A 111,065-nucleotide genomic window follows, 5' to 3' on the forward strand; every position below is an offset into this window, starting at 1 on the left:
GCAATCCGGGTGCATAGGGACGGCAACGTGTTCCAGCCGGAATTTGTTTATTTCGTCGGTTGAGGCCAGGGGGAGGCGGGTGCGATTTTTCTGAGTTATCCAGAAATGAACAGGCCCCGCGGTTACGCGGGGCCTGTTCATTTGTCTTGGTCAACTACAAGCTGCTAGCAGCCATCGCCGCGGCGCGGGCTATTCCTTCTCACGAGCACCCGCTCGTCGCGCCACACGTGTCGCATTTTTCACACGTGCCGTTCCGCACCATCGTAAAGTTCTGGCATTCCGAGCAGGAGTTGCCGGTGTAGCCTTGCATCATCGACTTCATGCGGCGGTCGGCGGCTTTGGCCTTGGCCACTTCGTTTGCGGCAGCTTCGGTGAAGAGGGCGGCAGCTGGTGAGGTGTCCTCGATTGCGGCTTCCTCGGCCAGTTCCTTGGCGCGCTCTTCATAGTCGCGCTTGAAGGCGGTTGCTTCCTCGCGCAGTTCCGCCATGACCGGCTTCAGCGCGGTCACTGTTGCGCTGCTGGTGGCGAGCGCCCGCACGTTGGAGCCGGAAAAGGCGGTCGGGGCGACCTTGGCGGGCTGGCTGCCGGGCGCGCCGGCAAAGCCCTTCGGGTCGGCCGAGCCGATGCCGGAGACGACTTTCAGCGGGGCGCCGCGGGTCAGGCCCTTGGAGACGGCCTGCGCACGGCCTTCCGAAATGCCGCGCCCGAGCGAGGTGTTGGAAAAGTCCGACGTGTCGACATGGGCAAGGTCGCTGCGGTCGAGATAGGAGACGGCCAGTTCGCGGAACACATAGTCGAGGATCGACGTGGCGTTCTTGATCGCGTCGTTGCCGACGACCATGCCGGCCGGCTCGAACTTGGTGAAGGTGAAGGCCTCGACATATTCGTCCAGCGGCACGCCATATTGCAGGCCGAGCGAGATGGCTATGGCGAAGTTGTTCATCATGGCGCGGAAGGCAGCGCCTTCCTTGTGCATGTCGATGAAGATCTCGCCGAGGCGGCCATCGTCGAACTCGCCGGTGCGCAGATAGACCTTGTGGCCGCCGACGACTGCCTTCTGGGTGTAGCCCTTGCGGCGGTTCGGCAGCTTTTCGCGGTCGCGGTAGAGGCGTTCGACCACGCGCTCGACGATCTTTTCGGTGACCGTCACGGCCTGTGCTGCTGCCGGTGCGGCGAGCAGGGCCTCGATCACGTCATCCTCGTCCTCTTCATCATCGGCGAGCAGCGAGGCGTTGAGCGGCTGGGAGAGCTTGGAGCCATCGCGGTAGAGCGCGTTGGCCTTCAGCGCCAGCTTCCAGGACAGCATGTAGGCTTCCTTGCAGTCCTCGACGGTCGCCTCGTTGGGCATGTTGATGGTCTTCGAGATCGCACCCGAGATGAAGGGCTGGGCGGCAGCCATCATGCGGATGTGGCTTTCGACCGAGAGATAGCGCTTGCCGATCTTGCCGCAGGGGTTGGCGCAGTCGAACACCGGCAGGTGTTCGTCCTTGAGGAAGGGCGCGCCTTCCAGCGTCATCGCACCGCAGATGTGGATGTTGGCGGCCTCGATCTCCTTCTTGGAGAAGCCGAGCGCAGGCAGGATCTCGAACGAGAAATCGTTGAGCTGCTCGTCGGTGAAGCCGAAGGTCTCCTTCACCCAGTCGGCGCCGAGCGTCCACTGGTTGAACACGAACTTGATGTCGAAGGCCTGCTTGAGCGCGGCGTTCAGTGCTGCGATCTTGTCGTCGGTGAAGCCCTTGGCGCGCAGCGAGCCGGGGTTGATTCCGGGCGCCTGATTGAGATTGCCATGGCCGACCGCGTAAGCCTCGATCTCGGCGATCTGGCTTTCGGAATAGCCGAGCGTGCGCAGCGCCTCGGGAACGGCGCGGTTGATGATCTTGAAATAGCCGCCGCCGGCGAGCTTCTTGAACTTCACCAAAGCGAAGTCGGGCTCGATGCCGGTGGTGTCGCAATCCATGACGAGGCCGATCGTGCCGGTCGGCGCAATCACGGTCGCCTGGGCATTGCGGTAGCCATGCTCCTCGCCGAGCTCGATGGCGCGGTCCCAGGCGGCGCGGGCATGCGTCACCAGTTCCTGCTGCTTGAGGTCGGAAGCGACCAGCGGCACCGGATTGACGGCGAGCTTCTCGTAGCCGTCCTTGTCGCCATAGGCAGCGCGGCGATGGTTGCGCATGACGCGCAGCATGTTGGCGGCATTGCGGTCGTAATCGGCGAAGGCGCCGAGTTCGGAGGCCATTTCGGCCGAGGTGGCGTAGGCGATGCCGGTCATGATGGCGGTGAGTGCTGCACCGATGGCGCGGCCTTCGTCGGAGTCATAAGGAATGCCGGAGGTCATCAGCAGGCCGCCGATATTGGCGTAGCCGAGGCCGAGCGTGCGGTATTCGTAGGAGAGCCTGGCGATTTCCTTGGACGGGAACTGCGCCATCATCACCGAGATCTCGAGCACCATGGTCCACAGGCGCACGGTGTGCTCATAGGCAGAGATGTCGATCGTGCCGTCCGCGTTGCGGTAGGGCAGGAGGTTGATGGAAGCGAGGTTGCAGGCCGTGTCGTCGAGGAACATGTATTCCGAGCACGGGTTGGAGCCGCGGATCGGGCCGGCCGCCGGCGAGGTGTGCCAGTCGTTCATCGTCGTGTTGAAGTGCAGGCCCGGATCGGCAGACGCCCATGCGGCGTGGCCGATCTTTTCCCACAGGTCGCGCGCCTTGAGCGTCTTCATGACGCGGCCGTCCTTGCGGGCGGTCAGGTTCCAGTCGCCATCGGTCTCGACGGCGCGCAGGAAGTCGTCCTTCAGCGAGACGGAGTTGTTGGAGTTCTGGCCCGAAACGGTGAGGTAGGCTTCCGAATCCCAGTCGGTGTCGTAGGTCTTGAAGTCGATGGACTTGTAGCCCTGCTTGGCGAACTGGATGACGCGCTTGACGTAGTTTTCCGGAACGGAATTCTTCTTGGCCGCCTTGATCTCGCGCTTCAGCGCCGGGTTCTTCAGCGGGTCGAAGCAGTCGCCATTGTCGGCTTCGCAGTTGATGCAGGCCTTCATGATGGCAGCGAGGTGGTTACGGACGATCTTGGAGCCGGTGACGAGCGAGGCGACCTTCTGCTCCTCGTTCACCTTCCAGTCGATATAGGCCTCGATATCGGGGTGATCAGCATCGACCACCACCATCTTGGCGGCGCGGCGCGTGGTGCCGCCCGACTTGATCGCGCCGGCGGCGCGGTCGCCGATCTTGAGGAAGCTCATCAGGCCGGACGACTTGCCGCCGCCGGAAAGCTTTTCGCCTTCGCCGCGCAGCATGGAGAAGTTGGAGCCGGTGCCGGAGCCATATTTGAACAGGCGCGCCTCGCGCACCCACAGGTCCATGATGCCGCCTTCGTTGACGAGGTCGTCGGCAACCGACTGGATGAAGCAGGCATGCGGCTGCGGGTGTTCATAGGCCGACTTGGACTTGGTCAGCTTGCCGGTGAAAGGATCGACATAGAAATGGCCCTGGCCGGGGCCGTCGATGCCATAGGCCCAGTGCAGGCCGGTGTTGAACCACTGCGGCGAGTTCGGGGCGACGCGCTGGGTGGCGAGCATGTAGGAGAGCTCGTCCTTGAAGGCGCGGGCGTCGTCTTCGGACTTGAAGTAGCCGCCCTTCCAGCCCCAATAGGTCCAGGTGCCGGCGAGACGGTCGAAGACCTGGCGGGCATCGATCTCGGAACCGTAGCGTTCATCTGCGGGCAGGGCGGCAAGGGCTGCCTCATCGGGCACCGAGCGCCAGAGGAAGGAAGGAACGTCGTTTTCCTCGACCTTCTTCAGCCGGGCGGGCACGCCGGCCTTGCGGAAATACTTCTGGGCAAGGATGTCGGCGGCGACCTGCGAGAACTGCGCCGGTACGTCGATGTTGTCCAGGCGGAAGACCACCGAACCGTCAGGGTTCTTGATCTCGCTCAGCGCCTTGCGGAATTCGATCTCCGCGTAAGCCGATTGTCCGTCCTTGGTGAAACGCCGCTCGATGCGCATTTGTCCGTTCCTCAGTCCCTATATATAGCACCTATCCACAGGAAACCCTCGCAGTTTCCGCATGAAGGCGCATGCCCGTTCAATTCCGGCTTTCACTGGGAAAGCCGGGGTCCCCGGCCTTCGTTCCCGCCAAGGTCGCCGTTATGCCAAATCCCCTGGCAGGCAACCCACTTTCGGCGAGACCGGAAGGCCTCAATCCAACACTTGGCTGTGATTCCTCTCGTCGAGAGAGTTGCACACTAGCTAGTGTTGGAGCCTGATCGCAAACACTAAATATAGTGTTAAACAGTTATTTATTCCAGTGTCACACAGGCATGCTACGCGACAAAATTCACGGCAGAACGCGTGCGAAAGCCCACCGTCGAAACGGGGCAAAATCCGCCAGAACGCATGCTAATCCGGGAAAAAAGACCGGTTCAAAGAACCCGCCGGCCGCACCCTAAACAAGGACACGTGGCCCATAAAAGACGACTCGGATTTCATCGTCAAGGATTCGTTTCTGTAAGTTTTATGACCCCAACATCTTGTGTGTCACTTATGTGGATAGTGGGGAGAATAAATGCCGGAAAAGCGCGGCTCCGCGGTTTTGCCCAAACCGCCCGAAAAAACATCTTGCTATTGCTTGCCGCCTGGCGGCCGCACCCAATTACGCACCCAGGTGGCCGAATCGCTGACGGCGCGTGTGTGTCGCGTCTTCAGGAAACGGCGCCGAGCAGGGCGAATATCGTTGCTGCCAGCAGGGCCGAAGCCGGCACGGTGGTTGCCCACGCCATGACGATGGTCCTGACATGGGCGCGGCGCACCAGGCGGCGGCGGGTGATCTCTTCGTTCGACGGTCCCTTGCGCGGGTTGTCGTCGTCGTCCTCGTCATCCTCGGCCGATTCGTTTTTCGATCCCGCCTTGCCGGTCTTCTTCAATTGCCTGCGGCGCTCGAGATAGGCACGGCGATGCTTTGAATTCTCGATGTACCATTCGCGGAAGAAGCCGACGCCGAAGACGGCGCCCACGGCAATATGCGTCGAGGATACCGGCAGGCCGAACCACGAGGCGACGATGACGATGATCGCCACGGCAAGCGCCACCGAGAAGGCGCGCATCGGGTTGAGCTTGGTGATCTCGCCGCCGACGACCCGCACCAGCTTGGGCCCGTAGAGCAGCAGGCCGCAGGAAATGCCGAGCGCGCCGATGAGCATGACCCAGAAGGGAATGTTGACGACGTCTGCCACCGCGCTCTTTCTGGCTGCATCGACGATCGCCGCCAGCGGCCCGACCGCGTTGGCGACGTCGTTGGCGCCATGAGCGAAGGACAGAAGTGCTGCGGAGCCGATCAGGGGCAGCCGGAAAAGTTTTCTTAGCGAGCGGTTGCGGTTCTCCAGGCCTTGCGATTGCGCCAGCACGGACCGGTGGGAGAGCGCCCAGGCAAGCAGAAAGCAGGCGATGCCGACCAAAGCCGTTACCCCTGCACCTGCACCGGGAAAGAGCTTCGTCACGAGATAGGTGGCGAAAGAGCCGGCCATCAAGGCGATCAGCAGCGGAACCCAGCGCCTAGCGGCGGCGATCTTGTCGTCCTGATAGATGATCGCGGTTTTGATGAAGGCCTGGAAGACGATCGCGACGGCTGCGCCAAGGATAGGGGTCACGACCCAGCTCGTCGCTATGGTGGTCATCGACAGCCAATCGACGGCACCGAGGCCGGCGGCTGCCGCGCCTGCTCCGACCACGCCGCCGACGATAGAGTGGGTGGTCGACACCGGTGCGCCGATCCAGGTGGCGAAGTTGATCCACAGCGCCGAAGAGACGAGGCCGGCCAGCATAAGCCGGATCAGCACCGCAGGATCGGAAACGACCTCGGGCTGGATGATGTTGGACGAAATCGTGGCGACAACAGCGTCGCCGGCAATCAGGGCGCCTGCCGTTTCGAAGATGGCAGCGATGATCAGCGCGCTGACCATGGTCATGGCCTTGGCGCCGACGGCAGGGCCGACATTGTTGGCGACGTCGTTGGCGCCGATGTTCATGGCCAGATAGGCCGCCATTGCCGCCGCGATCACCACGACGATAGCCTGCGGTTGACCGAAGACGTAGATCGCTGCCGCGGAAGCCGCCAGCAGGAGGAATAGCAGCGCCAGACCGGGTGCTAGAAATCCGCGTGCGACAAAGCCGGTTGCTTCCTCGATGTCGGCAAGCCGGCCCAGATCCTTGTCGAGTGTATGTTTGGAGCGCGCGCCGTCGCTCATGACTGGCAAGGCCGCGGCCAGCGCAAACCCGTAACCCGAGCCGTCGGCGTATGTCTGGCGGAGTGGGGGCCTGCTGCGGGGTTCATCGCCTGGAAGTTAGCGAAATCAGGCAGCGGTTTTGTGTCGGCTCTCGCCGAAGTGCCTGATGAGCTCGCCAAGATCCTGCTCCCGCACCAGCCTTGCAGCCTTGGAAACGGGAAACCACTCGCGCTTGCGCTCGTCTTTCTCGGGCCATTTGGAGGCGACATCGTCGACATGCATCGGAAATACGAGCACTTCGCAGCGGCGTTCCATGCCCGATGACAGGCGCTTGGCGTAGTAGTAGCGGCCGAGTTCGAGATGGGACATGGAGCCGGAAAGGCCGGCTTCCTCGGCTGCTTCGCGCGCAGCGGACTCGTAGAGTTGTTCAGTGCCTTCCGGCCAGCCCTTGGGCAGAACCCAGCGGCCGGTGTCGCGGCTGGTGATCAGCATGATCTCGGTACGACCGGCGCGCTCGCGCCACGGCAATGCGGCAACCTGCACACGGCACGGCATCGCTCCGAAGAGGCGCCTGATCCGCTCAACCATATGGTTGCGTGTGACGTGGTTCATAAGCATCGACGTTGGTCTTTCCCGGTTCTCCGATTCGTTTGCCGTCTCACGAATATTAGAGTTAATTATGCGTAATAATAGTAAAAATTCGACTAATCCCCGACCGAAATCAGGTGAAGCAGTGATGCAGGACCTACGTGGAGATCAGTCGAAAGTTGCAACTTAATATAGGGAGACACCCGCTCGATTGCCACCTTGCGGGCGCCATGCGTTAGCGCAGGAGCGCAATCAGCCGGCGTGATCGTCGGAAATCGGCTTCTGATAGGTGAAGCCCATGTCCCAAGGGAAGTAGATCCAGGTGTCCTGCGACACCTCGGTGACGAAGGTGTCGACCAATGGCCGGCCCTTGGGCTTGGCGTACACAGTGGCGAAGTGGGCTTTCGGCATCATCGCCCGCACGATCGCCGCCGTCTTGCCGGTGTCGGTGAGGTCGTCGACGATGAGCACGCCCTCGCCGTCATTTTCGAGCAGGGAGGGGGTGATTTCCTTCAGGACCTGCAACTGACCTTGCGAGGTGTAGTCGTGGTAGGAGGCGACGCAGACCGTCTCGATCATGCGGATGCCGAGTTCGCGCGAGATGATGGCGGCCGGAACCAGCCCGCCGCGCGTGATGCAGACGATTGCCTTCCATTGTCCGTTGACGCCGGCAAGCCGCCAGGCCAGCGCACGGGCATCACGATGGAACTGGTCCCAGGCAACGGGAAAGGCTTTTTCGGGAAGAGACATTGCGCGGCACTCCGGTGGCGCGTCGCAACGCGCGAAAGCTCAGGGAATGCGGGCGCAATTAGCCGGAAAGACCGGCGTTTGGCAAGCCTCTCGCCATTGCTGGCCCATATTGATTTTTCGCATCCGGCGGGGCGCGCGATTGAATGCGGGGCAAAGTTATGATCATTGCGAGCGGGCGCGAAAGCCTGTGCAGGAACGGAGCATTCACATGCTGAAAATCTGGGGTCGCAGAAACTCGACCAATGTCAAAAAAGTTCTGTGGTGCGCCGGGGAACTCGGTTTGTCGTACGAGCACGCCAATGCCGGTGGCGCTTTTGGCGTCGTCAACGATCCCGAATATCGCGCCATGAACCCCAACGGGCTCGTTCCCTGCATAAAGGATGGAGACTTCGTGCTGTGGGAGTCGAATGCGATCGTTCGCTATCTGGCTGCAAAGTACAGTAATGGCACGCTTTTTCCGGCGGACCCAACCGTTCGCGCCGATGCCGACAAGTGGATGGATTGGGCGACGTCGTCCATCGCTGCTCCTTTCCGCGATGTGTTCTGGAATGTCGTGCGCCTGCCCGTTGACCAGCGCGACGACGCGGCGTTCAGGAAAGGTTTGGAGAATTGCACGCGGCTGCTGTCGATCGCCGATGAGGCCCTTGTCGGGCAGCCATTTCTTTCAGGCGCTCAATTCGGCATGGGCGACATACCGCTGGGGTGCTTTGCTTATTCCTGGTTTGGCATGCCGATCGAAAGGCCAGCTTTGCCCCACCTGAGGGCCTGGTATGACCGGCTTGCCACACGGCCAGCCTATCAGACGGCGGTGATGATACCGCTGACCTGAGGTCCAATTGTCCTGCGCTGCGACAGCGATGCCTTATCGCGACATGAACGTTGCCACCGGCATCGACTGCAGAACGGTTCGGGTGACGCCGCCGAACAGCAACTGCCGCAGCCAGGAATGGCTGTAGGCACCGAGGACCAGAAGGTCGGCGCCTGTCGCGGCGACGCGCTCCTGAAGGATTTGATCGACAGAGCGGTGTTTTGACTCTTCAGAGGCGACGGTGACGTTTGCTCCATGACGGGCAAGTGCCGCGGCGATCTCGGCGCCGGACGCGTCGGCGTCTTCATCAGTGTCATCGGGCGGGTCGATAACGAAGACTTCCGTGTGCTTGGCTTCCAGGATCAGCGGCAGGGCGTCGAAGGCGGCGCGTGCTGCCTCGCGGCTGCCGTTCCAGGCGATGATGATGCGGCCATAATTGCTCTGGGCCGGGCCGTCATGGGGAACGACCAGCACCGGGCGCCCGGACTCGTAGAGCAGCGCATCGACGTCGGCTGTGGCCGTCGAATCCGCGTGCGGGTCGCGCTGGGCGGCAATGACGATATCGGCGCAGCGCGCGCTGGAAATGCCGCAATGGGCGCTGTCGCCGGAAAAGCTTTCAAGGCTGCGCCACTCCGAGGACTGGCCGGATTCGGTAATACGGCTTCGAAACAGCCCCTCAAGCTGGTCGGCTCGTTCCTTGTTGACCTCGGCGGTCGCCTGCAGGAACTCGGTGTCGGGAAAGCCGACCGCCGACGTGTAGGCGACAGGCAGTGCTTCGGCATGTACGCCGATCATATGGCTCTCGAAGCGGGCGGCGAAGGGGATCGCGCAGTCAAGGACGCGCTCGGCGTCGTCCTTGCTCTGGATAATGGCAACGATCGTCTTGAACGGCATGGAAGCCTCCTTGATGCGACGTATGAACATCCCAGGAGGAAACTCTATCACGGCCTTGGCGGTTCCGCACGGCAAGCGATATTGGCGCGCAGGTGCGTTGACATTCAGGTGATCGGGCCTGCTACCTGCGCTTCGGCAGTCAGGCAGGCTTGGCGGCTTTTGCAGCTTCGGCGAGGCCGGCAACCATCGCGGCGACTTCGGCCCGTGCAGCCTCCAGCGCTTCCTGCGAGCGGGCGCGGACGACGAGATCGGTGCGGAAGGTGCCATCGAGATATTTCGGGTAGGAGCCGATGATCGTGTCGGGGTGGCGCTTCTGTATTTCTCCCAGTGGGCCACCGATCGTGCCTTCGCCGAAGGGACACTCGATGGTGACCGAAATGAGCTTCGTGCCCGTCTTCAGCGTCGGCACGACATTGTCGAGCATGGCCTGGAAAATGGATGGCACGCCGGCCATGACATGGACATTGCCGATGCGGAAGCCCGGCGCCAGCGAAACCGGATTGGCGATATGGTCGGCGCCGCGCGGCATGCGCGCCATGCGCTTTCGCGCCTCGGTGAATTCCATGCTGCGGCTGGCGTAATTGGCCTCCATCATCGCATAGGCCTTGGGATCATATTCGCAGGGGACACCGAAGGCTTTCGAGATGGAATCGGCGGTGATGTCGTCATGCGTCGGGCCGATGCCGCCGGTGGTGAAGACGTAGGTGTATTTTGCCCTGAGCGCGTTCACGGCCGCGACGATCTCGTCTTCCTCGTCGGGGACGATGCGCACTTCCTTCAGGTCGATGCCGATCGCCGTCATGATGTCGGCGAGGTGGCCGATATTCTTGTCCTTGGTCCGGCCCGAAAGGATTTCGTCGCCGATGACGATCATGGCGGCAGTGACGATATCGGTCATGGGAGACTCCGGAAGAAATGACTTTGGTGAGATAGCCCGGCAAGGCACTTCGGGCAATGGTGCTCAGATTGTGAACGATCTGTCGGCAACTTAGGCGTTTCCACTGAACGATGCTGGCCCTAAATGTTTTCTGCACGGCGACCCAAGCGTCGCTTCATAGCGATTTCACCTGCAAGGAGACATGAGAATGGCGAAGGTATTGGTGCTTTATTATTCGAGCTGGGGTCACACCGAGCAAATGGCGAAGTCCGCTGCGGAAGGCGCCCGCGAGGCCGGCGCCGAAGTGACGATCAAGCGCGTTCCCGAACTGGTGCCGGAAGCAGTGGCAAAGGCGGCCTATTACAAGCTCGACCAGGAAGCGCCGATCGCCGAGCCGCTCGAACTGGAAAATTACGACGCCATCATCATCGCGACCTCGACCCGCTACGGCATGATGGCCTCGCAGATGAAGAATTTCCTCGACCAGACCGGTCCGCTCTGGGCCAAGGGCGCGCTGATCAACAAGATCGGCTCGGCCATGGTTTCGACCGCGACCCAGCATGGCGGCCAGGAATTGGCGCTGATCTCGACCCAGTGGCAGATGCAGCACCACGGCATGATCATCGTGCCGCTGTCCTATGCCTATCAGGGCCAGATGGGCAACGACGTGGTACGCGGCGGCGCGCCCTATGGCATGACGACGACGTCTGACGGCGACGGCTCGCGCCAGCCTTCGGCACAGGAGCTGGAAGGTGCGAAGTTCCAGGGCAAGCGGGTGGCGGAGATCACCATCAAGCTCCACGGTTGATTTTTCTCAACAGTTGAAATGATTTGCGGGCGGTTCCTCACGGAGCCGCCCGTTTTTCGTTGGCGGGCTTCATTGGAACGGCGATGCCTTGTTGTGGCTTGAAAGACGGATAGACTTGAGCCCGACACTCTCGGCACGGGGTTTTGATGACGCTTTCCACCATCCTGTTGTGGCTTCTCGCTGCATTGTTCCTGGTCGCTGCTTTCGTGGCCGGCTATTTCATCCTCGTCACGCGCCGGATCGCGGCGGAAGCCGAGAGGAAGGTGCCGCCGGTCGGCAAGTTCATCGATGTCGATGGCAACCGCATCCATTATGTCGATGAAGGTGAGGGGCAGCCGATTGTCTTCGTCCATGGCCTTGGCGCGCAGCTTCTCCAGTTCCGCCATCCGCTGTTCGACAGGCTCGACGGTTTTCGGCTGATCGCGCTCGACAGGCCGGGTTCCGGCTACTCGTCACGGGTGGCAGGCGCGAGCGGTCGCCTGCCCGAACAGGCGCTGGTGCTCAGGCATTTCATCGAAAAGCTCGGGCTGGAAAAGCCGCTGATCGTCGGCCATTCGCTGGGTGGCGCGATCACTCTGGCGCTGGCGCTCGATCATCCGGAGGCGATTTCCGGCATCGCCCTGATGTCGCCGCTGACGCATCTGTCGGAGGCTCCGCCCGAATTCCAGGGCCTGCTCATCAGATCGCCGCTCAAGCGCTGGCTGATCGCCAACACGGTCGGCGTCCCGATGGCTATGAAATATGCGCAGCAGACGCTTGCCTTCATCTTCGGGCCGCAAGCTGTTCTTGGCGATTATATCGTCAAGGGCGGCGGCATGCTTGGCCTGCGGCCAAGCCATATCTACGCGACCTCGACCGACTTCATTGCGATCGAACAGGATCTCGGACGGCTGCAAGCCCGCTATGGCGAGATAGAGCTGCCCGCCGGCCTGCTTTTCGGGACAGGCGACCGGGTTCTGGATCACAAAATCCAGGGGCTGCCGATGCAAGGCAAAATCCCCGGTCTCGAAATCGACCTTCTCGACGGTATCGGCCACATGCCGCAATTCACCGCCACGGCCGAAGCCGTGGCGTTCATTCGCAAGATGGCGGGCAGGGTGTTCGCGAGCTGAGCGTTATTCGGCCGCCTGCGTCCAGTGGCGCATGAAGGGCTCGCCGCGTGCAAGCTGCGGGGCGGGGTGGAATTCATGCCCGAGCGTGGCAGCGGCGCGCCACGGCCAGCGCGGATCGGCGATCAGCGCGCGCGCCACCGCCACCATATCGGCCTTGCCTTCAGTGATGATCGCATCGGCCTGCCTGGGCATGTCGATCAGGCCAACGGCGCGGGTCGGGATGCCGGCACCCTCGCGGATGGCGGTCGCCAGATGGACCTGATAGCCGGGACCGGTCTGGATTTTCTGCAACGGCGAATTGCCGCCGCTGGAGCAGCAGATATAGGCAGCGCCCGCACCCTTGTAGGCCTTGGCGACCGCGATAGCGTCGGGCACGTCGAAGCCGCCTTCGACCCAATCGGTTACCGACATGCGCGCGCCGACCATCAGGCCGGGCGCGGCCGCGACCACCGCTTTCACGACCTCGACGGGGAAGCGCATGCGGTTTTCCAGCGAGCCGCCCCATTTGTCCGTGCGTTTGTTGGACAGCGGCGACAGGAACTGGTGCAGCAGATAGCCATGCGCGGAATGGAGTTCGATGAAGTCGAAGCCGGCGCGCGCGGCGCGCTTTGCCGCGTCGGCGAAAGCTGAGACGATCCGCTCGATGCCTGCCTCGTCAAGCGCCTCGGGCACTTGCCAGCCTTCGTCGAAGGCGATCGCAGAGGCCGAGACGATCTGCCAGGGGTCTTCGTCGGGGCCGAGCGCGTTGCCGCCTTCCCATGGGCGACGGTTCGACGCCTTGCGCCCGGCATGGGCTAGCTGGACGCCGAACTTTGTGCCGGGTGCGGCGACGCGCCGGGCTGCATCCAGGGTGCGCCGGGCAGCCGCTTCATTGTGATCGGAATAGAGACCGAGACAGCCATGGGTGATGCGGCCGCGCCGCTCGACATCGGTCATTTCGACCGTGACCATGCCGGCGCCGGACATCGCCAGGTTCATCCAATGCTGGAGATGCCAGTCGGTGGCCGAGCCGTCGTCAGCGGAATACTGGCACATCGGCGCCACCGCGATGCGGTTGGGAAATTCGAGATTGCCGAGGGTGATGGGGGAGAAAAGATGCTTGGTCATGAAAACTCCGGCGTGGGTATCGTCGTCATGTAGGAGAAGGGCCTGGCCCGCGCCATACACGAGAGGGTGAGCGGTTCGCCGGACAAGCTGAATGTTCGGGCCGGCGATGGCAAGGGCTGCTGTACCAACAAAGGCGCGTTGCGAAGGTGCGAATTTGCCGCTAGTGCCGATGCCGGGAATTCAGGAGCCGATCATCATGGAAGAACGCATACGCATCCGGTCCGAGGAGATTCTGTCGGATGATTGGGCGCTGCTGAAGAAGACGGTGTTCGACTACCAGCGGCGTGATGGCGGCTGGGAGACGCAGATTCGCCAGACCTATGATCGTGGCGACGGCGCTGTAATCCTGCCCTTCGACCCGGAGCGCGGAACCGTGCTTCTGGTGCGGCAGTTCCGGTTTCCGGCCTATGTCACGGGCCACAAGGAGCCGCTGATCGAAGCCTGTGCAGGCCTTCTCGACGCCGACGATCCGGAAACCTGCATCCGCAAGGAGGCGGAGGAGGAACTCGGCTACCGCCTGCGCGGCGTAAAACACCTGTTCACGCCCTATATGAGCCCCGGCAGCTTGACCGAGCGGCTATCGTTCTTCGTGGCCGATTATACGCCGGCGGATCGTATTTCCGAAGGCGGCGGTGCTGCCGACGAGGGCGAGGACATCGAGGTTCTGGAAATGACGCTTGATGATGCGGTTGCCGGTATAACGGACGGGCGCATTATCGATGCCAAGACGATCATCCTGCTTCAGCATATGAAGCTGACGGTTGGCTAAGCGATCGGCTGGAGCATGGAGCGACGGAATGCGGTCTCGCTCTACGAGTCCTTCGGTTTCACGCGCTGCGCATCGTTTCGTCTGGTTTCGGACAGTGCGAGCCATAGCGAAGTGTTCATGTCGAGCGCGATCTGATTGCGCCTGCATGGTTGCAGACCCTGGATCAGTTCCGGACGTAGCCCGTCGCCACGCTTGGCGGCGATTTCATGCAATTGGGCCAGGATGAACATGGGAAAACTCCGATTTCGTTGATGAAACCAGAGTAGGCAGCGCCAGATTCGGCAGCCACCCGTTTCCTGTGGAGATGGTGGTGCGGACGGCGGGACTTGAACCCGCAAGACCAGAGGTCGACAGATTTTAAGTCTGTTGCGTATACCAGTTTCGCCACGTCCGCGTTGCGGTCACTGGTAACGGAGCCGGACGAGATTGCAAGCCCTGACCTGACTCTCAACACACCCTACTTCGCATCGATGAAATCGAGCACCGATTTCGTATAGCCTGCCGGGTCCTGCAGCATGGCGAAATGGCTGGCGTTGGGCAGGATGATCAGCTTCGCGCCAGGAATGACCGAGGCCATGTATTCGGTGTGCTCGCGCTTGATTGCCTCGTCATGGTCGCCGGCGACGATTGCCGTCGGCACGGTGATTTTTTCCAGTTGCTCCTTGGTCCAGGATGGCTGGCTTTCCCACATGTGGCTGATCTGGCCGACAAAGGCGTCATACTGGTCGGGCGTCCGGGACAGGCGTTTGTAGTCCTCACCTGAGCGCTCGATATAGGCGGCGAAGGTCTTGTTGGTCAGCACGCCGGGGTCGACGCCGTCGGTGGTGACGTTGGCGGCCTGGGCATAGAGTTTCGTCAAGCGCTCGGGGTGGTTCATGGCGATGTCGAGGCCGATGATGCCGCCGTCGCTCCAGCCTACCAGTGCGGTTTTCTGGATTTTCAGCTGGTCGAGGAGGGCCAGATAGTCGGATGCCATCAGGTCGTAGCCGAAGGGCTTGTCGTTGCGGGTCGAGCGGCCATGGCCGCGGCTGTCGGCGACGATCACCTTGTGGGTCTTGGACAGTTCCGCGACCTGGCTCGACCATATGTCGGCATGGCCAAGCCCGCCATGGATGAGCAGCACCGGCTCGCCCTGGCCATAGATGGCATAATACATCTCGATGCCGTTGACCTTGGCGTAGCCGCTTTCGTTGGCGGGCGGCATGGGCGCGGGCTGGGGCAGTGTCTGCCAGCGCTCCTCGGCTAGGGATGCGCCGGTGCCTGCGAACGATAAAACCGCAAAAACCAGTGCAATCCAAACGGCGCGCATATTCATCTCCACTTGCTGCGAGTGGCTCTAAATCACTGCCTTTGCGCGAAAAAAGTCAATGGCGCACTTTGCTCGAAAGGATCGAGAATTGGGATGATTCACCTATGGAATCAGGCGTCCTCCTCGACGAACACTTCATCGCGCTTCTTCCTGACGCTGGGCAGGAACACGACGGCCAGCACGGCGAGCGCAATCAGCAGCAGTATCGCGCTGATCGGCCTTGTCACGAAGGTCGTCGGATCGCCGCGCGACAGGATCATGGCGCGGCGCAGGTTTTCCTCCAGCAGCGGACCAAGCACGAAGCCGAGCAGCAAGGGTGCCGGCTCGCAGCGCAGCTTGGTCAGGACATAGCCGATGAAGCCGAAAAAGGCGACGGAGTAGAGGTCGAAGACGTTGGAATTGACGCTGTAAACGCCGATCGAGCAGAACGCCATGATGATCGGGAACAACACGTAATAGGGGATCGTCAGGAGCTTCACCCACAGGCCGATCAGCGGCAGGTTGAGCACGATCAGCATCAGGTTGCCGATCCACATCGAGGCGATGATGCCCCAGAACAGCGCTGGCTGTTCGGTCGCAACATTGGGGCCGGGGACAATGCCCTGGATGATCATCGCGCCGATCATCAGCGCCATGACCGGGTTGGCCGGAATGCCCAAGGTCAGCATCGGGATGAAGGAAGTCTGCGCGCCGGCATTGTTGGCCGATTCCGGGCCGGCGACGCCGGCAATGGCGCCCTTGCCGAATTGTTCCGGATGTTTCGAAACGCGCTTTTCGACCGTGTAGGAGGCAAAGGCCGCCAGAACCGCGCCGCCGCCCGGGAGGATGCCGAGAAGCGAGCCGATAATGGTGCCGCGCACGATGGGCGCGGCCATCTCCTTGAAATCCTCGCGGGTCGGAAACAGGCCGGTGACCTTCTTGATGAGCACCGAGCGCTCGTGCTCGTTTTCGAGGTTGCGCAGGATTTCAGCGACGCCGAAGACGCCGACCGCCACCGCGACAAAGTTCAGCCCGTCGGCATATTCGCGAATGCCAAGGGTGAAGCGCGGCGTGCCGGAATAGATGTCGGTGCCGACGAGGCCGAGCAACAGGCCAAGCACGACCATGGCCAGTGCTTTGATGATCGAGCCGTGGGCGAGCGCGATCGACGAGACGAGGCCGACAACCATGAGCGAAAAATACTCGGCGGCGCCGAATTGCAGCGCGATTGCCGTCAGTGGCGGGGCAAAGATGGCGACGAGGAAAGTCGAGACCGTGCCGGCAAAGAAGGAGCCGATCGCGGCGATGGCGAGCGCCGCACCCGCGCGACCATTCTTCGCCATCTGGTAGCCGTCGATCGCGGTGACGGCCGAGGAGGACTCGCCCGGCATGTTGATGAGGATTGCCGTGGTCGAGCCGCCATATTGCGCGCCGTAGTAGATGCCGGCCAGCATGATCAGCGACGACACCGGATCGCCGATCTGGAAGGTTATCGGCAACAGCATGGCGATTGTCGCCGTGGCGCCGATGCCGGGCAGCACCCCGATCAGCGTGCCGAGGAGAACGCCGATAAGGCAGAAGCCGAGGTTCCAGAGCGTCGATGCCGTGGCAAAGCCGAGGGCGAGATTGTTGAGAAGGTCCATCACGCGCTCCTAAAACGGCAGCCAGGGGCCGAAGCGCTGGAACGGCAGGCCGAGCGCGTAGCTGAAGACGGCGACAGAAAACAGGGTCACGCCCGCGGCCAGCAAGAGGGCGGGCAGGGGCTTCATGCGCGTGCTGGCGAAGGCCGCGATCAGCGAGGTGAGAAAGATCGATGGCACGAAGCCAAGACCGCGCACGGTCAGGCCGAAGAAGATCGGCGCGGGCAGGATGAGGAGCATGCCGCGCCATGCGATCGGCCCGATAGGTTCGCCAGCGACACGCGTGGCCTGTACCAGGATGATGGCTCCGAGCAGGATCAGCACGCAGGCCAGAACCAGCGGAAAATAGCCCGGTCCCATGCGGAAGGTGGTGCCCAGTTCGAGGCCGAACGACTGCACCGCGAAGAACAGGCCAAGCCCGACGAATATCGCGCCGCAGAGGCCGTTGGTCGAATCGATTGAAAGAGGTTTCATCAGGCTTTGTCCCCGCGCCCGTGCGACGGGCGAAATGCCGATGGATGAGGGATGGACGGAGCGCCTGGCGCCCCGTCCATGAAATCAGAATCAGTCGGCGTATTGGCCGGCCGCTTCGATGACCGGCTTCCAGCGCGCGATTTCGCTTTCGAGCTTGGCCTTGAGTGCAGCCGGCGTGGCGTCGGCCTCGGACGACGGCACGGTGCCGAGTTCGGCGAAACGGGCGATCACGTTGGGGTCCTTCAGCGCCACCTGAAGCGACTTGGACAGGCGCTCGGTGATTTCGGCCGGCGTACCCTTGGGCGCGTAGATCCCGTGCCAGATGCCGACCTGGAAGCCGGGCAGGCCGCCTTCCTCCGCAGTTGGCACGTCTGGCAGCACGTCGAGACGTTTGGCGGACGTCACCGCATAGGCCTTGATGGTGCCGCCCTGGATCTGCTTGGTGGTGTTGGTGGTCTGGTCGCACATGATGTCGACCTGACCGCCGAGCAGGTCGGTCATGGCCGGGCCGGTGCCCTTGTAGGGCACCGTTACGAGCGACGTGTCGATCGCGCTCATGAACAGCATGCCGCAAAGGTGCGAGGCAGCGCCAATGCCGGCATTGGCGACGGTCACCGTATCCTTGTTGGCCTTGGCATATTCGACCAGGCCCTTGAGGTCCGTAGGCTCGAGATCCTTGCGGGCGACGATCGTCATCGGCACGTCGGTCACGAGGCCGACATATTCGAAGTCGTTCAGCGTGTCATAGGCGAGCTTGCGATAGAGCGTGGCGCTGGTGGCCATGCCGATGTGGTGCAGGAGCAAGGTGTAGCCATCCGGCTCGGACGAAGCGACGCGACCGGCGCCGAGCGTGCCGCCGGCGCCGCCGACATTTTCGACGATGACCTGCTGGCCGAGGTCCTTCGACATCGCTTCTGCGACCAAGCGCGTGACCGTATCGGTCGGGCCGCCCGCGGCAAATGGCACGACGACCGTAATGGTGCGTTCAGGATAGTCCGCCCATGCCGCCGAAGACAGCGTCAACGCGGCAGTCGTGGCGAGTGCTGCGAGCAGCTTTTTCATCAATGAATTCCTCCCATTGCGGGCGGGGTTTCAACCCGCTCCTCCGCGGCGTGAACATTCACGGCCGCTTCTCCTCCCTGTGCGTCCGCCAACCGGGGGCAATGCCGGCGAGACGAACGGTCATCGAAATGGACATGACTTTGACTGTCAAGCGCAATACGACGATGGGATTATACGCTACAGTGAAGCAACGCCCGCAAATCGCAACTGGTCAAAGTTCCGAAGGCTTGGCAGAAACGGGTGAAACAGGAGTCGCATATGGTCAAGAAGCAGGCGTTCAGTGCACCCAGGCTGTGGACGGAAATGGCTACCGCGCTGGTAGACGTCGCCATGGGGCGCAAGCCGGCCGATCTCGTGGTGCGCAACGGGCGCTGGGTCAATGTCCATTCCGGCGAAGTGATACCAGGGACCGATCTGGCGATCGTGGGCGGGCGCTTCGCCTATTGCGGCCCGAATGCTTCGCACGCCATCGGAACGGGAACCAAGGTGGTGGATGCCGGTGGGCGCTATCTCGTGCCGGGCCTGTGCGATGCGCATATGCATGTCGAGAGTGGCATGGTGACGGTGACGGAATTCGCGCGCGCGGTCATTCCGCACGGCACGACCTCGATGTTCATCGATCCGCATGAGATTGCCAATGTGCTCGGGCTGAACGGCGTCAGGCTCATGCATGACGAGGCGGTTGCGATGCCGATCAACGTCCATGTGCAGATGCCGTCCTGCGTGCCATCAGCACCCGGGCTCGAAAATGCCGGTGCTTCGCTCGGGCCGCAGGACGTGGCCGAGGCGATGACATGGCCCAACATCATCGGGCTCGGCGAGGTGATGAATTTTCCGGGCGTCGCGGCCAACGACCCGGTGATGGTCGGCGGCATCGCCGAGACCGTGAAGGCCGGCAAGACCGTCGGCGGGCACTATGCGTCGCCCGATCTCGGCCTGCCGTTCCATGGCTATGTCGCCGGCGGTCCCGAAGACGACCATGAAGGCACCCGCGCCGAGGACGCCATTGCGCGCGTCCGGCAGGGCATGAAGGCGATGCTGCGGCTCGGTTCGGCCTGGTACGATGTGGCAACGCAGATAAAAGCGGTGACAGAACAAGGGCTTGATCCACGAAACTTCATCCTTTGCACCGACGACAGCCATTCCGGCACGCTGGTGCATGAGGGGCATATGGACCGCGTCGTGCGCCATGCCATCGCGCAGGGGCTGAAGCCAATTACCGCCATCCAGATGGCGACGATCAACACCGCCCAGCATTTCCGGCTGGAACGCGAACTCGGCTCGATCACGCCGGGCCGTCTGGCCGATTTCCTGATCGTCTCGGATCTGGTCGAGATGAAGATCGACGAGGTTTACGGGCGCGGCGTGCGGCTGGCGAAGGCTGGCAAGCTGGAAATCGACATTCCGGCCTACGACTATCCGAAGAGCGCCAAGAACACGGTCAAGCTCGGCAAGAAGCTGAAGGCCAAGGATTTCGACATCGCGGCGCCCGAGGGCGCAAACGAGGTGCGCGTTCGCGTCATCGGCGTGATCGAGAACCAGGCGCCGACGCGCGCGCTGGAGGCCGATCTGGCGGTCGAGGACGGGCTTGTCGCCATGGACCGCCGCAACGATGTCTGCCAGATCGCGCTGGTGGAGCGCCATCGCGGCACCGGCGGGGTCGTCAACGGATTCGTCTCCGGCTTCGGCTACATGCAGGATTGCGCCATGGCTTCGACCGTGGCGCATGACAGCCACCACATGATCGTGGTCGGCACCAACAAGGAAGACATGGCCAAGGCCGCAAATCGGCTGGGCGAGGTCGGCGGCGGCGTGGTGCTGTTTTCAAAGGGCAAGGAACTGGCGCTGGTCGAGATGCCGATCGCCGGCCTGATGTCGGACGAACGCGCGGAAGTCGTTGCGGAAAAGGCCGAGAAGCTGACCGAGGCGATGCGCAAGATGGGCTGCAGCCTCAACAACGCCTATATGCAGCACTCGCTGCTGGCGCTGGTGGTGATACCGGAACTGCGGATTTCCGATGCCGGCATCATCGACGTGACGAAGTTCGAGAAGGTCGATCTGTTTATCTGAATTGTCGTCGGACGTGCTTCGGCGGCCGGCCTGTCAGCCGAGCTTGCCGTGGCTTGTCCGCAGTTCCACGATCTGCACTGATTTCGGAAGTTCGATGAGGAATTCCGCGTCGCGGTCGAGATGATGGATGGCGGTGGGATCGCTGCCCGCAAACACCGTCATCGCCTCGATGCTTTCCCAATAGGAAATGGTGATGAACTCGGTCTCGCCTTCGCGGTCCTCGCGGAAGGTCTGCACGGCCATGGCATGTTCGATCAGCGGCTTGATGCCGACTTCGTAGTTGTAGGCTTCGTATTCGTTGGCGCGTTCAGAGGTGGTTCGGCCGCGCCAGATGCGGGCGATCGCCGGTTGCTTCGGCGATGCGGTCACTGCCCGCCGCCGACCACGACGTTCAGCACTTCGAACGGCGTGGTGATGACGATCTCGGCTGCCGAAGCGATGGTCTGCGTTATGCCGCCGGCCAGGTTGCCGACGCGGCTGCTGGTGTCGGCTTCGCCGGTGCCGAGTTTGCTGTCCGTGGCCAGACGCTCGCCGAGCAGCTTCACCAGCACGGGATTGTCGGCGAATTTGGTATGGTTGAGGCGGTCGCCGGAACTGACCTTGCTGAGATCGATGACGACGACGCCGAGGCTGGCGATGTCGGCCGCATCCTTGTAGCCGCCGAGGCGCGGCTTGTTGCCGGCGATCAGGCTCGAAATCTCGAGTGCGCGATCGTCGCCGGAGAGGAACAGGTAGAACGGCTTCTTCGGCTTGCCGTAGCGGTGCATCTGGCTCTTGAAGACATCGACGTCGATGTCTGGTGAGGCCAGCACGACATCGCCGAGTTTTCCGTTGAGATCGCCGTCTCCGGTGATGGCGAGCTGGCGCAAAGCTTCCATCGTCACCCAGTTGCCCATCGAGTGGGCGATGATGTCGATGCGCGTGGCGCCGGACTTGGCAACGAGCCGCAGTGTTTCTTCCAGCGCGTCGCGGGCGGCGGTGGCGCTGTTGTTGTCGTAGACGTAGTCGGACACCTTGGCGCCCGACGCCCAGGAAAACAGCACCGGCGTTCCGGAGTAGCTGGCGTCGTGGGCGATCTGGGTCAGGCGATAGACTGCACTGTCGAAGGCTGTGTTGTAGCCGTGAACGAAGACGAGGGCGCGGCCGCCGCGTTGCGCGATGTCTGCCCGAAGCGACTTCGAGAATGCGGCGGTGCTGTCGAAGGTGCTGATGCTGTCGGCGGTGAAGTATTTTGCCGGGTCGGCGCGCTGCCCGCGTTTGCGGCGCTCGATCTCGCCCGTCTTGTGTATGGCCGGAACGGTCATGTCGACGCGGGCGAAGCTGACGGTGGCGGAACGATCGCCCGAGTAGGCTTCCTTGGGATCGGTAGCCTTGGCACGCGTGGTGGCGACGAAGATTTCGTGCCTGCCGGCAATCGAACTGGCGGGCGCCTGGACGATGTTGCTGGCGATCAGTTCGCGCGTGTTCTGGCCTGCGCAGCCGGCGACAAGCAATGCAAGTGCGATAACAGCAAACCTGGCCGACATGGTACGAAACATCATGCGCTCCGGCCAGTTTTCCTCTCCGGCCAGGTTCCTGATAGCCGCTCGCGCTGGCGCGGTCCAGCCTGCCGCGACGGCAGCCGGACACGGTGTTGTTATCGGGAAACGGTCAGCGGCCCCAGAAGGTCGGCGTGAAGATCACCAGCACGGCCAGGATTTCCAGACGCCCAAGCAGCATGGCGGCCGAGCATATCCATTTCGCGGCATCCGGCAGCGAGGAAAAATTGCCGACCGGGCCGATGATCGGGCCAAGCCCTGGGCCGACATTGGTGAGCGATGTCAGCGAGCCGGTGAGGGCGGTGATGAAGTCGAGGCCGGTGGCGCCGAGCAAAACCGTGGTGATGGCCCAGAGCACCAGGAATGAGGAGATGAACAGTACGACCGCGCGCTGCATGTCGTCCGGCACCGAGCGGTCGCCGTAGCGCACCGGAATGACCGTGTTGGGATAGATCAGCCGCCGCAGGCCGTTGGCCATCAGCTCGAACAGGATGAGGAAACGATAGGCCTTGATGCCGCCGGTGGTCGAGCCCGAGCAGCCGCCGAGGAAGGTGGCGACGAAGACGCAGGTGACCGCGAACGGTCCCCATAGCGTATAGTCCTGGCTGGCAAAGCCTGCCGTCGTGATCAGCGACATGAAGTTGAAGGTGGACTGGGTCAGGGCCTGGAAGAAGGACTCGCCCGTGGTGACGCGCAGATAGATCGCGACCGCCACGGCAAAGACGACGCAGTAGCCGGCATAGACCCTGATCTGCGGATCGCGCAGTGCTTCGAAACGGCCGCGGATGGCAAACAGGATCATGATCGAAAACGGCAGCCCACCGATGAACATGAAGATGGTGCCGATCCAGAGGATGGCCGGATTGTCAGCATAACGCAGGAAGGACGTGTCGTGGGTGGAAAAGCCGCCCGTCGCCACCGTCGACATGGCATGGTTGACGGCGTGAAACCCGTCCATGCCGGCTGCCGCGTAGGAGATGGCGCAGGCAATCACCAGCGCGGTGTAGATGCCGATGAGGCTGAGCGTGAACGTCTGGAACCGTTCGAAGGGCCGGTCCTCGATATCCGAGGATTCGATCTTGAAGTAGGAAATGCCGCCAATATTCAGAAAAGGCAGGAGAAAAAGGCCGAGCGCGATAACGCCCAGGCCGCCCATGAAGCTCAGCAGCGAGCGCCACATCAACAGGCCGGGCGGGGCATGGTCGAGCCCATTGATGACGGTGGAGCCGGTGGTGGTGATGCCCGAAACCGATTCGAAAACCGCGTCGGTGATGCTCATGTCGAGTGATGAGGCGAGAAACGGGACGGTGCCCGCGAGGGCCATGGTCAGCCACAGGAGATTGACCAGGAGGAAGCCGAACCGGCTCGTTACGGGCGGGGCATTGCCATGCGTCGCCAGCGCGACGGCCATGGCCAGTCCGCCCATGAAAAGGGCCGAGAAGGCAAAAACCCGCCAGTCCTTGTTGCCGTAGTAGAGATCGACCGCAGCAGGAATGAGCATGGCGGCTGACAGATAGATGGCAAAGACCGCTGCAACGTGGATCGCGGCGCGAATGGCAACTCTATTCACGGATTGACGGGACCCCAGCTATCGCGACCGCGCCGTCACGAGACGCGAAGGGCAGCGGCAGGGCCGGACAGTGGCTTCATCCGCCCGAATATGCAATAGGCTCGCAAACCGTGCCAACAGGAAACGCCGCCCGGCGCGCGGCGGGGAATTTTGATATGACGAGCTTTGCCGACAAGGTTGCGGCCGCCGCCGCGGCGGTGCGCGAACTGTTTCCCGAGACACCGCTGCAGGAGAACGACTACCTGTCGCGCAAGACCGGCGCGCATATTTTCCTGAAGCGCGAAGACCTGTCGCCGGTGCGCTCCTACAAAATCCGCGGGGCGTTCAATTTCTTCCGCAAGGCGCTTGCGGCAGGCAACGATGCCGAGCTTTTCGTCTGTGCTTCGGCCGGCAACCATGCACAGGGCTTTGCCTTCGTCTGCCGCCATTTCGGCAAAAAGGGCGTGGTCTTCATGCCGGTGACGACGCCGCAGCAGAAGATCGACAAGACGCGGCTGTTTGGCGGCGAATTCGTCGAGATCAAGCTGGTCGGCGACTTTTTCGATGCCTGCTACCGCGCGGCGATCGAGTTCACCGAGGCTGCCGGCGCGCATATGGTGCCGCCCTTCGACCACAAGGACATCATCGAGGGGCAGGCGACCGTTGCCTATGAGATCGCCGGGCAGATGCCGGCGGGACGTAAGGCCGACATGGTGGTGCTGCCGGTCGGCGGTGGCGGGTTGGCAGCCGGCGTCACGCAGTATCTACGCGAAGTGGGGCAGGATCCGCGCTTCGTCTTTTGCGAGCCGGTGGGTGCGCCGAGCCTCAAGAACAGCCTCCTGAGCGGCAAGCGGGTGAAGCTCGAGGCTGTCGACAATTTTGTTGACGGTGCGTCCGTTGCCGAAATCGGCCGTGAGCCGTTCCGGCACCTGAAGGATTTTTCCGAAAGCGCGGTGCGGCTCATCCCCGAAAACCGGCTTTGCGCGACGATGATCGAGATGCTGAACATCGAAGGCGTGGTGCTGGAGCCGGCGGGCGCGCTGGCGATCGATGCGCTCAAGGATTTTCCGCGCAAGGAAATACGCGGCAAGACCATCGTGCTGGTGGTGTCGGGCGGCAATTTCGATTTCGAGCGCCTGCCTGATGTGAAGGAGAGGGCACTTCGCTTCGAGGGCCTGAAGAAATATTTTGTGTTCCGCTTTCCGCAGCGGCCCGGTGCATTGCGCGACTTTCTCGATCTGCTCGGGCCGGACGACGACATCACGCGCTTCGAATACCTCAAGAAGTCGGCGCGGAATTTCGGCTCGGTGCTGATCGGCATCGAAACCAAGGACCGGCGCAACTTCGACGTGCTGTCGAAGCGCTTCCATGAAGCCGGCTGGGCCTATCAGGACATTACCGAGAACGAGACGATCGCCGGGCTGGTGATATGAGCGCGGAGACGGTCTACATCGTGCTGTTTCGCGGTGTCGGTGGTGCGACGCAGCTGCCGACGAAGCCGCTGCGCGAGGCGCTGACCAAGGCCGGTTTCGGCAATGTCGCGACCTATATCAACAGCGGCAACGCCGTCGTCTCGTCAGACCGCAGGCAAGCCGATGTTGCCGCGGAGATCGCTGCGATCGTGAAGCGCGACTTTGGTTTCGAAAAAGACATCATGTTGGTGAGCCTTGCCGGATGGTCGAAGCTTATCCGCGACAACCCGTTTCCCGAAGCCGTGGACGTGCCGACTTCGCTCCATGCCTTTGTTCTCGACAAGGCCCCGGCGAAGGAGGATGTCGAGGCGCTGGCTGCGAGAGGTGCTGCGCATGAGCGCATCGCCGTTGTCGGCAAGGTGCTTTACTTTCACGCGCCGGACGGTTTCGGCAGATCGAAACTGCCGCCCATCGTCGACCGCATGCTGAAAGCCGTCTCGACTGCGCGCAACTGGAACAGCGTCCTGGCGCTGCATAAGCTGGCTGCCGACGCTGCCGGCAAAAAGTAGCGGTTTCTGGCGCCTGATGTCGTCTGATCGATAAAATTTTAGCGGTTGATCCGACCTGAATTTCATCTTTTGCGTTATATAGAAACCTTAGGGAAGGCGATTGGGGTGAGTGGCGTGAAACTAAACTCGCTGATGCCGAAGTTCGAAGCGATGTCTGTTTTCTGGCAGACGACGTGCATGGTCCTGGTGACCATGCTTGCCGCGGACGCGCTTACCGCGTTGTTTTACAGCATCTTTTTTTCGGACCGTTTCCTTCTCGATATCCTGCTTTGCAGCATCATCGTCGCGGTACTCGGATATCCGCTCGGCTTTTTCTTTCTCGGCCAGAATGTGAAACTCCGCAAACTGACGCAAGAGCTCGATCGCGTCGCGCGCTTTGACGATCTTACCGGCCTCTATAACCGCCGGACTTTCTTTCACGAGTGCGAAACGGGCCGGGCCGATCAAGCGGCTGGTGCGTTTCTCTATATCGATGCCGATCATTTCAAGCAGCTGAACGATCGCTTCGGCCACTTGGCCGGTGACGCGGTCCTGTCGAGGCTGGGCGCTGCAATCGCCTCCTGCATCCGCGAAGGCGATGTGGCGGCGAGGCTGGGCGGGGAGGAGTTCGGGATTTTCCTGATCGACGCCGATCTGCCCCTGGCGTTGGTGATTGCCGAGCGCATTCGCCGGAAATCCGCGCATATTCGGGTCGGCGGTGATGAGAATGATTTTAAGGCGACTGTCAGCATCGGCATTGCCGTGCGCGAGCCGGGGCAGCCGCTGGAGGATCTGATGGCGCGGGCCGACGAGAACCTCTACGCCGCCAAGCAGCAAGGGCGCGACAGGGTCGTTTCAAACGCTTCGCAGGTGAATGCGGCCTGAATTTTCGCGCTTTCGCCGGCGTGTTTTTGCGCCGCAACATAAATTCGTTTGCTTTTTCAGCGCAAATCGCCCATATGCGGCGTCATAGGCGCTTGGGCCGGCTATTCGGCTCTCCCCATCGATGGGACTGGTTGCGTCTGTTTTCTTCATCAGGATCGAGTGATCCGCGGAGAAAAAGCCCTGCGGACTTTTTTTCGCGGGCACGACAGCGCAGCCGCGTGGGCAAAAAGAAATGCCCGCCGCCTTGTCGTTTCCATAACAAATTTCGCCGGCAGGTAAGCGCCTTGCCGCGATCATGCTTTGCGGTCGAGTACCGCATGAAAGAAGAATAAATTGACGAACGAAAACAATGCGGAACTGACTGGTTTCGCCAAACTCGGAATTACCGGCGGCCTTCTCAAGGGCACGCATGCTGCGGGCTTCGATATGCCCAAGCCGGTGCAGGAACAGGCCATTCCGGCCCATCTTGCCGGCCGTGACGTGCTGGCTGTCGCCCAGACAGGCTCCGGCAAGACGGCAGCCTTCAGCCTGCCGATCCTGACCAAGATCATTGCGCTTGGCACCAAGCGCCTGCCGAAGACGGCGCGTACGCTGATCCTCGCGCCGACCCGCGAACTCGCCGTGCAGATCGAAGACACCATCCGCGTGCTGACCAAGGGTCTTCATGTGTCGACTGCGCTCGTGCTCGGCGGCGTGTCGCGCTACAGCCAGGTCAAGAAGATGGCGCCCGGCGTCGACGTGCTGATCGCAACCCCGGGCCGCCTTACCGATCTGGTCCGCGAGGGCGAGGTCAACCTGTCCGACACGCGCTGGCTGGTTCTCGACGAGGCCGACCGCATGCTCGACATGGGCTTCATCCATGACGTGAAGCGGATCGCCAAGGCGACCCACAAGGACCGCCAGACGGCGTTGTTCTCCGCCACCATGCCGGCCGAGATCGAATCGCTTGCCCGCGGCATCCTGAAGGACCCGGTGCATATCGAAGTCGCACCGCAGGGTACGACGGCTGCCGAGATCAAGCAGAGCGTGGTTCTTGCCCGCGTCAAGCAGAAGCGGCAGGTTCTGTCGGCAATGCTGGCCGACGAGACGATGCGCTCGGTTATCGTATTCGCCCGCACCAAGCACGGCGCCGACCGCGTTACCCGTGATCTGGAGCGTGATGGCTTCGACGCCGCCGTCATCCACGGCAACAAGTCGCAGAACGCCCGCCAGAAGGCTCTCAACGGCTTTCGCGACGGCTCCGTTCGCATTCTCGTCGCGACCGATATCGCGGCGCGCGGCATCGACGTGCCCGGCATCAGCCATGTCGTGAACTATGAGCTGCCGGATGAGGCGGAAAGCTACGTCCACCGTATCGGCCGCACCGGCCGCAACGGCGCAGACGGCATTGCCATCACGCTGTGCGATCCGGGCGAGAACGCAAAGCTTCGCCAGGTCGAGAAGATCATCCGCATGAAGCTGCCGGTCGCTGCCGATCACCTCGGCCAGCCCGATCCGGCCCCGGCGCCGCGCACGCATGACAGCGCGCCGCGCGAAGCAGCCAATGATCGCAACGCACCGCGCGGCGACAAGCGCCCGCACGGCCAGAAGCCACGCGGCAACGGCGGTTTCGGCAAGAAGACGTTCGGCGGACAGCCTTCAGGCGACAGGCCGGAAGGACAGAGGCCGTTCCGCGCCAAGAAGCGCGGCTTCGGTGGCCGCAAGCCGAATACGCGGGCTGCATAAGCGCACCGCAGTTTGAGAAATTGGAAACGGCCGAAGCAATGCTTCGGCCGTTTCTTTTTATTCGAGGATGGCCCGAACCCACACCACGATGCGCTCGGCGAGAAAGTTGGTCGTCACCGGCGACAAGGCATCGCCGGCGATGACGTGGTTGTCCGGATCGCCGGTGTCGTCGAGTGGCACGAGTTCGTGCGGCGCACCCCAGCGGGCGGCGATCTCGCGGGTCAGATCCTGCCGGGTGATGCGGTCCGAATCCGAAAAGATGAACAAAGCGGGGATTTTTATCTGCTCCACCGGAGCTTCGCGGGCCAGGTTGGTCAGCGCTGCCATCGGCAGCACGGCGCGCGTCGGGTAGCTGGTGGTCCAGAGCTTCTCCTGCAGGGCGTTGCGCGGCTCGAAGCTGCGGGTCTTGCCGGCGATGAGTTCGGCGATCTGCCCGCCCCAGGGCCAGGTGAGGATTTCCGAGCCGGAGGCCCGAACGCCGAAGTTCGGCGAAATCAGCGCCATTGCCGCGACTCCTTCCGAGGCGCCGGCCTGTGTGGCGGCCTGGACGGCCAACGACGCGCCGGTCGAGGTGGCGATCACCACGACCTTGTCGCCGATCGCACGGCCGATGGCCAGTGCCTCGGCATAGTCGTTGATCCAGTCATTGACGGTGGCCGTGCCCATGGCTGCGCCGTCCTGCCCATGGCCCTTCAGGCGCGTATAGAACAGATTGGCGTCGAGCCCGTCGGCGACTTCGTCGGCCAGGGGGCGGAGTTCGCCCTTGGATGCGGAAAAGCCGTGTATGTAGACGATGGAAATCGGCGTCTTGGCGTGGATCATCGGGTCGGCCCAGATGATCTCCTTTTCAAGTCCTTCGCGGATGCCCGGTATCTTGTCCTCGGTGTTTTCCAGGTAGAGTTCCGGATCATCGCCGACGGCGGATGCGTCAAAAGTGATGCGCGTGTCGACCGGCACGCGCGGGCCGAGTGCGAACAAGACCGCCAGAACCACCAGCAGGCAGATGAAGCCGATCATGATGCGGCGTCCCACGAAATCCTCCAGACACGCCAGGGCGCGACGGCTCAAGCCCGCGCCGGGCACTGAGATGTTGCAGACAATGCAACGAATCAATGTCTTTTACGTACAGACTTCGCGAATCGCGGCCAAGAGTCCTGCAGGGCCGGACATGGATTTATCTTGAAGTTCGCTCAGCAGCGTCGTCTGCGGCCGTTCGCCAGCGGGCGTCTTTCCCAACCCGTAACCTTGTGGACGAACCAATACCGCAGCGAGAACGGCAATATCCTCAAAAGTTTGAGCGCAAGTGTGAAACGAAGGGGGAAGCTGGTTTCGAAGCCGCCGAAGCGAATGGCCTTTGCAAGCCGCCGCGAGGCGTCGCCGACCGGCATGAGGGCCGGCATGGCGAAATGGTTTCGCTCGGTAAGCGGCGTATCGACGAAGCCCGGATTGATCACCTGCAGGCGGATGTTCATCTTGTCGAAGTCGTGCTTCAGCGCTTCCGCCAGATTGTTCAGGGCCGCCTTCGACGCACCGTAGGCGCCGGCGGACGGCCAGCCGAAATAGCACGATGCCGAACCGACCATGACGACATGACCGCGGCCGCGCTCGCGCATACGCTCAACCACTGGGACCAACCCATACATCACCCCGTAAAGATTGATCTCGAAGGTTTTGGTGATGTTCAGCACGTCGAGCCGTTCGCCGCGGGTCGGAAAATAGGTGCCTGCGTTGAACACCGAAAGCGCAATCGGGCCGGCTTCGCTCTCGATCGCGGCCACCGTTTTGACCATGGCGTCCTCGTCGGTCACGTCACATGGAAAAGACAGTACACGGCCGGGCATTCCGGCTGTTTCTTCAACCAGCGTTGCAAGCCGCTCTTCGTCGCGGGACGTGGCGGCAACGATGTAGCCCTCCGCGACAAGTTCGAGCGCCAGCGAGCGGCCGATACCAGTGCTGGCGCCTGTTATCCATGCTACGCCATCCCTGGGGGCCGCCCGGTACAATGCTGCCATGTGATGATCCGTTATTCGCAATCAGAAAGCCTACCTAGCGGGCCTGATCTTTATTGGAAAGGGGCGAATGGATAGTTCTGGTTCTAATGAAGATGCCAAAACAATATTATGAAACCAGTGATGAAATGGCCGCAGTCACGCCGTACCAGCAACGCTCCGAATTTTCAGGCGGCCGGCCTGCACAGTCATTCGACACGACCGATAGCAAATAAACCGGATAGGTTTTCGTGCCTCGTCGGCGGTCAATGTTCAAAATGCGTCTAGGCCAGGCAAATTCATCCCTTGAAAGCGCGGCGCGCGGTTTTTAGTGTCGGCGCCGACACATGAGGAATTTTCCATGCACCGTTCGGTGATCGACGCAATCGGCAACACCCCTTTGATCCGGCTGAGGCGCGCCTCGGAAGAAACCGGCTGCGAAATCCTCGGCAAGGCCGAGTTCATGAATCCGGGCCAGTCGGTGAAGGACCGCGCCGGCCTGTTCATCATCCGCGATGCGGAGAAGAAGGGGCTGCTGCGGCCGGGCGGCGTCATCGTCGAAGGCACGGCCGGCAATACCGGCATCGGGCTGACGGTGGTTGCCAAGGCGCTGGGCTATCGCACCGTCATCGTCATTCCCGACACGCAGAGCCAGGAAAAGAAGGACGCGCTGCGCCTTCTCGGCGCGGAGCTGATCGAAGTGCCGGCGGTGCCCTACAAGAACCCGAACAACTACGTGAAGGTCTCGGGACGGCTGGCCGAGCAGATGGCCAAGTCCGATCCGAATGGCGCGATCTGGGCCAACCAGTTCGACAATGTCGCCAACCGCGATGGCCATATTCGCACGACCGCGCAGGAAATCTGGGCGCAGACCGGCGGCAAGGTCGACGGTTTCGTGTCGGCGGTGGGCACCGGCGGCACGCTTGCCGGTGTGGCGATGGGGCTGAAGCAGAACAGCAACGCAGTGAAGATCGCGCTTGCCGACCCGCTGGGTGCCGCGCTCTTCAGCTACTACACCAGCGGCGAGCTGAAGTCCGAGGGCAGCTCGATCACCGAAGGCATCGGGCAGGGGCGCATCACCGCCAATCTGGAAGGCTTTACGCCGGACTTCTCCTATCAGATTCCTGACGAGGAGGCGCTGCCGATCGTTTTCGACCTGATACAGGAAGAGGGCCTGTGCCTCGGCGGCTCGACCGGCATCAACATCGCCGGCGCTATTCGCCTGGCGCGCGATCTCGGGCCTGGCCATACGATCGTGACCATCCTGTGCGACTACGGCACGCGCTATCAGTCCAAGATGTTCAATCCGGAATTCCTGCGTTCGAAGAACCTGCCGATCCCCGAATGGATGGATCGTCCGGTGGAGATTCCTGTGCCCTTCGAGGCCGTGGCGTAAATGGCCTTTACGACAGAAGCGGTTTTTCGCGACGATGCCTATCTCGCGGAAACCAACGCCACCGTCGTTGCCATCAACGAGCGCGGCGGCATCATCCTCGATCGCACGATTTTTTACGCGACCTCAGGCGGACAGCCCGGCGACACCGGCTTCCTGATGCGGCCGGATGGCAGCCGCATTGCCATTGCCGCGACGATTACTGGTGAGACCAAGGACGAGATCATCCATGTTCCGGCGGTCGATCAGCCGGTTCCGGAAGTGGGAGAGCAGCTTGCGCTGTCCATCGACTGGCCGCGCCGGCATCTCCTGATGCGCATGCACACGGCCTGCCACCTGCTAACGGTCGTTTGTCCTTTCCCGATCACCGGGGCTTCGGTGAACGAGGAGGATTCGCGCGTCGATTTCGATCTGCCGGATGTCGGCTACACCAAGGAAGATGTGACTGCGCGGCTGATGGAGCTGGTCGCCGCCGACCATGCCGTTTTCACGCGGCTGATTACAGACGCCGACCTTGCCGCCAATCCGGGACTGGTCAAATCCAAGAATGTCCGGCCGCCTACCGGCACCGGCAAGATCAGGCTTGTCTGCATTGGCGATAATGGGTCGATCGACAGCCAGCCTTGTGGCGGCACCCATGTGAAAAGCACGGGTGAGGTCGGCGAAATCCATATCGGCAAGATCGAGAAGAAGGGGCGGGAAAACCGCCGCTTCCGCATTCGCTTCGGGCCGCTGCCGGCGCAGTGACCCGGGAGATCTGACGCCGTTACGGCCGACTCTGGCGGGTCTCGTAAAAACTCGCTTTTTCGTCCCAGCGCGTGAGCAACTGCTGTGCCGCGCGGGGCACGGATACCGGATCATTGGCTTCGGCCTTCAGCGGTGAAAGGCTCTTTGCCGAGTCGAAAGTCATCACCCAGACGAATTCCACTTCCTCGTCCGCCACGCGGCGCAGAAGCTCCATATTCTGGTAACCGGGCAGTCTCATGCCCTCGATGGCCGGTAACATCAGCGTGTCGAAAAAATGCTCGTAAGCATCCGCCTTGTCCGGGGTCGTGTAGCTGCGCCAAATCCGCCTGATCATATTAAAGTCCCTCGTCATCGTGCTGCACCGCCCCCGGGAAGCAAATGCGAAGTGGTAATTTTGATTGGCCGGCGCAAGATGGAGCGCCGAAAAAAGGCAAAATTGTGCGCGGAATGCGACGTTGCGAACAATCGACCTGTCGGCACTCTTGCTGGCAAAGATTACGTAAGCCTTGCCATTATGGCTTGTCGCGGTTGCGGATTTTTCGCGCCACGCCTATTCAACATGCGGGCGAATGATTGCCACTCGGAGACGAAAGATGCCGGAAAAGAGTCCATTCGTGGTCGATGCCGATTGGCTTCAGGCGAAACTCAAGACGCCGGGCATCTCGGTCGTCGACGCTTCATGGTATCTGCCGGCGCAGAAGCGCGACGCGCGCGCCGAATATGATGCCGCCCATATTCCCGGCGCGGTGTTCTTTGACCTAGACATTGTGGTCGATCCTGATTCGGACCTGCCGCATATGCTGCCGCGCCCGAATCTCTTTGCCCAGCATGTCGGCTCGATGGGCATCTCCGCCGACGATACGATCGTGATCTATGACGGGCCGGGCTTCTTCTCCGCACCGCGCGTCTGGTGGATGTTCCGGGTAATGGGCGTCTTTCAGGTCTATATTCTCGACGGTGGCTTCGACGGCTGGAAAGCTGCCGGGCTCCCGGTGACGTCGGAGCCGACGAAGACGGCGGGCAATGTCTTCCACGCCAATTTCGACGCCGCGCGTGTGGCTTCGCTGGCGGATATGCGGCGTATCGTCGAGAGCGGCGAACGCCAGATCGCCGATGCCCGCCCGGCGGGACGTTTTACCGGGGCCGACCCGGAGCCGAGGGCCGGCATGCGCTCGGGCCATATGCCGGGCGCCAGGAATGTGCCTGCCAGTTCGCTTTCGGAAAACGGGCAATTCCTGCCGCTCGACCGGTTGAAGGAAAAGCTGGAAGGGGCTGGCCTCGATCTTTCGCAGCCTGTCGTCACCTCCTGCGGCTCCGGTGTCACGGCGGCTGTCATCACGCTGGCGCTGGAAAGCCTCGGCCATACCGACAACAAGCTCTACGACGGCTCATGGACCGAATGGGGCGGGCTGAGCGATACGCCGATCGCAACCGGCAAGGATTGACCATGGCGGACGAGACCCAGTCGATACCGGTAACCGTCACCTTTCTCGAAATGGGTGCGCCGCCGGCCTATTACCCTTCGCTGCCGATGAACAAGCAGATCGCGCTCTTGAAGGCGCGTGCCGTACCGCTGCATTTCTATCGCTATCTGATGGACCGGGTCGGGCGGAAATGGCAGTGGGTCAACGCCTTGCGGCTGGATGACGAGGAGCTTTCCGCCGGCCTGCATCGCGAAGACCGCGACGTCCGCATCCTCTATCTCGACGGCGTGCCCGCCGGTTTCTTCGACATTAAGCCGCATCTGCCAGGAGAGGCCGAACTTGCCTATTTCGGCATGATGGAGCACGCCATGGGGCAGGGGCTCGGCCGCTGGTTCCTGGGCGCGGCAATCGAAGCGGCCTGGTCGCACAAGCCCGAACGGGTGACGGTGCAGACCTGCACGATGGATCACCCGGCCGCCCTTCCGCTCTATCAGAAGCTCGGTTTCTCGCCGGTCGGCCAGAAGCAGGAGATGGTGCGCACCATGAGTTTCGCCGAGCGTTCCGCCAGCGTCATGCGGCCCTGACATCCAGATAACCGAAGCTGAACTGCTCGTTCAGGAAGGATTCAGCTTGGGCGCGGCATGTTCGCGCCATCGAAACGGCTTTTCCAGCCGACGCTGAAGGAGACACATATGCTGAACCGCCGCCACTTCGCAGCCGCCATGGTCGCGCTCATTGCCTTTCCGACTTTCGCGACAGCGCAGAGCGCGATGCCTTCGGCCTCGCAGATCGAGCGCAGGCTGGATGCCGCGCCGTCCAGAAAGCTGCGCCGCGACCAGCGCGTAACGGTGCGTGAGTTCAAGAACCGTCCCGAACTTCGCCGCATGGCGCCGTCCATCGATATCCAGTCGATCAACTTCGCCTTCGGTTCGGCCGAGATCCCCCATTCGCAATACGGCAAGTTGGAAAACATCGCGACAGCGCTGGAGCGCCTGCTGCGGCGTCGGCCGGGCACGAAGGTGCTGATCGAGGGGCACACCGATGCGGTCGGTTCCTACGAATCGAACCAGATACTGTCCGAGCGCCGTGCAGCTTCGATGAAGCGGACGCTGGTGCGCGAGTTCGGCATTCCGGCCCGTGCGCTGGAGACTGTCGGCTATGGCGAGGAATTCCTGCTCGTGCAGACGCAGGACGAAAACTGGCAGAACCGCCGCGTGACGCTCCGGCGCATAGACGATTTTCTGCGCTGATCGATAGCGTTGTACTGGCAATCCCGGGCCGCCGATCATGGATTTGTGATCGGCGGTTTGGCGTTTCGAGCAGGGCTTTCACAATCAGGAATCGGGTGGCTGGCAGGGGGAAGGGCACGGCATGGTGCAGGCATGATCGTCTTCAGGAGTTGATGCCATGCTGCTGCGTTATGTTGCCCTTCCCACCGACCGCGTTCGCGACCTTCAGACCGGAGCTGTCGACGATTACGGGTTCGCGCCCGAGCGCCACATTTCCGATGGCGACGGTATGCCCTGCCGCCATTGCCTGCGGAATATCGAGGCGGGCAAGGAGTATCTGATCCTTGCCTATCGGCCATTTCCGGCTCTTCAACCCTATGCCGAGACCGGGCCTATCTTCCTGCACGCCGAGGAATGCGAGCGCGCGCCGGAAACCGACACGATCCCGTCGATGTTCAGGGCGACGCCGGACTACATTCTGCGCGGTTACGGCGAAGACGATCGCATCGTCTATGGCAGTGGGGCGGTGGTGCCGACGCATATGATCTGCGGGCGCGCTTATGAATTGCTGCAGCGGCCCGAGATCGCCTATGTCCACATGCGCTCTGCCCGCAACAATTGCTATCAATGCCGCATCGAGCGCGCCCACACGGACATGTGAGGGGCCGTGCAACTTTCAGTCGCAACGTCGTGATTTGCCGCAAGACCGTTGCGCACCCATGTCAATCATGCCGGAAAACACCCGGATCTCCGGCATAATTGAGGAAACAGCCCAAGCTTCGTAAGCATGATGGGATGGGAGGAGACGTATCGTCTTCGTCCAGGGCTTTGTCGCGTGGACTCCGCTGGGCAAGCGGCGGAACCGATGTCTTGCGATGAGGAGAAGTGAGATGAAAAAGTTGCTCTTTGCGTTTGCCGCAGTTCTTTTTGTTTCGGGTTCAGCACTGGCCGATGAATACCCGGTCGCTGTCGGCTCCGACTCAGCGCCAAAAACCGTCATCATGCAACGGAAACACGAGGTCATGGATCGCAACTACACGGCGATGGACCCCGGCTATGAGGTGAGGCAGAACGAGCGCGGTGGAGATGCGGCCCCTGAGTCCAGGGTGCTCGCGGCCGGCCCGCTCGATCATACGACAACGGCTGCTATCGAGGCGCCGGAATATGGCCCGCATGTGAATGATCGCTACGGCGATGCACAGCCGTCGATGAGATAAGCGGCAACAATATGAGCCTTGGGCGGCGGACGGTGTCCGTCGCCCCTTCAGCCGATCGGATCGCCGTGCGGCGGTGAAGGATCGAGCAGGCCAACACGGATCTGTGAAGGGACGCAACTTTCGGTCGCAGCGTCGTGATTTGCCGTTGCGCGGTCGCGTACCTACGTCAGTCGTGCCGGAAAACACTCCCGGAATTCCGGCGCATAGAAACTGAAATCCTGACCCGAGTACGAAAGCACGATGGGATGGGAAGGTGTTGTGCCTTCGTCCAGCGCTTTTGCGCGCGGGTACCGCTGGCAAGCGGCGGAACCAATGTCTTGCGATGAGGAGAAGTGAGATGAAGAAGTTAGTCTTTGCGTTTGCCGCTGTTCTTCTGGGTTCTGGTGCGGCTTTGGCTGATTCAGCCCCGCCGTCGGTTATCGTCAATCCGAACCATGTCGTTGTGGATCGCAATACCGTCCAACAGCCCACTGGCTATTCAGTAAGCCAGAATACGCGTGACAGCGATGCGGCTCCGAATTCGGCCGTGGTTGCCTCCGGCCCGATTGATCGCAGCAGCACGGCAGCGATCGAGGCACCGGAATATGGCCCGCACAGGAACGATCGCGACGGCGATGCACAGCCGTCGATGAGATAAGCGGCAAATATACAATTTGAACCTTGGGCGACGGGCGATGCCCGCCGCCACTTTTTTGTTTGTGGAACCAGGATTCGAAATCAGGCTGCCAGAACTGCCTTGGGCTCAACCATTTCATAGCCGAGCGCTTCGGCAACGGCGCGATTGGTGATCTTGCCCTTGTGGACATTGAGACCGTTACGCAGATGCGGCTCGTCGATGAGCGCCTTCAGGCCCTTGTCGGCAAGCTGCAGGCCGTAGTGCAGCGTCGCATTGTTAAGCGCATGCGCCGAGGTGACAGGCACGGCACCCGGCATATTGGCGACGCAGTAGTGGATGACACCGTCGACCTCATAGGTGGGGTCGGCGTGGGTGGTGGCATGCGAAGTTTCGAAGCAGCCGCCCTGATCGATGGCGACATCGACGAGCACAGCGCCTTTCTTGATGCCGGACAGCATTTCGCGGGTGACGAGCTTGGGTGCGGCGGCACCGGGGATCAGCACCGCGCCGACGATAACGTCCGCCGAGAAGCATTCCTCCTCGAGCGCTTCCACGGTCGAATAGCGGGTGTGAATGCGGCCGCTGAAGAGGTCATCGAGCTGGCGAAGGCGCGGGATCGAGCGGTCGAGAATGGTAACGTCGGCACCGAGGCCGACCGCCATCCTGGCCGCATGAAGGCCGACGACGCCGCCGCCGATGACCGTGACCTTGCCCGGCAGAACACCCGGCACGCCGCCCAGCAGCACGCCACGGCCGCCATTGGCCTTCTGCAGCGCGGTCGCGCCGGCCTGGATGGCGAGGCGGCCGGCAACTTCCGACATCGGCGCCAGCAACGGCAGGCCGCCACGATCGTCCGTCACCGTCTCGTAGGCGACGGCAGTGACGCCGGACGCCAGAAGGCCCTTGGTCTGTTCCGGATCGGGAGCAAGGTGAAGATAGGTGTAGAGGATCTGGCCGTCGCGCAGCTGCACCCATTCGTTGGGCTGCGGTTCCTTGACCTTGACGATCATGTCCGACTTGGCGAACACGTCGGCGGCCGTCTTGGCGATGGTGGCGCCTGCAGCGCGATAGGCATTGTCATCAGCGCCAATGCCCGCACCGGCGCCCGTCTCGACCAGAACCTCATGGCCATGGGCTGCATATTCGCGAACCGCACCCGGCGTCAGGCCGACGCGATACTCATGATTCTTGATTTCCTTGGGGCATCCGACGCGCATTGTGTTCCTCCACTGTTTCCCGTCGATGGAATTTTTTGTATCCCTCATGAAATCACAGAATCGGCTGCGCTTGTTTGCAAATTGGGTTGCTGTTGCCGCCTGAAACCGCTATTCGTTGCGCAAAATCTCGGTATATTCGAAGGAAATACGAATAATGTCGCTCGACAGGATTGATATCGCCATTCTGGACGCTTTGCAGAAGGATGGGCGCATTCCCAATGCGGCACTTGCCGAGAAGGTCGGCCTGTCGCAGTCGGCCTGTTCGCGCCGGCTCGACAATCTTGAAAAGAGCGGCGTCATCCGGGGCTATCACGCCCGGCTTTCCAACGCAGCGCTCGGCCACCAGATGACCGCGATCGTGCATATCTCGCTGTCGGGCCAGTTCGAGAAGACGCTCTCGGATTTCGAGGCGGCGGTGAAGCGCTGTCCCAACATCCTGTCCTGCCATCTGATGTCGGGCGAATACGACTACATCCTGCGCATTGCCGCCAAGGACCTCGCCGATTACGAGCGCATCCACAAGGAATGGCTGTCGGCCATGCCGCATGTGACCAAGATCAACTCGTCCTTTGCGCTGCGCGAGATCATCGACCGCACCGCGCTCGGCATGAAGCCGGAACTGGCGTGAGACACGCTGCCGCGTTGTTTGTTCGCGGCTCTGCTTCATAATCCGCACATCTTACTCTTTCCAAAGGCGAGCCCAATGGATCCTGTCCCCAGCCCACATCACGTCGTCGTCGTCGGTGCTGGGTTCGGCGGCCTGGAGGCCACGCGCAACCTGACCGGTGTGCCGGTGCGCATCACGATCATCGACCGGCGCAACCATCATCTGTTCCAGCCGCTTCTGTATCAGGTTGCCACCACATCGCTGGCGACGTCAGAGATCGCGTGGCCGATACGCCAATTGCTGCGCAACCGCGAGGATGTGACCACGCTTCTCGGCACGGTTGCCGGCGTCGACAAGGCCGGCAAGCGGGTGCTGATGGAGGACGGCGAAGCTATTCCCTACGACACGCTGGTGCTGGCGACCGGTGCGCGGCACGCCTATTTCGGCCATGACGAATGGGAGCCTTATGCGCCCGGCCTGAAGACGCTGGAGGATGCGACGACCATCCGCCGGCGCATATTGATGGCCTTCGAGAAGGCCGAGCGGGAAACCGATCCCGAACGCCGCCGTGCGCGTTTGACTTTCGTGATCATCGGCGGCGGTCCGACCGGTGTGGAACTGGCCGGCACGATCGCCGAACTGGCGCATGACACGCTGCCGCGCGAGTTTCGCAACATCGACACACGCGAAGCCCGCGTGGTGCTGATCGAGGCCGGCGAGCGCGTGCTTTCGGCTTTCGTGCCGGCGCAATCGGCCTATGCGAAGAGCGCGCTCGAAAAGCTTGGTGTCGAAGTCGAGCTTGGCCGGGCGGTTTCTGAATGCAATGCACAGGGCGTGGTCTATGGCGGGCAGCATCTGCCGGCAAAGACTATCATCTGGGCGGCTGGCGTCGCTGCATCTCCGGCCGCCGAATGGCTGGGCGCCTCGGCCGACCGGGCAGGGCGTGTAATGGTGGAGCCTGATCTCACGGTTGCCGGGCACCCCGAGATATTCGTGATTGGCGATACGGCACATGTCACGACGCCTGAAGGCAAGCCCGTTCCCGGTGTCGCGCCCGCCGCAAAGCAGCAGGGCTGGCATGTAGCGGCAACGATCAAGGCCCGGTTGAAGGGTGACAATTCGGCGCGGCCGTTTCGCTACAAGAACGACGGCAATCTCGCCACCATCGGCAAGCGCGCTGCGGTGATCGACTTCGGCTGGATCAAGCTCAACGGGCGCATTGCATGGTGGCTCTGGGGCCTTGCGCACATCTATTTCCTGATCGGCCTTCGCAACAGGCTCTCCGTCGCGCTGAGCTGGCTGTGGATCTATACGACAGGCCAGCGCAGCGCCCGGCTGATCACGCAGGGCTCGGCGCAGGCGCCTGCAAAACCGAAATGATCGCTGATTAGCCGACAAATTGTCATCGGCGCGTCACCTGTTCCTGCTGGACTTGGTAAAAATTCGGCGCGAAACTCATCGTTTCGACGTCGATTTTTTTCGAGATCAATCTCCAGGAGAAAACCATGTCCGAGTTGCTTCATCCCTTGTCGCGGCGGTCTTTTTTAGCAGGTGCCGCGGCAACCGGGGCCTTCGTCATGCTGCATCCGTTTTCGGCACGAGCGCAGGCCAATCAGGCGCATCTCAGGATCATGGAAACGACCGACATCCATGTGAACGTGCTGCCCTACGACTATTATGCCGACAAGCCGAACGACACGATGGGTCTTTCCCGCACCGCTTCGCTGATCGATGCAGTGCGCAAGGAAGCGACCAATTCGATGCTGATCGACAATGGCGATCTCCTGCAGGGCAACCCGATGGGCGACTATGTCGCCTATGAGAAGGGCCTGAAGGAAGGCGATGTGCATCCCGTCATGAAGGGCATGAACCTGCTCGGCTACGAATGCTCGACGCTCGGCAACCATGAATTCAATTACGGCCTGTCCTTCATGGACAAGGTGCTGGCCGGGGCCAATTTCCCGTTCGTCTGCGCCAACCTGGTCAAGGGCACCGAGCTTGCCTCCAACCCGCGCGACGACAAGCTCTACCTCAAGCCCTATGTGATCCTCGACAAGAAGGTGAAGGACGGCGCGGGCGCAGAGCATCCAATCAAGATCGGCATCATCGGCTTCGTGCCGCCGCAGATCATGATCTGGGACGCCAAGAACCTGACCGGCAACGTGCTGACGCGCGACATCGTGGAAGCGGCAAAAGCCTGGGTGCCGCAGATGAAGGAGGAGGGCGCCGACATCGTCATTGCGCTCTCGCATTCCGGCATCGACAACAAGCAGGGCGACCTGATGGAGAACGCCTCGTTCTTCCTCGCCGGCGTGGACGGCATCGATGCCGTCTTCACAGGGCACCAGCACCTCGTCTTCCCCGGCCCGAAGGACTTTCAGGGGCTGGAAGGCGTCGATACGGCAAAGGGCACGCTGCAGGGCAAGCCGGCCGTCATGGGCGGCTTCTGGGGCTCGCATATGGGCCTTATCGACCTGATGCTGGAGGCGGACGGCGGCAAATGGAAGGTGGTCTCGGCGACATCCGAGGCGCGGCCGATCTATGAGCGCGTCGAGAACAAGAACAAGGCGACGGTCGAGGACGACAAGCGCATCGTCGATGCGCTCAAGGAGGATCACGAGGCAACGCTCGCCTATGTGCGCCGTCCGGTCGGCAAGACATCCGCGCCGCTCTATTCCTATTTCGCGCTGGTCGCTGACGATCCGTCCGTACAGATCGTCAGCCAGGCGCAGACCTGGTACATCAAGGACCTGCTGAAGGACACGCAGTACAAGGACTTGCCGGTGCTTTCGGCGGCAGCGCCCTTCAAGTCAGGCGGCCGCGGCGGGCCGGATTATTATACCGACGTGCCGACCGGCGACATCGCGATCAAGAACGTCGCCGACCTCTATCTCTACCCGAACACAGTGCGGGCGGTAGAGATCACCGGCGCGCAGGTGAAGGACTGGCTGGAAATGTCGGCCGGCATCTTCAATCAGGTCGAGAAGGGCAAGGCCGACCAGCCGCTGATCAACACCGACTTCCCGTCCTACAATTTCGATGTGATCGACGGCGTCAGTTACAAGATCGACCTGTCGCAGCCGCCGAAATACGATCCGAAGGGTGCCGTCATCAACGCCGGCTCCAACCGCATCGTCGATCTGATGTTCGACGGAAAACCCATTGATCCGGCTGCGAAATTCGTCGTCGCGACGAACAACTACCGCGCCGGCGGCGGCGGCAATTTCCCGGAGATCAACGCGTCCAAGATCATCTATGAGGCGCCGGACACCAACCGCGACGTGATCGTGCGCTACATCATCGACCAGAAGACGATCAACCCGTCGGCCGACGACAACTGGAGCTTTGCGCCACTGGAAGGAACGTCGGTTCTGTTCGAAACCGGCCCGAAGGCAAAGGATCTGATCGCCAATGTGAAGGGCGTCAAGATCGAGGCGGCCGGCGAAGGTGCGGAAGGTTTTGGGAAATACCGCATCACGCTCTGAGGTCACCGGAATAAACAAAAAGGGCGGCAGACCAGGTCTGCCGCCCTTTGCGTTCAACTCAGTCCCGCAGGGACCGCTCGATCAGTACATCGAGTTCGCACCGTCACCGTAACGGTTGTTCTTGAGGCCGTTGGTGGTTGCGCCGATGGCGGCCGTGCCCGAGTAGTCGAGGCTCTTGGGCTGGCTGACAACAACCGAATTCGGAGCGGCATCGCCGTAGCGGTCGTTCTTGACGCCGGTGCTGGTGGCGCCGATGGCGGCCGTGCCGGAGTAATCGATGGTCCTCGGAGCGCTGACGACGACCGAGGAAGGAGCGGCATCGCCGTAACGGTCATTCGCGAGGGATGCGCCGGTGGTCAAAAGAACGGCGGCGAGGGAAAGGATGATCTTTCTCATTTTTAGTCTCCATTTTTCTTGGCCGAATTTTCTTCGGCAGAATTTTTGAAGATACAAATCGTCAAGAGATTCAATATCTTCGATTGCAGAGTGTGATTTATGTACCGGGATGCTCAACTTCAAATGAAGTAACCGAGACATCGCCTGGGGTCATCGTCACGGGATTGTGTGCCGGGACGTGAATGCGCGCCCCGGATATTCCATCAGTGATTGTCGGCGCGTTCCTGAATGATCGCCGCGCGCTCCTGCGCGTTGGTCGCGCCAACTGTCGATGAGATCGCAGCCTGCGAGGAATGGTCGATGTTGGTCGGCTGCTTGACGACGACCGAAACCGGCGCGGCGTCATGAGCCGTCTTGATCACCGAATTCGCATTCTGGGCAAGGGCGATACCGGAGGTCATCAAAACCGCGGTGAGTGCAATGATTGTCTTCTTCATCTGTATTCTCCAAAAGTTCGTCGTGACCGCGACAAGGAGTTTTCCGCCGGCATGGGAGGAAAGACACGCCAACCGGTGTTCCGGTGGAGTGGTCAAAGCTGCCGGTGATTTTTGGAAATCCCTCGTGTTGGACGATCAACACGGCTCATATGGGTGAGGGCGCCCGCGAAAGTAAGTCGGCTGACGATCAACAGGATGCGATCCCGTGAGAGTGCCATTCACGCAAGCGTGATTCCTCTTTGCAGAACCCTGGCGGTACGCGCGAGTCGCGGGACAGGGGGTGCCGAGACGTCAGAAAATGAGGCCGGAAATTGGCCGCAAAATTTCTTTCGGGCACCAAGAAGCGGCCGAATTCTCTCCCGATGCCCTGGGGTCAGGCCTTGTAGATGACCTGCCGCACGTCGATGTATTCGGCGCGGAAACCGGCTTCGCAATAGTGGAGATAAAACTCCCAGAGCTTCTTGAAGCGGTCGTCGAAGCCCAACGGAACGATCTTTTCCCAGGATTCCCAGAAGCGCAGCCGCCATTCGGCAAGCGTGCGGGCGTAGTCCTGCGGGAAGACGCGCTCGCGCAGATAGGAAAGGCCCTGATCGGCACCGAGCGACTTCAGGATCGCCGGTGTCGGCAGCATGCCGCCCGGAAAGACGTAGCGCTGGATGAAGTCCGGCCGGCTGCGGTAGATCGAATAGGCGCTTTCGTTGATGGTGATGATCTGCATGCCGGCAGTGCCTCCCGCCTTCAGGCAGTCCTTCACCTTGCCGAAGAACACCGGCCAATATTTTTCGCCGACGGCCTCGAACATCTCGATCGAGGCGATGCGGTCATATTTGCCGGTTTCGTCGCGATAATCCTGCAGCTTGATCTCGACCTTGTCGGAAAGGCCGGCCTTGGCGATGCGGGCGGTGGCGAAATCATGCTGCTCGCGGCTGATCGTCAGGCCGGTGACCCGGCAGCCGATTTCACGCGCCGCGAATTCGGCGAAACCGCCCCAGCCGCAGCCGATCTCCAGCACATGGTCCTTGGCGCGGATCCCGACATCCTTGGCCAATGCGCGGTATTTCGCGGTCTGCGCGCTTTCGAGATCGTTGGCCCCGGCTGAAAACAGCGCCGAGGAGTAGGTCATGGTCGGGTCCAGCCATTCTTTGTAGAAGGCGTTGCCGAGATCGTAGTGGGCCGAAATGTTCTTCTTCGAGCCGCGATACGTGTTCTCGTTGAGCCAATGGCGGACGCGCTGAACCGCATTCAGCAGCCAGCTCGCGCCGCCTGCCAGACGTTCGCCAGTTTCGGAGTTGACCACGAAGAGCTCAAGAAACGAGGTCACGTCCGGGCTTTCCCAATCGCCGTCCATATAGGATTCGGCAACGCCGATCGTGCCGCCGGTGAAGGCGCGGCCGGGCAGGCGCCAGTTGTTCAGCACAAGCTGCGCGTCCGGGCCGGGCGCCTTGCCGCCGACCAGCACGGAGCGTCCGTCGGGCAAGGTGATCTTGAGCGAGCCGCGGGCGAGGTTCATGGCTGCCGACAGCACCATGCGCGCCTTGGCCGGCAGGCCCCTCGCCACATCGGCGAAATTGCGTTCATCCAGCCTTATCGCGTCGTCGGATGCGGCGTGATCCTGCGTCATGTCAGATCCCCGATTTCGTCGCCGAAGCCGGCGCATGCCCCTCGCATGCCATCAGCTTCCCTCTCATTCACCGGGCTCGAACGCTCCACCATGATCACGGTAGCAGACCGTTTCGAGAGCCGGTGGGCTCCTTCTGAAACGGGCGCCCTTCAACCACAGTTTCAGCGCTTCCCAGTGGATTCCTGCCATGATCTTCCATGTCATCAAGGGAAACATCAAGAGGCAGAGCGAAAGGGAGGCAGTGCCAAGCTTTTCACGCCCCTGACCGAGAACGCTTTTCGCCGCCTGACCGGCTAAAAGGTCTCAACCGGTCATTTACGATCGGATTGCGCAGGCGGTGGTAGTGTTGAAGGCATTGGGGTATCGTGCGCGCATGCGCTATGTCGTTGCCGTGGTCATCGTCACCGTCTTCCTGATCTGGGACGCCACGTCCAATCAGGGCCGTTACCTCGACCATGGCGTGCGGCTGTTGCGCCACGCGGTGAGCTACTTCGGCGGCTGATCGACGAAATTGCCGGCAGGCTGCGGCTGAAAGCCCTTGTCTTGAGAGATTGACGCGGGCGCGATAGCGACCCAAAAGACGCCTCGGGAATTCAGGAGGCGTACGTGATCCGGCATATCGTGTTTTTCAGCGCCAAGCGGAAGGAAGATGTCGCGGCTGTCCGCGACGGGCTGCAGGCGCTGGCCTCGATCCCGCATTCCGATCACTTCGAAGTGACCTTCAACACCAAGGTCGATCCGCTCGGAAACGAGATCGACGTGGTGGTCTATGCCGAATTCGCCGACGAGGCCGCACTTGCCGCCTACAAGGCGCATCCGACCTATGATGCGACGACGCGAAAGGTGCGGCCGCTACGCGAATTGCGCTTCTCGGCCGATGTGGTGGCCGAAGGCGCCTGACGGCGTCAGCTCAGGCTGCTTCGCTGCGCAGCATCGCCTGTTCGTGGTCCGAGGGGCGGTGGCCTCTGAGATAGAGCGCGCAAGTCGTGCGCAGCATTGACGCGAAGTTCGGTATCTCGCCGTTTATCTCGATCGCCTCGTCGTAAAGCTTCGATATGAATTTCGGCGTCGTCAGCCCCTGGCCGTCGGCGATCTCGTCCAGCAGCGCCCAGAACGTCGCTTCAAGCTGGATGCTGGTCGAGTGGCCGCCAATGCGAATCGAGCGGTTGATCTGGCGATAGCCTTCCGGATCCTGTCCGGCAAAAACCCTGCACATCTTTCATTCCTCCCGGTTTTTCTTGGTTTTGGCGGGCGCTTGAGTCCGCTGATGGCATATTCGACGGAAATGCAGTTCGCCGCAATCGAACTTTGGTGCCTAGCCTGATTGTAACCGGCGATCATTTTCCTGCGTGGTAATGGGCTGCCACCACCTTTGATGCACCGCGCTCATAATCGATTCCAGATAGACGGCGTAACGATTACGGAGACAGGTTTGGCCAAAGCGATACACATGATGATCCGGGTTCTTGAAGAAACCCGGTCCGTTGATTTCTACAGGCAGGCATTCGGGCTCGAAATCGCCGACAGGCTGGATTTCGAGACGTTCACGCTCGTCTATCTGCGCAATCCCGAAGCCGACTTCGAGGTCGAGCTCACCATCAACAAAGGCCGCGAGGAACCTTACACGCTGGGTGACGGCTACGGCCATGTCGCCTTCTGCGTCGATCATCTCGACGTCGAGCATGCCCGTTTCGAGGCGCTCGGCCTCGCTCCACGCAAAATCGTCGAATTCAACCGGGAAGGCGCTTTGCTGGCCCGGTTTTTCTTCGTCGCTGATCCGGATGGCTACCAGATCGAAGTGTTGCAACGGCACGGCCGCTACAAATAGGGACGGGGCGATCCGCACTCGGGAGGAGTGCGGCCCAGCCAGCAAGAGCGCCTGCGGGCGCATAGCAAGCAAGGGAGGAACAAGAATGGTCACGATCCATGAAGGCAGGCCTGGCCTGTCGCGCCGCGAGTTGCTGAAACGCGGCGGCGTGGGCGCCGCACTGCTCGTCATCAGCGGCAGCGCCGTCATCAGCCCGCAACATGCCTGGGGGCTCGAAACGACGGCCCTCAAGCCCGAGACGATGGCGACGCTGATCCAGATGGCGCGCGACATCTATCCGCACGACCAGGTGCCGGACAAATATTACGCCATCGCCGTCAAGAGCCATGACGAACTGGCCGGCAAGGATGCTGCCCACAAGGAACTCATCGAAAAAGGCATCGCCGATCTCGATCAGAAGGCCGGTGCCGGCGGCTATGCCGGGCTTGGCTGGGAGGAGGAGCGGGTGAAGCTTCTCCAGGGTATCGAGGACACGCCGTTCTTCCAGGCGATCCGGGGCGGACTGGTTGTCGGGCTCTATAACCAGAAGGAGATCTGGCCGATCTTCGGCTATGAGGGCGAGTCCTACTCCAAGGGAGGCTACATCGCGCGCGGCTTCGACGACATCGAGTGGCTTTAGAGCCCGTTTCGTCAAGCCATTGCAATTATTGACCTTTGGGAGGAAACCATGGTCGCGAAATATGATCTGAACGATGACAAGGTCGTCGTAATCATCGGCTCCGGCGCCGGCGGCGGCACACTCGGCAACGAACTCGCCCAGAAGGGCATCGACGTTGTCATACTCGAGGCAGGCAACCGTTACGAATATGCGGATTTCATCAATGACGAGTGGGACAGCTTCGCCCAGCTCTCCTGGGGCGATCCGCGCACCGCTTCCGGCGGCTGGCGCGTCGCCAAGGATTTTTCGGGCCTTCCGGCCTGGATCGTCAAGGCTGTCGGCGGAACGACCACGCATTGGGCCGGTGCATCGCTTCGCCTGCAGGATCATGAATTCAAGGCGCTGACCCATTACGGCAAGATCGAGGGCGCGAATCTGCTCGACTGGCCGCTGACGCTGGCGGAACTCGAACCATACTACGCCAAGGCCGAAGACAAGATGGGGGTGACCCGCACCAACGGCATCGAAGGCCTGCCGGGAAACAACAATTTCAAGATCCTGAAGGCCGGCGCGGACGCGCTTGGCTACAAGGAATGCCACACCGGCAATATGGCGATCAATTCCGCCGAGCGTGATGGCCGGATGGGCTGCCAGCAGACCGGCTTCTGTTTCCAAGGCTGCAAATGGGGCGCGAAATGGTCGACGCTCTACACGGAAATCCCCAAGGGCGAAGAAACCGGCAAGCTGGAGGTTCGTCCCAACAGCCATGTCGTCAAGATCGAGCATGACGACAGCGGCAAGGTGACGAACGTCGTTTACGCCGACAAGGACGGCAAGCTGCAAAGCCAGAAGGCGCGCATCGTCTGCGTTGCCGGCAATTCGATCGAAAGCCCGCGGCTGCTGCTCAATTCGGCATCGTCGAAGTTTCCGGACGGACTTGCCAATTCGTCGGGGCAGGTGGGCAAGAACTACATGCGCCACACCACCGGCTCGGTCTACGCGATCTTCGACAAGCCGGTGCACATGTATCGCGGCACGACCATGGCCGGCATCGTGCGCGACGAGGCAAAGCACGATCCTTCGCGCGGCTTTGTCGGCGGGTATGAACTGGAGACGCTGTCGCTTGGCCTGCCGTTCATGGCCGCCTTCCTCAATCCGGGTGGCTGGGGCCGAGGGTTCACCACGGCACTCGACCACTATGACCATATGGCCGGCATGTGGATCGTCGGCGAGGACATGCCGCAGGAACAGAACGCGGTGAAACTACATGGCGAGATGAAAGACAAATACGGCATGCCGATACCGGACGTCTGGTTCACCGACCATGCCAATGATGATGCCATGCGCAACCATGCCTACAAGCAGGGCATGGCCATGTATGACGCTGTCGGGGCAACGCGGACGTTCCCGACGCCGCCTTATCCGTCCACGCACAATCTCGGCACCAATCGCATGAGCGAGAAGGCGTCGGATGGTGTGGTCAACAAGTTCGGCCAGACGCACGACATCAAGAACCTGTTCGTGTCGGACGGCAGCCAGTTCACCACCGGCGGCGCGGAAAACCCGACGCTCACCATCGTGACGCTGGCGATCCGGCAGGCAGATCATATCGCCAAGGAGATGGCGGCCAAGAACATCTAGGACGACCTCCCCGAGACCCTGCCTCCGGCGTGGAATGTCTTTTCGACATTCTGCGCCGGATTTTTTGTGCGCAAGCTGTGCCAAAAATGGATGCATGAGCGCCTTCTGCGCAGAATTTGTGCAGCGCACAATATCGATTGCACTAATATAACCCATAGTTGTGCAAGGGCGATCGTGCGCGATCTCACCCGCATCATCATATCTATTTGAAAATGCAGGGATAACCGTCTCCTGTCTGAATCGGGCGTCAATTGGCACGGCGATTGCATTGCTTCTTGTGTGCGAGTCGCGGGGGGCTCGCATACCAGTTTCGGGATTTTCATCCCAAAGTCGTTGCCTTCGAGGGGAAGGCGCTCGACCGGAGCGCGGCGTCACGATCGCGCCCGGTCGAGCCAGCTATCTGGGACTTGGTGCCCGCCCACATGGACATTGCGCGCAAAGCCTTTATTCATGTTGGGCAGGGCGCTTTGCCCCAACAGGCAGAAAATGCTCAGACCGCAGAAAATCCCGATCAGCCAGATCTATGTGCCGACGGAGCGCCGCAAGACGCTGCATCCGGACACTGTTCGGGTGATTGCCGAGAGCATCGTCGAAAACGGCCAGCAGACGCCGATACAGGTGCGCTTCGACGGCAAGCGCTATGTGCTCATCGAAGGGCTGCACCGGCTCGAAGCCGTGAAATGGCTCGGCGAGACGACGATCGATGGCTACATCGTGCAAGCCAAGCGGCACTAGAGACCTTTGCCTCGCCGGAGCGAATTCTGAAAAGGTCTCCTAGATCTCAGCCGTGATGGCCCTTTGCCACCTCCTGCGTCAGCGTGGTGATGAAGCGCTTGGTGCGCTCGCGCTGCGGATTGTCGAAGACCTCGCGCGCCGGGCCGGTTTCGACGACCACGCCGGCATCCAGAAACACGACTTCGTTGGCGATGGATGAGGCAAGACGAAGGTCGTGCGTGGCCATGACCATCGTCGTGCCCTCCCTGGCGAGATCGCTCAGAACATCCACCACTTCCTGTGCGAGTTCGGGGTCGAGCGCCGATGTCGGCTCATCGCACAGCAGAACCTTGGGCGAGGGCGCCAGCGCGCGCGCAATCGCGACGCGCTGCTGCTGGCCGCCCGAAAGCGTTGCCGGCCATGCATCGGCCTTGTGGGCCATGCCGACCTTTTCGAGCAGTGCCGCAGCCCGCTCGCGCGCCTTGGCCTCCGGCCATTTGAGCACGGTGGTGAGACCTTCCATGACGTTTTCGATCGCTGTGCGATGCGGGAAAAGCTGGAAATTCTGGAACACCATGCCGGTCTGGCGGCGCAGGCGCTGGATCGCGGCGGTTGCGACCTTCTGGCCGGGACGGAACTCCAGCCGGTCGTTGCCGATGCGCACTGCGCCTGAAGTCGGGATTTCCAGAAGGTTGATGCAGCGCAGAAGCGTGCTCTTGCCGCCGCCCGACGGGCCGACGAGCGCGGTCACCGTGCCTTCCTTGATGGCGACGGAGACGCCCTTGAGGACCATCAGGTCGCCGAACTGCTTTTCGATGTTTTCCAGACCGATCATGACCGTGCCTCGATAAAGCCGCCATAACGCCCGAGGCGGTGTTCAAGCCGGACCTGAAGCTGTGACAGGATCGAGCTCAGCGCCAGATAGATGAGTGCTGCCTCGACATAGAGGATCAGCGGTTCGTATGTGGTGGCGACGATGCGCTGCGCGGCCTGGAACAGTTCGGGCACGGTGATGGCCGCGGCAAGCGACGTGTCCTTGACCAGCGAAATGAAGGTGTTCGACAGCGGCGGTACGGCCACGCGGGCCGCCTGCGGCAGGATGGTGCGGCGCATGGCCTGCGACCATGTCATGCCGATCGAATAGGCCGCTTCCCACTGGCCCTTCGGCACCGAGCCTATGACGGCGCGGATGATCTCGGAAGTATATGCGCCGACATTCAGGGTGAAGCCGATCAAGGCGGCGGGGAAGGCATCGAGCACGATGCCGACGCTGGGCAGGCCGTAGAAGATCAGGAAAAGCTGTACCAGAAGCGGCGTGCCGCGGATGATCCAGACATAGAAGCGCACGATCGCGACAAGCGGTGCGGGGCCGAAGAGCCGGATGATGGCCACGATCAGCCCGAGCGTGAGGCCAAGCGCAAAGGACAAGAGCGTGAGCGGGGCCGAAAACACGACAGCCGCCCATAGAAGCGGCCCGAGCGAATCCAGCATCAATTGAAGCCAGTGGGGCAAGGTATGTTCCTCCGGTCCCTACTTAAATTTCTCAGGAGCCAAGGTGCGGCTCGCGGATATGATCTAATTATCGGGAAAGGTTGCAGGTTTTTCGCAAAAGATCATGCGCAAAATGAAAGGCGGACCGGCCTGCCGGCCGATCCGCCTCATTGCATGCGATGCGACTACTTCGAAACGTCCTGTCCAAAGTATTTGTCGGAGATTTTCTGGTAGGTGCCGTCCGACTGGATTTCCTTCAGCGCCGCATTGATGGCCTCGAGCAGTTCGGGCTCGCCCTTGCGGATGATGACGCCGGAATAGTCGGCCTTGTCCTCGGTCGCGGCGATTTTCACGTTGGCGTCGGGCTTGTGCTTCTTGAAGTCGAGGAAGGACAGGCTGTCGTTGATGGTGGCGTCAGCGCGACCGTTGAGCACGAGCTGGATCGACTGGTCGAAGCCGTCTGTGCCGACCAAAGCGGCACCCGATGCCTCGGCGAGCTTGCCGAAATTGCTGGTCAGCGACTGCGCCGACTTCTTGCCCTTGAGATCGGCAAACGTCTTGATGTCCTCATTGTCGCCGCGCACGATCAGTGCTGCCTTGGAGGCGATGTAAGGCTCGGAGAAATCGTATTTCTGCTTGCGTGCGTCGGTGATGCCGACCTGATTGATGACGGCGTCATAACGGTTGGCGTCTAGGCCGGCGATCAGCCCGTCCCAGCGGCCTTCGAGGAATTCGGCCTTCACGCCGAGACGCTTGGCGATCTCTTCGCCGATTTCCACGTCGAAGCCGACAAGCTTGCCCGCGGTGTCATGATAGGTGAAGGGCGCGTAGGTGCCCTCGGTGCCGATCTTGAAGACGCCTGCGCTCTTGACCTGTTCAAGGTTGGAGCCGGCATGGCCGGGAGCGAGCGCCAGAAGCTGCAAGGCACCGGCGACGAGCAGCGTGTTCAACCATTTCATGGTGTTTGATCCTGAAGTTTCCCGGCTCATGGCCGGTCAATTGCGAAGAACCTGCAGACTGTCAGAACGATAGCACGAATGGAACGCGAATATTTTTCCAAGGAACGGGATTTGTAAAATCCTGATCCTGAGACTTGCACTTATATGAAATCATATTGCGTGAAATCTGATCGCATTTGACCCATGCGAAAATTACGTGACCCTGGACTCCGTCGGCTTGACCGGCAGTTCGGCTGACGAGAACCAGACATCACGATAGATGGCCGTGGCGGTTTCGTCAGGCGCCTTGTCGGCAGTCAGCCAAAGCGAGCGCGTTCGGGCCGCTTCCCGCTTGCCTGGTACCTTTGTGCAGCCTTCCGTGCTCGAAGCGCCGACGCAGGGAATGAACCAGGACGGCATCAACGGTTTTACTGAGAAGCCGGTGGCCGCGCGCCGGACCAAAAGCGCAACGCCGACCTCGTCGGCCGGCCGCCATGGAAAGATCATGCGCCCATCGGGACGCAACGCCTGCAACCAGGACGGTGGCGGGCAGGCGACACCGGCGTTGACGTAGATCAGGTCGCATTGCGGGATCGGAAGGACCGTGGCGTCTCCCACGATGACGGACGCATTCTCGAAAGGTTCCAGATTTTGGCGTGCCTGGCGCGCAAGGTCGGGTTCGAGTTCGAACGCCTCGACCTTTCCGCCCGGCAGAACCAGCACCGACATCATGGCGGTGTAGTAGCCGGTGCCGGTGCCTATGTGACAGACGGTTTCGCCGGGCTGGAGCGCAACCGCACCTAACCATGCTGCGTGCAGATAGGGCTCGCCATTGTTGATGCCCTTGTCCGCATCGAGTGCGACGAGCGCATTCTGATAGAGGTAGATGGGGTCGGCGCTGGGCGTTTGGACATAATGGCGGTGGTTCACCATGATCTTCCACGGTCCGGGCGGCATAAAGGCTTCGCGCGGCACCAGTTCGAACACCCGCTCCAGCCTCGGGTCGCTGGAATTGCTCGCGGCAAACATCAAGCTGGCGTAGAAGGCCCGCACTTCATCGAGATCCCTGCCTTTTCGCATGCCTGCCTGTCTCCTCGCGAATGATATTACGCAGGCAGACCGGCGGCGCGTCAACGCCGAACCCTGTATGAAAGCTCGACAAGTTGAATGCTGTACACTGATTTTGCTGTGTTATTCTTCCATTGGCTTGGGTGAGTCGGCCAATCATCGTCAGAGTGAATCAGGTGTTCGAGTGCGTGCAAAGCGAGGCCGCAAGGCTGGCGCAAGCAAGCGCGCTCACTGTCTACATTCAAGTTTGTTGCTGTTCCTTGTGTTTTGACAATCGGGCAAGGGGAAAGCCGGATGCAGCACGTTATCGAAGATAGTCTGAAGCCGCGCCTGACCGAACGTGTGGATATCCTCACGGCGGTCAACATTCTGCGGTCGCGCGGCTATCGCAATGAAGACCTTATCGCCGAGATCACGAGGTTGTTCTACGTCGATCTCGACGAATACAACGACGTCGTGCAACTCAGCGCGTAACGACGGGTCAAACCACGACAGATCACCGTGAGGCGGAGCCTCACAGCGGGATGTTGTCGTGCTTCTTCCAGGGATTCTGCAAATCCTTGTTGCGCAGCATGCGCAGCGCGCGCGCGACACGCCGGCGTGTCGAATGCGGCATGATCACCTCATCGATATAGCCGCGCTCGGCGGCAACGAAGGGCGACAGGAAACGATCCTCGTAAGCCTTTGTGTGGGCTGCGATTTTCTCGGCGTCGCCGATATCCTTGCGATAGATGATCTCGACCGCGCCCTTGGCGCCCATGACCGCGATCTGCGCTGTCGGCCAGGCATAGTTCATGTCGCCGCGCAGATGTTTCGAGGCCATGACGTCATACGCACCGCCATAGGCTTTTCGCGTGATGACGGTGATTTTTGGCACGGTCGCTTCGGCATAGGCAAACAGCAGCTTGGCACCGTGCTTGATCAACCCGCCATATTCCTGCGCCGTGCCGGGCAGGAAGCCGGGCACGTCGACGAAGGTGACGATCGGGATGTTGAAGCAGTCGCAGAAGCGAACGAAGCGCGCTGCCTTGCGGCTGGCATCCGAATCCAGCACGCCGGCCAGAACCATCGGTTGATTGGCGACGAAACCGACGGTACGGCCTTCGATACGGCCGAAACCAGTGACGATATTCTTGGCAAAGCTCGGCTGTATCTCGAAGAAATCGCCTTCATCGGCGGTCTTAAGGATCAGTTCCTTGATGTCGTAGGGCTTGTTGGCGTTGTCCGGGATCAGCCGGTCGAGCGACAGATCGTGGTCGGTGACCGACTGGAAGCACTCGATCTCCGGCAGCTCGGCGGTGTTGGAGGCCGGCAGGAAATCGACCAAGCGGCGCATCTGCAGCAGCGTCTCGACATCGTTGTCGTATGCGCCATCGGCGATCGAGGATTTCGTCGTGTGGATGGAGGCGCCGCCGAGGCTTTCGGCCGTCACCGTTTCGTTGGTGACGGTCTTCACAACATCAGGGCCGGTGACGAACATGTAGGACGTGTCGCGCACCATGAAGATGAAGTCGGTCATGGCCGGCGAATAGACGTCGCCGCCCGCGCATGGGCCCATGATGACGGAGATTTGCGGGATGACGCCCGAGGCCAGCACGTTGCGCTGGAAGATTTCGGCATAGCCGCCGAGGGCGGCGACACCTTCCTGGATGCGCGCGCCGCCGGCATCGTAGAGGCCGATGATCGGCGCGCGGTTGCGCAGGGCCATGTCCTGCACCTTATGCACCTTCTCGGCATGCGCCTCGGACAGCGAGCCGCCGAAAACGGTAAAATCCTTGGCGAAGAGATAGACCGGCCGGCCGTTGACCGTGCCCCAGCCGGTGACGACGCCGTCGCCGGCGATCTTGGTGCCTTCCATGCCGAAATCGGTCGAGCGATGCTCGACATACATGTCGAACTCCTCGAACGAGCCTTCGTCGAGGAAAATCTCGATACGTTCGCGGGCGGTAAGCTTGCCCTTCTTGTGCTGGGCTGCGATGCGAGCCGGGCCGCCGCCGGCGCGAGCCATTTCGCGGCGGCGCTCAAGTTCCTTCAGCACATCTTTCATGACGAATGTTTCCCCGGGGTAACTGTTTTGCCAGCGGTGTTAGCACGACAGCCGACGAGCGCAAATATCGGGTCTGCCCGAGCCGCGCTAACCGGATGTGCGTGAGATCGTACTACCAGGTGCCGGTGTTGCTCATCGAGACCCAGGGCTCGACTTTTTCCTTGGCGGGCCTTTCTGGAGAAGTTCGATCGAGATGCCGTCCGGCGACTTGATGAAGGCCATGTTGCCATCGCGCGGCGGGCGGTTGATGGTCACGCCCTTGTCCATGAGGCGCTGGCAGGTGACGTAGATGTCGTCGACCTCGTAGGCGAGATGGCCGAAATTGCGCCCGCCCTTATACTCTTCCGGATCCCAGTTGTAGGTGAGCTCGATCAGCGGTGCCTTTGCGGTGATGCCGGCATGCTCGTCTTCGGGGCGGCCAGGAAGATCAGCGTGAAGCGCGCTTCCTTGTTTTCATGGCGCCGGACTTCGACCAAGCCGAGCTTGTTGCAATAGAAATCGAGCGAGACATCGACGTCGGCGACGCGGACCATTGTGTGGAGATAGCGCATGTGTTCTTTCCTCGGGTTGGGCGCGGGAACATAGGGCGCGCCACCCCTTTTCGGCAACCTTCAAGGGCGTGCAAGGTGCGTGGAAAGATGATTGGCAGTATTGGAACGGCTGAAACGGTGAAAAAAGGCAAAGCGGGTATTGCATAGACCGGAACACGCAGTGTTATTCTGGTTGCAAGAATCAGTTGTGTCTTTAGTCAGGAAAAGGTGCGGTCGAATGGGGGACAGGGCCTCTTTCATGAGGCGGGACTTGATCGGGGATGATGCCTTGAACCGTGACGAGATCGGCGAGGCAGCTGATCTGACTGAGATCTCCGGAGCCATCAAATGGTTCGATGTGGCCAAGGGTTACGGCTTCATCCTGCCCGATGACGGCGCTTCCGATATTCTCCTTCACGTTACGTGCCTGCGCCGCGACGGTTTCCAGACTGCGCTCGAGGGCGCACGCGTTGTCTGCCTCGTCAGGCAGGGCGAGCGGGGGCTGCAGGCTTTCCGCGTGCTTTCCATGGACAATTCAACGGCCATTCACCCGGCCGAGATGCAGGAACAGCGAACCCATGTCGCCGTCACCGCCGAAAGCGGGCTCGAGCGCGCTTTGGTGAAATGGTTCAACCGCACCAAGGGCTTTGGCTTCCTGACGCGCGGCGAGGGCACCGAGGACATTTTCGTCCATATGGAGACGCTGCGCCGCTACGGCCTGACGGAGTTGCGTCCGGGCCAGGTGGTGCTGGTTCGCTTCGGCCGTGGCGACAAGGGCCTTATGGCTGCCGAAATTCACCCTGATATCGGGACCTTGCCGGTTTCGCACTAGGCGCGATCCCGGCCCCGACCAGACAGGGATCATGATGGCTCGAAAGACTTGGTTTGCCACCGGCGCGATTTTCGCCGCCATAATCAGCATTTTCACCTATTTCGCCTTGCCAGGCTCGTCGATAGCCGACGGCAGGGCGATGATCCTGCCGGTCGAGCAGGCACCGCTGGTCGTGGCGACCGCCAAGGGCGAACAGCCCTTCAGGATCGAAATCGCCGACGATGACAAGGAGCGCTCGGCCGGTCTGATGTTCCGCGAGGAGATGCCCGACGATCACGGCATGCTTTTCGTTTTCGACCAGACCCGCGAGGTGGGCTTTTGGATGAAGAACACGCCCATGCCGCTCGATCTGGTCTTTATCGGTCAGGACGGGAAGATCAAGGCGATCCGTCGTGGCGAGCCGTTCTCGGAGGCTCTGATCGCGCCGGATGAACCGGTGCGTTTCGTGCTTGAATTGAAGGCTGGAACGGCTGAAAAGGCTGGCATCGCGGATGGCGATGTGGTTCGCCATCCTGCCATCAGCAAGGTTTCCGGCTCGGCCAATCCCGGGTAGGACGTTTCTTCGGGAGCAGACAGGCCGTGACGCAGTTTTTCGACCATGAAGGCTTCGAACTCGCCTTCCTCGACCGTGAGCCGCAGCAGGGCGCGGGCGATCCGATCCTTCTCATTCACGGTTTTGCCTCCAGCCACATCGTCAACTGGGTTTCGCCCGGCTGGGTGAAGACGCTGACCGAAGCCGGATACCGCGCCATCGCCTTCGACCATCGCGGGCACGGACTTTCCACGAAAAGCTATGATCCGGCCGATTATACGCCGGAGAAGATGGCTGGTGACGCGGCCGCACTGCTCGACCATCTCGGCATCGAACGGGCTCACATCATGGGCTATTCGATGGGCGCGCGCGTTTCGGCGTTCCTGGCGCTGGCGGAGCCGGACAAGGTGGCGACGCTGGTTTTCGGCGGGCTCGGCTATGGCATGGTCGATGGCGTCGGCGATTGGGACCCGATCGCGGAAGCGTTGCTGGCACCCGATCCGGATCAGATCACCCATCCGCGCGCCAAGACGTTCCGAACATTCGCCGACCAGACCAAGAGTGACCGCGCAGCGCTTGCAGCCTGCATCGAGACCTCGCGCACGCTGTTGAGCGAGGCGGAACTCGGCCGCATCATGCAGCCGACGCTTGTCGCCGTCGGCACCAGGGACGACATCGGCGGTTCGGCGCAGAAGCTCGCGGCGATCATGCCGAATGCGGAAGCCTTCGATATCGAGGGCAGGGACCATATGCTCGCCGTCGGCGACCGCACCTTCAAGGCGCGCGTGCTGGAATTCCTGCAAGACAACCCGCTCTGATCGTGTATCGGCCGAGACGAATACAGTGACCCTCACGTGACTGCGCCGCCGGAGTGACCCGGCGGCGCAATCTTCAAGCCCCCAGCTTGTTGTTCAGGCGTCAAGCCTGCGGTTGCGGTCCTGCCAGAGTTCCAGAATCGCAAGCGCTGCCACGGCGGCGCCAAGCACGATGTGCCAGGTGCGCAACGGTGCTCCATAGTTGAAGGTGAATGGCGAAGCTATTACCCAGACGCCACAGAAGAACGCCAGGAATTCCTCCCAGCGGCGCAGGTACATCTGCTCGAGACCTCCCAGCACCACGATTGCAGCACCCACCAATGCGGTGGCCGCGACCATTGTCGTGTTGCCGGTTACGTTGCCGAACATTGCCGTTCCCAGTATCGCAGCACCGAGCAGCATCGACAGGATATCCTCCCATCGCCGGTGCTCGAGAAACTGCCAGGAACTCATTCTGTTAAGTGTTGCCATAACGAGACTCCTCATAAGGCTAGTTTTGAGCGTAGCTCAAACACCCGTGAGGATTTTGTGCGCTATTCCTCATCGAACTCCTCAGCCGAGCGTTCGTACGCACTGCAGTTATTATCTCAAAAAAGGCCTGTAAAAGCAAGGATTTCGCTGGATCGATCGCTGGCGAACCGGGTAACGACCTTGCTCAATATGGCTGAACGGCATTACAAATCGCCACGAATTGTCGAATGGTCATGGGTGAGCCAACAGCTGAACGTATAAGTTGCTTCGGCGCGCCGTATGAAGGGATTGTTTTCCATTGCAGCTTGAAACAGGACCAAGCCAATCCATTTGACAATGTGATAAGGAAAATTGAGTTCAAACATGCTAATGTTTGGACTATACGTGCCGCAATACAGACGATGAGCGGCAACGGAGACCGCAGATGACGATCACCAGCGCAGCGCGCGCGAGCACGCTTCAACCGATCGATCCGATATGGAATTCGGTCCGCGACGAAGCCATGGAAGCCGTATCGCGCGATCCTTTGCTTTCGGCCTTCCTCTATTCGACGATCCTCAATCAGGACAGTCTGGAGGATGCGGTCATTCATCGTCTCGCCGAGCGTCTCGATCATCAGGACGTCGGCGCTGACCTGATCCGCCAGACCTTCAAGTCGATGCTGCGCGAAAATACCGATTGGGCCTCGACGGTGCGCGTTGACATCCAGGCCTATTACGACCGCGATCCGGCTTGCGACCGGTTCCTGATGCCGATCCTCTATTTCAAGGGCTTTCACGCGATCCAGACCCACCGTCTTGCGCACTGGCTGTGGAACCGCGGCCGCAGGGATTTCGCGCTCTACCTGCAGAGCCGGTCTTCCTCGGTGTTCCAGACCGACATTCATCCGGCTTCCCGGATGGGCAAGGGTATCTTCATCGATCACGCGACCGGCCTCGTCGTTGGCGAGACGGCGCTCATCGAGGACGACGTTTCGATCCTGCATGGCGTGACCCTGGGCGGCACCGGCAAGGCCGGCGGCGACCGTCATCCGAAGATCCGTTACGGCGTGCTGATTGGCGCGGGTGCAAAGATCCTCGGCAATATCGAGGTCGGCCATTGCTCCAAGATCGCGGCCGGATCGGTCGTGCTTTCGCCGGTGCCGCACAACAAGACGGTTGCCGGTGTGCCGGCCCGTGTGGTTGGCGAGACGGGATGCGACCAGCCTTCGCGGCAGATGGACCAGTTCCTGCCGTCGCAGATCATGGATCACGTCGTCAGCTTCGATATCTAAGAGACCGTTCGCGAACGCTACGCTGTCGGGCGCAGGCGGCCAACGTGGTTGTTGTCGCGTCGGCGTTGTTCGGCGCAGCTCTCTTGGGCATTATGTCGGCGTTGCCTTTACACCGCCATCCTTGACGTGCCAGAAGCGCGTTCCATCTATCCACCCGCCACCGGGAGAAAAGTTTTGAAGCCGGAAGAAATCAGAAAACTCGACGCCTTTTTCAAGCGCACGTTCCAGAATCCGCAGTTGCAGGTAAAGGCGCGTCCGCGCAAGGATGACTCTGCCGAAGTCTATGTCGGCGACGAGTTCCTCGGCATCGTCTTCAAGGACGAAGACGACGGCGATTACAATTTCTCGATGGCGATCCTGGACATCGACCTGAACTAAGGTGTGCTGATATTCAGGCGAGGGCGGCCTGCGAATGCCCGCTTGACCTGAAGCTCAACCAAGCAAGATCGGCCGGTTTCAACGGCCGGTTTTGAGAATGCGGGCCGCTTTGGCGGTCACGCTAGCCTCCAGCCGGGGCCAGTCGGCCAGCAATTCCCGCGGGAAGCGGTATGTGAGGCTGAGATTATCGCCCAGCTGGATGTCACGCTCGCAAGGCGCCAGCGATTCTTCTGCACTTGGCCCGGTCAGGCAGCGGGCGACGAATGGTTCCTGGCCAGCGCGTGCGGCTACTGCGAGAACCTCGTTCAGATAGCCGGATTTTTCAGTGAAATCGTAGAGCGTTACGCCATGGGGGCCCGGCTTTCCGGGCTGTTCGATGAGCGAGCGGTAGATCGGCGCGAAACGGCCGCTCATGTCGCGCGACATCATGCTTTCCTCGAAGGTGAGGAACAGGATGCGTTTGGTGCCGTCCGCATTGTTGAAATCGTCGCGAGCCGTCTCCGAATAGCCTTCCATGTCCGGCCAGCGCAGATAGAGGTCGAGCCGCGAGGCAATGCCGTCGCGCCGGGCGCGTTCGAAGCGGATGGCATTCGCCGGAACCGAGATGACATTGTTGCCGATGACGATTTCATGGAGCGTGGCGTCGTCGGTGTGGCCAGCCATCGCGATCGAGCGGCCGAACCATTTTCCACCGAAGCTGAGCACCGCTGACAGCAGGGCCAGTGCCGCGAAGGCATAAAAGACCTTCAGCATCAGCGAGGAATCGATCGCCGTGATCGTGTCCTCCGCCGGCGATGCCGTACTCTGTCTCATGGTGCATTTCCCCATATGCGGGTGCGCGTTTGCAGGTAAGGCTGAATCGCGCGCGCATGATGCCGTCGATAACGGCTACTCTTGCAATTTCATGGTAAACGGCTGGTAAAGATTGCCGGTCTTGCGCGGTCGCTGACCGGCATTTTAGTGTGCGCCGGCAATGGAGGATAATGAATGCCGCTTTATGAACTGGATGGAACGCAGCCCGAATTCGACGACCAGGACAGCAACTGGATCGCGCCTGATGCGACGATTATCGGAAAGGTGCGGATCGGGCGAAATGCCGGCATCTGGTTCGGCACGGTGATCCGCGGCGACAACGACCCCATCGTCATTGGCGCCGACACCAATATCCAGGAACATACGGTGATGCATACCGATGTCGGCTTTCCGCTGACCATCGGGAGTGGCTGCACGATCGGCCACCGGGCGATGCTGCATGGCTGCACGATCGGCGACAACAGCCTGATCGGAATGGGCGCGATCGTTCTCAACGGCGCGCGCATCGGCAAGAACAGCCTTGTCGGCGCCGGCGCGCTGGTGACGGAAGGCAAGGAATTTCCCGACAATTCGCTGATCGTCGGCTCGCCTGCCAAGGCGATCAGGACGCTGGACGATGCCGCGGTCGAGCGGCTGCGCCTGTCAGCCGCGCACTACGTGGCGAACGGCAGACGCTTTAAAGCCGGCCTGACGAAGATCTAAAATCCTGAAAAAATGCTCCGCCCGAAAAAGGCGGAGCCGGCCCGGGGATTGGGCCGGCTCCTTGAACCCGGTCGTTGGGGACGGGGAGGGTGGGGACTCGACCGGGTTTTCTCGCTAAAGCGCGTCGCGATCTTTCAGATTCGCTTTCTCGCGCTTTATCTCTTTGTTTTTACGCATGTCGTTATCGCAAAACCGCTGCACACTTTTGCGCGACATGCTTAGATCTGTTTAGCGAACGCTGGCCACCGCATCGGCGCGGCCGTCGTTGATCTGCACCCAGACGCCGGAATTGCGGTCGGACTGGCGCTTCAGATAGGTGTATTCGGTGTCGGTCCACGCAAGGACGCGGGATTCGAGGTTGTCGAGGATGAACTCGCCCATGCTGGTGCGCACGGTCAGCACCGCGTGGCCGTCACCATTGGGCTGACGCGCAACCGTTATCAGCAGGTTGCCGGCCGGCACGCCCAGCGCCATCAGGCGGCGGCGCTTCTCCAGCGCATAATCCTCGCAGTCGCCGGCGCCGTTATCCGGGTATGCCCAGTATTCTTCCTGGCCGTAGATTTCCATGTCGGTCATCGGCTTGACCGAAACGTTGACCGCATTGTTGATGTCGACGATCGCCGCCCAGAGCTTGCGCGTCAGTTCGACCGGCGCCTGCTTGGATGTCTTCTGATTGCATTCGACAGGCAGGCGCTGGCAGAACTCATAATGCCCAACCGGCTGCGTCGTGCGGCCGCCAACCTGCATGAACAGCTCTGCCGCCTTCGCCTCGATCGAAAGCCCGACCAGTCCAACCACTGCTGCGAAAAGAACCGAAACCCATTTTGTTTTTGTCATTGTGGCCTATCCCCGTTTGAGGACACATTGACAGATGCGGATTTATTTGACGCAAAACTCCGAAGTACATCTTGAGTAAAAACGCTCGTAAATTGAAATCAAATTCAAATAGAATAAGTATAAAATGAAAATCAAATTCGATTAAAATTTTATCGAATTCGAGGCGGCGGCGAAAATCGCGCCAACAACGAAAAAGACCGGCCAATGGCCGGTCTTTTGGTAGGTTCGAATTTAGGATGGCTCAGGTCAGGGCTGGCCGGCGCTGTTGAATTCGGCGTCCAGCGTCTCAGGCCGCTGTATCACCGCGAACTCGATAGCGACGCCGTCTTCGAAATGGCGGACGATCTGGCCGCGCATGGTGCCGAGTATGACCTGCACGCCGAGCGCCGGTTTCACGTCGATCTCGATCGCGGCGCCCGAGAGCGACAGATCTATGATGCGGCACTGATACTGGCGGCCGTCGAGAAGCTGCAGCGAGCTCATCGGATTGCGCGGCGCGACGCGCTCGTGGCGGCGGTCTTCCGGCAGGTCGAGCTCGTGCTTGTTGGCAAGCCAGGTGAGCTGGGCCGCGAGCTTGTCCTTCTTGCGCTCGGAAGCGATGATGGTCATGGCGAAGCCGTCGCGCATCGTGCGCGTCAGAACACCTTCTATGCGGCCGATATGATCGAGATAGGCGATGATCTTTTCGCCGGGGCGGCCGAGCGTGTCGCAACGCAGTGCTACATTGCCGGGCGACATGTCGACGACCTGGCAGGGATGCTCCGTGCGATCCTCAAGCATGAAACGGCCATAGATCTTCACGCGGACGCGCTGAAAATTGCGCTTTTCCGCAACCGACGGCGCGTAGTCGATCGCCGCTGACCTCATGACTGCCTCTGTCCCGTTCAAAATTTCGCGCAGACACGCACGATTTCGGTCAAAAATACAGCCACACAGGTTAACAACATGTAAGTTATCGGCCTCGGAATGGCCGGAAATTAAGCTATTCGTCGCGTCCGCCCTTGAATACGACAAGGTGACGGATGCGTCTTGCCCCATTCATGGCGAGGGACTGGTCCGAGAAGGTGCGGTCGCTCGGCGCCAGCGACGGGACGGTGACTGCCGGGCGGTTGTTCAGGAACATCGGCTCGCGATCAGGATCGATGACGCGAACCGAGTCTATCAGCGAGTCTACGATCGGATCGGTGCCGAGCCAGTAGGGCTTTTCGGCAGGCGTGACGATGCCGAGCGAGCGCTGGTGTTCGAGGCCGCCATCGAGCGGCAGCAGCAGCAGTTCGAACGGGTTGGTGCGTTCGCCTTTCGAGCGGCCTTCGAAGGTCACGAGCACGACGGACTTTGCCTTGAACACGCCGTAAGCCAGCCGCGCAATCAGGCGCTGGTCCTTCTCGCGCCAAAGCGACGGGAATGAAAATCCCTTCAGCTCGCGCCCATAGGTGGCGCAGAGGCGCGTGCCGGCGAGCCGGAACACCGCTTCGCCGCGCGTGTCTTTCTCAAGGATGAAGGTGTCAGCGAGGAGGGACTTTATATCGCTGGGTTCTATTTCGGTCCGCTTCGGTGCCGGACGCCCGTCTCGCAATCGGTTCCAATAATGGAACAGGTCGATCGATCCGTTCTGTTTCATGCTGCTCCGCTCCGCGCGATCTGTTCTGTTATGTTCCATCGGCGAACAGAAAGGCGTTGTTCGATGGCCTACATGCGGGGCGGAGCAGGTTGCGTGCCAGTGCGGGTGTCGGCTTGTTAACCGATCGGGGGCGTTAAGGTTAACAATTGGTTTACGTTGCGCGCCAATCGGGCCTGTGGCACCTTGAAATCACTCCAGAAGTGGTCGCCGCGAGGTGACCGGCAGCACTTCAGTCAAAGATTTTGGGAGAGCGTGGGGCTCGACCAGCCGTCCAGGGGAAACTTTGGGCGGCTTTTCTTTTGTGATTCGCGCCGCTCTTCGCTAAAGGCGTCTCCATGACCCAGCAGTTGGAACCCAGCATGAATGACGCCTTGCCGGAAGAGCGCAGCCCCGAGCCGGAACCGGCACCTGAGCGCCGTGAGCCGGTTTTCAATCTTCCCGTCATCGTCATCGCTGCCATCGCGCTCTGCGTCGGCATCCATCTGCTGCGGCTTTATGTGCTGACGCCTGACCAGGATTTCGAACTGATCCTGCGCGGCGCCTTCATCCCAATCCGCTATTCGGGCCAGTTCGATCTGGACGTCTACGCCTTTACCAGCCCGGTCACCTATTCCTTCCTGCATGGAAGCGTCACGCATCTGCTGATCAACATGGTGTGGCTGGCGGCATTCGGCTCGCCGCTGGCGAACCGTCTCGGCGCGCTTCGCTTCTCTGTTTTCTGGGTGGTTTCGAGCATCGCTGCGGTCGCGCTGCATTACAGCCTGCATTCTATGGACAATGCGCCGCTGGTCGGCGCTTCCGGCGCGATTGCAGGGATGATGGGGGCGGCTGCCCGTTTCGGCTTCCGCGTGGACCGCTCTGCCGGAAAGCCCGCCTTTGCCGGCACGCTCCTGCCGGTGTCGCTGGTGTTCCGCTCGCGCACCGTGATGACATTCCTTGTCGTCTGGATGGTCGTCAATCTCGTCACCGGCATTTACGGCTTTGGGCCTGACATGGCTAACCGCATCGCCTGGGAGGCCCATGTCGGCGGCTTTCTCGTCGGCTTTTTCGGAATCCAGTTCTTTGACCGCCCTCAACGAACGATGACGCTGTAACCTCGAAGTCTAAGCGCCCGCCAAACCGGCTTCACACTTGAAATGAAGGCCATCCAAGCGCACCATGACGGCATTGGAGCCGCGATGTGGAGGAGTATGGGCCGGTTCCGGTTTTGTACTGGCAAAGGAGGACGCCATGACGGTGAAGGCAATTCTCGAAGCGAAGGGCCATGACGTTTTCACGCTCGGGCCGAACGAGAAACTGGCTGAAGCGGTACGAATACTCGCCGACCACCGCATCGGCGCGCTGGTCGTCACGAATGGCGATCAAAGGATCGTCGGCATTCTTTCAGAGCGCGATATCGTCCGGGTTCTCGCCAAGGAGGGGGTGGGAGCGCTCGACCAGACCGTGCGGGCTGTCATGACGCCCAAGGTCAATATCTGCAACGAGCATCATACGGTCAACGAAGTCATGGAAATCATGACGCGCGGTCGCTTCCGCCACTTGCCGGTCGAAAAGAACGGCAGGCTCGATGGCATTGTTTCCATCGGTGACGTGGTCAAACGGCGTATCGAGGACGTCGAGCGCGAGGCCGACGAAATACGCGCCTATATAGCGACGGCGTAGGATCTCGGGATCGCCGCCGGCACATGAATATGCCGGCGGGTTCCAGAGCAGCACCTATCTGTTGTCGAGTTCGGGGCGGACCAGCTTCAGCCCGTGGCGCGTGATGCGATAGGGGCCGCCATTGGAAGAGGCGATTGCCTTCTTCCGTTTCAGCTTGCGGAAAATACCGAGATCGAAATCCGGATAGGCCCAACCGTCGCGGGTAAGGCACTGGATTTGCTCGATGCGTTTCCTGTCGTCTTTTTCGACTTCAATGCGTCCGCCCTGCGCGAGCAGATGCAGAATGCGCTGTTCATTGCGCGATATGTCCATTTTTGGAGAACTTTCGGAAAACCTGGCCGTAATGGCCAAAACAAAAAGCCGCCGCCGCAGGGTTCTGCGGCACGGGGTTTCAGGTTTTCACGCCCTGCCTTCCTTGGAAGGTCAGGGCTTCAGCGGGACTGAGCTGACGTAGACATCCAAACTCCATCGGGACGGGATGGATATAACGCGGCCGTGGTTTTCGCGCCAGCCGAGGCTGGCCAAACGTCACACTTTGAACGGGAATGGTTGCAACAGAGCAACGATTGATCTAGCGAACAGTTGAATTTAGTTGCTCAACAAAATTCCTATTTTGCAACGAATAGCCCAGCCGGAACGCCATGACCCTCATCGACACGCGCACGCCCGACCCGAAACGCCTGATCCCCGGCGCCACCGGCGACTGGGAAATCATCATCGGCCTGGAAGTGCATGCGCAAGTGACCTCCAACGCAAAGCTGTTCTCCGGCGCCTCGACCTCGTTCGGCGCAGAGCCGAATGCCAATGTCAGCCTGGTCGATGCGGCGATGCCCGGCATGCTGCCGGTCATCAACGAGGAATGCGTCAAGCAGGCGATCCGCACCGGGCTCGGGCTGAAGGCGCAGATCAATCACAAATCGGTCTTCGACCGTAAGAACTACTTTTATCCGGACCTGCCGCAGGGCTACCAGATTTCGCAGTTCAAGCAGCCGATCGTCGGCGAGGGCAAGATTACGATTTCGGTCGGACCCGATCGCAAGGGCGAGTTCGAGGACGTCGAAATCGGCATCGAGCGCCTGCATCTGGAACAGGATGCTGGCAAGTCGATCCACGACCAGCATCCGACCATGTCCTATGTCGATCTCAACCGCTCGGGCGTGGCGCTGATGGAGATCGTGTCCAAGCCCGACATGCGCTCGGCTGACGAGGCCAAGGCCTATGTCACCAAGCTGCGGACCATCGTGCGCTATCTCGGCACCTGTGACGGCAACATGGACGAGGGCTCGATGCGCGCCGACGTCAACGTCTCCGTGCGCAAGCCGGGCGGCGAGTTCGGCACGCGCTGCGAGATCAAGAACGTCAACTCGATCCGTTTCGTCGGCCAGGCCATCGACTATGAGGCGCGCCGCCAGATCGCGATTCTGGAAGATGGCGGCAAGATCGACCAGGAGACCCGGCTGTTCGACCCGAACAAGGGCGAGACGCGGTCCATGCGCTCCAAGGAAGAAGCGCATGACTACCGCTATTTCCCCGATCCGGACCTGCTGCCGCTCGAATTCGACCAGGCCTATGTCGATGAACTGGCGAAGGACTTGCCGGAACTGCCGGACGACAAGAAGGCGCGGCTGATCTCGAGCCTCGGCCTCTCCGTCTACGACGCCTCGATCCTGGTTTCCGAAAAGGCGATCGCTGACTATTTCGAGAAGGTGGCGGCCGGCCGTGACGGCAAGCTTGCTGCCAACTGGGTCATCAACGATCTGCTGGGCGCTTTGAACAAGGCCGGCAAGGATATTGAAAACGCTCCGGTTTCGCCTGATCAGCTCGGCGCTGTCGTCGACCTGATCAAGGAAGGCACCATCTCCGGCAAGATCGCCAAGGACCTGTTCGAGATCGTCTGGAACGAGGGCGGCGACCCGCGCGCGCTGGTCGAAAGCCGCGGCATGAAGCAGGTGACCGACACCGGCGCCATCGAAAAGGCGGTGGATGAGGTTATCGCGGCAAACCCCGACAAGGCAGAACAGGCCCGCGCCAAGCCGAGCATGGCTGGGTGGTTCGTCGGTCAGGTGATGAAGGCGACGGGCGGCAAGGCCAACCCTCAGGCCGTGAATGACCTGATCAAGGCTAAGCTCGGGATCGTCGAGTAAACATGTTCGTCCGCACCGCCAGTGATCGCGATCTGGCAGCAGTCCGCGCGCTGCTGGTCGAGACGTGGCACGCGACCTATGACGCGATCTACGGGGCCGAGCGGGTCACGCAGATCACCGACGAGTGGCATTCACTGCCGAAGCTGAAGGCCAATCTGGAGCGCCCGCGCTCGGAGTTCCTTGTCGCCGATGACGGCAAGATGCTGGGCGGCATGGCCTATGCCAAAGCGGGCGATGATGGGAAGATCGTCACGATCCACCAACTCTACGTCCGTCCGGCATCGCAGCGGCTGGGCATCGGCAGAATGTTGCTGGCGGAAATCGAAGACAGCTTTCCAGAGGCAAAAACGCTGCGTCTCGAAGTCGTCGAGGACAATCACCGCGCCGTAGCCTTCTACCGCGCGAACGGGTTTGTCATCGCCGACAGGCAAGAGGACAAGACCACCCATGCGTCGGGGCTGGTCATTTTCAACTGCGAGAAACAACTCGGATAAGCCCATGGCCGACATCGATAATCTGTCGATAAGGCCCGCGCGCCGCGTCGATATTCCGGCGCTCGCTGCGCTCTTTGCGTCAGACAACATCCTCGGCGGTCATGGTGATACAACCGACTTCGAGGCGTTGCCCTTCTACGAGGCGGCTTTCGAGCGGATTCAGGCTAGCCCCAACGATACGCTCTATGTCGCCGAGTTCGACGGGGAAGTTGTAGGCACCTTCCAGACAACGCGGATCACGGTCATGATTGGTCGCGGCGCTACCACTTTGCGGATCGAGGCGGTGCAGACGCGCGAGGATATGCGCGGGCAGGGTGTTGGCGAGAAGATGATGCGGTTCGCAATCGAGCAGGGCAGGCAGGCAGGCGCCAGCGTCGTTCACCTGACTTCCAGTTTGAAGCGCACCGATGCGCATCGCTTCTACAAGCGGCTCGGCTTCGAACAGAGCCACGCCGGCTTCAAGCTGAAGCTTTAGCCGCTTCCTCTTTGGCTATCCGAGAAATATAGACCGCAAACTCCGGGTCTTCGCCCGGCAGCAGTTGGGGCAGCGCCAGCCGAAAATCCTCGCGCCGGCACCACTCGCGCATGAAGTCTTCCCACGAGGCCCAGCGTCGGAGTTTTCGCGGCGGCAGATCGTCGTCATAGGCGACGAGATAGGCTCGCTCGAACAGCGCGATCAGAATCGCAAACATCGCCAGCATGCGCTCGACCTGATCCTCGGTGAGATTGGGCGTGGCGGTGCGCGATTGAAGCTTCAGGTCCGGGTGTTCGAGGGTCAGCTTCAGGAAGTCGGTGTAGCCGTCGGAGAGAAGCTGGTAGATTTCCTCTTCCTCGTTGGCGCGTTCTTTTTGCTGCTCGTAGACGAAGATGAAAATCGCCAACGGCAGACCGATGATGGTCACACACAGGCTGAGCATTTCCAGGATAGGCTTGAATTCCATCAGCTTCCGCCCGAGTGCGAGGTTGCAGAGTATCGCGATGCTATGCCGCGCGCCGGCCTTTGCCAATTGCGGGCAAAGCAGCCCGTTTCGCAGCTAAACTCTTGCCATTCGCGCCTGCGAAAGCCATAAGGCATCGTATTGTTCGACGCGCTTGCCGCGAGGAATCCGATGAAGAAATTCTTCCTGCAGTTTTTTACCTGGTGGAGCGGGCAGACGCTCGGCACACGCCTTCATACCTGGCGCTACGGCACGAAAGTCGGCCAGGACGATTGGGGCAACGTCTATTACGAAGGCGGCACCGATTCGGAAGGCCGCACGCGCCGCTGGGTGATCTATAGTGGAACCTCGGAAGCCTCCAAGATTCCGCCCGGCTGGCACGGCTGGATGCATCATCGCGTCGACACGCCGCCGTCGCAGGAGAACTACACGGCCCGCGAATGGCAGAAGCCGCACCAGACGAATCTCACTGGAACTTCGGCCGCCTATCGCCCGAAGGGCTCCGTGCTTGGCACCGGCCATCGCCCTCAGGTTACCGGCGACTACGACGCCTGGACGCCCGGCGCATAAGAGTGCGCCGGTCCGGTATGTTCTCGCCACATTCCTTGGTTAACTGCTTGTTGATGACAAAGCAGCGATATGCCTTGGTGGGTGAGAAATTGTCCCAGGCGCAACTTCCGGTATTTTCCATATGACGATCTTCAGCCGAATTCTGCAGCGCAAAGTCTTGACCGGCGCCCTCGTGTTTTCGGCGATGATGATCGCTGCGGTTCCTTTGCGGGCCTATGCGCAGGAGCAGTTCCCGCTCGATGGCGATGAGATGCCGCTGGACGATGTGCCGGCCCAGCCCCAGCAGCAAGCGCCGGAGACCGACGAAGAGGTCAAGCCGGAGCCCGCGCCGAAGGTCGAGCGCATGAAAAACCCGGTCGCGGAGTTTTCCGGCATCGACAAGATCACCGGCCGCATCACATCGTTCGACGTCTACATCAACGAGACGGTGCAGTTCGGCGCCCTGCAGGTGACGCCGCGCGTGTGCTATTCGCGGCCCGAGGCCGAAGAGCCCAAGACCGATTCGTTTGTCGAAGTGGATGAGATCACGCTCGACCGGAAAATCCGCCGCATCTTCACCGGCTGGATGTTTGCCGAAAGCCCGGGCCTGAACGCGGTTGAACATCCCGTCTATGACGTCTGGCTGAAGAGCTGCAAGGCGAAATCGGACGTGCCTGCACCCGATACCGCCAAGAGCAACTGATCCTCAGGAACCGGCTTCTCCGCGGCGCGTTGTCTTTCGGGCAACCGCTAGGAGGACATTTCCAATGATGGCCAATGAGAAAGAGCTTCTCGAAATCGAGAGAGGCTTCTGGATGGGCGGTTCCGATTTCTTTTCCGCCAATGCCGACAGGGAATGCCTCGTGGCCTTTCCCGGGATGGCCCAGGCGATGAGCAACGCCGACCTGGCGGAAACCGCTGACAATCCGAAGCGCTGGCGAAAGCTGGAGATCGAGCTCAAGGGCATTATCGAGCCGGGAAGCGACATCGTCATGCTTACATATGAAGCGCATGCCACCCGCGAAGATGGTGAACCCTATGCTGCGCTTGTCAGCACTGGATATGTGCACCGAACCAACGGCTGGAAGATGATGTTCCATTCGCAGACGCCGATAAAGGCTAAGGCCAAGAAGTCGGACGCAGCCAAGAAATCCGGTAAATCGGATCGTCAGGGATAGAAGACGGCTTCGCCGCGCAATGCCTTTTCCAGCATCTTTTCGTATCTGCCGCGTGGCACATCGACTGCACCGAAGCGCTTGAGATGTTCGGTGGTGAACTGGGTGTCGAGCAGGACGAAGCCTCGCGCGTTCAACCTTTCAACGAGATGCACGAGGCAGACTTTCGATGCGTCCGTTTCCTTGGAGAACATGCTTTCTCCGAAAAAGACGCGACCAAGACTGACGCCGTAGAGCCCGCCGACAAGGCGGTCGTCGCGCCATGCTTCGACCGAGTGGCAATGGCCGCGCTCGAACAGGTTGATATAGGCCTCCCGAATCGGGGCGTTTATCCATGTCGTCTGGCGCTCATCGCGAACTTCGGCGCAACCGTCGATCACGCCGGCAAAGTCGCTGTCGAAGCGAATGTCGAAGCGGTTCTGGCGAATCGCTTTGCGCAGGCTCTTGGGAACGTGGAAAGCATCGAGCGGGATGACGCCCCGCGTCTCCGGCCGGACCCAGAAGACTTCAGGGTCCGAAGCGCTTTCGGCCATCGGGAAGACGCCCGACGCGTAAGCCTTCAGCAAAAGCTCGGGCGGTATGCGATAGCCGGGGGCATATGGACGGGTCATCAAGCCTCACAAGTATAAAAGAAACGCGCCGAAACGCGTTTCCGTCAACTTGGTCTTTCGGACGCTACACACAGTACCCGGCATTTCGACCGGGCTTATCCAGCGTTATTCCGTCTCGGCGAGGTGCTTTTCCAGCCAATGGATATCGTAGTCGCCATTGGCGATATCGGCATTGCCGACCAGTTCGCGAAACAGCGGCAGTGTCGTCTTGATGCCATCGACGACGAACTCGTCGAGCGCGCGGCGCAGGCGCATCATGCATTCGACGCGGTTGCGGCCATGCACGATCAGCTTGCCGATCAGGCTGTCGTAGTAAGGCGGAATGCGATAGCCGGAATAGACGCCAGAATCGACGCGAATGCCGAGGCCGCCCGGCGTGTGGAAATGCGTGATCGTGCCGGGCGAGGGCACGAAGGTGCGCGGATCCTCCGCATTGATGCGGCATTCGATGGCGTGACCCTGGAAGCGGATGTCTTCCTGGCGCACCGAAAGCCCGCCGCCGGAAGCTACGCGGATCTGCTCGTGCACGAGATCGATGCCGGTGATGGCTTCCGTTACCGGGTGCTCGACCTGAAGGCGGGTGTTCATCTCGATGAAATAGAACTCGCCGTTCTCATAAAGGAACTCGATCGTGCCGGCGCCCGAATAGCCGAGATCGGCAATCGCCTTGGAGCACACTTCGCCGATCTTCATGCGCTGTTCTTCGTTCAGCGCGGGCGAGTTGGCTTCCTCCCAGACTTTCTGGTGGCGGCGTTGCAGCGAGCAGTCGCGCTCTCCAAGATGGATCGCGTTGCCGGCGCCGTCGCCGAAGACCTGGATTTCGATATGGCGGGGCTTTTCGAGATATTTCTCGATATAGACCGCATCGTCGCCAAAGGCCGCGCCAGCTTCGCTGCGTGCCGTCTGCAAGGCCTCGATCAGGTCTTCTTCGGTGCGGGCGACCTTCATGCCGCGGCCACCGCCGCCGGCAGATGCCTTGATGATGACCGGATAGCCGATCTCGGCGGCAATACGTTTGGCTTCGCCTTCATCCGAAACGGCACCGTCCGAACCCGGAACCACCGGAATGCCGAGACGCTTGGCCGTGCGTTTGGCTTCAATCTTGTCGCCCATGATGCGGATGTGATCGCCGGACGGGCCGATGAAGGTGATGTTGTGGGCGGCCAGTATGTCGGCGAACTTGGCGTTTTCGGAAAGGAAGCCGTAGCCCGGATGCACGGCATCGGCGCCGGTGATTTCGCAGGCCGCAACGATCTGGTGGATGTTCAGGTAGCTGTCGCGCGAGGGCGGCGGCCCGATGCAGACGCTTTCGTCGGCGAGGCGCACATGCATGGCGTCGGCGTCAGCCGTCGAATGGACGACGACCGTCTGGATGCCGAGTTCCTTGGCAGCGCGCAGGACCCGAAGAGCGATTTCGCCGCGATTGGCGATGAGGATTTTCTGGAACATCCGGGGCCTATTCGATGACGACCAGAGGCATGCCGAACTCGACCGGCTGGGCGTCCTCGATAAGGATCGCTGTCACGGTACCGGAACGCGGCGAGGGAATCTGGTTCATCGTCTTCATGGCTTCGATGATCAGCAAGGTCTGGCCTTCCTTGACCGTCTGGCCAACCTCGATGAACGACTTGGCGTCCGGCGACGGCGCCAGATAGGCAGTGCCGACCATTGGCGAAGGCACGGCGTTCTTCGAAACGTCCGGTGCTGCCGGAGCGGAAGCTGTTGGCTGCGGACCGGGCGCCGTCTGCGTGAATACCGGGGCAGGGGCCGCGACCGCATGAACCGTCGGTGCCTGGCGCGAGACGCGGACCTTCAGGTCACCGAGTTCGACCTCGATCTCGGTCAGGTTCGTGTCGTTCAGGATGCCGGCGAGATCGCGGATCATCTGTTGGTCAACACCGGGCTTCTTTATCGACATGTTCGAGCCTTTTCTTCTGGTCCGGCCGCTCAGAGGCGGGCGGCGAGCGCCTGCAGCGCCATTGTGTAGCCAAGCGGGCCGAAGCCGCAGATCATCCCGACCGCCACCGGGGCGACCATGGAGACGTGCCGGAACGGCTCGCGTGCGTGAATGTTGGAGAGATGCACTTCGACCACCGGCAGCGGCGCAGTCGCGCGAATGGCATCGTGAATGGCAATGGAGGTATGGGTGTATGCGCCTGCGTTGAGGACCACGCCGACGGCCTTGTCTGCGGCTTCGTGGATCCAGTCAACCAGGTTGCCTTCATGGTTCGATTGCCGAAACTCGATGGCAAGCCCGAGCGCTTCGGCGTTCTTACGGCAATCGCCCTCGATGTCGGCAAGGGTCTTGCCGCCATATATGCCCGGCTCGCGCTTGCCGAGCAGGTTGAGGTTGGGGCCGTTCAGAACGAAAATCGTATTCAATATGCAATATCCCTTATTCCGCGCCGATCGCCGACCGGCGCGCCGCACCCTCTATAATGGGCTTAGGCCGCCGCGAAAAGAGCGCAAGTTCGTTCTTTCGCTGTCCACAGGCCGGCGTGTCTGTGCGGGTTTCTTAATTGGCGGCCGACGATGCGGTCTTGGCCGCTTTGATTTTCTCGGCCAGCACATCCTTGCCGAGCGCGCCGAATACAACTTCGTTGCCGACCACGTATGACGGGGTGCCGGTGATGGCGAGCTTGTTGGCGAGATCGTAGGTCTTGGAGAAGTTCTCCATGATGGCGGGGTTCTTCATCTCTTCGCGCAGCTTGGCCTCATCGACGCCGAGCGCCAGCGCGATCTTGATCGCGCTTTCCTCGCCGGCGCGGCCCTGTCCACCGAGAAGCTGGTTGTGGAACTCTTCGTATTTCTCCGGCGCAAGCTTCAGGAATGCCTGCGAAACGACATGGGCCTTCTGCGAATCCGGGCCGAGGATCGGGAATTCCTTGAGCACGAAACGCAATTCAGGATCGGTCTCCGTCAGCGCCTGCATGTCGGCCTGGGCGCGCTTGCAGTAGCCGCAATTGTAGTCATAGAACTCGACGATCGTAACCTTGCCGTTCGGATTGCCGACGACGCCGTCATGGGCCGAATTGAAGATGTCTTCCTTGGCACCCTTGATGACATCGAGGCTGGCGACGCGCTGTGCCTCCTGCTGCTTGTCTTCAAGCGCCTGCTGTGCCTCCAGCAGGACTTCCGGGTTTTTCAGGAGATAATCCCGCACGATCGTCTCGATTTCGGCGCGGTCGAGATTGGCAGCATTTGGCGAAGTCGAGCTTGTTGCCTGTGCGAGCGTCTGGGCAGCCGCTGTCTCTGGCCGTCCCGCCATGAAGCCGAAAGCCAGCATCGCCAGAGCGATTGCCGTGCCGGTCGTGCCAAACAGAATTGCCTTGTTCATCTCGTTACTCGTCCTTGCCAGAGAATCTGCGCATGCTCGCTCTTTTCCGCACTCCATAGCAGGAGTTTGACGCTGAAGAGGCAAAGTAGCCGCGCGTTGTGTAAAAATTGTTGCATGCCGGTGCGCAAAGCCCAACCGGCGGTCATTCACTTTTTCGGAGTGCGGAAGTTTATGATGTCCTGCGCTCGCACCCAGCCCGGCGTTCCGGGCTTGAATTTCGTCTGCGCGCGGGCGGCGAAAATCTTGGCGTCCTGATACTTTCCGCCGTAGAAATTGCCCTCTGCCGTTGCCAGTTCGGCCTCGGGAATATCGCCCAGCTGACCGTAAGCCTGCGCCAGATAGCGGTAGCCGACGGCGTTTTCGCGGTCGCGATCGAGGCCGTTGCGAATCTGGACGACCGCCTTCTTCAGCGAATCCGGTGTGCCGACCGCAATTAGTGCCTGGCCATAGGAGATCGGCAGGATGCCGGATTTCACCGGGTCGAGCTGAACGGCTTTTGCGTAGGCTTCGGCGGCTTTGGCAGGCTGATTGGATTTCATCAGGATGTCGCCGCGCAGCTCCTGGAAATAAGGATTTTTCGGCTGCTGCTTGATCAGTGACTCGACCTTGGACGAGGCCGATCCGAGATTGCCATAGAGGAACGTGTTCAGCGTGTCGCCATACTGGGCGGCGAGGCCTTTCGGATCCTTGCGGAACATGCGCGAGGTCGCGCCCTGGCCATCGGTGAAGGCTGCGATCTTGGCGCGCATCATGTCATGGCGAAGCTGGAGCGTGGGCGAGTCCTTCTTGTCGAAATAGGGGCTTTTGCGCGCCAGTTCCTCAAGGTTTGCGATGCGATCCTGCGGCATCGGATGGCTGACCTGATAGGGATCGACGCGCGCGCCGGAGAGCGAGAGCGCGCTCTGGAAGCGCTCGAAAGTCGTCAGCATGCCCTTGGTCGACTGGTTGGTCGCTTCGAGATAGGTGACGGCCGAGCGGTCGGCGGTGTTTTCCTCGGTGCGCTGGTAGCTGAGCAGGCCGCGCCGCGCCATCTCGCCGCCGCCCATGGCGATGCCGCCGCCGGCCTGGGCCAGTTCACCCGACTTGGTAGCCGCGCCCGCAACGATTGCGCCTGCGCCGAGAAGGCCGGCGACGATCGCCATGGTCTGCGCCCGGGCAAGCTGCTCGCGCAGTCGTTCCTGGTGGCCGCCTGCGATGTGGCCGGCTTCATGGGCTATGACGCCGATGATCTCGTTAGGGGTCTCGGACTGCATCAGCGCGCCGGTGTTGATGAACATGCGGCGACCAGCGACAAAGGCGTTGAAGCGCTTGTCGTTGATGAGGATGATATCGATGCCGGACTTGGAAATGCCGGCGGCCCTGAATATCGGCCGCGCATAATCGCGCACCAGCGCTTCGATTTCGGCGTCGCGCACGATTGGAAGATTGGCCTGCGCGAATGCGGTGACAGTCGTTGCCGTGGAAACGGCTACGGCCAATGAAGCCGCAAGGAACGAGCGTGCCGTTTTTGAAGCGAATGCCGAAAGAATATTTGCCTGCATCATGATGCCTACTGGTAAACGAGCGAAAGCTCGATGAAAAGCTCGGACACAAAACGGATGAACTTGTGATCCCCATAGCAATAGGGCATTTGTGCGGCGCGACCTTTCAGGTTGGCGACGTAAGTGGATGAAAGAATGGTTGTTTCGCTTTCCAGACGCGGCGATGTCGAGCCGTTTCATGCGATGGACGTGCTGGCGGAAGCCAATCGGCTGAAGGCGCTTGGCGCGCCGGTCATCTCCATGGCAGTCGGCCAGCCATCTGATCCGGCGCCGACCCTGGTGCGCGAGGCGGCAGCGCGCGCGCTGCAGGACGGGCGCATAGGCTACACGGATGCGCTTGGCACCGCGACGTTGCGCAAGGCAATCGCGGCGCACTACGGCGAACACTACGGCATTGACGTACCGCCGGCGCGCATTGCCGTCACGACCGGTTCGTCGGCTGCTTTCAATCTGGCTTTCCTGGCGATGTTCGATCCCGGCGACCGCGTGGCGATCGCTGCTCCCGGCTACCCGGCCTATCGCAACATCATGAAGGCGCTGGGTCTTGAGGTGGTCGAAATCGAACTCGAGGGTGCCGCCTACCTGAACGCCGCTCATCTGGAGGCTGCGCACCGTGAAAAGTCGCTTAAGGGCGTGTTGTTTGCCAGCCCGGCTAATCCGACCGGGGCCGTGGTGCCGCCCGAGGAACTTGCCGCGCTGGTGAAAATGGCGGAAAACCTCGGTATTTCAGTGATTTCCGACGAAATCTATCACCGCCTTGCCTATTCCGGCCCGGATACGACTGCGCTTGCTCACAGTGATGACGTGACCGTCATCAACTCGTTCTCCAAATACTATTGCATGACCGGCTGGCGAATCGGCTGGATGGTGCTGCCGGAGAAACTGGTGCGGCCGATCGAGCGCATCCAGCAAAGCCTTTACATCTCCGCACCCGAACTTTCGCAGATCGCGGCAAGCGAGGCGTTCAAGGCGACAGACGAGTTGGAAGCGGTGAAGGCGCGCTATGCCTGGAACCGCGAATTGCTGATGCGTCGGCTGCCGGAAATCGGCTTTGCGCTGGCGGCACCCATGGATGGCGCGTTCTATGCCTTCTGCGATGTTTCGCGGCTGACCAATGACAGCATGGATTTCGCGCGGCGCATGCTGGCAGAGGCGCATGTGGCGGCCACGCCCGGACGCGACTTCGACACGCTTGCAGGCCACCGCTTCATGCGCTTGTCCTATGCCGGCAGCCATGACGATATGGTCGAGGCGGTGGCGCGCATCGAGCGCTGGCTGAAATAGAGGGGCAAACATGGCGGATCTGGAAGAGGTGCTGCCCGCGCTCGCAGCCGAGATGGCCGAGCGCAGCGACCGGGGCGAGGTGGCGACCTACATCCCGCAACTCGGCAAGATCGATCCAAAGCGATTCGGTATAGCCGTCGCGCTGACCGACGGCCGCGTGGTGACAGCCGGCGATGCCGACGAAGCCTTTTCGATCCAGAGCATTTCCAAGATTTTCACGCTGACGCTTGCCCTGGGCAAGGTCGGCGACGCGCTGTGGCGGCGGGTGGGGCGCGAGCCATCGGGAAACCCATTCAACTCGATCGTCCAACTTGAGCGGGAACTCGGCATCCCGCGCAACCCGTTCATCAATGCGGGTGCGATCGTGGTGACCGACGTGCTGCTGGCCGACCATCAGCCGCGTGAGGCGATCGGCGAAATCCTGCGTTTCATCCAGTTCCTAACCGACGACGACACGATCATCATCGACCGTGACGTGGCAGCGTCCGAGCGGGCGACGGGTTTTCGGAATTTCGCGCTCGCCAATTATATGCGCTCTTTCGGCAATCTAAGCCACGAGCCGGAAATGGCGCTCGGCGTCTACTTCCACCACTGCGCCATCGCGATGAGCGCGCGGCAACTGGCATTGGCCGGCCGCTTTCTCTCGCATGGCGGGCTGAACCCGGCGACGGGGCACTCGGTGGTGTCAGCCGAGCGCGCGCGCCGCATCCTGGCGTTGATGCTGACCTGCGGCCATTATGACGGCTCTGGTGACTTTGCTTTCCGCGTCGGCATTCCCGGCAAGAGCGGTGTCGGCGGCGGCATTCTTGGCATCGTGCCCGGCGTCGCCTCGATGGCGGTGTGGTCGCCGGGGCTCAATGAGAACGGCAATTCAAAGCTCGGCTCCATCGCATTGGAAAAGCTTGCGAAAATCATGAACTGGTCGATCTTCGCACCCTGATCGTCTGGTGCTTTCCGGCCAAGAAAAATCCCGCGTCACCTTCCGGTCACGCGGGATTTTTTATTCAGCTATCTGGCGATGGCTCAGAAGAAGCTCTTGCGCTGCCACCAGCCGCCCTTCTTGGGCTTGTCGTCGGCTTCCGGCTGCGACGACTCCACCACGGGCTCCGCTGCTTTTGCCGGAGCGGGTTTTGGCGCCGGTGCAGGTGTCGGAGTAGGGGCCGGAGCTTCGGCGGCCGGCTCGGCAGCTTCCGCCACAGCCGCAGGCTCGGCTTCCTTCTTGCGGCGTGGTGCGCGCGGCTTGGCAGGCTTCTTTTCGGCAGGAGCCGGAGCTTCCTCGACCACTTCAGCGACCGCTTCAACCGCAGCCTCCTCGGCCTTTGCCTTCTTCGGCTTGGCGGCGCGGCGCGCCTTCTTCGGCTTCTCCTCGACCGGAGCTTCCTCCGCCGGGGCTGCTTCGACTGCGACGGTTTCGCTCACCACTTCGATTGCCGCGACTTCGACGCTTGCGTCCTCGTCGGAAGCCTCGCCGGCTTCGGCAGCCTGTTCGCCCTCGCCATCCTTCTCGCGATTGCGTCTGCCGCCGCGCTTGCCGCGCCGGCGCTTCTTGCGATCGGCCTCTTCAGCTTCGCTGGCAGCGGTCGCAGCAGCAGTATCGGCGTCTTCACTCTCGTCGTCGTCACCGGCATCAGCCTGAACCGACGCGTCGGACACAGTTGCTCCGTCTGCCGGGGCTGCATGTTCGCGGTCGCGATCCTTGCCGCCACGCCGACGCCGACGCTTGCGACGCTTGCGGTCGCGCTGGTCGCCGTCCTCGGCCCGTTCGGTGCGAGCAGGCTGTGCCTCGGCAACTACGATTTCCTCGACTTCTTCCTCTTCGACGATTTCGTCTTCGATGTCTTCCGGCTCGACATAGGTCGGGGCAGGGATCGCATTCGGCGAGACGAGCGGCTTCTCGGCAACCGCGCCGCGCGTGATCACATAATGCTGCGCGCCGACGGTGTCATCGGGCTCGAGCGCGATCGTGACACCGAACTTATGCTCGAGTTCCACCAGCGTGCTGCGCTTGTGGTTCAGCACGTAGAAGGCGGTCGCAACGGGCGTGCGCACCGTGATGTGGTGGCGCGAATCCTTGAGCAGGAATTCTTCGATCGCGCGCACGACCAGCAGCGCCACGGAAGAATCAGAACGGACATGCCCGGTGCCGCCGCAATGCGGGCAGGGCTTCATCGTCGATTCGAGCACGCTGGCGCGGATGCGCTGGCGCGACATCTCCATCAGGCCGAAATGCGAGATGCGTCCAACCTGGATGCGGGCGCGGTCGTTTTTCAGATGGTCCTTGAGGCGCTTTTCGACCGCACGGTTGTTGCGGTTCTCCTCCATGTCGATGAAGTCGATGACGATCAGGCCGGCCAGATCGCGCAGGCGAAGCTGGCGGGCGACTTCCTCGGCGGCTTCAAGGTTGGTCTGGAGTGCCGTGTCCTCGATCGAGTGTTCCTTGGTGGAACGCCCGGAGTTGACGTCGATAGCGACGAGCGCCTCGGTCTGGTTGATGATGATGTAGCCGCCGGACTTCAGTGTAACCTGCGGCTGCACCATGCGGTCGAGCTGGGCTTCGATACCGTTGCGGGCAAAGATCGGCGTCGTGTCGCGATAAGGTTGGACGACCTTGGCATGGCTGGGCATCAGCATGCGCATGAAGTCCTTGGCCTCGCGATAGCCATCCTCGCCAGCGACGAGAACCTCGTCGATGTCCTTGTTGTAGAGGTCGCGCACCGAACGCTTGATCAGGCTGCCTTCCTCATAGACGAGGGCGGGCGCGGTCGACTGGAGCGTCGTATTGCGGACGGTTTCCCACATCCGCATCAGATATTCGTAGTCGCGCTTGATCTCGGCCTTGGTGCGGCTCTCACCTGCCGTGCGCAGGATGACGCCCATGCCCTGCGGCACTTCGAGATCCTGAACGACTTCCTTGAGGCGCTTGCGGTCCTGCGCATTGGTGATCTTGCGCGAAATGCCGCCGCCACGCGCCGTGTTGGGCATCAGCACGGAATAGCGGCCGGCGAGCGACAGGTAGGTCGTCAGAGCCGCGCCCTTGTTGCCGCGCTCTTCCTTGACCACCTGCACGAGCAGGATCTGCCGGCGCTTGATGACTTCCTGGATCTTGTAGTGCTTGCGCATCGGCTTGCGGCGATTGCGCACTTCCTCCAGCGCGTCCTCGGCGCCTACCGATTCGACGCCATGATCGTCGTCATGCGAGCCGGAGACTTCCTCGACACGTCCACGGACGTTCTCGGCAGGAGCCTCGTCGCCGTCGGAATCGGCAGAAGCGGTTGCTTCATCGACCGGCTCGGAGACGACATCTCCATCAATGGCGGCTGCCATCGACGGTCCCTTGTCATTCGAAGGGGGTTCGTCGTCGGACTGTTCGCTGCTGTCGCTGTCGCCATTCTCCGGCGAAGCATCTTGCTCGGAAACGCTGGTTTCGCTCTCGTCGCTTTCAAAGGCTTCGACAAAGACCGCATGCCCATCGGAATCGCTCTCGCCGTCCGAGGCTGCACCTTCGTCACCCGATTCGGAGCCTGCGCGCTGTTCGTCACCGCTGCGAGGACGGTTCTTGCCGCCGCGCCGCCGCTTGTTGCGGCCGCGATTGCGGTCGGAGCGGTCTTCACCGTCTTCGTCGTCCTCATCCTCGGCGTCTTCCGCCTCGGCGCGCAACAGCGCCTGACGGTCCGCAACCGGGATCTGGTAGTAGTCGGGGTGAATTTCGCTGAAGGCGAGGAAACCGTGCCGGTTTCCGCCGTATTCGACAAAGGCCGCCTGAAGGGAAGGTTCGACGCGCGTTACGCGGGCGAGATAGATGTTTCCTTTGAGCTGCTTCTTGTCCTGGGATTCAAAGTCAAATTCTTCAATGCGGCTACCGCGTACTACGACAACCCTTGTTTCCTCCGGGTGGGAGGCGTCTATCAGCATCTTGTTGGGCATTATCTTGTTTCCTGCCGGCAGCCGCCAACCGTGTCAGCCGCAGCGAGATCCGCTGCAGACCATGCGGTGAATAACGCATGCCGGGCATTTTAACGTCCGCTGGCCGCTGCCGAAGCGTCATAGACAAGCCGCCCGCAGCCGGAATGGCGCGGTAAGATGCGGAACTTGCCATGATTGCGCTTGAAGCCATCGTAGCCTTGCGGAACCTTTTGAACCAAAGCCCGGAAAATCCGGACCAGCTGTTTTGCTCCTATGAGCCGGCACGGAATGTCTTTCCGGCCGTTTTCCTCACCTCAAGGGTTCCAAGTCAGCGGAAGCACCCTGAAGAAATCCGTCGCGACCACCTAACGCCCTCTAATCGCCGCCGCGATTTGAGCCGTTGTTTCGTCGCTTGACCGAATATGGAAGCTGCGCAGTAACGGTTCCAGGCATTGCGATGGTCCAGTACCGCTTTTATGATTTGGCGGGGTTCAAAGCAACCCCGATTCAGATGCCGGCAAAAAGCCGTTGAGAACTTACGGGGACAGCACAAAGACAATATCAAAAAGGCTTGGTTAACCTTATGCCGATACCAATCGTTAATCAGCGCGCGGGCTTATCGCGTCTGCGCCGGATGTCTGAACGGTGATCTTGGAAGAGTGCATAAGGTGGCGGAAATGGGTCTTGCCGGGATGAGACGGAACGTCGTCCGCATCGGAAGTTCGTTCCTTTTTCTGGTTGTAGGCCTGGTTGTAGGCCTGTTTGTATTCCTGTCCTCTCCCGTTTCTGCCGCGCCGCTCGAAGCGCATGACTACAAGATGGCCGGCGACGCCGTGCATATGCGCATCGTCATGAATTTCGACCAGGAGCCCGAGCCTAAATGGTTTCTGCTGCGCGGGCCGCATCGCCTGGTGATCGATCTGCCTGAAACCAAGTTCAAGCTCGACTCAAAGGAGCTGAAGGCGCGTGGGCTGATACAGAATGTCCGCTTCGGAAAGCTCGAGGAGGGGGCGTCGCGCCTGATCCTCACTGCGAAAGGGCCATTCACCGTCGAAAAGATCGACGTGCTGCAAAATGAGGACGCACCCGGCTACAGGCTGGTCGCCGATATCACGGCAGCCTCCGACCGTCAGTTCGAGGAAGCACTTGCCATCCAGTCGCAGACGACGGGATCGACCGAGACGACGGCCAAGGCCGACCGCATCGGCCAGCCGGCTGCCCGGACGGCCAAGAAATTCACAGTGGTGATCGATCCCGGACATGGCGGAATCGACAGCGGCGCCGAGGGCGTAAGCGGTACTCAGGAAAAGTCGATCACGCTGGCCTTTGCGCTGGAGCTGCGCGCCAAGCTCGCCGAAAGCGGCAAATACGATATCTATATGACCCGCGACAAGGACGAGTTCCTGCGGCTGGACGAGCGCGTGCGGATCGCACGCCAGCACGAGGCCGACCTGTTCATCTCCATCCATGCCGACACAATCCGCCTGAAGGGCATTCGCGGGGCGACAGTCTATACTGTGTCGGACAAGGCTTCCGACGCCGAGTCGCAGGCGCTTGCCGATCGCGAAAACCTGTCCGACCAGCTTGCGGGCATCGAGATCAAGGATGAGAATCAGGAAGTCGCCGATATCCTGATCGAGCTCATCAAGCGCGAGACGCACGGCTTTTCGATGAAGTTCGCGAAGTCGCTGGTCGGCGAATTGGGGAACTCGGTCGGCCTCATCAACAATCCTCACCGGTTTGCCGGTTTCCGGGTTTTGAAGGCGCCCGACGTGCCTTCGGTGCTGGTCGAACTCGGCTATCTTTCGAACCCGAAGGACGAGGAACAGTTGCGTAATCCGGATTGGCGTGGCAAAGCGGCGGAAAGCATCTCCAATGCGGTTGCGTCATTCGCAGCCGCGAAAACGGCGGCGGGCGGCTGATGCGGGGTGGTACCGCGTTGGTCGTTCTGTTTTTTGGCGTTGCGTAAGCACAACAGTTTGCGGTTAAATGATGCGTAATCCGAAGGGCTTGGCCAAGCTGCCGCATTTTGCCCACATCGGCGCGACATTGCTTGGCCGCAAAGGATCGGGGTTTCTCGAGCGTCTTGCGAGGGGCGCTCTTTTGGCTGAGGAACTCCCGACCCACGGACTGGAGCGGGCATGATTCGTCTCATCGGCTATTTCTTTGGCATCGGCACGGCGTTTGCCCTCCTCATGGCGGCAGGCGTGGCGATCTATCTTGGCCATATCACCAAGGACCTGCCGGATTACGAGGTTCTGGCGAAATACGAGCCGCCTGTGACCACCCGTATCCATGCGTCGGACGGTGCGTTGATGGGTGAGTTCGCGCGCGAGCGCCGGCTGTATCTGCCAATCCAGGCTGTGCCGGACCGCGTCAAGGCTGCGTTCCTGTCGGCCGAAGACAAGAATTTCTACAACCATCCGGGCGTCGATCTGACCGGCCTTGGCCGCGCGGTCATCACCAATCTGCGCAACATGGGCTCGGGCCGCCGTCCCGTCGGCGCTTCGACGATCACGCAGCAGGTGGCGAAGAACTTCCTGCTGACCTCCAGCCAGACCTACGACCGCAAGATCCGCGAGATGATCCTCGCCTTCCGCATCGAGCAGGCTTATTCGAAGGATCGTATTCTCGAGCTCTACGTCAACGAGATCTTCTTCGGCCTCGGTGCCTATGGCGTTGCCGGTGCGGCGCTGACCTACTTCAACAAGTCGGTCAACGAACTGACGGTGGCCGAGGCCGCCTATCTCGCCGCGCTGCCCAAGGGTCCGTCCAACTATCATCCGTTCCGCTACACCGACCGCGCGATCGAGCGCCGCAACTGGGTGATCGACCAGATGGTCGACAACGGTTACGTCTCTCGCGAGGAAGGCACCAAGGCCAAGGCCGAGCCGCTGGGTGTTACGCCCCGCCGCAATGGCAACTATGTCTTTGCCGGCGAGTATTTCACCGAGGAAGTGCGCCGCGAAATCATTTCGCGCTATGGCGAGAATGCTCTCTACGAGGGCGGCCTTTCGGTTCGCACGACGCTCGATCCGAAGCTGCAGCGTCTTGCCCGCAAGGCGATGCAGCACGGGCTTCTGAAATACGACACGCTGCGCGGCTACCGCGGACCGGTCAAGAACATCTCCATCGACGGCGACTGGGGCAAGGCCCTCAGCGAGGTCAAGGGCCTCGACGACGTGCCTGAATGGCAGCTCGCCGTAGTGCTCGACAGCTCCAATGCGGGCCTGACCGTCGGATTGCAGCCCAAGCGGCAGGCGTCTGGCGATATCGTCAAGGAGCGCGAGCAGGGCACTGTCGCCAAGGAGGATATGAGCTTCGCCATGCGCCATCTCGTCAACGGGCAGCGCGTCAAGGCGAATTCGCCGGCCGACGTGCTGAAGCCCGGCGATGTGGTCTTCGTTGAGCCGAAGCAGGGCGCGGAAGGCGCCTATATGCTTCGCCAGCCGCCGGAGGTTTCGGGCGGTCTGGTTGCGATGGACCCGCATACGGGCCGTGTCCTGGCGATGGTCGGCGGCTTCTCCTATTCGGAATCGGAGTTCAACCGCGCCACACAGGCGATGCGCCAGCCCGGCTCCTCGTTCAAGCCGTTCGTCTATGCGGCGGCACTCGACAATGGCTACACGCCTGCCTCCGTGATCATGGACGGCCCGATCACAATCAAGGTCGGGAACACCACCTGGACGCCTAAGAACTATGACGGCAAGTCGGCGGGGCCGGCGACGCTGCGCTCGGGTATCGAGCGCTCGCGCAACCTGATGACTGTCCGCCTGGCCAACGACATGGGCATGAAGCTGGTGTCGGAATATGCCGAGCGCTTTGGACTTTACGATCATCTGGCGCCTTATCTGCCAATGGCGCTCGGTTCAGGTGAAACCACCGTCATGCGCATGGTTTCTGCCTATTCGGTGATGGCCAATGGCGGACGCCAGATCAAGCCATCGCTGATCGACCGCATTCAGGACCGCTACGGCAAGACCGTCTTCAAGCACGACGATCGCGGCTGCGAGGCCTGCGTGGCCACCGAGTGGTCGGATCAGCCCGAGCCTGAACTGACGGACAATTCCGAGCAGGTGCTCGATCCGATGACCGCGTACCAGATCACCTCCATGATGGAAGGCGTGGTCATTCGCGGTACCGCTATGACGCTGGCCGAGCTCGGCCGTCCGATCGCCGGCAAGACCGGCACGACCAACGACGAAAAGGACGCCTGGTTCGTCGGCTACACGCCTAACCTCGTCATGGGCCTCTATATGGGCTTCGACAAGCCGCAGGGCCTCGGCAAGGGCTCGACCGGTGGCGGCCTTGCTGCGCCGATCTTCAAGGAATTCATGGGCGATGCCATGAAAGACATGCCGATCGTCGACTTCAAGGTGCCGGAAGGCATGAAGCTGATCGCCATCAACCGCAAGACCGGCATGAGGGCGTCAAAGGGCGATGGCGGCACGATCGTCGAGGCGTTCAAGCCGGGAACCGGTCCTGCCGACAGCTACTGGATTATCGGCATGGGCGAGGACGGCGGCAACGGCAGCGGGGCAGCTCTTTCGCCACGCGCCAGCCAAGCCATCACCCAGGGCGGCGGCGGCCTCTACTGATCCGGCAAATTTGCGAAGGGCCGGTCTTTGCCGGCCCTATTCGCTTTACAGGGGCAGGTCGCCTGCCTATGTTCCGCGCCAATCCGGAACGGCCAAGACTTCAAAAAGGAATTAAGCCTGCCATGCGTGCAGAAACGGAAAAGCTCGTCGACGAAATCAAGCAGGCCATAAGCCTGCTGAGGAGGCATCTTTGACTGGGATCAGGCTCTAAAGCGGCTTGAATACCTGAACATACGTTCGGAGGATGCGACCCTCTGGAACGACCCCCAGGAAGCGCAGAAGCTGATGCGCGAACGTCAAAGCCTGGAAGACGGAATCAACTCGATTACCAGCCTGTCCCGCTCGCTCGAGGACAATATCGGCCTGATCGAACTCGGCGAGGAAGAGGGCGACGCCGACGTCGTGTCGGAAGCCGAAACGGCGATCCGCTCGCTCGCGGGCGAGACCAAGGCGCGCCAGATCGAGACCATGCTTTCCGGCGAGGCCGACAGCAACGACACCTATCTCGAAGTGCATGCCGGCGCTGGCGGCACCGAGAGCCAGGACTGGGCGAACATGCTTCTGCGCATGTATACGCGCTGGGCCGAGCGCCGTCGTTTCAAGGTCGAGGTGCTGGAAGTCCACGACGGCGAAGAAGCCGGCATCAAGTCGGCGACTATCCTGATCAAGGGCCACAACGCCTATGGCTGGTTGAAGACGGAATCGGGCGTGCACCGGCTGGTGCGCATCTCGCCCTACGACAGCAACGCGCGCCGTCACACCTCGTTTTCATCGATCTGGGTCTATCCCGTCATCGACGACAACATCCAGATCGACGTCAGCGAATCCGACGTGCGCATCGACACCTATCGTTCGTCGGGCGCCGGCGGCCAGCACGTCAACACGACCGATTCGGCGGTGCGCATCACGCATATCGCGACCGGCATCGCGGTTGCCTGCCAGGCCGGCCGCTCGCAGCACCAGAACAGGGCGAAAGCCTGGGAAATGCTGCGCTCGCGGCTTTACGAAGAGGAACTGAAGAAGCGCGAGGCTGCCGCCAGCGCGACCGAAGCCTCCAAGACGGAAATCGGCTGGGGTCACCAGATTCGTTCCTACGTCCTGCAGCCGTATCAGCTGGTGAAGGATCTTCGCACCGGCATGGAAAGCACCAGCCCGTCCGATGTGCTCGACGGCGATCTCGACGAGTTCATGGAAGCCTCGCTCTCGCATCGCATCGAGGGCGGTGCAGGCCAGCCGGTTGCCGATATCGACTGATAGCGACAGCGAAGGCCGGATAGGCCTTCGCTGCTTCCCGATACATTGAAGAGCATCGGAATCTTCCGAAAACCGGGTTCCACTTTTCGGTCCGATGCTCGAGGTAACAAACCTTCAAACAAAAACCGCGCTGGCGCGTTATCGTCGATCTTCCACCAAGCAGGAGGTCGGCATGTCAGACATCATCCAGCGGAAACCGGTCATTCTCGGTCTCGGCCAGGGGCGCGGCTATGATTGCGGCGCGATGAGTGCGGTGTTCAAGGTCGATCGTTCGGAAGTTGGCGATCGATATTCGGTGTCCGAGTGGTGGCTGGAGCCGCATTCGAAAGGGCCGGGGGCGCATTCGCATGCGGAGAATGACGAGTTGTTCTTCGTCATCCAGGGACAGCCCAGCATCCTGATCGGCGAGACGTGGTACGACTCTCCCGCAGGGTCGTTCGTGATGGTGCCGGCGGGCGTGACGCACGACTTCGAGAACCACACCGCCGCCCGCGCCGGATTGCTCAACGTTTTCATACCTGGCGATTTCGAAAGCAAGATGCCGGCCATCGTCGACTGGTTCCGGAACCAGACGTCTTAACTTCCCGTTAACCATGCAGGCGCAGCATTGTTGCGCAGATGTCGGCGCTCGAAGTGCGGCATTACCCAGCAGTTTCTTGCGCCGGCGTAGGAATCACCTCACCATGCTTATGGGCTGGTGGGACCAAAAGCATTTATCGCCGGACGGGCATATCTGCGACTTATGATCCGGCGGCATGGGAAGAAACGTTCTAGGGGCGGGGCAAGTGCAAGCTTGGTCACTCGTTCAGCAGGACTTTTGCCATGCCAATGTTCACTCAACTTTCTCATGCGATACCACTCAACCGATCGCGCCGCGGCTTTTTGCGCGTGCTTCGACACAGCACCGGGTTCGCCGCGCTGTTGTTTGTCGTCACCGGCGCCAATCCGGCTTCTGCGCACGACGCCAAATCGGGCTGGAGCTATCCGTTTGCGTGCTGCTCCGGCTACGATTGCCGCGAGGTGTCCGACAAGGCGATCAGCGAGCGCCCGGAAGGCTACGTCATCAACAACACCGGCGAGGTGGTGACCTATCAGGATGCGCGCGTCAAAAACTCGCCTGACGGTGAATTCCACTGGTGCTCGGTAGCCGGCGCGAATGATTCGAAGACGATCTGCCTGTTCGTGCCGTCACGGTCCTATTGACGGGTCGTCTCCCAGCCATTGTCGAAACCTGGATTGAAGGCTCAGGGAAGCGACAGCAGGTGCTAATTTAGCGAAAGAGGTAATTCCTCTTTGCCGGGATATTTGATACTCAACACCGTCCAATTTCGGGCGGGGAATAAATCATGATTTTCAGAATTAATACGGTTGTGGCTGCTGCCGCAACCTTTTGTCTTGTTTCGACATTTTCTGCTCAGGCTGAGGATCTTGTCTTCACCCTCAAGAACGGCACGAACTCGGACCTTTCGGAGTTCTACACCTCGCCCATTGGGGTCAATGAATGGGAAGAGGATATACTTGGCCAGGATGTGCTGAGCGCTGGAGAGAGCGTGCGCATCACCATCGCGGATGGAAGAAGTGTCTGCGAATACGATATGCGTTTCGAGTTTACCGAGGATTCCGACCTCGACACGACGACCGACAAGGCGAATCTGTGTGAACTTGGAGAGTATACGATCACCGAGTAACATCTCGAGTCGGGCCTTGCCGCATTGGCAAGGTCCGTTCTCACGACTCCGCATCCTGACGGAATGATGTCAGGATGACTTGTCTAGGGCTGGGGGATTGGCGCTGGAGAAGGATCAGTCATGACGATTATCGGCAGTTGTCACTGCAAGGCGACCGTATTCGAAGTCAGTGAAGCACCCGACACGCTGACGAGTTGTACCTGTTCCTTCTGCTCCAAGCGCGGGTCGTTGTGGGCCTATTACCTGCCGTCGCAGTTCACGCTGAAGACGCCGCCCGAAAATGTTGCCGTATATCAATGGGGCTCCAAGACGGTAAAGCACGGCTTCTGCGCCACCTGCGGCTGCGGCACCTTTACCGAAACGCCGGACTGGAGCACGGGCACGCCGGATTTCGACAATCCGAAGATAAGCGTCAATGCGCGCCTGTTCGACGATTTCGATCTCGATACGGTCGAAGTGGTCGTCATCGACGGCAAGAACCTCTGGTGATCAAGTCGTCTGGTTCTTCCAATAGTCTGTCCAAACAGACTGCAAGAAAGCGGTGAAAGGCATTTTGCCGCTCCGTTTTTCGCCGTATTTCATGTTACAACCACGCCGAAGGGCTGACGCGCTGCTGCGCGGGACGAAGTTTGGAGAGGGACGACCTGAATGACGAAGAAACTGATCGCCGTGCTCGCGGCTACGGCATTTCTCGGTGCGTGCACGACCGACCCCTATACAGGTGAGCAGAAGGTTTCGAACACGGCTGGCGGCGCAGCACTTGGCGCAGGCCTTGGCGCTCTGGCAGGCCTTGCCGTTGGCGGCAGCAAGAACGCACAGCGCAATGCCGTGCTGATCGGTGCGGGCGTCGGCGCTCTGGCCGGTGGCGCCGTCGGCGCGACCATGGACCGTAATGAGGCGGAACTGCGCGCCCAGCTTCAGGGCACGGGCGTCAGCGTCACACGCGCCGGCGATCAGATCATCCTCAACATGCCGTCCGACATTACCTTCGGCATCGACCAGGACGACATCAAGCCCGGTTTCTACCAGACACTGAATTCCGTCGCGCTGGTGCTCAAGAAGTTCAACCAGACGCTGGTCGACGTTTACGGCCATACCGACTCGACCGGTGGCGACCAGCACAATTTCGACCTGTCGCAGCGCCGCGCACTGTCGGTCGCGAACTACCTCAACGCGCAGGGCGTCGATTCGCGCCGTTTCGCCGTTACCGGCTTCGGCAAGACGCGCCCGATTGCGTCGAACGATACGGCCGATGGCCGCGCGCAGAACCGCCGCGTCGAAATCCAGCTTTCGCCGCTCACCAGATAGGCGAACGCAGCCCGCTTAAACAAAAAGCCCGCCGCAAATTGCGGCGGGCTTTTTCGTTGACGGGATCGCGCTGCCTGACGGCAGCGAGCGATCAGATCTTTACTGCAATCTTCATGAAGGCCGGCATGTCATCGCCGAAGCCGATCGTGCCGTCATTGTCTTCATTGCGCTGGCGGGCATTGCGGTCGTCGCGCCGCGGCCTGTCATTGCGATCATCCCGGCGAGGGCGCTCGGCATGGTCGCCGCGCGCCTTGCGGTCGGCATTCTCCGACTTGATCGTTTCCTTGCGGCTGCGATCGTCATTATCAGCGACAACGACGGGTGCCTCGACTTCCGGCTGGATGTCCTGCGCGGGCTTTTCGGCGGGGGCCTTTGCGTGGCGCTCACCGCGGGGCTTGCGCTCGCCTTCGTCCTTGCGGCCACGGCCACGCTGCTGGCTGGCTCTGCCGCGACGGGGTGCTTCCTCGCCTTCGCTCTCGACGACGGTCGAAAGATCGCCGTCATGCCACTCGATCGGCTGGCCGATCAGGCGCTCGATTGCGTCGATGTATTTTGTGTCGGACCGGGTGGCGATGGTGAAGGATTTTCCCGAACGCCCGGCGCGGCCGGTGCGGCCGATGCGGTGGACGTAGTCCTCGGCGTGGATCGGCACGTCGAAATTGAAGACGTGGCTCACATCCGGAATGTCGAGGCCGCGTGCTGCGACATCGGACGCGACGAGAAGCTTGAGCTTGCCTTCGCGGAAATTGGCAAGCATCTGCATGCGCGCGCGCTGGTCCATGTCGCCATGCAATGCGCCGGCGTCGAAATCGTATTTTACGAGCGAGCGGAAAAGCTCCGAGACTTCGACCTTGCGGTTGCAGAAGATGATGGCGTTCTTCAGCCCTTCTTCTTCGGCCTTTATCAGGTTGCGCAGAACTTCGCGCTTGTCCCACGGCTTCTTGCCGGACTTGACCAGCCGCTGCGTGATGTTGATTGCCGTGGAAGCCGCCTTGGCGACTTCGACCCGCACAGGTGCGTGCAGGAACTGTTCGGTCAGCTTGGTGATTTCCGGCGGCATGGTGGCCGAGAAGAACAACGTCTGGCGCGTGAAGGGAATGAGCTTGCAGATGCGCTCGATGTCGGGAATGAAGCCCATGTCGAGCATGCGGTCTGCCTCGTCGATGACGAGGATTTCGACTGCCGACAGAAGCAGCTTGCCGCGCTCGAAATGGTCGAGCAGGCGGCCGGGCGTCGCGATCAGCACATCGGCGCCGCGCTCCAGCTTCTTTTCCTGCTCGTCGAACGAAACACCGCCGATCAGCAGCGCCATGTTGAGACGGTGGTTCTTGCCGTATTTGACGAAGTTCTCTTCGACCTGGGCTGCGAGTTCGCGCGTCGGTTCGAGGATGAGCGTGCGCGGCATGCGCGCCCGGGCACGGCCCTTTTCAAGGCGCGTCAGCATCGGCAGCACGAAGGAAGCCGTCTTGCCGGTTCCTGTCTGGGCTATGCCGAGGACGTCCTTGCCTTGCAAGGCGTGCGGAATTGCGCCCGCCTGGATCGGCGTCGGCACTGTGTAGCCGGCGTCGGTAACGGCTGAAAGGACCTTCGGCGAAAGGCCGAGGTCTGCGAATGTCAACGCTTCTTGAGCGATCTGGGTGTCTGAGGACAAGTGTCTTGGCTGTCTTTGGCTGCTTGAAGGGCGCGCCCCAAAGGGACGCGGCAAACGCCACGCGCTTGCACAATATATCATCGCGTTACGGTTAGTGACACGATTTGTCAACACAAACAGGCACGAATGCCGGTTTGTTGACTGCCTTTACTTAATGGTCCAGGCGATTTTCCGCAATGGCATCAGTAGCGGAATTGTTCGGCAAGAATTCTTTCGTTCCAGGAATGGTTCGGATCGAACAGCAAGGTTGCCGTGGCGTTGCGCGACTCCTGGATCGTGACCGACGTTACCGCCTTGACCTCGGTATGATCTGCGGCGGCGTTCACCGGCCTCTTTCCGGCCTCCATGATGTCGAGCCGCACAACCGACTTGTTGGACAGAAGCGCACCACGCCAGCGGCGCGGGCGAAACGGACTGACCGGCGTCAAAGCGAGCAGCGGCGCGTCGAGCGGCAGGATAGGGCCGTGAGCCGACAGGTTGTAGGCGGTGGAACCTGCAGGCGTCGCAATCATGACGCCGTCGCAGCTCAGCTCTTCCAGGCGCACCTGATCGTCGATCGTAATGCGGATCTTGGCCGTCTGGTAGGATTGCCGCCACAGGGCGACTTCATTGATGGCGAGCGCCGAGATCGTATCGCCGTCTGAAGTGACGGCCTGCATCTCCAGCGGGCGGATGGTTTCCGAGACGGCTGCAGCCAAGCGCTCGGGCAGGGCATCTTCCCTGTACTCATTCATCAGGAAGCCGATGGTGCCCCGGTTCATGCCGTAGACCTGCTTGCCGGTGCTCATCGTCTCGCGCAGCGTCTGCAGCAGGAATCCGTCGCCGCCGAGCGCAACGATCACATCCGCCTCGGCAAGCGGCGTATTGCCATAGCGCTGGGACAGACGTGCCGCCGCCTTTTCGGCGTCAGGCGCGTCCGAAGATATGAACGCGAAGGTCTCGCGCGCTTTGGGTGCTGGTGCCAGTGTCTTGTCCTCGGCTCGATGGCCGTGCCGAGGTAGCATGCCGCTTTGCCGCTGCAAAGGCGGGCACGGCGGATTGCGAGAGGAATTGTCTGCGTCCTAGCCGTGAAGCGCCTTGCGCAGCTTGTCGAAATCGCCCCAGGGGTCTGCCGCTTTCAACGCCTTTCCCAACGCTTTCCCGTCAATCGAAAAATCGGCTGGGCCGACCCCGTTTTCGACTTCCGGCCAGGTCACCGGCACGGAAACGGTTGCGTTCGGCTTTGCCCGGCTTGAATAGGGCGCCACGGTTGTGGAGCCGCGCGCATTGCGCAGATAGTCGATGAAGATGCGGCCCGTGCGCGCTTTCTTGGACAGCGTCGCCGTGTATTTTTCGGGATCGCTTTGTTCCATTGCCTCGGCAAAATCATGGGCAAAAGTCTTGACGGTCTTCCAGTCGGCTTTCGGCTTCAGCGGCACGATGACATGAAAACCCTTGCCGCCTGAGGTCTTCACCACGTTGGGCAGGCCGAGTCCGTCAAGCCGGCGTCTGATATCGAGCGTTGCAGCCCGAACGTCGTTCATGTCCAGACCCTCGTCGGGATCGAGGTCGAATACGACCTGGTCGGGCGTGTCGATCGCGTCGATCGTGCATCCCCAGATGTGGATTTCCACGACGCCAAGTTGAACGAGTGCTGCGACGCCATTGAAATCCTTGATGTAAAGCAATTCTTCGCCGTCTTCCGGATCAGCCATTTTCCCGATGGCCTCATGCATGCCCGGAGAGGCGTGTTTCTGGAAAAAGCGCTGTTTGCCTGCGACCCCGTCGGGGGCTCGCACCAGGGCGAGAGGGCGGTTGACGACGAAGCGTTCCATGCGCGGCCAGACGGCCGTGTAGTGGTCGAGAAGCCCCTGCTTGGTCACCCCGGCTTCGGGCCAGAGCAGCTTGTCGGGATGGGAAAGGTCCATTTGCGTCCGTCCTTGCTCCATTCGCCCTTGGAAGCCTGAACGCCAGTATGCCACGTTCGTTCCTGTTTTGCCGCTGAGCCATCGTGCTGGAAACCGCTGGCCGGAACCGTTCGTCAGTTTTGACTTTACTGACGCGGCAAATGTGATAACCGGAGCGCGCGTGCCCTTGTAGCTCAGTTGGTAGAGCACCTGATTTGTAATCAGGGGGTCGGCGGTTCGAGTCCGTCCGGGGGCACCAGCCTTAATTCACAATCTGTTTAACGCCCGCAAGCCTGCATCTGCGCGGCATATTTCATGGCCATATTGGCGGCGCGGCGTGCGGCCTGTTGCGCCTGGGCGTTGGTGCGTCCAAGGCCTTTCGAATAACCGGCGTGGCCGAGATAATAGGCGAGATAGAGATTGTAGGTGTCGTTGAGCGCGATGCCGTTCACCTGATGGCTCTTGGCGTGATACCAGCCGATGAAATGGATCGCGTCGCCGAAGTCGTTTCTGCGCGCATACCAGCGCCCGGTTTCGGATTGATAGCGGGTCCATGTGCCGTCAAGCGCCTGCGAATAGCCGAAAGCGGTCGAGGCGCGTTTCCATGGGATGAAGCCGAGCAGTTTGGTGCGCGGCGGTTTGGCCCGCGCGTTGAAGCCGGACTCCGTGTAGACGGTCGCCATCAGGATGGGGACGGGAACGCCGAATTCGCGTTCGGTGCTTTTGGCCGCACCATGCCAGCTGTTGAACCAGCCATCCCGCTGGTCGAACACCGCGCAGACGTCGTTGATGCGCGTCGGGGCGGTTGCACAACTCCCAAGCATCAGGAGCGCTACGATAAACAGGGCGCGCCGCATGAAACCTCGCTTTCAGCGAGTCTGTTAGTCGTTAAGATTTAAGTAAAATTTAACGAGCCGCATTTCGGTGGCTGGATGATTCCGGCCCAGTGTCGCGGCTAGCCTTCAATCCGCCCGCAAAGCTTCCCATATTCCTGTTGCTGTATGGGTCTTGCTGGAGGTGAGGGATGATCCGTTTTGTCGTCTTTGCCCTGGTGGCACTTTTATTCTGGGCGCTGTTGGTAACGCTGATTAGGTACCTGAAGGGCGCCAGTGTCGACTGGACCGGCCTGACGGCTGCGGTCGCCTTCGTGGTGCTGGCCTTTTACCTGCGGCATGTGACGGGCATGGGCTGAACAGTCAGTCCCGTTCGTTTGCTGCCGGATTCTCCCCACCGATCATTTTCGTGATCTCCAGGGCCGCTTCCTGAACGAGTGGTCCGATCTGCGCCAGACGATCCGGCGTGACACGAACCGTGGGTCCCGACACCGACACGCCGCCCACCGGCTCGCCGAACTCGTTGAAGATCGCAGCCGCCACGCAACGCATGCCGGGATGACGCTCCTCGTCGTCGACGGACCAGCCGCGGGTCCTGATTTCATCAAGGTCGCGGGTAAGGGCAGGGGCGTTGGCCAATGTTTTCGGCGTGTAGGCCTCTAGCCCGGCCTTGCGGACGATCACTGCCACCCGTTCGGGCGCCAGATGCGCCAGGATTGCTTTGCCGATGCCGGATGCATGAAATGAGCTGCGCGTGCCCGGCCGGAAGAAGGCACGGATTGCCTGATGCGTCTCGACCTGGCTGACGAAAACCACGCAGTCATCCTCGGCAACGCCGAGATTTGCGGTCTCGCCGGTTTTTTCCATCAGATCCTGCATGACGATGCGGGCGCGATCCACCAGCTTGCGGCGGCGCAGGAAGGCCGAACCCATGCGATAGGTCTCGACGCCGATCGACCAGAGCTGCTCGGTCTTCTCGAACTCGACCATGCCGTGGCCTTCGAGCGTGGTCAGCATGCGGTAGGCCGTCGACGGGGCAAGGCCGGAACTGGCCGCCACTTCACTCAGCGACAGGCCGTTGCCCTCGGCAACGATGGCAAGGATGCGCAATGCCCGGTCCAGTGCTTGCACAGGGCCGGCGTCGGCTGGCGCATTGAAGGAGCGGGGACGCCCGCGCTGGCGCTTTTCGGCAGTTTCCATCGGTTCGCTCCGCGTAGGGAATTTCTTGAGGCATAATAAAAAAATATTTCATCAAATGGCAAACGACTTCTGTGAAAAACGAAAAACCATTTGAAATCAGCATATAAGGTTATTTTTCTGAAAATGGAAAAATATTCTGGAAAAATTGAGAATTCGGAAGATCGCTGTCATGATCCAGCCATCAGATCACACCCACTCTCGTGGAGGAAAAAAATGGCAAGGATGCGCGCCGTCGATGCGGCGGTTCTCGTTTTGGAAAAGGAAGGTATCGATTGTGCCTTTGGCGTGCCGGGGGCTGCGATCAATCCATTCTATTCGGCGCTGAAGGCGCGGGGCACCGTGCGTCATATTCTGGCGCGTCATGTCGAGGGCGCTTCGCATATGGCGGAAGGCTATACGCGGACCAAGGCCGGCAACATCGGCCTGTGCATCGGCACCTCCGGTCCGGCCGGCACCGACATGATCACCGGGCTTTATTCGGCCTCGGCGGATTCGATCCCGATCCTCTGCATTACCGGGCAGGCGCCGCGGGCGCGTCTCAACAAGGAGGATTTCCAGGCGGTCGATATCGCAGCGATTGCAGCACCCGTCACCAAATGGGCCGTTACCGTCATGGAACCATACCTGGTGCCGATGGCACTGCAGAAGGCGTTTTTCCTGATGCGCTCCGGCCGTCCGGGGCCGGTTCTGGTCGACCTGCCGATCGACGTTCAGCTTGCCGAGATCGAGTTCGACATCGACACCTACGAGCCGATGGTGCCGCACAAGCCGGCGATCAGCCGCGCCCAGGCCGAAAAGGCGCTTTCCATGCTCAACGAAGCGGAACACCCGCTGATCGTTGCCGGCGGCGGCATCATCAATGCCGATGCGTCCGACCTGTTGGTCGAGTTTGCCGAGATCACGGGCGTGCCTGTCATCCCAACGCTGATGGGCTGGGGCACGATCCCTGACGATCACCGGTTGATGGCCGGCATGTGCGGGCTGCAGACATCGCACCGCTACGGCAATGCGACGATGCTGGCGTCCGATTTCGTCATCGGCATCGGCAACCGCTGGGCCAACCGCCATACCGGCTCGGTCGAAAAATACACCGCCGGCCGCAAGTTCGTTCACATCGATATCGAGCCGACGCAGATCGGCCGCGTCTTCGCACCCGACTTCGGCATCGTCTCGGACGCAGGCGCTGCGCTGAAAATGCTGCTCGATGTCGCCACCGAGTGGAAGACTGCCGGTAAACTGCGCGACTGGAGCGGCTGGGCCAGGGAATGCCAGGCGCGCAAGAAGACCATGAAGCGCAAGACGCATTTCGACCAGGTGCCGCTGAAGCCGCAGCGGGTCTATGAGGAGATGAACAAGGCTTTCGGCCGCGACACGACCTATGTCACGACGATCGGTCTTTCCCAGATCGCCGGGGCGCAGTTCCTGCATGTCTACAGGCCGCGCAACTGGATCAATTGCGGGCAGGCCGGCCCACTCGGCTGGACGCTGCCGGCAGCCCTCGGCGTGCGCGCGGCCGATCCTGAGCGCGATATCGTGGCGCTGTCAGGCGACTATGATTTCCAGTTCATGATCGAGGAACTGGCGGTCGGCGCGCAGCACAAGCTGCCCTACATCCACGTCGTCGTGAACAACGCTTATCTCGGCCTGATCCGGCAGGCCCAGCGCGGCTTTTCGATGGATTTCGAGGTCAGCCTGGCTTTTGAGAACATCAACACGGTTGGCCATGCCGAGGTTGGCTACGGTGTCGATCATGTCGCTGTCGCCGAGGCGATGGGCTGCAAGGCGGTGCGGGTTCGCAGGCCGGACGAATTCGCGAAGGGCTTTGCCGAGGCGAAGCGGCTAGTGAAGGAGCATCAGGTGCCGGTCGTGCTTGAATTCATCCTCGAACGGGTGACGAATATTTCGATGGGTACGGAAATCGACGCCGTCGTCGAATTCGAGGAGCTTGCCGAAAAGAACGAAGATGCGCCAACTGCGATCGCGCTGCTGGATTGACATCGCGACTGGGTGCGTCCTTCGCGGCTCGGGCCGCTCGCACCTCAGGATGAGGGGGGTGGGCACTTTCTTGCCAAGCTCTGGAATGCCTGCGCAACAGAACTTGGGTGAATGGCTAAAACCACCCTCATCCTGAGGTGCGAGCGGAGCGAGCCTCGAAGGACGCACCGGAAATAAAAGGAACCACCGATGCCAAAATTTTCCGCCAATCTTTCCATGCTCTTTGGCGAGCATGATTTTCTCGACCGTTTCGACGCAGCGGCGCGCGCCGGATTTCAGGGCGTCGAATATATCGGGCCCTACGACCATGCACCGGACGTGGTGGCCGCGCACCTGAAGAAAAACGGGCTGTCGCAGGTGCTGTTCAACCTGCCGCCTGGCGACTGGGCAAAGGGCGAGCGCGGCATCGCCGTGCTGCCGGACAGGGTCGAGGAATTCCGGGCCGGCGTCGACAAGGCGATCACCTATGCCAAGGCGCTGGGCTGTCCGCAGGTCAATTGTCTGGCTGGCATTGCGCCTGCAGGCGTAGATCGCGCCACGCTTGAGGACGTGTTCGTCGAGAACTTGAAATACGCTGCATCGCGTTTGAAAGAGGCTGGCATCCGCCTGCTGATCGAACCGATCAACACGCTCGATATTCCCGGTTTTTTCCTGACCAATACGAAGCAGGCGCTCGCGCTTATCGAGAAGGTCAGCTCGGACAATCTCTACCTGCAATACGACATCTATCACATGCAGATCATGGAGGGGGATCTCGCCCGGACGATCGAGGCAAATCTCGGCCGCATCGCGCATATCCAGCTTGCGGACAATCCCGGCCGTCACGAACCGGGGACGGGCGAGATCAACTATCCCTTCCTCTACGAACATCTCGACCGCATCGGCTACGCCGGCTGGGTCGGCGCCGAATACAAGCCCAAGGCCGCCACGGATGAAGGGCTTGGGTGGTTTCGGGAGTTTGCCGGCAAGGCGACCGCAGCAGCCTAGCTGATCAGAACAGGAGACATAAAATGGAAAAGATCGGCCTTATCGGCCTCGGCATCATGGGCGCACCCATGGCAGGACATCTTTTGGACGCGGGCTACGAGGTCGTGACCACCGACCACCGCAGCGCACCGTCGGCCGACCTCGTGGCCAAGGGCCTGAAGGTCGTGACGGGCAATGATGCTGTGGCGCGCGCTGCCGACATCATCATCACCATGGTGCCGGATACGCCGCAGGTCGCTGACGTCCTGTTTGGTGAAAATGGTGTCAGTTCAGGACTTTCCAGGAACAAGCTCGTCATCGACATGAGCTCGATATCGCCCATCGAGACGAAGGAGTTCGCCAGAAAGATCAACGAACTCGGCTGCGATTATCTCGATGCGCCGGTCTCGGGTGGCGAGGTTGGTGCAAAGGCCGCATCGCTGACGATCATGGTCGGCGGTTCGCAGGCGGCGTTCGATCGCGCGACACCGGTTTTCGAAAAGCTCGGCAAGAACATCACGCTGGTTGGACCCAATGGCGTCGGCCAGACCACCAAGGTCGCCAACCAGATCGTCGTTGCGCTGACCATCGAGGCGGTTGCCGAGGCGCTCGTTTTCGCATCCAAGGCGGGTGCGGATCCGGCAAAAGTGCGGCAGGCGCTGATGGGCGGTCTCGCCAATTCGCGCATCCTCGAGGTCCATGGCGAGCGCATGGTCAAGCGCACTTTTGCGCCGGGCTTCCGCATCGAACTGCACCAGAAGGATCTGAACCTGGCACTCCAGGGCGCCAAGGCGCTCGGTGTTTCGCTGCCGAACACGTCGATGACACAAGAGCTTTTCAACTCATGCGCCGCCAATGGCGGGGCGAAGGAGGATCACTCGGCGCTGGTGCGCGCGCTGGAACGAATGGCGAATTTCGAGGTCGGTACCGAAGTGATCGCCACGAAGAGCGAAGCCGCCTGATCGCGGCTAGCCAACGCGTTATTCGCTGGCAGCCAAAAACTTCCGCGCCGCATAAAGCGATATCGCCGCCGCATTCGACACATTGAGCGAGCGGATAGCGCCCGGCATGTCGAGCCGGGCGAGTGCCGTCACGGTTTCGCGCGTCTTCTGGCGCAGGCCCTTGCCCTCAGCCCCAAGGACAAGGGCTATTTTTTGCGCGTCAAAGGATTTTTCCAGTTCCGCCGGACCCTCCGAATCGAGGCCGATGGTCTGGAAGCCGGCTTCGTGCAGCTGGCCGAGCGCGTCAGACAGATTCTTCACCTCGATCATGTCGATGTGTTCCAGCGCGCCGGAGGCGGACTTTGCCAGTACGCCTGATTCGTGCGGGCTGTGGCGCTGCGTGGTGATCAGTGCGCCGGCACCAAAAGCCACTGCCGATCGAATGATCGCACCGACATTGTGCGGGTCGGTGACCTGGTCAAGTACCAGCACCAAAGGTGTGTCGCCAAGCGCGTTGAGCGCCTTTGGCTTCAGGGGTGCGGTCTCGATCAATACGCCCTGATGCACCGCGTCGCTGCCGGTGATCTTGTCGATATCGCGCGGCTCGACGATTTCAACGGCAAAGGGCAGCGCGTCCGAATCCGCGATCTCCAGCCGTTCCAGCGCATTGCGCGTTACCAGCATCCGGCTGATCTTGCGGCGCGGATTGTCGATCGCTGCGCGCACCGTATGCAGCCCGTAGAGCCGCAAGGTGCCGTCTGGTGCTGCTTCGCCCGGCGGAACGTTCGGTTTTGGCCGGAAAGCCGGCTGGCCGCCACTCTTCTGGTCGCGATAGGCGCGCCGAAGCTTGGCGTAATGGGTATCTTTCGGTGTCTTGGATTTTTTATCGTCGCTCATAAGCGTTCTATAACGGCGTGTTTTCCTTTTGGATATGGCAGCGACGTGAGGGCATTGCGAATTTCGTTCTGAAATCTCGGGCAGTGCGGTTGACAGTGTTTTGCCTTGCCGCCATAAGGCGCTTCGCAGGTTGGCGGGCAGGGAAGTTACCTGGCTGACAATCCGCAGAATGCCTCGTTGCAAGGCTCCTGGCAGCAGTTTGGAGAGGTGCCCGAGTGGTTAAAGGGGACGGACTGTAAATCCGTTGACTCAGTCTACGTTGGTTCGAATCCAACCCTCTCCACCACTGCCGGCCCGGAAGCCTTGAATATAAGACGCGGGTATAGCTCAATGGTAGAGCAGCAGCCTTCCAAGCTGAATACGCGGGTTCGATTCCCGCTACCCGCTCCAGATAAAAGCCACAAAATATGCCGGTCGTTTGAGCGAATTGTCGGTTTCGCTTCAAACCTTTGCGCGATCACAGTCTCACGGTGCCAAATCATGACGCACCTTGATCGCCAGGTGTTTCATTTCGGGAAGAAAATTCTGGCATCAGTCCTGCATGGTATTGCTTGCCGGCAATAGCCGGCCCTGATCGTGTCTCGATATTGATCAGGGATGTGAAGGCTCGCCGGGGAGGGGCGGGGGCTCTTACCCCGGCGAGCTTCCCACGCGCTCGGTTCCGCCATTGGCCGGCCGAGCATGGCGATGACCGTTCCTATCTTGCCGCGTGTAATCTGCGCACCATATCTCCTGGAGATGGAAACGCAGGAGATGCTGCCATGTCTGCGAAGACTTTATTTGTTGCCGCCGCGATCGGCATTTCCGGCCTGGCCCTGAGCGGTTGCGTCGACACCGGGGCCTACTATGACGATGGCTATTACGACAGAGGCCCGTATGACGGCGGCGGCTATTACGGCGGCGGCGGGTACTATGGCGGTGGTGTGATCTACGAGGGCGGCGGCTATTATCGTCGCGATCATCGCAGGCATCGTCCGCACTACGACAATCCGGGCAGGCCGCGACCGCCGATGGTCGGCGGCGGGCGCCCGCCGAATGTCGGGGGCGGGAGTGGCGGGCGGCCAGATGTCGGTCCGCGCCCGCCGAGACCCAATCCGGGCAACGGGAGACCTGATGTCCGGCCAAGCCCGGTGCCGAGTGGCCAGCCGATGCCGGCCGTGCTGCGACCTGACTATCACGGCCGCTAGAACTGCGTGATTTTCGTGGATTGCAGTCCGCGTGCTGAATATTGCCGGCGCGCGGACGGCCACTTGGCAGACGAAACAAGCTACTCGATTACCAAGGCTGCGGCAGATATCCCGAAAAAACCAACAGCTCTCTGCCGCCCTTTGAATTGTGGCAGCGCATACCTATATCGGCGTCAACACTGAAATCGGAGCGGTCGTCCCGGCTAGATCGTTGTGCGTCCATTCGGACGCATAAAGGACGATCTAGGACTTAGAATGAGCATCGGACTATTCCGAAAACCGAATCCACTTTTCGGTCCGATGCTCTGGGCCGGCATTGAAAGGTCAAAAGACTCTTGTGTTTTTTGGCCTTTGTCGCTAATCGCCCCGAATTCGAACCCAAACCGAAGCACAGCCGCCAAGGAAAATATCAATGGCTAAGAGTAAATTTGAGCGCAACAAGCCGCATGTGAACATTGGCACGATTGGTCACGTTGACCATGGCAAGACGTCATTGACGGCTGCGATTACGAAGTATTTTGGCGAGTTCAAGGCGTATGACCAGATCGACGCTGCACCTGAAGAGAAGGCGCGCGGCATCACGATCTCGACGGCGCACGTCGAGTACGAGACGGCCAACCGTCACTACGCTCACGTCGACTGCCCCGGCCACGCCGACTATGTGAAGAACATGATCACCGGTGCTGCCCAGATGGACGGCGCGATCCTGGTTGTTTCGGCAGCTGACGGCCCGATGCCGCAGACCCGCGAGCACATCCTGCTCGCCCGTCAGGTCGGCGTGCCTTCGATCGTGGTGTTCCTGAACAAGGTCGACCAGGTCGACGACGCCGAGCTGCTCGAGCTGGTCGAGCTGGAAGTTCGCGAGCTTCTGTCGAAGAACGAATTCCCGGGCGACGACATTCCGATCGTCAAGGGTTCGGCTCTGGCTGCTCTTGAAGATTCCGACAAGAAGATCGGCGAAGACGCGATCCGCGAGCTGATGGCAGCGGTTGACGCCTACATCCCGACGCCTGAGCGTCCGATCGACCAGCCGTTCCTGATGCCGATCGAAGACGTGTTCTCGATCTCGGGCCGTGGCACGGTTGTGACCGGCCGCGTCGAGCGCGGCATCGTGAAGGTTGGCGAAGAACTCGAGATCGTCGGCATCCGCGCGACGTCGAAGACGACCTGCACGGGCGTCGAGATGTTCCGCAAGCTGCTCGACCAGGGTCAGGCCGGCGACAACATCGGCGCGCTGCTGCGCGGCGTTGATCGCGAAGGTGTCGAGCGCGGCCAGGTTCTGGCCAAGCCGGGTTCGGTCAAGCCGCACAAGAAGTTCAAGGCCGAAGCCTACATCCTGACGAAGGAAGAGGGTGGCCGTCATACGCCGTTCTTCACCAACTACCGTCCGCAGTTCTATTTCCGTACGACGGACGTGACGGGCATCGTGCAGTTGGCCGAAGGCACCGAGATGGTGATGCCGGGCGACAATGTGACGGTCGATGTCGAACTGATCGTGCCGATCGCGATGGAAGAGAAGCTCCGCTTCGCCATCCGTGAAGGCGGCCGCACCGTCGGTGCCGGCGTCGTCGTCACCATCGTCGAATAATAACGCAAACATCCGTTTGTCAGGAAAGGGCGGCTTCGGCCGCCCTTTCTCTTTTAAAGCGCCATCGTCGTTCCCATATGCTGCTTCCGCGAGCGAGGAGATTGCGATGACGAAGGACGTGCCGACGCTGTACGAATGGGCGGGAGGAACCGAAGCGCTCAATCGATTGACCAGCACCTTCTACGACAAGGTTTTGGCCGATCCGCTTCTGGAGCCTGTCTTTCGGAATATGTCGGGCGATCATCCCGCTCACGTCGCAGCCTTCATCGGCGAGGTTTTTGGCGGCCCGGCCATCTACAGCGAGAAGCTTGGCGGCCATGCCGGAATGATCAAGCATCACCTTGGGCGCCATCTGACCGAAGAGCAGCGCCGGCAGTGGATAGTCTTGCTTCTCGATTCGGCGGACGAGGTCGGATTGCCCGACGATCCCGAATTCCGCTCGGCACTGGTTGCCTATCTCGAATGGGGCACAAGGCTGGCCAGGCTGAATTCGCAGGATGGCGCAGCGCCTGAGCTCAACGAGCCGATGCCGAAATGGGGCTGGGGCGTTCCCGGCGGGCCTTATCAACCGCCTTCCGCGAATTGAGACGCTCGAAAACCATTCTCGGCTCTTGAAACGCGGACATCTTTGTGAAATGAAGCAGCCGCGATAGGGGTATAGCTCAGTTGGTAGAGCGGCGGTCTCCAAAACCGCAGGTCGCAGGTTCGAGCCCTGCTGCCCCTGCCAGCAACGCAGACCTAGCGGTCGCGAATTGTCGACATAGCCGTTGACGGGACGATTGGATGGTTCCGGCAAAGGGCGTTTGGCAGGTAAGACGGATTTTAGGCACTTGCATGTGTCGGGAATCGGTTTTATGTAGACACAACGGACACGCGGCGCGTGGAGCTGAACGATCGGCTTTACGCGCCCGAAATGCATGGGCGGAATATCGGCGCTGATTCGCGACGGATTTCGGTACCAGGCAAAGGCAGCTCCCGGCCAACGGGAACATCCAAGAGGCTCGGGTCTTTCCGGGTCTTCGAAAGCAGAGCGGCAAATGGCGTCAAAAACCACCAATCCTTTCACCTTCCTGCAGCAGGTAAGGTCGGAGACGGCAAAGGTGACTTGGCCGTCGCGGCGCGAAACGGTGATCTCGACGATCATGGTTCTCGTGTTCGCGGTGATTGCGATGATCTTTTTCTTCGCTGCCGATCAGTTAATGGCTCTCGGTGTCGAGTTGATCCTCGGCATCGGCCGCTGAATACCGGCGAATACGGAGAAGTTTTGAGATGACTGCGCGGTGGTACATCGTCCACGCTTACTCGAATTTCGAGAAGAAGGTCGCCGAAGATATTGTCAACAAGGCCAAGCAGAAGGGCCTGAGCGACCAGATCGAGCAGATCGTCGTGCCGACCGAAAAGGTCGTGGAAGTGCGTCGCGGCCGCAAGGTCGATGCCGAGCGCAAGTTCTTCCCGGGCTATGTGCTGCTTAAGGCGCATCTGACGGACGCGGTGTTCTCGCTCGTCAAGAACACGCCGAAGGTCACGGGTTTCCTCGGTGACTCGAAGCCGGTGCCGATCACGGAAGCTGAAGCCCAGCGCATCCTGAACCAGGTTCAGGAAGGCGTCGAGCGGCCGAAGCCGTCGGTCACCTTCGAGATCGGCGAAGCCATTCGCGTCTCGGATGGGCCTTTCGCTTCGTTCAACGGTTTCGTCCAGGAAGTGGACGAGGAGCGGGCGCGGCTCAAGGTGGAAGTTTCGATCTTCGGGCGCGCCGTGCCTGTCGATCTCGAATTCGGACAGGTCGAAAAGGGCTGATCCGAACGCTCGTTGCCGGTTTCGGTAACGGGCAGGCGACGGACGCAAGTCTGTTGTCGAAGCGGTGGGAGGAAGAGGCGGCTTAGCCGGCCGTGGTCTTCCGAACCACCAAACTGCAACCGCCGGAATATTCCGGCTTTGAAACAAGGCAGAGAGAATGGCTAAGAAAATTGCAGGCCAGCTCAAGCTTCAGGTCTCCGCGGGATCGGCAACGCCGTCGCCCCCGATCGGTCCTGCGCTTGGTCAGCGTGGCATCAACATCATGGAATTCTGCAAGGCGTTCAACGCGCAGACGCAGGAAATGGAAAAGGGTTCGCCCGTTCCGGTCGTGATTACGTACTATCAGGACAAGTCGTTCACCTTCGTCATGAAGACGCCGCCGGTGTCCTACTTCCTGAAGAAGGCCGCCAACCTGAAGTCGGGCTCCAAGGAGCCGGGCAAGATCGGTGCAGGCAAGATCAGCCGCGACAAGGTGCGCGAGATCGCCGAAGCCAAGATGAAGGACCTGAACGCGAACGACGTGGAAGCGGCGATGCGCATGGTCGAGGGTTCCGCCCGCTCGATGGGCCTGGAAGTGGTGGGCTGAGATCATGGCAAAGATTGCAAAGCGCGTAGCCAAGTCCCGCGAGGGCATCGACGTCAACAAGGCTTACGGCCTGGGCGAGGCGATCCAGCTTCTCAAGGACCGTTCCACGGTCAAGTTCGACGAGACCATCGAAATCTCGATGAATCTCGGCGTCGATCCGCGTCACGCCGACCAGATGGTCCGTGGCGTCGTCAACCTGCCGAACGGCACGGGCCGCACGGTTCGCGTCGCGGTGTTCGCCAAGGATGCGAAGGCTGATGAAGCCCGCGCCGCCGGCGCTGACATCGTCGGTGCGGAAGATCTGGTCGAGATCGTCCAGAAGGGCACGATCGATTTCGATCGCTGCATTGCCACGCCGGATATGATGCCGCTGGTTGGTCGTCTCGGTAAGGTTCTCGGCCCCCGCGGCATGATGCCGAACCCGAAGGTCGGCACCGTGACCATGGACATCGCCGCCGCCGTCAAGGCGTCCAAGGGCGGTGCGGTCGAGTTCCGCGTTGAAAAGGCCGGCATCATTCATGGCGGCGTCGGCAAGGTTTCCTTCGACGTCAAGGCGCTGGAAGAAAACATCCGCGCTTTCGCCGATGCGGTGAACAAGGCCAAGCCGGCTGGTGCCAAGGGCGTCTACGTCAAGAAGGTGTCCGTCACCTCGACGATGGGCCCGGGCCTGAAGGTCGATCTCTCGACCCTCGCGACGGCTTGATCGATTGAATTGGAATCAGGCTGTAATGGCCTGATTCCCTGAAGAATTCCGGGTTTTAACCGACCCGGATCCGGAGGCGGGAAACCGCTTTCGGAAATCCTGTCCGAGATTGCAGGCGGCTCGCCTTAATTCATATGGGCCTGCATGAGACGGGTGAAGACCCGACAACGGAGCGAACGCTCCAATGAAAGGTTCGAACCGTGTTTGCCTTTTGTCTGCACACCGGCGTGCTGGTGTGGCGATAAGGGGGGCAGGATCCTCGAGCGCCGTTCGGGAGATCTGGAATTTCTGGATAGCCCGCCCGGCAAAAGGCAACCCCGGCAGTCATTTCATAGTGAGATGGCTGTCAACTGGAGATAGGCAGTGGACAGAGCGGAAAAACGCGAACTCGTCACGGGCCTGAATGAAGCGTTCTCGAACGCCGGTTCAGTCGTCGTGGCCCACTATGCCGGTATCACCGTTGCGCAGATGAACGACCTTCGGTCGAAAATGCGCGCAGCCGGTGGCACCGTCAAAGTCGCGAAGAACCGCCTCGCCAAAATCGCTCTTCAGGGCACGGAATCCGAAGGCATCATCGACCTGTTCACCGGACAGACGCTGATTGCTTATTCGGAAGATCCAATTGCCGCGCCGAAGGTCGCGTCCGATTTCGCCAAGGGTAATGACAAGCTTGTCATTCTCGGCGGCTCGATGGGCACGACCGCACTCAACGCCGACGGTGTGAAGGCTCTTGCCACACTCCCGTCGCTCGATGAGCTGCGCGCACGTCTGGTTGGCATGATCGCCACCCCGGCTACCAGGATCGCCCAGGTCGTCAACGCACCGGCAGCTCAGCTTGCCCGCGTGTTTGGCGCCTATGCCCGGAAGGACGAGGCGGCATGAGGTTGTTCCTCGCTGTCATCAACATTTGTTCGAACTTTGAAGGAAACTAAAAATGACTGATCTCACCAAGATCGTAGACGACCTTTCGAAGCTGACCGTCCTCGAGGCGGCCGAGCTGTCGAAGCTTCTGGAAGAAAAGTGGGGCGTTTCGGCTGCGGCTCCCGTGGCTGTTGCTGCTGCTGGCGGCGGTGCCGCTGCTGCTGCTCCGGTTGAAGAGAAGACCGAATTCGACGTCGTTCTCGTCGACGCCGGCGCTCAGAAGATCAACGTGATCAAGGAAGTGCGCGCGATCACCGGTCTCGGCCTCAAGGAAGCCAAGGACCTGGTGGAAGCCGCTCCGAAGCCGGTCAAGGAAGCCGTTGCCAAGGCGGACGCCGACAAGATCAAGGCTCAGCTCGAAGCAGCTGGCGCCAAGGTCGAACTGAAGTAAGCGTTACGGCTTTCGGCGGACGGTTTTGCCGTCCGCCGATCCCGCGTGACGCGAAAGCGTTTGGAGAACCTCTTTCCTGAAGGCCGGAAACGGCTTTCAGGAAACGGGTTTTCGCCCGTTTCAGATGGACCGCCGGCGGAAGGCGGTCATGTATTGCAAGGCGCGAGATGCAGCGCGCCCCAAGAGAGGCAGCAAGGAGCGACGATGGCCCAGACCCAGACTTTCAATGGCCGCAGACGCGTACGCAAATTCTTCGGGAACATCCCGGAAGTTGCGGAGATGCCGAACCTGATCGAGGTTCAGAAGGCATCTTATGACCAGTTCCTGATGGTGGACGAGCCCAAGGGCGGCCGTCCTGACGAAGGACTGCAGGCCGTTTTCAAGTCGGTCTTCCCGATCTCGGACTTTTCCGGCGCATCGATGCTGGAATTCGTCAAGTACGAGTTCGAGGCACCGAAATTCGACGTTGACGAATGCCGTCAGCGCGACCTGACCTATGCAGCGCCGCTGAAGGTGACGCTGCGCCTTATCGTGTTCGATATCGACGAGGATACCGGCTCCAAGTCCATCAAGGACATCAAGGAGCAGGACGTCTACATGGGCGACATGCCGCTCATGACGCTCAACGGCACCTTCATCATCAACGGCACCGAGCGCGTCATCGTTTCGCAGATGCACCGTTCGCCGGGCGTGTTCTTCGATCACGACAAGGGCAAATCACACTCGTCGGGCAAGCTTTTGTTTGCCGCGCGCGTCATTCCCTATCGTGGTTCGTGGCTCGACATCGAGTTCGACTCGAAGGACGTCGTTCACGCCCGTATCGACCGCCGCCGCAAGATTCCGGTGACGTCGCTGCTGATGGCGCTTGGCATGGACGGTGAAGAGATCCTCTCCACCTTCTACAACAAGATCGAATACAAGCAGTCGGGCGACCATTGGCGCATTCCCTTCACCGTGGATCGCTTCCGCGGCTTGAAGGCTGTCGATGATCTGGTCGATGCCGACACCGGCGAAATCGTCGTCGAAGCCGGCAAGAAGATCACCGCGCGTCAGGCCAAGCAGCTTGCCGACAAGGGTCTGAAGGCCATCAAGGCGACGCAGGACGATCTCTACGGCAGCTATCTGGCTGAAGACGTGGTTGATTTCGCGACCGGCGAAATCTTCCTCGAAGCCGGCGACGAGATCGACGAGAAGACGCTGAAGGTTCTGCTCTCGACGGGCGCTGAGGAATTCACCGTTCTCGACATCGATCACATCAATGTCGGCGGCTATATCCGCAACACGCTCGCCGTCGACAAGAACGAAAGCCGCCAGGACGCGCTGTTCGACATCTACCGCGTCATGCGTCCGGGTGAGCCGCCCACCATCGACACTGCCGAAGCGATGTTCAATTCGCTGTTCTTCGATGCCGACCGCTACGACCTTTCGGCCGTCGGCCGCGTCAAGATGAACATGCGTCTCGACCTGAAGGCCGAGGACACCGTGCGCGTGCTGCGTAAGGAAGACATCCTTGCCGTGGTCAAGACGCTGGTCGAACTGCGCGACGGCAAGGGCGAGATCGACGACATCGACAATCTCGGCAACCGCCGTGTGCGTTCTGTCGGCGAGCTGATGGAAAACCAGTACCGCGTCGGCCTGCTCCGCATGGAGCGCGCGATCAAGGAACGCATGTCCTCGATCGAGATCGACACGGTCATGCCGCAGGATCTGATCAACGCCAAGCCGGCGGCTGCCGCCGTGCGCGAGTTCTTCGGTTCCTCGCAGCTTTCGCAGTTCATGGATCAGACCAACCCGCTGTCGGAGATCACCCATAAGCGTCGTCTTTCGGCGCTTGGACCCGGTGGTCTGACCCGCGAGCGCGCCGGCTTCGAAGTGCGCGACGTGCACCCGACGCATTACGGCCGCATCTGCCCGATCGAAACGCCGGAAGGCCCGAACATCGGCCTGATCAACTCGCTGGCGACGTTTGCGCGCGTCAACAAGTACGGCTTCATCGAGACGCCTTACCGCAAGATCGTCGACGGCAAGGTGACGCTGGACGTCAGCTACCTCTCGGCGATGGAAGAGTCGAAGCACTATGTCGCGCAGGCTAACGCCTTGCTCGACGAGAACGGCGCTTTCGTCGACGAATTCGTCATTTGCCGCCATGCCGGCGAAGTGATGATGGCGCCGCGCGAAAACGTCGATCTCATGGACGTGTCGCCGAAGCAGCTCGTTTCGGTTGCTGCGGCGCTGATCCCGTTCCTGGAAAACGACGACGCTAACCGCGCTCTGATGGGCTCGAACATGCAGCGTCAGGCTGTGCCGCTGGTGCGCGCCGAAGCGCCGTTCGTCGGCACCGGCATGGAGCCGATCGTCGCCCGTGACTCCGGTGCCGCCATCGGTGCCCGTCGCGGCGGCATCGTCGACCAGGTCGATGCGACGCGTATCGTCATCCGCGCAACGGAAGATCTCGATCCGGGCAAGTCCGGCGTCGATATCTACCGGCTGATGAAGTTCCAGCGTTCGAACCAGAACACCTGCATCAACCAGCGTCCGCTGGTGCGCATGGGCGACCACGTCAACAAGGGCGACATCATTGCCGATGGTCCTTCGACCGATCTCGGCGATCTGGCGCTCGGCCGCAACGTGCTCGTCGCGTTCATGCCGTGGAATGGCTACAACTACGAGGACTCGATCCTGCTCTCCGAGCGTATCGTGGCCGACGACGTCTTCACCTCGATCCACATCGAGGAGTTCGAGGTCATGGCCCGCGACACGAAGCTTGGACCGGAGGAAATCACGCGCGACATTCCGAACGTTTCGGAAGAAGCGCTGAAGAACCTCGACGAAGCCGGCATTGTCTATATCGGTGCGGAAGTGCTGCCGGGCGATATCCTGGTCGGCAAGATCACGCCGAAGGGTGAAAGCCCGATGACGCCGGAAGAAAAGCTTCTGCGCGCCATCTTCGGTGAAAAGGCTTCGGACGTACGTGACACCTCCATGCGCATGCCGCCCGGAACCTACGGTACGGTCGTCGAAGTCCGCGTGTTCAACCGCCACGGCGTCGAAAAAGACGAACGTGCGATGGCGATCGAGCGCGAGGAAATCGAACGTCTGGCCAAGGACCGTGACGACGAGCAGGCAATTCTCGACCGCAACGTCTACAGCCGCCTGAGCGACGTGCTCATCGGCAAGGAAGCGATTGCCGGACCGAAGGGCTTCAAGAAGGGCTCGAGCGTCGGCAAGGACACTCTGGAAGAGTATCCGCGTTCGCAGTGGTGGCAGTTTGCCGTCGAGGACGAGAAGCAGCAGAGCGAACTCGAAGCTCTGCGCGGCCAGTACGACGATTCCAAGAAGGCGCTTGAACAGCGCTTCATGGACAAGGTCGAGAAAGTGCAGCGCGGCGACGAGATGCCGCCCGGCGTCATG

Annotated in this window: 114 protein-coding genes, 5 tRNA genes and 2 pseudogenes (2 of these 121 cut by a window edge); 70 read left to right on the plus strand and 51 right to left on the minus strand. The window is 60.9% G+C overall.

Annotated elements, in window-relative coordinates; translation table 11 throughout:
• Positions 1-63, plus strand: partial view of an MBL fold metallo-hydrolase gene (locus DZG07_RS12875; protein ID WP_119817628.1) — the end only. It extends 795 nt beyond the left edge of the window; 63 of the gene's 858 nt are visible here — the last part of the coding sequence; its start codon lies off the left edge, out of view; it ends in the stop codon at positions 61-63.
• Between the two features lie 136 nt (positions 64-199).
• Here DZG07_RS12875 and DZG07_RS12880 read toward each other — a convergent pair whose 3' ends face one another.
• The 4 genes from DZG07_RS12880 to gpt all read right to left on the minus strand — a co-directional run bounded on the left by DZG07_RS12880 (position 200) and on the right by gpt (position 7,554).
• Positions 200-4,000: a vitamin B12-dependent ribonucleotide reductase gene (locus tag DZG07_RS12880; RefSeq protein ID WP_119817631.1), complete on the minus strand. Its 3,801-nt coding sequence runs from the start codon at positions 3,998-4,000 to the stop codon at positions 200-202.
• 695 nt (positions 4,001-4,695) lie between these two features.
• On the minus strand, positions 4,696-6,237 hold the full coding sequence (locus tag DZG07_RS12885; protein ID WP_119817634.1) for an inorganic phosphate transporter: 1,542 nt from the start codon (positions 6,235-6,237) through the stop codon (positions 4,696-4,698).
• Between the two features lie 105 nt (positions 6,238-6,342).
• Positions 6,343-6,834 carry an NUDIX hydrolase gene (locus DZG07_RS12890; protein ID WP_119817637.1) on the minus strand — a complete coding sequence of 164 codons (492 nt, stop codon included), beginning with the start codon at positions 6,832-6,834 and terminating at the stop codon, positions 6,343-6,345.
• 222 nt (positions 6,835-7,056) lie between these two features.
• Positions 7,057-7,554 carry a xanthine phosphoribosyltransferase gene (gpt, locus tag DZG07_RS12895; RefSeq protein WP_091913432.1) on the minus strand — a complete coding sequence of 166 codons (498 nt, stop codon included), beginning with the start codon at positions 7,552-7,554 and terminating at the stop codon, positions 7,057-7,059.
• 208 nt (positions 7,555-7,762) lie between these two features.
• On the opposite strand from gpt, the gene DZG07_RS12900 reads away from it, so the two are divergent.
• Positions 7,763-8,383, plus strand: a complete 621-nt coding sequence (locus tag DZG07_RS12900; protein WP_119817640.1) for a glutathione S-transferase — start codon at positions 7,763-7,765, stop codon at positions 8,381-8,383.
• A gap of 33 nt (positions 8,384-8,416) precedes the next feature.
• Here the strand turns inward: DZG07_RS12900 and DZG07_RS12905 are convergent, their stop codons facing one another.
• The gene (locus tag DZG07_RS12905; RefSeq protein WP_091913719.1) at positions 8,417-9,256 is read right to left on the minus strand and encodes a universal stress protein; all 840 of its coding nucleotides are present in this window, start codon (positions 9,254-9,256) and stop codon (positions 8,417-8,419) included.
• A gap of 139 nt (positions 9,257-9,395) precedes the next feature.
• Positions 9,396-10,154, minus strand: a complete 759-nt coding sequence (locus tag DZG07_RS12910; RefSeq protein WP_091913436.1) for a competence/damage-inducible protein A — start codon at positions 10,152-10,154, stop codon at positions 9,396-9,398.
• 187 nt (positions 10,155-10,341) lie between these two features.
• On the opposite strand from DZG07_RS12910, the gene wrbA reads away from it, so the two are divergent.
• Together wrbA and DZG07_RS12920 are read left to right on the plus strand one after the other, a co-directional pair.
• Positions 10,342-10,941: an NAD(P)H:quinone oxidoreductase type IV gene (gene wrbA / locus DZG07_RS12915; protein ID WP_119817643.1), complete on the plus strand. Its 600-nt coding sequence runs from the start codon at positions 10,342-10,344 to the stop codon at positions 10,939-10,941.
• A 146-nt stretch (positions 10,942-11,087) separates the two neighbouring features.
• A complete protein-coding gene (locus DZG07_RS12920; protein ID WP_119817646.1) occupies positions 11,088-12,053 on the plus strand; it encodes an alpha/beta hydrolase in 966 nt (321 codons plus the stop codon).
• Between the two features lie 3 nt (positions 12,054-12,056).
• Here DZG07_RS12920 and DZG07_RS12925 read toward each other — a convergent pair whose 3' ends face one another.
• On the minus strand, positions 12,057-13,160 hold the full coding sequence (locus tag DZG07_RS12925) for an NADH:flavin oxidoreductase/NADH oxidase (RefSeq protein ID WP_119817649.1): 1,104 nt from the start codon (positions 13,158-13,160) through the stop codon (positions 12,057-12,059).
• Between the two features lie 196 nt (positions 13,161-13,356).
• On the opposite strand from DZG07_RS12925, the gene DZG07_RS12930 reads away from it, so the two are divergent.
• Positions 13,357-13,929: an NUDIX domain-containing protein gene (locus DZG07_RS12930; RefSeq protein ID WP_091913720.1), complete on the plus strand. Its 573-nt coding sequence runs from the start codon at positions 13,357-13,359 to the stop codon at positions 13,927-13,929.
• A gap of 41 nt (positions 13,930-13,970) precedes the next feature.
• Here DZG07_RS12930 and DZG07_RS12935 read toward each other — a convergent pair whose 3' ends face one another.
• From DZG07_RS12935 to DZG07_RS12960, 6 genes are all read right to left on the minus strand, one after another.
• Positions 13,971-14,159, minus strand: a complete 189-nt coding sequence (locus tag DZG07_RS12935; protein WP_119817652.1) for a hypothetical protein — start codon at positions 14,157-14,159, stop codon at positions 13,971-13,973.
• 78 nt (positions 14,160-14,237) lie between these two features.
• Positions 14,238-14,323, minus strand: a tRNA-Leu gene (locus DZG07_RS12940).
• Between the two features lie 63 nt (positions 14,324-14,386).
• Positions 14,387-15,238: an alpha/beta fold hydrolase gene (locus DZG07_RS12945; RefSeq protein WP_119821697.1), complete on the minus strand. Its 852-nt coding sequence runs from the start codon at positions 15,236-15,238 to the stop codon at positions 14,387-14,389.
• Positions 15,239-15,348: 110 nt separating this feature from the next.
• Positions 15,349-16,860: a tripartite tricarboxylate transporter permease gene (locus DZG07_RS12950; protein WP_119817654.1), complete on the minus strand. Its 1,512-nt coding sequence runs from the start codon at positions 16,858-16,860 to the stop codon at positions 15,349-15,351.
• Positions 16,861-16,869: 9 nt separating this feature from the next.
• Complete coding sequence (locus tag DZG07_RS12955) at positions 16,870-17,331, minus strand: tripartite tricarboxylate transporter TctB family protein (RefSeq protein WP_119817656.1); 462 nt, start codon at positions 17,329-17,331, stop codon at positions 16,870-16,872.
• A gap of 90 nt (positions 17,332-17,421) precedes the next feature.
• Positions 17,422-18,393, minus strand: coding sequence for a tripartite tricarboxylate transporter substrate binding protein BugD (locus DZG07_RS12960; protein WP_119817659.1), 972 nt, complete (start codon positions 18,391-18,393; stop codon positions 17,422-17,424).
• A gap of 258 nt (positions 18,394-18,651) precedes the next feature.
• Here DZG07_RS12960 and ade point away from each other — a divergent pair, with 258 nt between their 5' ends.
• Complete coding sequence (gene ade, locus DZG07_RS12965; RefSeq protein WP_119817662.1) at positions 18,652-20,463, plus strand: adenine deaminase; 1,812 nt, start codon at positions 18,652-18,654, stop codon at positions 20,461-20,463.
• A 33-nt stretch (positions 20,464-20,496) separates the two neighbouring features.
• On the opposite strand, the gene DZG07_RS12970 is transcribed toward ade, so the two are convergent.
• From DZG07_RS12970 to DZG07_RS12980, 3 genes are all read right to left on the minus strand, one after another.
• Positions 20,497-20,832, minus strand: coding sequence for a hypothetical protein (locus tag DZG07_RS12970; RefSeq protein ID WP_091913453.1), 336 nt, complete (start codon positions 20,830-20,832; stop codon positions 20,497-20,499).
• Positions 20,829-22,004 (minus strand): alpha/beta hydrolase, encoded by a 1,176-nt coding sequence (locus tag DZG07_RS12975; RefSeq protein WP_119817664.1) that lies wholly within the window; start codon positions 22,002-22,004, stop codon positions 20,829-20,831. Before DZG07_RS12975 ends, DZG07_RS12970 begins: the two co-directional genes overlap by 4 nt.
• Positions 22,005-22,113: 109 nt before the next feature.
• Positions 22,114-23,571: a TrkH family potassium uptake protein gene (locus DZG07_RS12980; RefSeq protein WP_091913456.1), complete on the minus strand. Its 1,458-nt coding sequence runs from the start codon at positions 23,569-23,571 to the stop codon at positions 22,114-22,116.
• A 155-nt stretch (positions 23,572-23,726) separates the two neighbouring features.
• Between DZG07_RS12980 and ilvA the strand changes: the two genes are divergently transcribed.
• The 4 genes from ilvA to DZG07_RS13000 all read left to right on the plus strand — a co-directional run bounded on the left by ilvA (position 23,727) and on the right by DZG07_RS13000 (position 28,120).
• Positions 23,727-24,983: a threonine ammonia-lyase IlvA gene (gene ilvA / locus DZG07_RS12985; protein ID WP_119817667.1), complete on the plus strand. Its 1,257-nt coding sequence runs from the start codon at positions 23,727-23,729 to the stop codon at positions 24,981-24,983.
• Positions 24,980-25,531: a DUF1697 domain-containing protein gene (locus DZG07_RS12990; protein ID WP_119817669.1), complete on the plus strand. Its 552-nt coding sequence runs from the start codon at positions 24,980-24,982 to the stop codon at positions 25,529-25,531. The genes ilvA and DZG07_RS12990 overlap by 4 nt, the downstream gene beginning before the upstream one ends.
• Positions 25,532-25,576: 45 nt before the next feature.
• Complete coding sequence (locus DZG07_RS12995) at positions 25,577-26,395, plus strand: GGDEF domain-containing protein (protein WP_197716852.1); 819 nt, start codon at positions 25,577-25,579, stop codon at positions 26,393-26,395.
• Between the two features lie 333 nt (positions 26,396-26,728).
• The gene (locus DZG07_RS13000) at positions 26,729-28,120 is read left to right on the plus strand and encodes a DEAD/DEAH box helicase (RefSeq protein ID WP_119817672.1); all 1,392 of its coding nucleotides are present in this window, start codon (positions 26,729-26,731) and stop codon (positions 28,118-28,120) included.
• A 57-nt stretch (positions 28,121-28,177) separates the two neighbouring features.
• Here the strand turns inward: DZG07_RS13000 and DZG07_RS13005 are convergent, their stop codons facing one another.
• Positions 28,178-29,152 carry an alpha/beta fold hydrolase gene (locus tag DZG07_RS13005; RefSeq protein WP_119817675.1) on the minus strand — a complete coding sequence of 325 codons (975 nt, stop codon included), beginning with the start codon at positions 29,150-29,152 and terminating at the stop codon, positions 28,178-28,180.
• A 158-nt stretch (positions 29,153-29,310) separates the two neighbouring features.
• Complete coding sequence (locus DZG07_RS13010) at positions 29,311-30,132, minus strand: SDR family NAD(P)-dependent oxidoreductase (protein ID WP_119817677.1); 822 nt, start codon at positions 30,130-30,132, stop codon at positions 29,311-29,313.
• Positions 30,133-30,469: 337 nt separating this feature from the next.
• On the opposite strand from DZG07_RS13010, the gene DZG07_RS13015 reads away from it, so the two are divergent.
• Together DZG07_RS13015 and DZG07_RS13020 are read left to right on the plus strand one after the other, a co-directional pair.
• Positions 30,470-31,504 (plus strand): cysteine synthase A, encoded by a 1,035-nt coding sequence (locus tag DZG07_RS13015; protein ID WP_091913468.1) that lies wholly within the window; start codon positions 30,470-30,472, stop codon positions 31,502-31,504.
• Positions 31,505-32,248, plus strand: coding sequence for an alanyl-tRNA editing protein (locus DZG07_RS13020; protein WP_119817680.1), 744 nt, complete (start codon positions 31,505-31,507; stop codon positions 32,246-32,248). It abuts the gene before it with no gap.
• 19 nt (positions 32,249-32,267) lie between these two features.
• Here the strand turns inward: DZG07_RS13020 and DZG07_RS13025 are convergent, their stop codons facing one another.
• On the minus strand, positions 32,268-32,582 hold the full coding sequence (locus tag DZG07_RS13025) for a hypothetical protein (RefSeq protein WP_091913471.1): 315 nt from the start codon (positions 32,580-32,582) through the stop codon (positions 32,268-32,270).
• A gap of 259 nt (positions 32,583-32,841) precedes the next feature.
• On the opposite strand from DZG07_RS13025, the gene sseA reads away from it, so the two are divergent.
• The 6 genes from sseA (at position 32,842) to DZG07_RS13055 (ending at position 36,755) form a co-directional block, all read left to right on the plus strand.
• Positions 32,842-33,693: a 3-mercaptopyruvate sulfurtransferase gene (gene sseA / locus DZG07_RS13030; RefSeq protein ID WP_119817683.1), complete on the plus strand. Its 852-nt coding sequence runs from the start codon at positions 32,842-32,844 to the stop codon at positions 33,691-33,693.
• Positions 33,694-33,695: 2 nt separating this feature from the next.
• Positions 33,696-34,256: a GNAT family N-acetyltransferase gene (locus tag DZG07_RS13035; protein WP_091913475.1), complete on the plus strand. Its 561-nt coding sequence runs from the start codon at positions 33,696-33,698 to the stop codon at positions 34,254-34,256.
• A 108-nt stretch (positions 34,257-34,364) separates the two neighbouring features.
• A complete protein-coding gene (locus DZG07_RS13040; protein WP_091913721.1) occupies positions 34,365-34,922 on the plus strand; it encodes an OmpA family protein in 558 nt (185 codons plus the stop codon).
• A 157-nt stretch (positions 34,923-35,079) separates the two neighbouring features.
• Positions 35,080-35,562: a DUF1203 domain-containing protein gene (locus tag DZG07_RS13045; protein WP_119817686.1), complete on the plus strand. Its 483-nt coding sequence runs from the start codon at positions 35,080-35,082 to the stop codon at positions 35,560-35,562.
• A 229-nt stretch (positions 35,563-35,791) separates the two neighbouring features.
• Positions 35,792-36,118 (plus strand): hypothetical protein, encoded by a 327-nt coding sequence (locus tag DZG07_RS13050; RefSeq protein WP_119817688.1) that lies wholly within the window; start codon positions 35,792-35,794, stop codon positions 36,116-36,118.
• A 337-nt stretch (positions 36,119-36,455) separates the two neighbouring features.
• On the plus strand, positions 36,456-36,755 hold the full coding sequence (locus tag DZG07_RS13055; protein ID WP_091913481.1) for a hypothetical protein: 300 nt from the start codon (positions 36,456-36,458) through the stop codon (positions 36,753-36,755).
• 80 nt (positions 36,756-36,835) lie between these two features.
• Here the strand turns inward: DZG07_RS13055 and ald are convergent, their stop codons facing one another.
• Positions 36,836-37,951: an alanine dehydrogenase gene (ald, locus tag DZG07_RS13060; RefSeq protein WP_091913482.1), complete on the minus strand. Its 1,116-nt coding sequence runs from the start codon at positions 37,949-37,951 to the stop codon at positions 36,836-36,838.
• 154 nt (positions 37,952-38,105) lie between these two features.
• On the opposite strand from ald, the gene DZG07_RS13065 reads away from it, so the two are divergent.
• From DZG07_RS13065 to DZG07_RS13075, 3 genes are all read left to right on the plus strand, one after another.
• On the plus strand, positions 38,106-38,579 hold the full coding sequence (locus DZG07_RS13065; protein ID WP_091913484.1) for an Lrp/AsnC family transcriptional regulator: 474 nt from the start codon (positions 38,106-38,108) through the stop codon (positions 38,577-38,579).
• A gap of 75 nt (positions 38,580-38,654) precedes the next feature.
• Complete coding sequence (locus DZG07_RS13070; RefSeq protein ID WP_119817691.1) at positions 38,655-39,938, plus strand: NAD(P)/FAD-dependent oxidoreductase; 1,284 nt, start codon at positions 38,655-38,657, stop codon at positions 39,936-39,938.
• Positions 39,939-40,063: 125 nt separating this feature from the next.
• Positions 40,064-42,043, plus strand: coding sequence for a bifunctional 2',3'-cyclic-nucleotide 2'-phosphodiesterase/3'-nucleotidase (locus DZG07_RS13075; RefSeq protein ID WP_119817694.1), 1,980 nt, complete (start codon positions 40,064-40,066; stop codon positions 42,041-42,043).
• Positions 42,044-42,124: 81 nt separating this feature from the next.
• On the opposite strand, the gene DZG07_RS13080 is transcribed toward DZG07_RS13075, so the two are convergent.
• The 4 genes and pseudogenes from DZG07_RS13080 to DZG07_RS13095 all read right to left on the minus strand — a co-directional run.
• The gene (locus DZG07_RS13080) at positions 42,125-42,439 is read right to left on the minus strand and encodes a hypothetical protein (protein ID WP_091913488.1); all 315 of its coding nucleotides are present in this window, start codon (positions 42,437-42,439) and stop codon (positions 42,125-42,127) included.
• Positions 42,440-42,642: 203 nt separating this feature from the next.
• The gene (locus tag DZG07_RS13085) at positions 42,643-42,876 is read right to left on the minus strand and encodes a hypothetical protein (protein WP_091913489.1); all 234 of its coding nucleotides are present in this window, start codon (positions 42,874-42,876) and stop codon (positions 42,643-42,645) included.
• A gap of 373 nt (positions 42,877-43,249) precedes the next feature.
• Positions 43,250-44,497 carry a cyclopropane-fatty-acyl-phospholipid synthase family protein gene (locus tag DZG07_RS13090; protein ID WP_119817697.1) on the minus strand — a complete coding sequence of 416 codons (1,248 nt, stop codon included), beginning with the start codon at positions 44,495-44,497 and terminating at the stop codon, positions 43,250-43,252.
• A 63-nt stretch (positions 44,498-44,560) separates the two neighbouring features.
• Positions 44,561-44,755, minus strand: a pseudogene (locus tag DZG07_RS13095) (DUF1365 family protein); the annotation flags it as partial.
• An 85-nt stretch (positions 44,756-44,840) separates the two neighbouring features.
• On the opposite strand from DZG07_RS13095, the gene DZG07_RS23865 reads away from it, so the two are divergent.
• A complete protein-coding gene (locus DZG07_RS23865; RefSeq protein WP_162931515.1) occupies positions 44,841-44,999 on the plus strand; it encodes a hypothetical protein in 159 nt (52 codons plus the stop codon).
• A gap of 104 nt (positions 45,000-45,103) precedes the next feature.
• The gene (locus DZG07_RS13100) at positions 45,104-45,397 is read left to right on the plus strand and encodes a Dabb family protein (protein WP_091913492.1); all 294 of its coding nucleotides are present in this window, start codon (positions 45,104-45,106) and stop codon (positions 45,395-45,397) included.
• Positions 45,398-45,407: 10 nt separating this feature from the next.
• On the opposite strand, the gene DZG07_RS13105 is transcribed toward DZG07_RS13100, so the two are convergent.
• Positions 45,408-45,713 carry a ribbon-helix-helix domain-containing protein gene (locus DZG07_RS13105; protein WP_091913494.1) on the minus strand — a complete coding sequence of 102 codons (306 nt, stop codon included), beginning with the start codon at positions 45,711-45,713 and terminating at the stop codon, positions 45,408-45,410.
• 216 nt (positions 45,714-45,929) lie between these two features.
• Between DZG07_RS13105 and DZG07_RS13110 the strand changes: the two genes are divergently transcribed.
• The 4 genes from DZG07_RS13110 (at position 45,930) to DZG07_RS13125 (ending at position 49,299) form a co-directional block, all read left to right on the plus strand.
• Positions 45,930-46,325: a VOC family protein gene (locus DZG07_RS13110; protein ID WP_119817700.1), complete on the plus strand. Its 396-nt coding sequence runs from the start codon at positions 45,930-45,932 to the stop codon at positions 46,323-46,325.
• Positions 46,326-46,410: 85 nt separating this feature from the next.
• Complete coding sequence (locus tag DZG07_RS13115) at positions 46,411-46,944, plus strand: twin-arginine translocation signal domain-containing protein (protein WP_119817702.1); 534 nt, start codon at positions 46,411-46,413, stop codon at positions 46,942-46,944.
• Between the two features lie 48 nt (positions 46,945-46,992).
• Entirely contained in the window at positions 46,993-48,564 is a 1,572-nt protein-coding gene (locus tag DZG07_RS13120) for a GMC family oxidoreductase (RefSeq protein ID WP_119817705.1), read from the plus strand.
• A gap of 486 nt (positions 48,565-49,050) precedes the next feature.
• Entirely contained in the window at positions 49,051-49,299 is a 249-nt protein-coding gene (locus tag DZG07_RS13125; RefSeq protein ID WP_091913722.1) for a ParB N-terminal domain-containing protein, read from the plus strand.
• A gap of 46 nt (positions 49,300-49,345) precedes the next feature.
• Here the strand turns inward: DZG07_RS13125 and DZG07_RS13130 are convergent, their stop codons facing one another.
• From DZG07_RS13130 to DZG07_RS13145, 4 genes are all read right to left on the minus strand, one after another.
• Positions 49,346-50,113, minus strand: a complete 768-nt coding sequence (locus tag DZG07_RS13130) for an amino acid ABC transporter ATP-binding protein (RefSeq protein ID WP_119817708.1) — start codon at positions 50,111-50,113, stop codon at positions 49,346-49,348.
• Positions 50,110-50,790, minus strand: a complete 681-nt coding sequence (locus DZG07_RS13135; protein WP_091913503.1) for an amino acid ABC transporter permease — start codon at positions 50,788-50,790, stop codon at positions 50,110-50,112. The genes DZG07_RS13130 and DZG07_RS13135 overlap by 4 nt, the downstream gene beginning before the upstream one ends.
• A 164-nt stretch (positions 50,791-50,954) precedes the next feature.
• Positions 50,955-51,728, minus strand: coding sequence for an amino acid ABC transporter substrate-binding protein (locus DZG07_RS13140; protein ID WP_119817711.1), 774 nt, complete (start codon positions 51,726-51,728; stop codon positions 50,955-50,957).
• Positions 51,729-51,920: 192 nt separating this feature from the next.
• Complete coding sequence (locus tag DZG07_RS13145) at positions 51,921-52,787, minus strand: protein-L-isoaspartate O-methyltransferase (RefSeq protein ID WP_119817714.1); 867 nt, start codon at positions 52,785-52,787, stop codon at positions 51,921-51,923.
• A gap of 282 nt (positions 52,788-53,069) precedes the next feature.
• Here DZG07_RS13145 and DZG07_RS13150 point away from each other — a divergent pair, with 282 nt between their 5' ends.
• Positions 53,070-53,249 (plus strand): hypothetical protein, encoded by a 180-nt coding sequence (locus tag DZG07_RS13150; RefSeq protein ID WP_091913509.1) that lies wholly within the window; start codon positions 53,070-53,072, stop codon positions 53,247-53,249.
• Positions 53,250-53,289: 40 nt separating this feature from the next.
• Here DZG07_RS13150 and DZG07_RS13155 read toward each other — a convergent pair whose 3' ends face one another.
• Both DZG07_RS13155 and gloA read right to left on the minus strand, forming a co-directional pair.
• Positions 53,290-54,822, minus strand: a complete 1,533-nt coding sequence (locus DZG07_RS13155) for an acyl-CoA carboxylase subunit beta (RefSeq protein ID WP_091913511.1) — start codon at positions 54,820-54,822, stop codon at positions 53,290-53,292.
• A 112-nt stretch (positions 54,823-54,934) separates the two neighbouring features.
• Positions 54,935-55,373: pseudogene (gene gloA, locus DZG07_RS13160) on the minus strand (lactoylglutathione lyase).
• A 238-nt stretch (positions 55,374-55,611) separates the two neighbouring features.
• Between gloA and DZG07_RS13165 the strand changes: the two are divergent.
• The 3 genes from DZG07_RS13165 to DZG07_RS13175 are packed head-to-tail and all read left to right on the plus strand — an operon-like array spanning position 55,612 to position 57,534.
• Positions 55,612-56,184: a cold-shock protein gene (locus tag DZG07_RS13165; protein ID WP_312857820.1), complete on the plus strand. Its 573-nt coding sequence runs from the start codon at positions 55,612-55,614 to the stop codon at positions 56,182-56,184.
• A gap of 34 nt (positions 56,185-56,218) precedes the next feature.
• Positions 56,219-56,737, plus strand: a complete 519-nt coding sequence (locus DZG07_RS13170) for a DUF192 domain-containing protein (protein ID WP_091913723.1) — start codon at positions 56,219-56,221, stop codon at positions 56,735-56,737.
• 26 nt (positions 56,738-56,763) lie between these two features.
• Positions 56,764-57,534 (plus strand): alpha/beta hydrolase, encoded by a 771-nt coding sequence (locus DZG07_RS13175; RefSeq protein WP_119817719.1) that lies wholly within the window; start codon positions 56,764-56,766, stop codon positions 57,532-57,534.
• A 93-nt stretch (positions 57,535-57,627) separates the two neighbouring features.
• On the opposite strand, the gene DZG07_RS13180 is transcribed toward DZG07_RS13175, so the two are convergent.
• A complete protein-coding gene (locus DZG07_RS13180) occupies positions 57,628-58,002 on the minus strand; it encodes an SPW repeat protein (RefSeq protein ID WP_119821699.1) in 375 nt (124 codons plus the stop codon).
• Positions 58,003-58,426: 424 nt separating this feature from the next.
• On the opposite strand from DZG07_RS13180, the gene cysE reads away from it, so the two are divergent.
• The gene (cysE, locus tag DZG07_RS13185; protein WP_091913520.1) at positions 58,427-59,275 is read left to right on the plus strand and encodes a serine O-acetyltransferase; all 849 of its coding nucleotides are present in this window, start codon (positions 58,427-58,429) and stop codon (positions 59,273-59,275) included.
• 174 nt (positions 59,276-59,449) lie between these two features.
• Positions 59,450-59,653: a DUF3126 family protein gene (locus DZG07_RS13190; protein ID WP_091913521.1), complete on the plus strand. Its 204-nt coding sequence runs from the start codon at positions 59,450-59,452 to the stop codon at positions 59,651-59,653.
• Positions 59,654-59,731: 78 nt separating this feature from the next.
• On the opposite strand, the gene DZG07_RS13195 is transcribed toward DZG07_RS13190, so the two are convergent.
• Positions 59,732-60,466 (minus strand): hypothetical protein, encoded by a 735-nt coding sequence (locus DZG07_RS13195; protein WP_119817722.1) that lies wholly within the window; start codon positions 60,464-60,466, stop codon positions 59,732-59,734.
• A gap of 174 nt (positions 60,467-60,640) precedes the next feature.
• On the opposite strand from DZG07_RS13195, the gene DZG07_RS13200 reads away from it, so the two are divergent.
• A complete protein-coding gene (locus DZG07_RS13200; protein WP_091913523.1) occupies positions 60,641-61,168 on the plus strand; it encodes a gamma carbonic anhydrase family protein in 528 nt (175 codons plus the stop codon).
• A 228-nt stretch (positions 61,169-61,396) separates the two neighbouring features.
• On the opposite strand, the gene DZG07_RS13210 is transcribed toward DZG07_RS13200, so the two are convergent.
• From DZG07_RS13210 to DZG07_RS13220, 3 genes are all read right to left on the minus strand, one after another.
• Complete coding sequence (locus tag DZG07_RS13210) at positions 61,397-61,915, minus strand: transglutaminase-like cysteine peptidase (RefSeq protein WP_244537852.1); 519 nt, start codon at positions 61,913-61,915, stop codon at positions 61,397-61,399.
• Between the two features lie 336 nt (positions 61,916-62,251).
• Positions 62,252-62,872, minus strand: coding sequence for a PilZ domain-containing protein (locus DZG07_RS13215; RefSeq protein WP_091913526.1), 621 nt, complete (start codon positions 62,870-62,872; stop codon positions 62,252-62,254).
• Between the two features lie 115 nt (positions 62,873-62,987).
• Complete coding sequence (locus tag DZG07_RS13220) at positions 62,988-63,626, minus strand: PAS domain-containing protein (protein ID WP_091913527.1); 639 nt, start codon at positions 63,624-63,626, stop codon at positions 62,988-62,990.
• 359 nt (positions 63,627-63,985) lie between these two features.
• Here DZG07_RS13220 and DZG07_RS13225 point away from each other — a divergent pair, with 359 nt between their 5' ends.
• Positions 63,986-64,720, plus strand: coding sequence for a rhomboid family intramembrane serine protease (locus tag DZG07_RS13225; RefSeq protein WP_091913528.1), 735 nt, complete (start codon positions 63,986-63,988; stop codon positions 64,718-64,720).
• A 136-nt stretch (positions 64,721-64,856) separates the two neighbouring features.
• Entirely contained in the window at positions 64,857-65,288 is a 432-nt protein-coding gene (locus tag DZG07_RS13230) for a CBS domain-containing protein (RefSeq protein ID WP_091913529.1), read from the plus strand.
• 54 nt (positions 65,289-65,342) lie between these two features.
• On the opposite strand, the gene DZG07_RS13235 is transcribed toward DZG07_RS13230, so the two are convergent.
• Positions 65,343-65,600 carry a YjhX family toxin gene (locus tag DZG07_RS13235; protein ID WP_091913530.1) on the minus strand — a complete coding sequence of 86 codons (258 nt, stop codon included), beginning with the start codon at positions 65,598-65,600 and terminating at the stop codon, positions 65,343-65,345.
• A gap of 329 nt (positions 65,601-65,929) precedes the next feature.
• Here DZG07_RS13235 and gatB point away from each other — a divergent pair, with 329 nt between their 5' ends.
• Genes gatB through DZG07_RS13250 form a run of 3 tightly spaced genes read left to right on the plus strand, consistent with a single transcriptional unit; the run spans position 65,930 to position 68,401 of the window.
• Entirely contained in the window at positions 65,930-67,432 is a 1,503-nt protein-coding gene (gatB, locus tag DZG07_RS13240; RefSeq protein ID WP_119817728.1) for an Asp-tRNA(Asn)/Glu-tRNA(Gln) amidotransferase subunit GatB, read from the plus strand.
• Between the two features lie 2 nt (positions 67,433-67,434).
• A complete protein-coding gene (locus DZG07_RS13245; RefSeq protein WP_119817731.1) occupies positions 67,435-67,926 on the plus strand; it encodes a GNAT family N-acetyltransferase in 492 nt (163 codons plus the stop codon).
• A 4-nt stretch (positions 67,927-67,930) separates the two neighbouring features.
• On the plus strand, positions 67,931-68,401 hold the full coding sequence (locus DZG07_RS13250) for a GNAT family N-acetyltransferase (protein WP_162931614.1): 471 nt from the start codon (positions 67,931-67,933) through the stop codon (positions 68,399-68,401).
• Here the strand turns inward: DZG07_RS13250 and DZG07_RS13255 are convergent.
• Entirely contained in the window at positions 68,385-68,867 is a 483-nt protein-coding gene (locus DZG07_RS13255; RefSeq protein ID WP_119821703.1) for a hypothetical protein, read from the minus strand. The genes DZG07_RS13250 and DZG07_RS13255 overlap by 17 nt on opposite strands.
• Before the next feature lie 168 nt (positions 68,868-69,035).
• Between DZG07_RS13255 and DZG07_RS13260 the strand changes: the two genes are divergently transcribed.
• From DZG07_RS13260 to DZG07_RS13270, 3 genes are all read left to right on the plus strand, one after another.
• Entirely contained in the window at positions 69,036-69,434 is a 399-nt protein-coding gene (locus DZG07_RS13260; RefSeq protein WP_091913725.1) for an NADH:ubiquinone oxidoreductase subunit NDUFA12, read from the plus strand.
• Between the two features lie 121 nt (positions 69,435-69,555).
• Positions 69,556-70,116, plus strand: coding sequence for a DUF2155 domain-containing protein (locus tag DZG07_RS13265; protein ID WP_245429486.1), 561 nt, complete (start codon positions 69,556-69,558; stop codon positions 70,114-70,116).
• A 64-nt stretch (positions 70,117-70,180) separates the two neighbouring features.
• Positions 70,181-70,591: a hypothetical protein gene (locus DZG07_RS13270; protein ID WP_091913535.1), complete on the plus strand. Its 411-nt coding sequence runs from the start codon at positions 70,181-70,183 to the stop codon at positions 70,589-70,591.
• On the opposite strand, the gene aat is transcribed toward DZG07_RS13270, so the two are convergent.
• The 6 genes from aat to DZG07_RS13300 form a co-directional block, all read right to left on the minus strand.
• Complete coding sequence (aat, locus tag DZG07_RS13275; protein WP_119817734.1) at positions 70,582-71,199, minus strand: leucyl/phenylalanyl-tRNA--protein transferase; 618 nt, start codon at positions 71,197-71,199, stop codon at positions 70,582-70,584. The genes DZG07_RS13270 and aat overlap by 10 nt on opposite strands.
• Before the next feature lie 105 nt (positions 71,200-71,304).
• Complete coding sequence (gene accC, locus DZG07_RS13280; RefSeq protein ID WP_091913537.1) at positions 71,305-72,648, minus strand: acetyl-CoA carboxylase biotin carboxylase subunit; 1,344 nt, start codon at positions 72,646-72,648, stop codon at positions 71,305-71,307.
• A gap of 7 nt (positions 72,649-72,655) precedes the next feature.
• Complete coding sequence (gene accB, locus DZG07_RS13285) at positions 72,656-73,117, minus strand: acetyl-CoA carboxylase biotin carboxyl carrier protein (protein ID WP_091913538.1); 462 nt, start codon at positions 73,115-73,117, stop codon at positions 72,656-72,658.
• 29 nt (positions 73,118-73,146) lie between these two features.
• Complete coding sequence (gene aroQ, locus DZG07_RS13290; RefSeq protein WP_119817737.1) at positions 73,147-73,581, minus strand: type II 3-dehydroquinate dehydratase; 435 nt, start codon at positions 73,579-73,581, stop codon at positions 73,147-73,149.
• Between the two features lie 133 nt (positions 73,582-73,714).
• Positions 73,715-74,536 carry a DsbA family protein gene (locus tag DZG07_RS13295; RefSeq protein ID WP_119817740.1) on the minus strand — a complete coding sequence of 274 codons (822 nt, stop codon included), beginning with the start codon at positions 74,534-74,536 and terminating at the stop codon, positions 73,715-73,717.
• A 146-nt stretch (positions 74,537-74,682) separates the two neighbouring features.
• The gene (locus tag DZG07_RS13300) at positions 74,683-76,077 is read right to left on the minus strand and encodes a M48 family metalloprotease (RefSeq protein WP_119821707.1); all 1,395 of its coding nucleotides are present in this window, start codon (positions 76,075-76,077) and stop codon (positions 74,683-74,685) included.
• A gap of 135 nt (positions 76,078-76,212) precedes the next feature.
• Between DZG07_RS13300 and DZG07_RS13305 the strand changes: the two genes are divergently transcribed.
• Positions 76,213-77,361, plus strand: a complete 1,149-nt coding sequence (locus tag DZG07_RS13305; RefSeq protein ID WP_119817743.1) for an aminotransferase class I/II-fold pyridoxal phosphate-dependent enzyme — start codon at positions 76,213-76,215, stop codon at positions 77,359-77,361.
• 10 nt (positions 77,362-77,371) lie between these two features.
• On the plus strand, positions 77,372-78,301 hold the full coding sequence (locus DZG07_RS13310; protein ID WP_119817746.1) for a glutaminase: 930 nt from the start codon (positions 77,372-77,374) through the stop codon (positions 78,299-78,301).
• An 83-nt stretch (positions 78,302-78,384) separates the two neighbouring features.
• On the opposite strand, the gene DZG07_RS13315 is transcribed toward DZG07_RS13310, so the two are convergent.
• Positions 78,385-81,285, minus strand: a complete 2,901-nt coding sequence (locus DZG07_RS13315) for a ribonuclease E/G (protein WP_119817749.1) — start codon at positions 81,283-81,285, stop codon at positions 78,385-78,387.
• A 671-nt stretch (positions 81,286-81,956) separates the two neighbouring features.
• Between DZG07_RS13315 and DZG07_RS13320 the strand changes: the two genes are divergently transcribed.
• From DZG07_RS13320 to DZG07_RS13355, 8 genes are all read left to right on the plus strand, one after another.
• Positions 81,957-83,186, plus strand: a complete 1,230-nt coding sequence (locus tag DZG07_RS13320) for an N-acetylmuramoyl-L-alanine amidase (RefSeq protein ID WP_245429487.1) — start codon at positions 81,957-81,959, stop codon at positions 83,184-83,186.
• Positions 83,187-83,405: 219 nt separating this feature from the next.
• On the plus strand, positions 83,406-85,862 hold the full coding sequence (locus DZG07_RS13325; protein ID WP_119817755.1) for a penicillin-binding protein 1A: 2,457 nt from the start codon (positions 83,406-83,408) through the stop codon (positions 85,860-85,862).
• A 122-nt stretch (positions 85,863-85,984) separates the two neighbouring features.
• A protein-coding gene (prfB, locus tag DZG07_RS13330; protein ID WP_119817758.1) for a peptide chain release factor 2 occupies positions 85,985-87,116 on the plus strand; the annotation gives its coding sequence in 2 pieces (ribosomal slippage) (positions 85,985-86,050 and positions 86,052-87,116; 1,131 coding nt in all).
• 172 nt (positions 87,117-87,288) lie between these two features.
• A complete protein-coding gene (locus DZG07_RS13335) occupies positions 87,289-87,696 on the plus strand; it encodes a cupin domain-containing protein (protein WP_119821709.1) in 408 nt (135 codons plus the stop codon).
• A gap of 308 nt (positions 87,697-88,004) precedes the next feature.
• Positions 88,005-88,319 (plus strand): hypothetical protein, encoded by a 315-nt coding sequence (locus DZG07_RS13340; RefSeq protein ID WP_119821711.1) that lies wholly within the window; start codon positions 88,005-88,007, stop codon positions 88,317-88,319.
• A gap of 143 nt (positions 88,320-88,462) precedes the next feature.
• The gene (locus DZG07_RS13345) at positions 88,463-88,804 is read left to right on the plus strand and encodes a hypothetical protein (RefSeq protein ID WP_162931615.1); all 342 of its coding nucleotides are present in this window, start codon (positions 88,463-88,465) and stop codon (positions 88,802-88,804) included.
• Positions 88,805-88,924: 120 nt separating this feature from the next.
• Positions 88,925-89,293 carry a GFA family protein gene (locus DZG07_RS13350; protein ID WP_091913547.1) on the plus strand — a complete coding sequence of 123 codons (369 nt, stop codon included), beginning with the start codon at positions 88,925-88,927 and terminating at the stop codon, positions 89,291-89,293.
• Between the two features lie 159 nt (positions 89,294-89,452).
• Positions 89,453-90,112 carry an OmpA family protein gene (locus tag DZG07_RS13355; protein ID WP_091913548.1) on the plus strand — a complete coding sequence of 220 codons (660 nt, stop codon included), beginning with the start codon at positions 89,453-89,455 and terminating at the stop codon, positions 90,110-90,112.
• 91 nt (positions 90,113-90,203) lie between these two features.
• On the opposite strand, the gene DZG07_RS13360 is transcribed toward DZG07_RS13355, so the two are convergent.
• The 3 genes from DZG07_RS13360 to ligD form a co-directional block, all read right to left on the minus strand.
• Positions 90,204-91,763 (minus strand): DEAD/DEAH box helicase, encoded by a 1,560-nt coding sequence (locus DZG07_RS13360; protein WP_162931616.1) that lies wholly within the window; start codon positions 91,761-91,763, stop codon positions 90,204-90,206.
• A 182-nt stretch (positions 91,764-91,945) separates the two neighbouring features.
• Positions 91,946-92,767: an NAD kinase gene (locus DZG07_RS13365; RefSeq protein WP_119817764.1), complete on the minus strand. Its 822-nt coding sequence runs from the start codon at positions 92,765-92,767 to the stop codon at positions 91,946-91,948.
• A gap of 57 nt (positions 92,768-92,824) precedes the next feature.
• A complete protein-coding gene (ligD, locus tag DZG07_RS13370) occupies positions 92,825-93,670 on the minus strand; it encodes a non-homologous end-joining DNA ligase (protein ID WP_162931617.1) in 846 nt (281 codons plus the stop codon).
• A gap of 162 nt (positions 93,671-93,832) precedes the next feature.
• On the opposite strand from ligD, the gene DZG07_RS13375 reads away from it, so the two are divergent.
• Positions 93,833-93,908, plus strand: a tRNA-Thr gene (locus DZG07_RS13375).
• A gap of 19 nt (positions 93,909-93,927) precedes the next feature.
• Here DZG07_RS13375 and DZG07_RS13380 read toward each other — a convergent pair.
• A complete protein-coding gene (locus DZG07_RS13380) occupies positions 93,928-94,506 on the minus strand; it encodes a hypothetical protein (RefSeq protein WP_119817770.1) in 579 nt (192 codons plus the stop codon).
• 167 nt (positions 94,507-94,673) lie between these two features.
• Between DZG07_RS13380 and DZG07_RS23870 the strand changes: the two genes are divergently transcribed.
• Complete coding sequence (locus DZG07_RS23870) at positions 94,674-94,841, plus strand: hypothetical protein (protein ID WP_162931618.1); 168 nt, start codon at positions 94,674-94,676, stop codon at positions 94,839-94,841.
• A 4-nt stretch (positions 94,842-94,845) separates the two neighbouring features.
• Here the strand turns inward: DZG07_RS23870 and bhcR are convergent, their stop codons facing one another.
• Positions 94,846-95,682: an HTH-type transcriptional regulator BhcR gene (gene bhcR / locus DZG07_RS13385; RefSeq protein ID WP_119817772.1), complete on the minus strand. Its 837-nt coding sequence runs from the start codon at positions 95,680-95,682 to the stop codon at positions 94,846-94,848.
• A 213-nt stretch (positions 95,683-95,895) separates the two neighbouring features.
• Here bhcR and gcl point away from each other — a divergent pair, with 213 nt between their 5' ends.
• From gcl to DZG07_RS13400, 3 genes are all read left to right on the plus strand, one after another.
• Positions 95,896-97,677 carry a glyoxylate carboligase gene (gene gcl / locus DZG07_RS13390; RefSeq protein ID WP_119817775.1) on the plus strand — a complete coding sequence of 594 codons (1,782 nt, stop codon included), beginning with the start codon at positions 95,896-95,898 and terminating at the stop codon, positions 97,675-97,677.
• A gap of 189 nt (positions 97,678-97,866) precedes the next feature.
• Positions 97,867-98,664: a 2-oxo-tetronate isomerase gene (otnI, locus tag DZG07_RS13395; RefSeq protein ID WP_119817778.1), complete on the plus strand. Its 798-nt coding sequence runs from the start codon at positions 97,867-97,869 to the stop codon at positions 98,662-98,664.
• 23 nt (positions 98,665-98,687) lie between these two features.
• Complete coding sequence (locus DZG07_RS13400) at positions 98,688-99,605, plus strand: 2-hydroxy-3-oxopropionate reductase (RefSeq protein WP_119817781.1); 918 nt, start codon at positions 98,688-98,690, stop codon at positions 99,603-99,605.
• Positions 99,606-99,623: 18 nt separating this feature from the next.
• Here DZG07_RS13400 and rlmB read toward each other — a convergent pair whose 3' ends face one another.
• Positions 99,624-100,481: a 23S rRNA (guanosine(2251)-2'-O)-methyltransferase RlmB gene (gene rlmB / locus DZG07_RS13405; RefSeq protein WP_119817784.1), complete on the minus strand. Its 858-nt coding sequence runs from the start codon at positions 100,479-100,481 to the stop codon at positions 99,624-99,626.
• Positions 100,482-100,682: 201 nt separating this feature from the next.
• Here rlmB and DZG07_RS13410 point away from each other — a divergent pair.
• The 13 genes from DZG07_RS13410 to rpoB all read left to right on the plus strand — a co-directional run.
• Positions 100,683-100,767: transfer RNA gene (locus DZG07_RS13410), tRNA-Tyr, on the plus strand.
• A 30-nt stretch (positions 100,768-100,797) separates the two neighbouring features.
• Positions 100,798-100,871 (plus strand) — tRNA-Gly (locus DZG07_RS13415).
• A 371-nt stretch (positions 100,872-101,242) separates the two neighbouring features.
• Positions 101,243-101,668 (plus strand): hypothetical protein, encoded by a 426-nt coding sequence (locus tag DZG07_RS13420; RefSeq protein ID WP_197716855.1) that lies wholly within the window; start codon positions 101,243-101,245, stop codon positions 101,666-101,668.
• A 412-nt stretch (positions 101,669-102,080) separates the two neighbouring features.
• On the plus strand, positions 102,081-103,256 hold the full coding sequence (gene tuf / locus DZG07_RS13425) for an elongation factor Tu (protein ID WP_119817787.1): 1,176 nt from the start codon (positions 102,081-102,083) through the stop codon (positions 103,254-103,256).
• A 106-nt stretch (positions 103,257-103,362) separates the two neighbouring features.
• Positions 103,363-103,842: a group II truncated hemoglobin gene (locus DZG07_RS13430; protein ID WP_119817790.1), complete on the plus strand. Its 480-nt coding sequence runs from the start codon at positions 103,363-103,365 to the stop codon at positions 103,840-103,842.
• A gap of 65 nt (positions 103,843-103,907) precedes the next feature.
• Positions 103,908-103,983 (plus strand) — tRNA-Trp (locus tag DZG07_RS13435).
• A 310-nt stretch (positions 103,984-104,293) separates the two neighbouring features.
• On the plus strand, positions 104,294-104,497 hold the full coding sequence (secE, locus tag DZG07_RS13440; RefSeq protein ID WP_091918811.1) for a preprotein translocase subunit SecE: 204 nt from the start codon (positions 104,294-104,296) through the stop codon (positions 104,495-104,497).
• Positions 104,498-104,525: 28 nt separating this feature from the next.
• Positions 104,526-105,053, plus strand: a complete 528-nt coding sequence (nusG, locus tag DZG07_RS13445; protein WP_091918812.1) for a transcription termination/antitermination protein NusG — start codon at positions 104,526-104,528, stop codon at positions 105,051-105,053.
• A 157-nt stretch (positions 105,054-105,210) separates the two neighbouring features.
• Positions 105,211-105,639, plus strand: coding sequence for a 50S ribosomal protein L11 (gene rplK / locus DZG07_RS13450; RefSeq protein WP_091918813.1), 429 nt, complete (start codon positions 105,211-105,213; stop codon positions 105,637-105,639).
• A gap of 4 nt (positions 105,640-105,643) precedes the next feature.
• Positions 105,644-106,342 carry a 50S ribosomal protein L1 gene (gene rplA, locus DZG07_RS13455; RefSeq protein ID WP_091918814.1) on the plus strand — a complete coding sequence of 233 codons (699 nt, stop codon included), beginning with the start codon at positions 105,644-105,646 and terminating at the stop codon, positions 106,340-106,342.
• 363 nt (positions 106,343-106,705) lie between these two features.
• Positions 106,706-107,224, plus strand: a complete 519-nt coding sequence (gene rplJ / locus DZG07_RS13460; protein ID WP_091918815.1) for a 50S ribosomal protein L10 — start codon at positions 106,706-106,708, stop codon at positions 107,222-107,224.
• A 52-nt stretch (positions 107,225-107,276) separates the two neighbouring features.
• A complete protein-coding gene (gene rplL, locus DZG07_RS13465) occupies positions 107,277-107,654 on the plus strand; it encodes a 50S ribosomal protein L7/L12 (RefSeq protein WP_091918816.1) in 378 nt (125 codons plus the stop codon).
• 204 nt (positions 107,655-107,858) lie between these two features.
• Positions 107,859-111,065 carry the 5' portion of a DNA-directed RNA polymerase subunit beta gene (gene rpoB, locus DZG07_RS13470; protein WP_119817793.1) on the plus strand. It continues 936 nt past the right edge of the window, so the window shows 3,207 of its 4,143 coding nt (coding positions 1-3,207); it begins with the start codon at positions 107,859-107,861; its stop codon lies off the right edge, out of view.

It is taken from the genome of Mesorhizobium sp. DCY119 (genome assembly GCF_003590645.1).
In the GTDB taxonomy this organism is placed as follows: Bacteria; Pseudomonadota; Alphaproteobacteria; order Rhizobiales; family Rhizobiaceae; genus Mesorhizobium_M.

Bases quoted from the DNA above. Each gene is read 5' to 3' on its own strand.
- DZG07_RS13115 (WP_119817702.1), top strand. From the start codon at position 46,411: ATGGTCACGATCCATGAAGGCAGGCCTGGCCTGTCGCGCCGCGAGTTG.
- DZG07_RS13020 (WP_119817680.1), top strand. From the start codon at position 31,505: ATGGCCTTTACGACAGAAGCGGTTTTTCGCGACGATGCCTATCTCGCG.
- rlmB (WP_119817784.1), bottom strand. From the start codon at position 100,481: ATGAGCGACGATAAAAAATCCAAGACACCGAAAGATACCCATTACGCC.
- rplK (WP_091918813.1), top strand. From the start codon at position 105,211: ATGGCTAAGAAAATTGCAGGCCAGCTCAAGCTTCAGGTCTCCGCGGGA.
- DZG07_RS13245 (WP_119817731.1), top strand. From the start codon at position 67,435: ATGTTCGTCCGCACCGCCAGTGATCGCGATCTGGCAGCAGTCCGCGCG.
- gcl (WP_119817775.1), top strand. From the start codon at position 95,896: ATGGCAAGGATGCGCGCCGTCGATGCGGCGGTTCTCGTTTTGGAAAAG.
- DZG07_RS13295 (WP_119817740.1), bottom strand. From the start codon at position 74,536: ATGAACAAGGCAATTCTGTTTGGCACGACCGGCACGGCAATCGCTCTG.
- DZG07_RS13315 (WP_119817749.1), bottom strand. From the start codon at position 81,285: ATGCCCAACAAGATGCTGATAGACGCCTCCCACCCGGAGGAAACAAGG.
- DZG07_RS13255 (WP_119821703.1), bottom strand. From the start codon at position 68,867: ATGGAATTCAAGCCTATCCTGGAAATGCTCAGCCTGTGTGTGACCATC.
- bhcR (WP_119817772.1), bottom strand. From the start codon at position 95,682: ATGGAAACTGCCGAAAAGCGCCAGCGCGGGCGTCCCCGCTCCTTCAAT.
- aat (WP_119817734.1), bottom strand. From the start codon at position 71,199: ATGACCCGTCCATATGCCCCCGGCTATCGCATACCGCCCGAGCTTTTG.
- DZG07_RS12955 (WP_119817656.1), bottom strand. From the start codon at position 17,331: ATGAAACCTCTTTCAATCGATTCGACCAACGGCCTCTGCGGCGCGATA.
- ilvA (WP_119817667.1), top strand. From the start codon at position 23,727: ATGACGAGCTTTGCCGACAAGGTTGCGGCCGCCGCCGCGGCGGTGCGC.
- wrbA (WP_119817643.1), top strand. From the start codon at position 10,342: ATGGCGAAGGTATTGGTGCTTTATTATTCGAGCTGGGGTCACACCGAG.
- DZG07_RS13325 (WP_119817755.1), top strand. From the start codon at position 83,406: ATGATTCGTCTCATCGGCTATTTCTTTGGCATCGGCACGGCGTTTGCC.
- DZG07_RS13025 (WP_091913471.1), bottom strand. From the start codon at position 32,582: ATGATCAGGCGGATTTGGCGCAGCTACACGACCCCGGACAAGGCGGAT.
- secE (WP_091918811.1), top strand. From the start codon at position 104,294: ATGGCGTCAAAAACCACCAATCCTTTCACCTTCCTGCAGCAGGTAAGG.
- ade (WP_119817662.1), top strand. From the start codon at position 18,652: ATGGTCAAGAAGCAGGCGTTCAGTGCACCCAGGCTGTGGACGGAAATG.
- otnI (WP_119817778.1), top strand. From the start codon at position 97,867: ATGCCAAAATTTTCCGCCAATCTTTCCATGCTCTTTGGCGAGCATGAT.
- DZG07_RS13215 (WP_091913526.1), bottom strand. From the start codon at position 62,872: ATGAGGTCAGCGGCGATCGACTACGCGCCGTCGGTTGCGGAAAAGCGC.
- DZG07_RS13120 (WP_119817705.1), top strand. From the start codon at position 46,993: ATGGTCGCGAAATATGATCTGAACGATGACAAGGTCGTCGTAATCATC.
- DZG07_RS13150 (WP_091913509.1), top strand. From the start codon at position 53,070: ATGCAGCACGTTATCGAAGATAGTCTGAAGCCGCGCCTGACCGAACGT.
- DZG07_RS12880 (WP_119817631.1), bottom strand. From the start codon at position 4,000: ATGCGCATCGAGCGGCGTTTCACCAAGGACGGACAATCGGCTTACGCG.
- DZG07_RS13345 (WP_162931615.1), top strand. From the start codon at position 88,463: ATGATTTTCAGAATTAATACGGTTGTGGCTGCTGCCGCAACCTTTTGT.
- DZG07_RS13355 (WP_091913548.1), top strand. From the start codon at position 89,453: ATGACGAAGAAACTGATCGCCGTGCTCGCGGCTACGGCATTTCTCGGT.
- DZG07_RS12950 (WP_119817654.1), bottom strand. From the start codon at position 16,860: ATGGACCTTCTCAACAATCTCGCCCTCGGCTTTGCCACGGCATCGACG.
- DZG07_RS12960 (WP_119817659.1), bottom strand. From the start codon at position 18,393: ATGAAAAAGCTGCTCGCAGCACTCGCCACGACTGCCGCGTTGACGCTG.
- DZG07_RS13300 (WP_119821707.1), bottom strand. From the start codon at position 76,077: ATGCAGGCAAATATTCTTTCGGCATTCGCTTCAAAAACGGCACGCTCG.
- rplA (WP_091918814.1), top strand. From the start codon at position 105,644: ATGGCAAAGATTGCAAAGCGCGTAGCCAAGTCCCGCGAGGGCATCGAC.
- DZG07_RS12990 (WP_119817669.1), top strand. From the start codon at position 24,980: ATGAGCGCGGAGACGGTCTACATCGTGCTGTTTCGCGGTGTCGGTGGT.
- DZG07_RS13380 (WP_119817770.1), bottom strand. From the start codon at position 94,506: ATGCGGCGCGCCCTGTTTATCGTAGCGCTCCTGATGCTTGGGAGTTGT.
- DZG07_RS13305 (WP_119817743.1), top strand. From the start codon at position 76,213: ATGGTTGTTTCGCTTTCCAGACGCGGCGATGTCGAGCCGTTTCATGCG.
- DZG07_RS13015 (WP_091913468.1), top strand. From the start codon at position 30,470: ATGCACCGTTCGGTGATCGACGCAATCGGCAACACCCCTTTGATCCGG.
- DZG07_RS13195 (WP_119817722.1), bottom strand. From the start codon at position 60,466: ATGAGACAGAGTACGGCATCGCCGGCGGAGGACACGATCACGGCGATC.
- DZG07_RS13270 (WP_091913535.1), top strand. From the start codon at position 70,181: ATGATGGCCAATGAGAAAGAGCTTCTCGAAATCGAGAGAGGCTTCTGG.
- DZG07_RS13260 (WP_091913725.1), top strand. From the start codon at position 69,036: ATGAAGAAATTCTTCCTGCAGTTTTTTACCTGGTGGAGCGGGCAGACG.
- DZG07_RS13365 (WP_119817764.1), bottom strand. From the start codon at position 92,767: ATGCTACCTCGGCACGGCCATCGAGCCGAGGACAAGACACTGGCACCA.
- tuf (WP_119817787.1), top strand. From the start codon at position 102,081: ATGGCTAAGAGTAAATTTGAGCGCAACAAGCCGCATGTGAACATTGGC.
- DZG07_RS13045 (WP_119817686.1), top strand. From the start codon at position 35,080: ATGCTGCTGCGTTATGTTGCCCTTCCCACCGACCGCGTTCGCGACCTT.
- accC (WP_091913537.1), bottom strand. From the start codon at position 72,648: ATGTTCCAGAAAATCCTCATCGCCAATCGCGGCGAAATCGCTCTTCGG.
- DZG07_RS12900 (WP_119817640.1), top strand. From the start codon at position 7,763: ATGCTGAAAATCTGGGGTCGCAGAAACTCGACCAATGTCAAAAAAGTT.
- DZG07_RS12925 (WP_119817649.1), bottom strand. From the start codon at position 13,160: ATGACCAAGCATCTTTTCTCCCCCATCACCCTCGGCAATCTCGAATTT.
- DZG07_RS13265 (WP_245429486.1), top strand. From the start codon at position 69,556: ATGACGATCTTCAGCCGAATTCTGCAGCGCAAAGTCTTGACCGGCGCC.
- DZG07_RS12890 (WP_119817637.1), bottom strand. From the start codon at position 6,834: ATGCTTATGAACCACGTCACACGCAACCATATGGTTGAGCGGATCAGG.
- DZG07_RS13225 (WP_091913528.1), top strand. From the start codon at position 63,986: ATGAATGACGCCTTGCCGGAAGAGCGCAGCCCCGAGCCGGAACCGGCA.
- DZG07_RS13320 (WP_245429487.1), top strand. From the start codon at position 81,957: ATGAGACGGAACGTCGTCCGCATCGGAAGTTCGTTCCTTTTTCTGGTT.
- DZG07_RS13235 (WP_091913530.1), bottom strand. From the start codon at position 65,600: ATGGACATATCGCGCAATGAACAGCGCATTCTGCATCTGCTCGCGCAG.
- DZG07_RS13430 (WP_119817790.1), top strand. From the start codon at position 103,363: ATGACGAAGGACGTGCCGACGCTGTACGAATGGGCGGGAGGAACCGAA.
- DZG07_RS13250 (WP_162931614.1), top strand. From the start codon at position 67,931: ATGGCCGACATCGATAATCTGTCGATAAGGCCCGCGCGCCGCGTCGAT.
- DZG07_RS12945 (WP_119821697.1), bottom strand. From the start codon at position 15,238: ATGCGCGCCGTTTGGATTGCACTGGTTTTTGCGGTTTTATCGTTCGCA.
- DZG07_RS12885 (WP_119817634.1), bottom strand. From the start codon at position 6,237: ATGAGCGACGGCGCGCGCTCCAAACATACACTCGACAAGGATCTGGGC.
- DZG07_RS13130 (WP_119817708.1), bottom strand. From the start codon at position 50,113: ATGATCGGTCTGGAAAACATCGAAAAGCAGTTCGGCGACCTGATGGTC.
- DZG07_RS13105 (WP_091913494.1), bottom strand. From the start codon at position 45,713: ATGTGCAGGGTTTTTGCCGGACAGGATCCGGAAGGCTATCGCCAGATC.
- DZG07_RS13075 (WP_119817694.1), top strand. From the start codon at position 40,064: ATGTCCGAGTTGCTTCATCCCTTGTCGCGGCGGTCTTTTTTAGCAGGT.
- DZG07_RS13040 (WP_091913721.1), top strand. From the start codon at position 34,365: ATGCTGAACCGCCGCCACTTCGCAGCCGCCATGGTCGCGCTCATTGCC.
- gpt (WP_091913432.1), bottom strand. From the start codon at position 7,554: ATGTCTCTTCCCGAAAAAGCCTTTCCCGTTGCCTGGGACCAGTTCCAT.
- DZG07_RS13220 (WP_091913527.1), bottom strand. From the start codon at position 63,626: ATGAAACAGAACGGATCGATCGACCTGTTCCATTATTGGAACCGATTG.
- ligD (WP_162931617.1), bottom strand. From the start codon at position 93,670: ATGGACCTTTCCCATCCCGACAAGCTGCTCTGGCCCGAAGCCGGGGTG.
- DZG07_RS13010 (WP_119817677.1), bottom strand. From the start codon at position 30,132: ATGGCAGCATTGTACCGGGCGGCCCCCAGGGATGGCGTAGCATGGATA.
- sseA (WP_119817683.1), top strand. From the start codon at position 32,842: ATGCCGGAAAAGAGTCCATTCGTGGTCGATGCCGATTGGCTTCAGGCG.
- DZG07_RS13140 (WP_119817711.1), bottom strand. From the start codon at position 51,728: ATGAAATGGTTGAACACGCTGCTCGTCGCCGGTGCCTTGCAGCTTCTG.
- DZG07_RS13125 (WP_091913722.1), top strand. From the start codon at position 49,051: ATGCTCAGACCGCAGAAAATCCCGATCAGCCAGATCTATGTGCCGACG.
- DZG07_RS13165 (WP_312857820.1), top strand. From the start codon at position 55,612: ATGAGGCGGGACTTGATCGGGGATGATGCCTTGAACCGTGACGAGATC.
- ald (WP_091913482.1), bottom strand. From the start codon at position 37,951: ATGCGCGTCGGATGCCCCAAGGAAATCAAGAATCATGAGTATCGCGTC.
- DZG07_RS13145 (WP_119817714.1), bottom strand. From the start codon at position 52,787: ATGCGAAAAGGCAGGGATCTCGATGAAGTGCGGGCCTTCTACGCCAGC.
- DZG07_RS12920 (WP_119817646.1), top strand. From the start codon at position 11,088: ATGACGCTTTCCACCATCCTGTTGTGGCTTCTCGCTGCATTGTTCCTG.
- DZG07_RS13155 (WP_091913511.1), bottom strand. From the start codon at position 54,822: ATGAAAGATGTGCTGAAGGAACTTGAGCGCCGCCGCGAAATGGCTCGC.
- rplL (WP_091918816.1), top strand. From the start codon at position 107,277: ATGACTGATCTCACCAAGATCGTAGACGACCTTTCGAAGCTGACCGTC.
- nusG (WP_091918812.1), top strand. From the start codon at position 104,526: ATGACTGCGCGGTGGTACATCGTCCACGCTTACTCGAATTTCGAGAAG.
- DZG07_RS13210 (WP_244537852.1), bottom strand. From the start codon at position 61,915: ATGCAGGTTGGCGGCCGCACGACGCAGCCGGTTGGGCATTATGAGTTC.
- DZG07_RS13400 (WP_119817781.1), top strand. From the start codon at position 98,688: ATGGAAAAGATCGGCCTTATCGGCCTCGGCATCATGGGCGCACCCATG.
- DZG07_RS13055 (WP_091913481.1), top strand. From the start codon at position 36,456: ATGAAGAAGTTAGTCTTTGCGTTTGCCGCTGTTCTTCTGGGTTCTGGT.
- DZG07_RS13335 (WP_119821709.1), top strand. From the start codon at position 87,289: ATGTCAGACATCATCCAGCGGAAACCGGTCATTCTCGGTCTCGGCCAG.
- cysE (WP_091913520.1), top strand. From the start codon at position 58,427: ATGACGATCACCAGCGCAGCGCGCGCGAGCACGCTTCAACCGATCGAT.
- DZG07_RS13090 (WP_119817697.1), bottom strand. From the start codon at position 44,497: ATGACGCAGGATCACGCCGCATCCGACGACGCGATAAGGCTGGATGAA.
- DZG07_RS13065 (WP_091913484.1), top strand. From the start codon at position 38,106: ATGTCGCTCGACAGGATTGATATCGCCATTCTGGACGCTTTGCAGAAG.
- DZG07_RS12930 (WP_091913720.1), top strand. From the start codon at position 13,357: ATGGAAGAACGCATACGCATCCGGTCCGAGGAGATTCTGTCGGATGAT.
- DZG07_RS13080 (WP_091913488.1), bottom strand. From the start codon at position 42,439: ATGAGAAAGATCATCCTTTCCCTCGCCGCCGTTCTTTTGACCACCGGC.
- DZG07_RS13070 (WP_119817691.1), top strand. From the start codon at position 38,655: ATGGATCCTGTCCCCAGCCCACATCACGTCGTCGTCGTCGGTGCTGGG.
- DZG07_RS13035 (WP_091913475.1), top strand. From the start codon at position 33,696: ATGGCGGACGAGACCCAGTCGATACCGGTAACCGTCACCTTTCTCGAA.
- DZG07_RS13230 (WP_091913529.1), top strand. From the start codon at position 64,857: ATGACGGTGAAGGCAATTCTCGAAGCGAAGGGCCATGACGTTTTCACG.
- DZG07_RS13085 (WP_091913489.1), bottom strand. From the start codon at position 42,876: ATGAAGAAGACAATCATTGCACTCACCGCGGTTTTGATGACCTCCGGT.
- DZG07_RS13420 (WP_197716855.1), top strand. From the start codon at position 101,243: ATGTCTGCGAAGACTTTATTTGTTGCCGCCGCGATCGGCATTTCCGGC.
- DZG07_RS23870 (WP_162931618.1), top strand. From the start codon at position 94,674: ATGATCCGTTTTGTCGTCTTTGCCCTGGTGGCACTTTTATTCTGGGCG.
- DZG07_RS12975 (WP_119817664.1), bottom strand. From the start codon at position 22,004: ATGATGTTTCGTACCATGTCGGCCAGGTTTGCTGTTATCGCACTTGCA.
- DZG07_RS13310 (WP_119817746.1), top strand. From the start codon at position 77,372: ATGGCGGATCTGGAAGAGGTGCTGCCCGCGCTCGCAGCCGAGATGGCC.
- DZG07_RS12905 (WP_091913719.1), bottom strand. From the start codon at position 9,256: ATGCCGTTCAAGACGATCGTTGCCATTATCCAGAGCAAGGACGACGCC.
- DZG07_RS12935 (WP_119817652.1), bottom strand. From the start codon at position 14,159: ATGTTCATCCTGGCCCAATTGCATGAAATCGCCGCCAAGCGTGGCGAC.
- gatB (WP_119817728.1), top strand. From the start codon at position 65,930: ATGACCCTCATCGACACGCGCACGCCCGACCCGAAACGCCTGATCCCC.
- accB (WP_091913538.1), bottom strand. From the start codon at position 73,117: ATGTCGATAAAGAAGCCCGGTGTTGACCAACAGATGATCCGCGATCTC.
- DZG07_RS13180 (WP_119821699.1), bottom strand. From the start codon at position 58,002: ATGGCAACACTTAACAGAATGAGTTCCTGGCAGTTTCTCGAGCACCGG.
- DZG07_RS13350 (WP_091913547.1), top strand. From the start codon at position 88,925: ATGACGATTATCGGCAGTTGTCACTGCAAGGCGACCGTATTCGAAGTC.
- DZG07_RS13170 (WP_091913723.1), top strand. From the start codon at position 56,219: ATGGCTCGAAAGACTTGGTTTGCCACCGGCGCGATTTTCGCCGCCATA.
- DZG07_RS13050 (WP_119817688.1), top strand. From the start codon at position 35,792: ATGAAAAAGTTGCTCTTTGCGTTTGCCGCAGTTCTTTTTGTTTCGGGT.
- DZG07_RS13200 (WP_091913523.1), top strand. From the start codon at position 60,641: ATGCCGCTTTATGAACTGGATGGAACGCAGCCCGAATTCGACGACCAG.
- DZG07_RS12910 (WP_091913436.1), bottom strand. From the start codon at position 10,154: ATGACCGATATCGTCACTGCCGCCATGATCGTCATCGGCGACGAAATC.